Source organism: Paenibacillus polymyxa, assembly GCF_018614975.1.
Lineage (GTDB): Bacteria > Bacillota > Bacilli > Paenibacillales > Paenibacillaceae > Paenibacillus > Paenibacillus polymyxa_E.
Window position 1 is genome coordinate 115,344 of record NZ_JAGGNR010000014.1, and the last position, 115,343, is coordinate 230,686.

Consider the following 115,343-nt stretch of genomic DNA (forward strand, 5'->3'; position numbering starts at 1 on the left):
ATTTTTAATCGCAAAAAAAGAACCTTCTCCACAGACAGCTGTACACAGCCTATCTGAGAGAAAGTCCTTTTCCATTCATATGATTCATTACTTAATCAGCACTGATTCCCCAATTCCAAAGCAATGCTCTTCCTATTGATTCAGATCCGGACGTTTACCTGTCACCAGGTATACCGTGCTCTCACCAATGTTGGTTGCATGATCGCCAATCCGTTCAATGTAACGTCCAACCATCATCAGCAGCATGGCCTGAGAAGCCTGATTCGGGTGCTCTGTCATTAACGTGTAGAGATCACTGATCATGTGACTGTACAGTTGATCGACCTGATCGTCTGTTTGAGCCATTTTATAGGCCAGATCTGTGTTTTCTTTCAGGAAAGATTCGATGGATTCATCGATCATGGATTTCACGATTTCTGCCATTTGCGGGATATCCACCAAAGGTTTGATCAGCTTCTGTCCATCCATCCGGAGTGTCACCTTTGCCACATCAAGAGCAAGATCTCCCATACGCTCCAGATCACTGGAGATTTTGAATGCCACGATAATACGTCTGAGGTCCTTCGCCACCGGCTGTTGTGTGATGATCAGTTTGGAGCCAAGTTCCATAATTTTGTCTTCAAGGGCATTCAGATTCGCATCATTCTTGATGATGACCTGAGCTTTCTCCGCGTTCATCGTTTGTAAACTCTCAATAGCACCATCCAATGCTGCTCCTACATGTTCACCCATTTGTTTGAGCAAGGTACGCAGCTCTTCAAGCTCCTGATCAAATTCTTTTCTGCGAATCATAGATTTCATGTCCTCCTTATCCATCATCTCCGGGTATGCCGGGATCATTCCAATTCAGCTCGCTTAACCGAACCTTCCGGAGATATAATCCTCGGTTCGGGAATCTTGCGGTGTGGAGAATAACGTCTCCGTATCAGCTGCCTCCACCACTTCACCATTCAGGAAAAATACCGTGCGTCCAGATACCCGTGCCGCCTGGTGCATATTGTGCGTAACCATAACGATCGTGTACTTATGATGCAACTCCTTCACTAGCTCCTCAATCTTCAATGTGGAGATCGGGTCGAGTGCGGACGTTGCTTCATCCATCAGCAGAACGTCAGGCTGTACAGCCAGCGCCCGTGCAATACAGAGACGCTGTTGTTGTCCGCCGGACAAACTAAGTGCCGACTTTTTCAATACATCCTTCACTTCATCCCACAGTGCCGCATGAACAAGACTCTGTTCCACCAATTGATCCAGTTCAGCCTTTTGAGTTACCCCGTGCAAACGCGGTCCGTAAGCGACGTTATCGTATATGGATTTTGGAAAAGGATTCGGTTGTTGGAACACCATACCAACTCGTTTGCGCAGTGTCTCCACTTCAATCTCATTACTGTAGATATCGGAGCCATTCAGCATAACCTGTCCTTCCACACGAACACCCGGAATCATGTCATTCATCCGGTTTAACGTGCGGAGCAATGTCGACTTACCACAACCTGACGGCCCGATGAACGCAGTAACGGTTTTTTCCGGCAGATCCATCGATATATTTTTAAGCGCGTGATGCGTATCATAATATAAATTAAGATTTTCAATGTGAATGAGGTCCTTCATGGATGTTCACTTCTCCTTCGCTGCAGGGACACGGAAACTCCCTTTACGTTGAGACCGATACTGATAATCTTTCATCGCTGCTCGGCCATCTTTAATATCCTACCCTTTCATTGTAAAAACAGTATCACTTTCATGTTAACGGAATGTAAAAAAGACATCCTTGACCTTCATGATCTGCTTAATGGATCAATCTGATTGCTGATGCCTGCCTTATTGACTACTTTATAACTTTATATCACTCCGCTATTCGATACCATCTCATCCAGCTTCGTACGAATGTGCTCTGCGACTTCTCCAGCTTTCCCGCCTTCCATGGCGATCTCCTCTGCTATACGAGACAAATCTCTCACCGCACTGTTCAGTTGTCGGAACGTTGCTCCCCCTGCGTTGACATGCACCGAACTGTCGTCAATCTCTGCTCCGCTTGCCTTAACCAGTTCAACAGTCTGAAGGGTCAATCCACCAATATTCTCTAGCAATGAAGACATGTTCCCCGCAACCTCACGGGTCTGTTTTGCGAGCGCTCGAATCTCGCCTGCAACTATCTGAAAACCTCGTCCATATTCACCCGCATGGGCTGCTTCTATGGATGCATTCAGGGCAAGGAGACCACTCTGATCTGCTAGCGACCGGATGGATTGTGCCATGCCCGATCCTGTTCTGATCGAATTCAGCATGTAGTCCGCATGTTGCCCTTGATTCTCCATATGCTGATGCACCCGGTTATAGGAAGCATCAACGTGCTTCAAACTCTCTTCACCCTGCTTGGACAATGCCATGATCTCACGGGCCTCATGAACGGTCTGATTCGCTGCATGCACCAGCTTGGTGACCGCATCGTTGATTCTGGTTATCTCCTGTCTGCTCTCGGTTACTGTACGTATGCGCTCTTCCGTAACAGCCTGTTGCAATCTGCGGGAGAGCGACATTACGTCACGCATCGTCAGCACACCAAGCAGTCTGCCTTGTTCCGTAACAAGCAGACAATCGTAGAAATGCTGTTCATCGCGCCCAAGTGCGATATCAATAATCGTTGTGGCTTCAATATTAATATCTGCAATAACCGGAGATGTATTCACTACTTGGATGACCGGTTTACGGTAGAACAGATCTGCGGCAAAACGGCCATTTAACATCCGATATAACGTCTCTCGCATTAACAATCCAGTAGGTTTCATCTGCTCATCACACAGTACAATACATGGGTGCTCCTGATCCTGATTCATCATCGTGGCCGCTTCTCCACAGGTCGTATGGATCCCCGCGACAGGTACCTGACGATAATAGTCATGCAAATGGATTACAGGTTCTTCGGCAACAACCGTTTCTTCATGATGCTGCTGTTCGGGTATCGCTAATTCTTCGTTATGTAAAACAACATGAGGCTGGTCAGGTTTCACTTCGAGCAACATGGGCATAAATGCGTAATCTCCTTTACGTATTAGCTCCGTCTTGAGATAGATTATGTAGGTATAAAGTATCACCCAGATAAGTCCATGCTACTCCCTCTACGTAAAGGAAAATCCTCCTTTATGTTAAACAAACGTAAAATAAAACTCCCCGATCATTGCTAACTTGAATGATGGGGAGTTTTTCTTTTGACAACCAATTTATAACCTACACCACGAATGGAATCAATGTGAACCGATTCCGGGTCCAGCTCCAGCTTTTTACGTAATGAGCTGACGTGTACGTCTACCGTTCGTTGACCTCCAATATAATCGAAGCCCCACACAGCGTTCATCAGATCATCCCTTGTCAGTACCACACCCGGTTTTTTGGCCAAATATAACAGTACTTCGAACTCTTTCGGACGCAGACTGATGGATTGTCCACCCAGTGTCACTTCATATTTCAGAGGATAAATCTCCAGCTCTCCCAGAATAATTCGTGAGCCATCCTTGTCCTCAAGCTGTGGTAAATCTTCGCCATTGGAATAACGTCTTAATACCGCATCCACTCGGGCTAATAACTCAGATACACCAAACGGTTTGGTTATATAATCATCGGCACCCGATTTCAGTCCCTGTACAACCTCGGCTTCACCGTTCTTGGCCGTCAGAATGATAACAGGTGTACTGACACCCTGTATTCTTAACTTGTTCAGAATGTCCAGACCATTCATGCCCGGAAGCATCAGATCCAGCAATATGAGATCAAAATCCTGGGACAAGGCGCGATCATATCCTGTAGATCCGTGATCCTCTGCCGTAACGTCGTAACCTTCCTGTGTCAGGTTATACGTGAGTAATCTTGATAATGTAGGTTCATCTTCAATAACTAGCAAACGCTGTGCCATGATACCCCTTCTCTCTTCATAGGTTGTCTGTTGCCACAACACTTTTTCTATCATAGCACTAATTTGTTAACGCGGTGTAAAACAATACACACTTTTTACATTTTGATACCAGACGCCTACATCTCTTCGTCTTGAATGAATGGAAGGATCACACGGAATGTTGTCCCCATGCCCAGCTCACTCTCTACAGACAATTTGCCATGATGCAATTCCACCAGATGTTTAACGATGGAAAGTCCAAGGCCTGTGCCCCCTGAATTACGGGATCTGCCTTTATCAACACGATAGAACCGTTCGAAGATTCGCGGCAAATCTTTTTTCGGTATGCCAATTCCTGTATCTGACACCGCAAAGACAACTTCATCATCGTTATCCATCGTCACCTGTAACTTCACTCGTCCACCATCGGGGGTATAATTGATTCCGTTGGATAACAGATTGATGAAAATCTGCTTCATCTTGTCCTCATCCGCTTCAATATACAGCTCCTCCGGAACATGCATTTCCAGACGAATTTGCTTTTTCTCCGCCACCTTGGACAAGGTGCCCAGCACCATTTCGAAGAAAGAGTGTATATGAACAGGTGAGCATTGCAGCGGTGCGCGTTTCGATTCAATTTTGGATAACTCCAGAATATCCCCGATTAATCGGTTAAGTCGATCTCCTTCATCATAGATAATTTTCAGGAATGATCGCTCTGTCTCCTTATCCTGTACCCCGCCACTGAGCAACGTTTCGGCAAACCCTTTGACCGCAGCGACAGGTGTCTTAAGCTCATGAGAGACATTGGCGACAAACTCACTGCGCATTGACTCCAATCGGCGGATTGCCGTCACGTCCTGCAACAGGAACAACATGCCTCGATACCCGCCATCATCTTCGGACATCGGTACTCCATCAATACGGATCAGTTTTTCCTCCGGGTTGAACACACTCACTTCTTCATGCATCCGTTCTTTCAATGCAACACTCTCTTCGATAGTACGTGTTAATTCGTAGTGTCTTTTTAATTCAGTATAAGGCTTACCCGTAACCTTTCCTGCCTGAATACCAAGCATACGCTCCGCTTCCCGATTGACCAGTGCAATGGATTGCCCTGCGTCGATCATAACAATACCTCCGGTCATGTTTGCGAGGACACTCTGTAGCAACGCTTCATTGTCACGGATCGTCTTCAACTGGGACTGCAAGCTGTCTGCCATTCCGTTTATCGCAAGCCCCAGCTGTCCGATCTCATCTCTACGCGTTACATCAACTCTCGCATCGTATTCCAGCTTGGTAATTCGATGGGCCACTTTCGTAATATGCTCAATCGGAGAGGTTAATCCACGTGCAACCCGATAACTGACAAATGCCACAATTAAGAATAATAGCCCAAGTGCAGCAAACATAATCATCCAACCACGCTGAAGCCCTTGATCCACAGCCTGTAGACTCATGGATAGACGAATGTAGCCATCAAATTTGCCGCTTGGTATTTCAATCATGTCACTTTGATCCGAATTCACAGGTAGTGCTACATACAGCATATCTTGCCCCAATGTTTCACTGTAACGTATGGACTGCCCGTATACATCCCCTACCGCACCCTTAATTTCTTCCCGGTTCAAGTGATTATCCATCGATGCCGGATCACTCTCGGAATCTCCGATGACCATGCCGTCTTTATTAATGAAGGTTACCCGGGAATCCGTCAGACGATCCAGTTCCAGCGCCCGATCTGAATAATACTTTCGTGTGGCTTCCGAGGTTGGATCACTTGCATCATGGAATGGAAAAGTTGCTTTAAGCAAATTAATCTCGCGCACCATGGTTTGCTCCAATGCGGTTATATGCGTAGTCTTAAATACTCTGCCCATCGTGTATCCAGCTACAATGACGGATACGCCGATCAGCACCATCATAATGATGGCAAGGCGAATTCGGAACGGTCTCATCTATCTCTTCCTTTATGATCAGATTAATATCTAATGTCTTGCTCTACATTGAATCCAGTTCAATTCGGTCCCCACGGGTGCCTGGATTGGAAATAACGAGAAACTCCACTTCTTCGTTGCTGCGATTCATCATCTGATGCGGCATTCCGGGTGCGATCTCTATTCCTTCATGGGTTTCCAGCACGAACATTTCACCATTAAGTTCCATACATGCTTCACCGCTGAGGATGAAAAAAAACTGACGGCTTACCGAATGGTAATGTCGTGTTTCAGCCGTTCCTGCAGGCATTCGCTCATGAATGATGCTCAATTTATCGTTTTGAACAAGGTGCCAGCCATCGCACTGTCCACCCCATATATAATGCGCTGCATTCTGTTTGCTCATTTTCATATGACTTATCCCTCCGAGTATAATTGCTCGATCTATCATATCACAGATTAGGGAGATTCCAGTCAGCAAGGCTATTCGTACAATATCATAGTTGTATCAACGCAGATGCAGACTTTTGTAAACAGCTGCTAAACCGCATCTTAGACTTGCACATCCCCTGATATAAAAAAGACGCACCGCTCAGCCATGCTGAATGCGATACGTCTCTCTATATAATCAATCCTATCCTGAGTCTAAACGTTCTTTACGTATTATCCGTTCACCACTTCGCCGCCATTCACATGTATCACCTGTCCGCTTACATACGAAGAATCATCTGAAGCTAGATATACATAGGCGGGAGCCAGTTCATCCGGTTGCCCTGGACGTTTCATCGGCTGGGTTGCGCCAAACTCACTTACTTTTTTCTCATCAAAGGTAGATGGAATGAGCGGTGTCCAGATCGGCCCTGGTGCAACGGCATTGACACGAATTCCCTTCTCAATCACATTCATCGATAGCGAACGAGTGAACGAAGTGATTGCTCCTTTGGTAGATGAATAATCAAGCAAGGTCGGGCTGCCCCGATAAGCTGTAATGGATGTGGTGTTAATAATCGTACTGCCTTTCTTCAGATGTGGCAGAGCCGCCTGCGTCACATAGAACATGCCGAAGATATTGGTACGGAATGTACGCTCCAGCTGTTCTGGCGTAATATCCTCCAGATTCTGCTGTGGATGCTGTTCCGCTGCGTTATTCACGACAATGTCCAGTTTGCCCAGTTCATCTACTGTCTGCTGAACCGACTTCTTCGCAAAGGCATCATCACCAATGTCACCTGCAATCAAGATGCACTTGCGTCCTTCTTGTTCGACCTGACGCTTCGTTTCCTTGGCATCTTCGTGCTCGCTCAGGTATACAATAGCGACATCCGCGCCTTCCTTGGCATACGTAACAGCAACAGCACGTCCAATTCCGCTGTCACCTCCTGTAATAAGCGCCACCTTACCCGTCAGTTTACCTGCTGCCTTGTATTCAGGCTTCTCAAATTCCGGTCTGGGATGCATCTCCGATTCAATACCGGGGCGTTGATCCTGATGCTGTGCTGGCATTGTTTTTTGATTTTGTTGTGTATTGGTTGACATCTAACAGTCTCCTCTCAAAATGTGAACATGTTTGGATTACAGAAGACATGGACTCTAACTGTAACCTTCCTTGTCTTTCGTTCTCTGAAAAAGTCTCATTCTGTAGGATGGCATGAACAGTTCAGATTATTCTTCTGCGATGAACAGCAACTTAAGCCTCAGCGTGCTGTCTCTAATCCTTATTTACCACTCTCTTTGGATATCAAACAACCGATTTGCTTCAATGCCTGTTTTGCCAAAATTCCAAATTTATTCGAATTAGACTGTTTCATGATACAAAGTGTATTCCTATGCTGCTTGGGCTGATGTACAATGTACAGTATACTGATGTGCTTTAACTCTCATTTTTATTGTTTTAATCATTCTAACCTAACATGGAGACCTGACAATGGAATCGCATATTAATTCATATATAACACTCGTAGCTACTTCAGCCGTGCTGAATGTCTTTTTGTGTTTATATACCTATTTCAGAAGATCCGAGATTCCCAGTTCCAAAATATTCATTCTCTACACAGCAGCACTCTCCATATACACTTTTGGTTACGCGATTGAGCTTGCCAGTAGCACGCTGGAGCAAATGAAGTTTTGGACCACCGTGGAGTATTTAGGTATGCCTTTCTCCGCCTCTCTCGGCCTTATCCTGATGATAAAATATACAGGAAAAACGTTATCCAAAAAGGCAACCGCCGCATTGTTTGTAATCCCTTCCATTACGCTAGGTATGGTTGCAACCAATGACTTTCATCATCTGTTTTATAAAAAAGTATGGCTAAGAGAAAATAGTCCCGTTCCTCTGATGGATATCGCAGTGGGTCAATGGTATGTTGTACACGGTGCATTCACCTTCTCCTGTCTGTTATGTGCCTGTCTCATTCTGATCGGACAATGGAGACACACCAAGAAGATGTATCGTCGTCAATTACTTACTCTCATTACTTCACAGATTATTCCTATGGTCGCAGCTTTTCTGTATTTGCTTGGTTTGACCCCCGGCGGGATGGACCCCGTACCCGTACTCATGTGTATCACATCTGCCATGTATATCTGGGCCATACTATCCTCTCGTCTCCTGACCATCGTACCCATCGCCAAAGACAGTATTTTCGAAAGCATGCGTGAAGGTGTTATTGTACTGGATAGTTCCAATCGACTGGTCGATTACAACAGATCTCTGTGTGACATGTTGCCAGAGCTTAATACAAGCATGATTGGCCAACCCTTGGATGACATCTGGCTTAATCTTGCTGGAAAGACATTTCCCGTTGAATACGGCAGGGAAGGATTGCAAACCGATCTTTACTGGCAGTTAAACGGAGAGACTGTCTGTTATCAGGTCAGGACATCTTACGTGTATAACAAGGATGCACAGACTGTGGGCAGTCTAATTATGTTAATCGATATAACGGAACAACGCTTCTTGCAAGAACAACTGAAACAACTGGCTTATTTCGATGGTCTGACCAAAATCTATAATCGCACTCAATTTTTGCATAGAGGACGGGAGATTTTGAGTGAAGCTCAGCTTAATCCGCAACCTGTCTCATTTATCTTATTTGATATTGATTACTTTAAACGCATCAACGATACCTACGGGCATGATGTTGGTGATCAGGCCATCATTCATGTAGTCTCTGTTTGTAATCGATATTTAAGCCCTGAGATGTTGTTCGCCCGTTATGGAGGAGAAGAGTTTGTCATCGCTCTTCCGAATACCTCGCTTCAAGAAGCCGAGAAACTTGCCGAACAACTGAGAGTTGCCTTGTTGAATGACCCCCTGGATGTTAAGGGAGTACCTATTACGCTGACCTCAAGCTTTGGTATTGCCCAGTACAATGGAGGGTCAGATTCGCTGGAGTCCTTGTTACGCGATGCTGATACTGCCTTGTACGAATCCAAGCGTAATGGTCGAAATGCAGTGCGTGCATATACTGTGAGTACAACCTAACCAATGTAGACCGTGTCTGATGGAATATGCATGCTGTTATGTATGGTAGTGCTCCTATAGTTCCAGATCAAATAAACCGAGGACTGCTGATTTCATCTTGGTAACAACAAAAAATAGACAGCCAATGAGGTTGTCTATTTTTCATTTGTTTCAACGAAACACCATCTTACATATCATCCGGCTTGTTCTAATTAGGTCTGCAAACGCTTAACCAACGACTAACAATACATCTTCGTAGGGTGGATTAACCGTCCACAACGCGCTTAGATCACCTGATTATTCACCATCAGGTACACCATGATTAGCAAGAATACAGCCAGAAGTGTACTGAACATACGGATCTTGCTTTGCTCAGGACCCACATCACGTTTGTTTTTCACACCTTCAGCAGCGAGTCGCAGCGGTTTCCCCATAATTCCTCCAATAGCCGCAATAGCCAAGAGCAGAACAACAACAACAGCCATCCAGACATGAGAATATTCACCTTTGGTCATCAGGTAACCACCAGTAAGAAGTTGGATTACAAGTCCATACTGCGCGACTTTGTTCAAAGAACGCAGCGATGCAAAGGCTCCCTCTTGTGCTGCAGCATTCAAGGTACGAATTTTACCGACCACAAATGGCAGAATCAAATAGAATCCCATCGCCAGTGCTCCAACAATATGGAGCAGATACATAATCATTGTCAAAATTTTCATCCTCCTCAACATTTTCGGTGTGCTATACATCACATCCCATTATACTGGGGAACTTATCCAAAGAAAAGAAAACCTCCGAGTTTACCGGAGGTTTTCTTTTAGCTTCTGTTCAAAAAGTTTTCAAACTTACAGGTTAACTACCGAAATGACGTTTCGAACCGAATCAGCAGATTTATCCAATCCTGCTTTTTCTTCCGTTGTCAGGTCAAGTTCGAATATTTTCTCAATGCCGTTTCCACCCAGAATGGTTGGTACACCGAGGAACAGATCATTATAGCCATATTCACCTTCAAGATAAGCGATCACTGGAATGATACGTTTCTTGTCCTTCAAAATCGCTTCGGTCATCTGAACGAGTGAAGCTGCCGGTGCGTAATATGCACTACCGTTACCAAGCAGATTCACAATCTCACCACCGCCTACGCGTGTGCGCTGCACGATGGATTCGATCCGGTCAGCCGGAATCAGCGTATCGATCGGAATGCCTCCCACGCTCGAATAACGAACGAGGGGTACCATATCGTCTCCGTGGCCGCCAAGAACGAATCCACGAACATCTTCAACAGATACATTCAACTCTTGCGCAATGAAGGTACAATAACGTGCTGTATCCAGAACACCTGACTGACCGATAACACGGTTTTTAGGAAAACCAAGGGTCTGATAAGCAGCATAAGTCATCGCATCCACCGGGTTGCTTAGAATAATGACGATGGAATCAGGGCAATATTTTTTCACATTTTCACAAACGGACTTCACGATACCCGCATTCGTATTGACCAGATCGTCGCGGCTCATACCCGGTTTACGGGCGATACCAGCCGTGATGATTACAATCTCAGAACCTGCAGTATCTTCGTAGTTGGAAGTACCGACGATATGACTGTCAAATCCTTGAACAGGACTCGCTTCCATCATATCGAGAGCTTTCCCCTTCGTCGGGTTCTCCAGTTGAGGAATATCAACCAGCACAACATCCCCGAGTTCTTTTTGGGCAAGCATTAATGCGGTCGTAGCACCGGTAAAACCGGCGCCGACTACTGTGATTTTTTTGCGCTGAATAGTCAAGATTCACATCTCCCCTTACAGGTTTTTAATGATTTGATCCGCGAATTCAGAACATTTCACTTCAGTAGCGCCGTCCATCAGACGTGCAAAGTCATACGTTACTGTTTTATTGTTAATGGATGTTTCCATACCTTTGTAGATCAGGTTAGCTGCTTCTTGCCATCCCAAGTGCTCAAGCAACATTACTCCGGACAGAATAACGGAACCAGGGTTCACGACATCTTTGTCCGCGTATTTAGGTGCAGTACCGTGAGTTGCTTCGAAGATAGCATGTCCTGTTACGTAGTTGATGTTCGCTCCAGGAGCGATACCAATTCCGCCAACTTGCGCTGCAAGTGCATCGGACAGATAGTCACCGTTCAGGTTCAGGGTTGCGATTACATCAAACTCGCCTGGACGAGTCAATACTTGTTGCAGAGCGATATCGGCAATCGCATCTTTTACGATGATTTTACCAGCATCTTCAGCAGCTTTTTGTGCTGCATTCGCTGCATCTGTACCTTCGTTTTCTTTGATGACGTCGTATTGTGCCCAAGTGAATACTTTGTCAGCGAACTCTTCTTCAGCCACTTCGTATCCCCAGTTTTTGAAGGCACCTTCGGTAAATTTCATGATATTACCTTTGTGTACCAATGTAACCGTCTTACGGTTATGGTCAATTGCGTACTGTACTGCTGCACGTACCAAACGTTTCGAACCTTCGGAAGAAACGGGTTTGATACCAATACCGGAAGTCTCAGGGAAACGGATTTTGTTAGCACCCATCTCCTGTTGCAGGAACTGGATCACTTTCTTCACTTCTTCAGAACCTTCAGCATACTCGATTCCTGCATAGATATCTTCCGTATTCTCACGGAAAATGACCATGTCTACCAGCTCAGGACGTTTAACCGGAGAAGGTACACCGTCGAAATAACGAACAGGACGCAAGCAAGTGTACAGGTCAAGCTCTTGACGCAGGGCTACGTTCAGGGAACGAATACCGCCACCGATTGGCGTAGTCAATGGTCCTTTGATCGCTACGATATACTCACGAATAGCTTCCAGTGTATCATTCGGCAACCACTCACCGTATGTATCGAATGCTTTTTGTCCAGCAAACACTTCATACCATGCGATTTTTTTGTTGCCATCATAAGCTTTTTCAACAGCTGCATCCAATACACGTTTGGAAGCTTTCCAGATATCACGGCCTGTACCGTCACCTTCGATAAATGGAATGATTGGATTACTAGGTACCTGAAGTGTACCGTTATCAATTTGGATTTTTTCGCCTTCAGTTGGGTGAGCAAATTTTTCTAATTTCATAGTTAAAATTCCTCCTAGGTTTTGTATATGCAGTATTCATCATACCACTAGTCTTGTTGAGAGAAGGGTCCTGAGAGCTTGAGCCAGTAAAGCCTCTGCTTTCCAACCCTCCACCTCGTCCTTATTATTATACTGTTTTTGCGGCTATTAGCGAAGTTCAATAGAAACGTATTTCTGATCTGTAGGGCCAGTGTACTCCGCACGTGGACGAATAATGCGATTGTCCGCAAGCTGTTCCAAAATATGCGCAGTCCATCCAGACACCCGGCTGATCGCAAAGATCGGCGTGAACAATTCCTGTTCGATCTCCAGTTGGGTATATACAGAAGCAGAATAGAAGTCTACGTTAGGCTTCAATCCTTTTTGTCCTGTTACCAGTTCCTCGATCTTCACAGACATATCATACAAGCGCGTATCATTGTTCATCTCGCCAAGTTCCTTGGACATCTTCTGTAAATGTTTGGCGCGTGGATCACCGTTTTTGTACACCCGATGTCCAAAGCCCATGATCTTTTCACGATTATTCAGTTTTTCCTGAATTGCCGCTTCAAGACGATCAGGTGTACCGATCTCATTCAACATTTTCATAACGGCTTCGTTAGCACCGCCATGCAGTGGTCCCTTCAGTGCGCCAATGGCGGAAGTTACACCGGAATAGATATCCGATAGCGTCGCAACCGTTACACGGGCTGCAAATGTTGACGCGTTTAACTCGTGATCCGCATGCAGGACAAGGGCTTGATCCAATGCTTTCACTGCTGTCTCGGATGGTTCTTCACCAGTCATCATATATAAAAAGTTTTCTGCGATGGAAGCGCCTTCTTTTGGAGCCACAGGTTCTTTGCCCTGACGGATACGGGCGATGGCTGCCACAATCGTTGGCAACTGTGCTTGCAACTTAACCGCTTTGTTCTCATTCGCTTCCGTTGTCATCTCATCCGCTTGCTCGTCGTACAGTGCAAGTGCAGAGACAGCCGAACGAAGTGCTGCCATGGTACTGACGTTTTTCGGATACAATTGGATTTGTGCAATCAACTCGCTCGGAATCGGCGCGTAATCGCTCAGGCTTTTACGAAGGGATTTCAATTCATCCGTTGTTGGCAATTTACCAAACCACAACAAATAGGCAACTTCTTCAAAGCTGGCATGTTCAGCCAAGTCGTCGATATCGTAACCACGGTATGTGAGCACACCGTCTACAATAGAACTGATCGAAGAGGTTGTTGCAACGATGCCTTCCAGACCTTTGGTAGCTGTCATATTACATCTCTCCTTTAATAAGCGAAATCAGGAACCATTCCAGAGTGCCATATAAGTGCTAAAATGCACCTATTCTCTTTTGTAAACATTTTCATTTTAAAATTAACAAATATTTCAAAATACGGTTTTCCTATCTGTCAATCGGTATTTACTTATAACATCATACTGGATTTTGTCGTTTATGTGAACATGATGAGAGTTCATTCGCACATCAAACTTCTTTATCGGACCGATAAAGCATTTTTGAAAGCCTTTACAAAAACAAGGTTGACATTTAATGTTTTTTAATCAAACCTGGCGTATGAAGAACTTTCTATTGCTATATTCTGTAATACTAAGGCATACTCTAGGCAAAAGAATGAACCCGGTAGAGTTAGTTCAAAAGTCCGCTTTTGAATCAGCTCTGGTAACATCCCTGCGTTTCAAAACCTTGTAAATGCTCTATATTAATTAAGATAGCCATCTATTTCTAATACTACTTTATGGATCATACATAGGTCGGCTTAATTGAAATAAGGAGAGTTGATGCTTGGATAGAATAATAATGAAACGCCTGCTCCGCGGCTTATGGGTTATCATCGCGACCATTCTGATCGTTATTGCCATATACTTGCTGTTCCCGCTTCTGTATCCTTTTGCGATTGCCTGGATTATCGCCTATGCTATGAATCCATTAGTGAAACTGCTTCAGCATCGGACACGATTCCCCCGCTGGCTGGCTGTGACTCTTTCATTGATCCTTTATTTTGGAGCCATTGCAGTGGTGTTGTCTGCGGCGATTACCCGCATTGTAAAAGAAGTCATTTCACTTACGACAAGCTTTGATCTTCATGTTGATGAGATTAAGGACACGTTCGTACGCTGGACCCAGAATGACACCATTCAAAGTTTGACTGCGCAGATCAATGAATTTTACAAGGAAAATCCCAACTACCAGGAAACCATTAATAGCAATATTAGTAAAACAACCGAAACGGTAGGTACAGCCGTGACCGATCTGGTCACTGGATTTTTCAATATGATTCTGAGTCTCCTGACCTCCCTGCCGAACATGGGCGCGGTATTAATCGTTGTGTTGTTGTCTACGTTCTTTATTAGCAAAAGTTGGACCAGGCACAACATCACCGTATCGGGATGGGTACCCTCTTCCATTCGCAAGCCGATATCCGACATATGGACTGACCTTAAGAAGGCACTGTTCGGATACGCAAGAGCACAATTGATCATGATCTCGATTACAGCACTATTCGTCATGATTGGGCTACTTATATTGCAAGTCAATTCAGCCTTCACCATCGCTCTGATGATTGGTTTGGTCGATCTGCTTCCTTATCTGGGTGTTGGCCTTGTCATGGTGCCTTGGGCTGCATACCTCTTTATGAATGGGGATCTGTATCTGGGTATTGGCATTAGTATTATCTATCTGATCTTACTGATCGCCCGTCAGATTATTGAACCAAAGGTACTTGCAAGTAGTGTAGGGCTCGACCCACTCGCCACGCTCGTTGGCATGTTTGTAGGTTTGAAGTTGTTCGGTGTTCTGGGCTTGATTATTGGCCCTGTCAGTCTCGTGATTCTCGATGCGTTCAATCGGGCTAACGTATTACGCGACCTCAGAACGTACATCATCAACGGACGTGTCCGATGAGGCATCATCTTATGAGCACACAGGAAAAATAAAAAGGCTTCGTTCAACAGAAATTATCTGTTGAGCGGAGCCTTTTCCATTATGCATAACAACTGGTGTTTCATTTCGGACGACGATAAAACGTAATTTTGCCACTTTTCATTTTTTTCTCCAGCCATCCCAGGAAGAACAGACGGTAAACCGGACGTGTTAATGGAAATATCAGTGTAAACCCGATCAGATCCGTTACAAAACCTGGAATCAAGAGCAAGAAACCACCGACAAAAATAAAAAGACCATCGACCATTTTTCTTCCAGGTACCTTGCCGCGCTCCATCTCGGATTTGGCGTCCACAAGTACTTTTCGCCCTTCAAACTGCAACATTGCTATACCAATCAAGGACGTGAGAATCATGAGAAGCAATGTCTTTCCGGCTCCGATCCAGTCACTTATCAGAATAAAACCAAATAATTCAATCACCGGAATGATTAAGAGTAAAGCCCACATCCATTTTCGCATTGACGTATTACCCCTTTCCCGAAAGCCACACCTTTTCAAGCGCGCTGTATAGCTCAGAGGCTGCCTTATCCAGCCGAACTGGCTTCCAGTCTCCATTCACCCATACATGCTGGGTAGAACCTGTAACTAGCCGTTCTCCGGGGAGTGATTCATCAGTTGACCATACCCGATCTCCAATCGCCATATGCTCATGAGGTTCTTCAGACATGCGTCTTACGTCATACTCATAATTCAGTCGCAGACCACTAAATGCAGCAATACGGGTAAAAATGATAATTTCATCATCATATCGGGCAGGCTTGTGATACTTCACATCCAATCCGGTTACGGGAAGCAGTAACCCCTGTTCCTCCATTTTACGATATGTATACCCCATTTGGCGAATCATCTCAGTTCGACCGATCTCAAACCAATTCAAATAGTTCGCGTGGTAGACCACGCCCATCTGGTCACTTTCTTGATAGCGTACACGAAGACGTGCCGCATACCAGTTACCATTGCTCTGTTCTCGCACGTTATCGGCCTCCTTCGTTCTATCATTCATACGTGTTACATCGTTGTAAAGTGTCAATAAGATGGAAAAAAAGCAACGGGACAATAACGCCCCATTGCTTCTTTCCTGTTGCTTCTCCATCCAAGACGCTATTAAGCGTTGTTAGGAATTTGGCTTACTTTAATCAGGTTGGTAGAACCGGAACGACCCAAAGGTACACCTGCTGTGATCACAACCAGGTCTCCTTCTTTAACAAGTCCGGATTTTACACCGCCTTCAATTGCGTTTTCGAACAAAGCATCCGTGGAATCAACCAGTCTTCCTTTGACAGGAGTTACACCCCAAGCCAGAGCCAAACGACGGGAAGTTCTGTCTTCCGTAGTCACAGCGATGATTGGAGATTCTGGACGATACTTGGAAATCATGCGTGCAGTGTGTCCTGATTCAGTTGAAGTGATGATCGCTTTTGCGTTCAAATCTTGAGCTGAGAGGGCAACCGATTGGCTGATTGCTTCTGTAACCGTTGTTTGTTGAGCAACACGTTGTTTCAGATACAGCTCTTGGTAAGGCAGAGCAGATTCTGCTTTTTCAGCAATACGGGACATGGTCAGAACAGATTCAACCGGGTATTTACCCGCAGCTGTCTCACCAGACAACATGATTGCGTCCGTACCATCGAAGATTGCATTCGCCACGTCACTTGCTTCCGCACGTGTTGGACGCGGGTTACGTTGCATGGAATCCAGCATTTGTGTAGCTGTGATAACCGGTTTACCTGCAACGTTACATTTTTCGATCATGCGTTTTTGTACCAAGGGTACTTCTTCCGCAGGAATCTCAACACCCAGGTCTCCACGAGCAACCATCAGGCCGTCAGACACTTCAAGAATTTCGTCGAGGTTATCGACACCTTGTTGGTTTTCGATTTTGGAGATGATTTGGATATGTCCAGCATTGTGTTTTTCAAGCAATTCACGAATCTCAAGTACGTCACTTGCTTTACGTACAAAAGAAGCCGCGATGAAATCGACACCTTGTTCGATACCAAATACGATATCGTTAGCGTCTTTTTCGGTGATACCCGGCAGAGAAATGGCAACGCCCGGAACGTTAACACCTTTTTTGCTTTTGATCGATCCGCCGTTAACGATACGGCATTTGATCTCGGTGCCTTGCACTTCCACCACGGTCAGTCCGATCAGACCGTCGTCGATCAGAATTGTAGATCCCGGTTCAACATCATTCGGAAGATCTGTATACGTAATGGAAAGACGTTCTTTGGTTCCCAGAATTTCTTCTGTTGTCAAAGTGATGTACTCGTCTTGAACCAATTCGATCGGTTCAACTTCGAGTTTACCTGTCCGAATTTCCGGTCCTTTGGTGTCCAGCAGGATCGCTACTGTTTTGTTCAACTCTTCGCATGCTTGGCGTATCGCAATGATCCGTCCGCCGTGCTCATCGAAATCACCGTGGGAGAAGTTCAGACGGGCCACATTCATACCGGCCATAATCAATTTTTTGGTGTTCTCCAGAGATTCACTGGATGGACCAATGGTACATACAATTTTCGTTTTACGCATTTTGGGTTTCCTCCGATTTTAAAGGTATTACTCTTTATCTATTTTTCTTTTTCCAACTATTAAATTTACTATACTTTTGCTCATTTGTATAGGAAATTCGTCACATTATTCAGCATTTCCCGACAAATTACTCGCTACATCGACTTCTACAAGCTCTTGAGGAGCTTCAGTAGATGCTTGAGGTTCAAACGTGACCGATCCAATTTTACGAAATTTCTCATAACGATCCTGTTTCAGCTGATCCCCGCTCCAACCCTTCATCTCGTCGAGATGACGGACCAAAGCTTCACTGATGAAAGCAGCAGACGCTTCATAATCCCGATGAGCACCGCCGCGTGGCTCAGGGACAATCTCTTCAATGACTTCCATCTCCAGCAGGTCTTTGGCTGTTATTTTCATTGCTTCAGCCGCCTGATCTGCCTTGGATGCATCCTTCCAGAGAATCGAAGCAGCGCCGTTCGGAGAGATTGCAGAATAGATCGCATGTTCCAGCATCAACACACGATTACCCACAGCCATAGCGAGGGCACCGCCGCTTCCACCTTCGCCGATGACCACAACAATAACAGGAACCGTAAGCTTCGCCATTTCCATCAGGTTGCGAGCAATCGCTTCCGATTGACCTCTCTCTTCTGCAGTATTACCCGGATACGCCCCTTTAGTATCAATAAACGTAATAATAGGACGGCCAAATTTGTTCGCTTGTTTCATCAGACGAAGTCCTTTTCGGAAACCTTCCGGATGAGCGCTGCCGAAAAAGCGGGCGATATTATCCTTTGTGTCTTTCCCCCGCTGTTGTCCGATTACCGTTACTGTCTTTCCATTCAACTTGGCAAGTCCGCCAACAACCGCAAGATCGTCTCCGAACATGCGGTCACCATGCAGCTCAATGAAGTCCGTAAATATCAGCTGGATCAGATCCAGCGCCGTTGGGCGTTGCTGATGCCGGGCCAGATGCATTTTCTGAGCTGCTGTTATGCCAGTGTAGATCTCTTCTTCAAGTCTATGGTAACGTTCTTCCAGGCGGGCAATCTCGTCCGTGAAGTCGATCCCTTTTTCCTGTCCAAACTGTACGAGTTCATCAATCTTTTTGCGCATCTCAACCAGAGGCGCTTCATATGGCAACTCACCCGCCATTTAGACCCCTCCTTTTTCACTATGCATATCCAGAAGCTTGCCAAGAGTGGCCCGAAGCTCTTTCCGGTGGACAACCATGTCCAACTGACCGTGTTGCATATTAAATTCAGCCGTCTGGAAATCATCAGGTAACTTCTGACGGATGGTCTGTTCGATAACGATTCTGCCGGCAAAACCAAATACAGCGCCAGGTTCGGCAATATTAATATCGCCCAAGCTCGCAAAACTTGCCGAGACTCCACCTGTCGTTGGGTCCGTAATGACCGAAATATACAGCCCACCCTGTTCATCCAAACGCGATAAAGCTGCGCTTGTTTTGGCCATTTGCATAAGGCTGAGAATACTCTCTTGCATCCGGGCACCACCTGATGTAGAGAAGATAATCAATGGCAACTGTTTCTCTGTTGCATGCTCAATGGCACGGGTAATTTTCTCCCCTACAACAGAACCCATGCTGCCTGTGAAGAAATCAAAGCTCATGACAGCCACAACTACAGGCAGACCCTCAATGGTTCCTTCTCCTGTAATTACCGCTTCCTTCAGACCCGATTTCAGACGCTGTTGTTCCAATTTGTTGCTATATCCGGGAAAGCCAAGTGGATCAACCGATATCATATCAGCGTCAAACTCAACAAATCCTTGATCATCAAGTACCATAGCAATGCGCTCCATAGCATTAAGACGCATATGGTAACCGCAGGCAGGACATACTTTCAGATTTTTCTCCAATTCCTTGCTATATTGAATGGTGCCGCATTTGCTGCACTTGTTCATAAGCCCTTCAGGTATTTCACGTTTTGGGCGTTCTAGGACTTCCTGGCCTTCGCCGGGAAGTGCACGCTCGGAAGGTATGGTAGCGTACTTCCGTTTCTTCTGGAATATATCTTTGAACACAACTACACCTCTCCAGCCGTTGATTTGATGGCCGCAACCTGCAGAGCGCTGCTTGTGGCAGCTTCATCCGCGTGCTACGGTAAACCGCTTACGACCCACACGCTGCCATGGGCCTTGTCCAGCATTCACAACAAAAAAATCCGCCGGTACAGGGCAAGGATCAGCGGCTTCTGTCAGCACGATTGATGTTACCTGCAATAACCGAAAGATTGTTGCGCCGATGTTTGAATCTATCTTGGTAGGGTCTCCGGGAGCAACCTGGTCGGTCCTTGTCCTAACAAAAAAAGAAGGAAGGACAGCAGCATACAATACATGCAAGTCGATTCCTCTCTCCGCTTACGCGATTAGTCCCTTATGTACCGATGGTACTTCTTCATCGCCAAGGCACGTCGATGTCGAACAAATCAGGAATGCAGAATGGAATTCAACACTTCCTGGACCTCTTCCAATTCCCCAGAAGGGACGCGAATCTCAAATTGTTGCTTGGATAAACTGATGGGACGGGTCTGTACCAGAAAACCTTCTTCCGAAAGCTTGGTCTTGATCTTGTCCGCAACCTTTGCTGTCGGTGCAATGTAAATCACCGTCCACATGCCTTGTCCGCCCCCTAAGCTAATGTTCAGAGCCCGTATATTGGACTAATGATAACATACCTCACTTTTTTTCTGCAAGAAAGGGTTCGGGACCTTTGGGGAGAATTTGGGATCATGAGGGACATTTGTCCCCCACAAATAACTCATATGGTTGACGAAATCTTCTTGTTCATACCTTTTCCATAAGCAGCCGCAAGCTTATCAGGGCAGCGTCAGCCGCCCTTGAAGACCTTCACATGAGTCATTAGATTGACTATAGCAGACAAGCATGGAAATACAGGGGGTTAAAGGTCTGAGGGGTATTTTTTGGCTTTAATATTTTTGTGTGCAATCCGGGCAGAAGCCGCAGCGGCCACCCCTGCGACCAGATCATCCAAAAAGACATGAATGGCTGTTGTGTGTTCGTTCAAATCATGAATTACACCTATTTTTTCTTTATCCAGATAACCAAAGCTGGTTAAACCGATCATACCATACACATGAGTAATGCCGAGGGCCAGAGTCTCGTCCACTCCATACAGGGATTCATCCGCTTCCATAATAGCTTGTAACGGTTGGGGCAAGAGTCGTTTCTCCGCAAGTTCGTCGAGAGCAATACCCGTATAGAGCGTATATTGCACCTCTCGTTTCTGCAGAACGGATTTCACGCTGGTTACACAGTCGTCCAAGGTCAGTTCGGGGTGGTACCCTTTTTGCAGACGGTATACAATTGCTGCGATAGCATCAATCCGTACACCCCGTCGGGCCAGCATGGATTCTACGATTTCATATGACATATCTCGACCTCCCGCATCAATCCCCCGAGGACCGCGAGGTCCTTCGGTGTTCTCAAGTGTATGCAGCAACCTGTTAAAATGTTCATAAAATGTGCGGACGGTTGAAACCAGTCACACCCAGGACATGTTGTCAGGAAACCGCACTCCAAAATAATCATAAAAAAACCTGTCCAGTAGCTAACTGAACAGGTTTCATATTATGGAATCTGAGCTATCTTACGGGATAGCTGCTTATTTAATTTTGACTGTGCCTTCTCCCAGCATGTTCTCCATATCGGAGAACAGGGTTGGCGATGGCTTAATCCGGTAGGCATCACTCAGCGCAAGCAGCTTCTGCTGCTGCTCATAGAAGAGCACTGTCGCCACAGGTCCGGGGTGCTCCTGAAGTAGCTGCTTCAGACGTGCCAGAAGCTCCGGCTTCTCCGCATGCGGGGCAATCTTAACGAACACCCGCTGCTCCACCGCCCGCGATTCGCGGCTCTGCTCCGGGCTGCCAGCCGCCTCAGCGGCACTGCCAGGCCGGGAAGCCGCCGCCGTGGCTGCGCCCGTACCCGCCGCATCGCTACGCGTCGCTGCCGAGCCTTGGCTCCCGCTGCTACGCGTAGCGGAAGCATCCCCGCCTGCGCTGCTGCGCTGCACTTCGGCTCCTGCGCCCGCTGGCCGCCGCGGCGAAGCCGCCTGCGCCGGGCGCGAAGAGCTGCCGCTGCCGGGCTTGCCGCGCCGGTCACGGCTGCGCAGCTGCTGCTCCAGTGCCGCCGGGGACAGCGGCGCCACTTCCTCAGCCAGCAGCTTAAACCCTTCGTCCTGCTGCTGCACTTTGGCACGCACGACGAGAAGTTCACCTTTCCCGACATGCTGCTGGCTGCGCCGCCATACCTCGGGAAAGAGAACCACTTCACAGCGTTCAATCTGGTCTTCCAGCTCCATGAACGCCATAGCCTTGCCCTGTTTCGTCGTAATCGACTTCACAGACACAACCATACCCGCGGCGACGGTCATCGTGTCGTCTGCCGCCTCGGTCAGCTCCATGATCCGGTCAGCCCCACTCGATTCCAGCATATCTTCATAGTCATCCAGCGGATGGCCAGAGAGATACAAGCCTAACAACTCACGCTCTAGCTCCAGTTGCTGCCCTGAGGAATAAGGAGGAATCTCCGGGTATTCAATCTCCCAATTTGGCGTCTCAACAAAGTCGAACAATTGAATCTGCAGATCCTCGCGTTCCTTGCGCCATTTCAGAGCCGCCTCAACAGTCTCATCCAGCATCGCAAGCAATTGGGCCCGGTGCCCAGGTAGTGTATCAAAAGCTCCAGCCTGGATCAGTGATTCAATCACACGTTTGTTGCATACACGCAGATCCACACGACGACAAAAATCGAGCAGACTGTCGAACGGTCTCTCCTGCCTTACGATCATAATGCTTTCCATTGCCTGGGTACCGACATTTTTCACAGCGGCGAGACCAAATCGTATTGCACCCCTTGAAGCAGCTGTCACCAATCCCGGTTCCTTCCGGTTGTCGGATGCCTCAGACATGGATGTCGCTGCCTGCCACTCATATCCGCCACTGTCCTCTTCCGGTCCAGGACCGGGATCATCCGGCAGAGGTGCTTCACCATATTCTGCTTGTCCCGAATGCCCATCATGCTCATGAACGCGATCTTCCCTGAAGGAACTCTCGTTACCGTTCGCGGCATGTTCTTCAGCCGAGCTTCCGGGATTACTCTCTGCATCTGCTCCTGCAGTCTGCTGAGATACATTGCTCTGATCCCCGGCTCCTGCGCTGCCAGACGGCATAAATACAGGTGTAAACAGAATACCACTCTCATTCACATCCGGCGGGAGCACCTCCATATCCATCCGCCGACATTCCACCACGTACTCTGCCACTTTCCGATGACTGCCCATCACGGCTGTTAGCATGGATGCCATAAAATGAACCGGATAATGCGCCTTCAGATAAGCTGTCTGGAACGCAAGCACACCATATGCCGCGGCATGAGCACGCGGAAAGCCATAATTGGCAAACTTAACGATCATATCATAGACCAGGTCTGCCTCTTCTTCGCTATATCCTTGTTTCAGACTGCCCTGTACAAAGTGTCCACGCTCCAGATCCAGCACTTCCCGTTTTTTCTTGGAGACCGCTCTGCGAAGCAAATCCGCTTCACCCAGCGAGAAACCCGCCATCCGGGAGGCTATCTGCATGATCTGTTCCTGATACACAATGATGCCGTACGTATCTTTCAGGATAGGCTCCAGATCCACATGGGGGTAATCCACTTCGATCTGTCCATGCTTGCCCTGAATATATTTGGATATGAACTCCATCGGACCCGGACGGTACAAGGCAAGTACAGAGATTACATCTTCAAAACTACTTGGCTTCATCTCTTTCAGCACACGGCGTACCCCGGCAGATTCCAGTTGGAATATGCCCATCGTGTCCCCTCGCCCAAGCATCTCGTACGTTAACGCATCATCATCGGGAATAAGACGGAAGTCCGGAATTTCTCCATGTTCCCCAATCCAGCGTACACACCGCTCAATGATTGAGAGGGTACGCAGACCCAAAAAGTCCATTTTAAGCAATCCGATCGACTCCAGGTTTTCCATGGAATACTGGGTTAACGCCGTCCCTTCACTGCCCTCCTGAAGTGGCACCGCATCGGTCAGCGGGTCACGGGAGATGACCACTCCCGCTGCATGCGTCGACGCATGGCGTGGCATACCCTCGACCTTCATCGCCATATCCAGCAGCTCACGTGTCTTGGGCTTGGTTTCATACAGCGCCTTCAGTTCAGGCGTAGCTTCCATGGCCCGCTCGATGTTAATACCAAGCTGCGCCGGAATCAGCTTTGCAGCCTTGTCCACTTCGCCATAAGGCACATTCAGTGCACGTCCAACATCACGTACAGCTGCACGGGCAGCCATCGTTCCAAACGTAATGATCTGGGCGACGTGGGCTTTGCCATATTTATGCGCGACATAATCAATGACCTCATCCCGCCGCTCATCGCTGAAGTCAATATCAATATCCGGCATGGAAATCCGCTCGGGATTCAGGAATCGTTCGAAGAGCAGGTTGTATTTCATCGGATCAACATCGGTAATATGCAAAGTGTACGCTACCAGACTTCCTGCTGAGGAGCCACGGCCTGGTCCAGTAACAATGCCTTGCTTATGCGCATAGGCGATAAAATCCCAAACAATCAAAAAATAATCTGAGAACCCCATACTGTCGATTATACCCAGCTCATACGCCAATCGTTGGTCGAGTTCGGATCGAAGCTCCGCATCTGTCCAACGTGTTGACTGCGCGTAACGCTCCTCCATTCCTTCTTCGCACAGCTGACGCAGATACGCCGAAGGACTGAGTCCATCGGGAAGTGGTCTGTATTCAGGCAAAATCGATTTGCCAAATTCCAGCTTCAACTCACAAGACTCCGCAATGCGGACGGTATTTGCCAGAGCTTCCGGTACATGAGGAAACAGACGAGCCATCTCTTCTTCACTTTTCAGATAGAGCTGATTGGTTCCAATTCGGAGCCGATTCTCATCATCCACGGTCTTGCCCGTTCCGATACAGATCAGCACATCCTGAAGCTCAGCATCCTCTTCCGACAGATAATGCGCATCATTGGTCGCTACAAGCGGAATCTCCAGCTCAGCCGCCAGTTTGATCAACTGCGGATTTACCCTTTTTTGCTCCGAAAGCCCGTGATCCTGAAGTTCCAGATAAAAGTCGGCACCAAAGATATGTTTGTAGCGTAACGCCGCACGTCTCGCCTCTTCTTCCCGCCCATGCAGCAGATGCTGTGGTACTTCTCCACCCAGACAAGCACTTAGACAGATAATGCCTTCGTGATGAGCAGCCAGACTTTCCATATCGATACGTGGTTTGTAATGAAAACCTTCGAGATGTCCAATCGAGCACAATTTCATCAGATTACGGTAACCCGTCATGTTTTTGGCCAGCAAAATCAAATGATGAATCGGTTGATCCTTGCGGCTTCCCCGCTCTTTTCGAGACCCTGCTGTCATGTATGCCTCGCAACCTATAATCGGCTTGATGCCTCGCTCAACGCAGGCTTTATAAAAAGGAATTGCACCATACATCACGCCATGGTCGGTCAGCGCAAGTGTCGTCATTCCGAGATCTGCAGCCTTATTCACGAGATCCGGAATACGCGCAGCGCCGTCCAGCAAACTGTATTCGCTGTGAACGTGCAAATGCACAAAAGAACTCATGTTTTTTTCTTCCTTTCGCCGCAGATAGTCGCAGCATCGATCTTCTGATCCGTCTGCTACCTATCTATCTCATATATATGAATTTAAATAAATAATGGAATCACCTATTAAAATTCGTGACAACCTCTTAAAAGGAGACTTTATTATTCTATTTTATCATAACGTTTGGGGGCACGCCCATACAATAGAAGTACAAGCCGCTCCCCCTGTGACAGACCGAAGACAGGAGGTGTGCTGCTAGGTCTGAAAGGGGTGTTGCCAGTGAGCACATTTTTGTCCAAAGCCATTCTTGATTTCTTTATTGCGTTTGGAATCGTGCTGGGCGGCGCGATGATCGGAGGTATTGGAGCCGTGATCTCTCTTCAGCCTCCGACACAGACGATGCTCGATATTTCTGGAAAAATAAAGATATGGGCACTCGCAGCCGCTGTTGGCGGCACAATAGATCCCATGCGTGTCATCGAGAGCAATTTCCTGGATGGTAACCTGTCTCCGGCGGTCAAACAAATCCTGTATCTGATCTCTGCTTTTATGGGCGCGCATATGGGAACCGAGCTGGTGAAATGGGTGTGCGGCGGAGGCCGAAGCTAATATGAGACAGGAACAGCGTTCATGAGAATTCCGCCATTTTCCCGTTACCGCCCGCTGATGCGAATGACTGCTGTGTTTGTTCTGGGAATGATCGCTGGATGTGTCGTCTACAACGGTGTATTCCACCTGAGTTACAATACGTTGTGGCTGAATAATCAGGAGCTGCAGCTGCAGCTGCATCAGAATGAGGAGGATATCAAAACGCTGAAAAAATACAGTAAACGCCAAACCGTTATCAAAGAAATCAAGATCCGTGCAGAAGAATCGGATAAGGGGCCAGACGAGGCTTCTCTGAAAGTGATGTTACAGAAGCTCGGAGACGAACTTGAGGTACTTCGGGGCAGAGATGTATTCAACATCGATGAGTATAGCAAAATGACGCGAATCATGCTGAATCAGAAAGTGTACTCGGTTAGGGAAAAGGAATACACCGTTCAGGTCAAAACGATGCTGGTTATGGAAGGCGTACTGCAAGTATGGGTACAGATTCGCATGCACGTTCCTGCGTAACAGCAAAAAACTGCCCTTGTCTGCATCTCTGCATGGTACAATAAGGGCAGTAAATGCTTTCCAGAAAAGGAGCTGCGTCTTTGTGTTCATTGATGTACTCAAATATGCTCTAATCGCCATCTTTGCTGTTGCCATGGTTTTTGCCGCGCTGAACAGCATTCGTTCACACAGAAGCTCGGATGCTGCCAGCGCCGGTCTCTACCGTTCGTGGACAAATATCTGGATGGGTGGCATGCTTGTCGTTCTTGCCCTGATCCTGATGTTTGTCTTCACGGGTTCCACTTTATCTGTGGTTGTGGAAGCGCTATTTCTGATTATGGGCGCGTACAATGTATTTGCCGGAATACGTAACCGCAGTTATTATGCACGGCTTCAACAACGGTCCAGTAATGGATCAGGTAAAACCTCCGGACAATCTGCCTGAAGTACTAGAAACTTATCGTTGATCAAAAAAAGAGAGTACTTCCCTACCCCGGACGAAGCCTGAACACGCACTTAAGCGGAATTCAGCAGATCTTCTCGGGTTAGGGGGTACTCTCTTGGTCTATGCCTGGGGTAATTCCCCCTGTTAGGCATGGTCAATGGATTGCAATGTCATGACCGCTTTACATACAACACTGCCTTCGCAGGTAACAACAATATCCATCTTGCACGTTCGACGGCTGGTTTCCAGAATAACCGGTCGAACCAGAATCTGATCTTCAATCTGTACCGGTCGAACAAAATAAGTCGTTACATTATCCACCACATGGTCGTTCCCTGTAACATCCCACGCTGCCCGCCGGCCAGCCTGTGTCATCACATTTAACAGAACACCTTCGGAGATTGTACCCAGATCCGTCGCCATCTGAGGAATGATGAATCCGTGAAATAACAATTCGTTCTGATCACCGCGCTCCTCGGCAAACCCGTTCCAGATCAGATGATCAAACGTCTCTCCCAGTTGTGGCTGCTTCTGTGCATCCCTCATGGCCTGCAGCACTTCCTTACGTGTGACGGACGCAATCAGTTTGCGGTTCCGATCCACGATTGGCAGAAAATCGATGCCCTCCCAGGTCATAATCTGGGCAGCAGAAGCAAGAGATGTCTGCAATGAGGCCGTAATCGGGCGGCGTATCACACATTTCTCAATACTTTGATCTTCTTTCAGCTCACTGACATCCTTCAGACTCACAATCCCGATGACCCGGTTCCATTCATCCACGACCGGGAAGCGGTGTTCACCCGTCTCCGACACAAGCTTATGAAAATCCGCGGCAAAACTGGTCACCTTCAGCACCTGCAAGCGAGGCTTCTGACCGATAATATCTTCAACAAGCATAATTTTTTTCTTGATCAGCCGGTCGAAGATTGCACGGTTAATCATTGAAGCCACCGTGAATGTATCATGTCTGGATGAAATAATCGGTAGCCCAAGCTCGTCAGCCATAATTCTTACTTCACGACTTGTCCCGAAGCCACCTGTAATCAACACGCCCGCTCCCTGTTCCAGGGCAAGCGAGTGAGCATCTTCACGGTTACCCACAATCAGCAGACTCCCAGCGTCAATATAACGGGCCATTGCCTGTTCTTTCATCGCACCAATCACATACTTGTGCAGCGGTTTGGCAAGACCTTCGTTCCCCCCCAGCACATGCCCCTCTACAATGGTCACGACATCAGCAAAGGTCAATTGTTCCGACATGCCCCGAGGTCTCTTCTCAATCCGCACCGTTCCAATTCGTTCCTTGGTCACCACCAGCCCGAAGTTCTCCGCCTCTTTCACCGCACGATACGCTGTCCCTTCACTTACACCCAGCTCCCGCGCAAGTCCACGTACTGATATTTTGCTGCCAACCTTCAGTTGTTCAATATGTTGAAGTAACTGTTCATGCTTCGTTACGTTCTCTTCCTGTCCGTCCAACTGTACCACCCCCGAAGATGCATCTGTACTATACTGTATCTATTATAACACGGCTTTAGGAAAATAACCCCACCCCTACCCCATTCTCGTAGGGAAGTCCACCGCTTGAATTCAATCATCCGATTGATCTCTAATCTTATATGTACCAAAAAGACCGGAACCCCTGATGTGAAAGGGAATCCGGTCTTATTCCAGAGGCAGAACCAAATCTGTCGACCCTGCCCTGGCATACTGAATGCAAGTTTATTCCTTATACAGACTCGCTCCGCTCCTGCTTGTCCAGCAGTTTCATCTCCCACTGCCGCAGCTTTGCCCGGCGAACGGCTTCCAGTGCACGCTTCTTCTCTTCATCCACACCGAGAATAAAATGCAGATGTGCACCAACGATTAATAAGGAGAATAGCACCCATACGATGCCAAAAATATTAACCCAGTCCATTCCTCCAGCAAAGGAAATCCGCGGCAGTGCAATAACCAGCATCGACAACGCAATAAGCAGATAGATCACATGTTTTGCTTTTTTCAACCTCTTCACCATTCACAGCTCCTTCGTTCTTGATCGACTCTATATGTCTAGTCTATGAACGATAAGGAGCTAATATGAAAGGTTCAGGTAAAAAAACAAGACAACCTTTTAGTACGTGTTCAAAAAGATCAGTTTTCAGTACCGAGAAGATGGAATGAAGCTAGAAATGGAGTAGCGGAGCGTAGGACAACTACGTGAGCAACCGCAATGTTTCCGCAGGAAACAACCTTCGTAAGCCTCCCGCTTATTTCGGCTGAATTTCATATTCGATGCTGATGATGCCGCTAGGCATCATTCGGAATCAAAAGTGGACTTTTTGAACTACCTTTTTACGCTTCAGCGCCACCGTACAGATGACCCAGACTATCAGCAATAATTTTGTTCACGTCTTCAATGATGACACTGAGGCGACGCTCCGCATCAAACAAACGACGGATGTTCAGATTCAAACTCAGTACTTCAAACAGTTTCTCCATTTTCTCCATCTCATCCGGAGCCGGCATATCCCCGCTCATCATACGTTGTTGCAATTCCATTTGTTGATCACGGAAGTTATCCAGCATTGCTTTTGCATCCGGATCAGCTTCAATCAGCTTCATCGCGGAAGTAATCTCTTCCACCTCGCTGCTTTCTCTCAGTGCTTTGGCCAAATCATTGGCTTTGTCATAAATGTTCACTATTATTCCTCCTCAGATTGGTTCGTTCATCCGTGTTAATACACGCTTTTCTCCGCTGTCAAACAAGGACGATCTGAAACAGGCCATCCATAACCTGCCTAGAATCAAATGCATTTAATCCATATGGGTCAATCACCAAGGGTTATATGTCCTCATATGATGAAGCACATGCCATGTTCAGATGCCGTTCAACTTCGAGATCAGACATCAAGTTGCCGCCCGGAAGGAGATCCGTGATGTCCACTAAAAAAGTAACGATTCAGGTTACCGGCTCGGGCATCCTGCAGGACGACGTCATCATGCTGGGCGAAGGGGTGCTCAAGGCGCTTAAAATCCCTTCAGGAAGGCCGCTTCAGCTGCAATTTGGCTCTTTCCGCCGCGAAGTCACTGTTATTCCGGTACCAAGGTATGACGGGCTGCGTATCAATCAGACAGTTGCCAGCAAGACCGGTCTCGTTCCACGTTCGGTCCTGAGGGTATCCTATCGTTCAGCCAGCCGTACGCTTCGCCTTGGACCCTACATCAGTGTACTGGTTAGCCAGGATTATCCCGACCAGCCCGATCGGCCCTTTGGCTCCATCACGATGTTCTGTCAAGAACTGGTGAACGCCTGCCGTAAGCGAGGCGCCTATGTATCCTTTTTCACACCGGAGGATATTGGAGCGGTAACGGGTTATATGAAAGGCTGGGTGTATGATGACGGCTGGAAAAAGACTGTTCTGCCTGTAGCAGACGTCGTCAATAACCGGCTAACGTCCCGCAAGCTTGAGAACAAACCTAGCGTACAGCATTTTATGAAAGAAGTAAAATCGCTCTACGGCACGCAAACCTTCAATGAAAAGTTTCTGGACAAAAACGAAGTATTTGACGCACTCAAGTCCATTTCAACGCTTAAACGAGTTCTTCCCGAGTCTCATTTGCTCAAGACGTCCACGATGCTTAAGACAATGTGCAACCGACATCCGGTTGTATTTCTAAAGCCTGTACGCGGTTCTTTGGGCAAAGGCATTATCCGGGTCTCACGTCAGACGGACGGAAGCTTCCTGACTCTGGCTACAGGCGTCGGGGGTACCCGGAAACAAACGTATACTTCTCTGGATAAACTGTATGCCAGTATGTCCGGGAAAATGAAAACAACGCGTTATCAGATCCAACAAGGGCTGACTCTCATTGACAACAGTGGCAGACCCGTGGATTTCCGTGCGCTCGTGCAAAAGAACCGTACAGGTAAATGGAGTGTAACCTCCATCGTCGCCCGGATTGCGGGCGGGAGTCACTACGTATCCAATCTGGCACGGGGTGGAAGTCTCAGCACCGTCAAGGATGCTGTTGCCAAAACACAGTTGTCTGGATCAGCCAAAGCTTCCGCGTATGCAGGGTTGCACACCGCAGCACTGGATATCGCCAAAGGAATCGAGAGTGCCATCCCTGCTCATTTTGGTGAACTTGGTATTGATCTGGCCCTGGACACCGCTGGGCGCGTATGGCTGCTCGAAGTTAACTCCAAACCATCCAAGAATGATAATACACCACTGAGTGAGAGCAAGATCCGCCCTTCCGTCAAAGCCATGCTCGAATATTCTACGTACCTGGCGGGTTTTTGAAAAGTTATTCCCTAAAGTTATTCCCTATTGGAAACAAATCTGATAGAGGAGAGGTGCAGCGTAATGTTTCCAACATCTCAGACCAAGACACTGGCCATTCTGGTACGTACAACCGAAGGCTCACCTCCCTTTACGGATGAACTTTTCTGCCGTCGTCTCAGTTTGGTGAGCATCCCATACGCCCTTCAGATTATTGTGATCCCGATATCGAATGATGCAGTCCATCTCCCTCTTCAATGGGGATATGCCTATCATCAAGGGGAGTGGAATTCGGTACCTGTTCCTGCAGTCGACCTCATTATGGATCGTTGTCTTCGCCCTATCCCCAGGTACGTCAGACAGCAGCTTAAGGAATGGATACCAACCAACGGCACAGATCAACACCGTTATTGGTCTGCTTCCCTTCCAGGAAAATGGGAGGTACATCGTGTGTTGTCCCGAAATCCTGAATTGAGGTCACAACTTGCTCCCACAACCCGGATCGGATCGCATATTCCTTGGCAAACATGGCTGGACCGTTGGCCCAAAGGACTGTTCTTTAAACCGGTAGCCGGAACTCATGGCAAAAATACCTTTCGCCTGTCTCGGGGAGCGACTCCATCAACATGGGTCGTGAATGGGCGTAACGAGGACAATGAACCCTTTTTTCTTACATTCAACCATACCCAGGCTGTATCTTCCTGGCTCGCATTACATCAGGCTGAGCGTAAGATGATTGTGCAGCCGTATCTGGAGCTTAGCCATCATGGAAGAGCATTCGACATACGGGCTCTAATGCAAAAGAATGGGCAAGGTCGCTGGAAACTTACCGGATGTATGGTACGGGAAGGACCCGAAGGTTCACTCACGTCCAATCTTCACGGTGGGGGTAAAGCATATCCTGCCCACGCATATCTGCTCCAGCGATATGGAACGATCCGCACGGAAACTCTGCTGAAGAGCATCCGGCAGACTGCTACTCTTATCCCCACCCTGCTGGAAAGCCGTTTCGGCAGGTTAGCCGAATTGGGGCTTGATTTCGGAGCAGATGCAGAGGGCCAACTCTGGCTAATTGAAGTCAACTCCAAACCAGGCCGCACCTCATTCGCAGAAGCGGGCGACCGACGCATGCATACCCTGACTTATACCCGGCCGCTTGCCTATGCCCGTTATCTGTTGCAACAACATGTTCTCACGGACGTCATTCGTCCAATGAAATTGCCGAATACATCCAGCAAAGCTGGCCTGAAACCCATCCCGATTCACGGCGGCTGAGGCCCGCAGCGCCCGCTTGCCATGGAGCCCAAGGATCTTTTCAGGATAGGAGGATAAATCATGAGTTTGACCTTTTGCAATCTGCATTTCACCAAGCAACCGGATAAAGTGGTTTATGTATCCAACGCTTTAATGAAGAGCCTCAACCTGTCCGGCAAAAAAACGGTGCACCTTCGCTTCGGGCGTGACCGGGTACCTGCAACGATCAAACCAATCAAAAAAGCAGGTAAACATCTGTATCTCGCTTCAGGTATCCGTAATATAATGAACGTTCCCAAACGGGGCAGTATCTATCTCCGAAATTTGCAAAATGATGAGGTCCAGTTAGGTCCACTGATCGGCGTACTCTCTGATGGGCCTGCGACGAGCACTAATCCATTCGGTTCCCGTACTGGTTTCATTAAACAGTTACTCCGTGAAGGCAGCCGAAAATCCTATATTTATGCCTTTACTCCCCGGGATATCAATTGGCAGAATGAGACGGTATCCGGTTTTTTTCTGAATGAAAACGGAAGCTTTACCCGCAAAACGGTACCTCTGCCTGATGTTGTCTACAACCGGTTACCAAGCCGTCGTTCAGATTTCTCACCAGCCATCAACCAACTGCGGGAACGATTTATTCGTCGGAAAATTCCGTTCTTCAACTGGAGCTTCTTTAACAAATCGGATATCTATACATTGCTGGAGAATGAACCGACAGCCGGACGGTATATCCCTGAATCAATTACCAATCCGTCCGTTGAACAGATGAAGGAAATGTTGGAACGCCATCAGTTCGTCTACTATAAACCTACTGCAGGAAGTCTGGGGAACGGGATCTACCGCCTGACTTATTCGCCCAAACGTGGATATTTCGCACGTTATCGCAAAAAAGGCGGTAATGCACTCCTGCGGTTTGGTTCCTTCAACAGTCTGATGCGCATGCTTCAGGGAAGACATGGCAAACAGCTTCGCGGATATGTTGTTCAGCAGGGAATACGTCTAATTGAGATTGATGAATGTCCAATTGATTTCCGTTTTCACATGCACAAAAATGGTAACAATCAATGGGTTGTTGTCGGGATTGGAGCCAAAAAGGCAGGACGTGGCAGCGTCACAACACACATCAAAAATGGCGGCTCCCTAATGACTCCTGAGCAGGCGCTCAGTCGAAACTTCGGCGATCGTGCGGGAGAAGTTCTTCAGCAGGCCAAATCCGTCGCTATTACACTGGCCCAGGCGATTGAAACCCAGCACCAGCATCTGATTGGTGAGATTGGCTTTGATCTGGGCATTGATCAGGAGGAACATGTATGGATGTTCGAAGCGAACGCCAAACCCGGGCGCTCCATTTTCCGTCACCCTTCACTCCGGGTGGAGGGCAAATCGTCGGTGGAGCACATCTTGGAACACTGCCTGTATTTGAGCAAGTTCCGGAAGAAGGAAGAAATTTGATGAGCCTTCATGATGATTTCAAACCTGTCATTGCTGTTTTAACCATGCATGATAAACAGCGCATGTTCAGGGGAAATCATCAAAATTTTCAGGATATCTTACAGACAGGCGAGAGCATGGGATACGTGGTGTACATTGTAACTGTACGGGATCTGAACGTGAGTGGTCCCACCGTGAAAGGATATACGTACAACAAGGGGAGTGGAAAGTGGGTTTCACAACCTTTCCCCCTTCCCCATGTTCTGTACAATCGTATTCCCAACCGGGAAGACGAAGGAAAACCTTCCGTTCAGCGCAAAATTGACGAATGCATGCAATCAGGAATCGAACTGTATAACCCATTCTTTTTCAACAAATGGGATCTGTTCGAATGGCTTAAGAAATCCAAATCGACTCAGCAACTGATCCCTTATACTCGGCGGATGCGAAGTGCTTCTTCTCTGGGTGCCGTTCTACGGGCGTATCCCTATCTGTACCTTAAGCCCGAGAGCGGCAAAGCTGGCAAAGGAATCATGATGCTTAAATTCCAGGAAAAAGAACGGCTTCCCTATCGACTCAAAATACAAACCACACGTAGAAGCACGACCTATAAAGCAGCTACACTTGCCAAGTTATGGGCACGAATTCGCAAAGAAACCGGACATACGCCCTATATCATGCAACAAGGCATTGAACTGGCATCCTCTCGTAAACGCCCCTTCGATTTGCGTGTTCTTGTACAAAAGAACACCAAGGGCCAATGGAGCGTAACCGGTGTAGGAGCGAGACTTGCTGGCTCCCGCAGCATTACAACTCATGTGCCGCGCGGCGGGAGCGTAGAAGACCCTGAGAAGCTGCTGACCGAGCTTTTTGGCGAAGAAATGTCAACGAACCTGATGAAACGTGTGAAATCCACTTCATTAATGATCGCAAGACAGGTAGAACGGGGATCAGGTTACACTCTCGGAGAAATGTCCATGGATCTGGGCATTGATGACCTGGGGGAACTCTGGTTCTTCGAAGCCAATGCAAAGCCCATGAAGTTTGATGAACCACAGATCAGACGGCGGTCATTGGAACGTATTTTTCACTACAGCGCTTATCTTGCCCGTCAGTCCAAACGATGATAGACAGGAATACTGCAAAAAGAAGGTGATTGTTTGTGTCCTCACCTGTTCTGGGCATTATGACGTTGTACTTAAATGAACATCGCGCTCTTGAAGAACGAAGCGTCTATCGCAGAATGATTCTTGAAGGGCGCAAGCGGGGACTCGATATCTATGTATTCACACCAGCCGACGTACACCCCGGCGGCAAACAAATTGAAGCCATGGTTTTTCATGAGGGAAAAGGCTGGTCCAGGGAGTGGCGATCATTCCCTGACCTGATCTTTGATCGTTGCAGGATTCAGCGTAACCGAAGGTTCCAGCAATTGCTTGCTTTTCGTGAGAACTATGGGCATCTGCTCTTTCTGAACAGGCCACTGCGCAATAAATGGACCATACATCAGACCCTTTTGCAAAAAGCCAACTTTCGTGAACACCTGCCGGAAACCGCTCTATTTCAGGATATGTCCGATGTAAACCGGATGCTCAAAGTTTCTTCCCTGGTCTATCTCAAACCCATTAATGGAACAGGCGGACGTGGTATTCTGCGCATTGAACGCAGCAGTAGCGAGGCTAATACGGTGCTTGTTCAGGGGCGGGATCAGAAGCGTCGTATCATTACTCCACGTAAAGTTCATTTATCACGACTTGGCGCGTTGCTCCAGCACTGGAACATGAAAGACAAGTATCTTGTACAAAAGGGCATTCAACTTCAGCTTCCGAATGGACGTGTGCATGATTATCGCATGCTGGTTCAGAAGAACGGTGAGGGACAATGGGAGCTTACTGGATGTGCTGGACGCATGGGTGCAGAAAAAAGCGTGACCTCGAATCTGCATGGCGGCGGTCAGGCAATAGCGATGAACCGACTCATGAAGCAATGGATCGAAGATGACGACCTCCGGGCAGAAATTAACACAACTGCAGAAACGTTTGGCATTGAGGTTGCTTCCTTTCTGGAAGATACGTATGGAGACTTATGTGAGCTGGCACTGGATTTAGCAATTGACAGAAGCGGACGTATCTACCTGCTTGAAGTTAATCCCAAACCTGCGCGTGAAGTATTCGCTCGCATCGGGGAGCGGGATATCTATTATAAAGCCATCACTCAACCGCTGGAGTACGCCTTATGGGTATATCGCAGCAGACCTCCCGGAATGCCCAGAAAGCCAGCCATTCCCAGGCCCGTTTCGCAAAAATCCGCCAGAGTAAAAAGAAAAAGGAAAGTCAAGTGAGTGGATACAAAAAGGCAGGAGTGTATGTTCGCCAAGTGCGAGCATCTGCTCCTGCTTCACTGTTTTTTTTATTTCTGTTCTTTCGTCCATTGCATCGTCAGCGTTACGGAAGATGCCTGATAGCTCATATCCGCCGTCATTTCTCCAGCTTCATTCATTCTCAACGCCATATCGGCTTGCGGATGCATGTGAAAACGTTGCTCCAGAGTATGCTCTGCTTCTGCCTCCAGCCAATCCACAATTAGTAGCACCCGTGTTGCCTACAGAATCCCAGAATTGCCCGTCGCGCAAAATGCGTCCAAAATTATCAAGCCCGATGAAGACTAGCGTCCCGATGCCTTGATAATCATAGAACATGTAACGCAGCGCCCATAACAGAGGATAAATCCCGAATACAAGAGTTAAAAAAGACTTGGAAAGATGAACATATAGGCATGTATTTTGGATGGCTTCACCAGAATCGGACCCCCTATAGCTTTAAATTATAGAGGGAATATGGAGGAAAGCGGGATAGGGAAATCAACTTTCTACGTAGAGGCTACTCTGCTTCATCATACAGACGCAGCAGTTCTGTAAAATCAGAGATGAGCACATCTGAGCCTGCAAGCTCCTCATCACGACCGAACCCGGCATAGGCACAGCCGATGACCGCCTGACCGTTCATTTTACCAGCTTCCACATCAGAAGAGCGATCCCCTACCATCCATGCGTCCTGAATACGATGTTTCTCAAGCAGGATCTGCACCAGATTAATCTTGGAGGGAGTCTTGTACTGGCCTGCACTGTATACCCCTTCAAAGAAAGGCATAATCTCGTGTGCAAACGCCACACCCTTCACATAGTCCTCCAGCCCGTTACTTGCGACAAAAAGACGCACTCCTTGTTGTTTTAATGCTTGCAGTGTTTCTTTCACCCCAGGATATAATTGAGAACTTCCTTGATCAAGCCCCTCAATCTCCAGTTGAAGCAACAGTTCGTCTGCCCGGCGATGTGCCGCTTCCGATGCCTCAGGCATAACCACTTTCCATATATCTTCAAGCAACATACCCAAGCTTCCCAGCATCCGTTCCTCGGGTGGAGTTTCTCCTTCAAAATGTCCTTCGGCACGCAATGTATCAAATAGTTGCTGGTAAGCTGGCAACAACAGGGTCTCTGTCTGGAACAGCGTACCGTCCATGTCAAAAATCATCGCTTCCGGTTTGAGCAATACCGTCTCTTTAGTCATGTCCAATGTTCCTTTCGGATTGGGATATGTTATGTAATTGGAACCGTTCCCTTCCCATGATAAACATAACGTTTGAACGTGTAAACCAACGATTGTAAAACATCATCAACCCCAACCTTATACAACATCAACCAAACATTATATTGTAGTTAAACAAACTATATACAAAAGAAGTTTCTTTACGTATAATACTAAAAAATAGTACTTTAGACACCTAATCTAAAGACCTACAATTATCCCATTTCCGGTTTTTTCGACAACTACATATACCCCATAGAGAGGAATAACAAACATGAAAAAGCGTAAGACCTTTAAGATTTTTTATAAGATCGGATTAGGATATTTACTCGTACTGGCTGTACTGGCTAGTTGCATCCTGCTGATTCAGAACAGCACAAGTCAGCTCCAACGGGAGCTGGATTTTCTGGTCGATCACGATATGAGAGTACACGCGCTAACCTATGAGCTCGAAAAAAACATGGTAGATATGGAGACGGGACAACGTGGTTACATCATCACTGGTGAGGACAATTACCTCGATCCCTACATCAAAGGAAAAGAACAACTGATTACTCTCAAGGATGAACTTGCTGCATTAATTTCGGATAATCCGGTCCAAACCGCACTTTTGGAAGACATACATACTAATATGGAGAACTGGGTCCAGGTCGCTGGTGAACCTGTGGTCGCCCTTCGCCAAGCCAATAATACACAGGCCATTCGAGATTTTTTCGCAGATGATCCAGGTAAACGAGACATGGACCAGATTCGCGCCTCTCTGAGTACGTTTCGTACCAACGAACTTACGTTGACCAATACCCGTACTGAACAGCTCAAACATAAAAACACAATTCTAAACTTGGAGCTGTATGGAGCACTTATCGTTGTGGCCATTATCTCGTTCATCACGGCATTGGTCCTGTCACGTGCCATTGTTAGAAACATCCGTACCGTGAAGCAGGCATTAAATGACATCGGTTCTTCCAATGGTGACCTGACCCTGAGAATCGCTACGCCAATGAAAGACGAAACTCGTGAACTCGCGGAGGCAGCCAATACAATGCTCGCTGGTTTGCAGCAAATGATGCTGGACGTTCAGAGCAATGCCATGATTCTTAGCACAGCTTCGAAACGATTGGATAAAGGGGTTGCCGATAGCCATCTTGCAGGAAAAGAAGTTGCCACTGCCATGGAACGTGTCGCTGAAGGCGCTGATGAACAGGTTGCTCTTACGCAAACCATGGTAGCTGCGATGCAGCAATCCCTCAACGGCCTTAACCGTGTCGACTCCTCGGCAAGTGACGTGGCAAGCCGTGCAGTTCGTACCGAATCCATTGCCGTGGATGGGCAACAGCGCATTGATAATGCTGTAGGCAAAATGAGTTCTATTGAGCAATCCTTCCTCTCTGTACAGGAAGCCATTAATGAAATTTCGATGATGTCTGATCAAGTGATCAACATTGCAGATTCAATGTCGGGTATTGCGAGACAAACCAATCTGCTTGCACTTAACGCCGGAATCGAAGCTGCCCGCGCTGGGGAAAATGGACGCGGCTTTGCTGTCGTTGCCGCGGAAATCCGTAATCTTGCAGACCAAAGTGCAACATCAGCCAAAGAGATTACAAGTATATTGGAAACCGTGGTAGCGGGTGTTCAAAGTACGGTGCAGGTGGTTGATGAGAGCACTCTACATGTGAATGAAGGGTTGCGGACCATTGAGGATGCAGGTAATGCTTTTTCAACCATTACTCAGCATATTCATAACCTCAGTGGTGAAGTTCTGAAGGTATCTGCTGTTGTTGAGGAGTTAACTTCCGGTAGTGAGGCCGTGATGAAGTCCATCAATGAAGTATCGGCTGTTGTGGAAGATACTGCTTCAGCTACAGAAGAAGTGTCTGCGATGACGGAGGAACAACTTGCTTCTCTGCAGGAAATGTCTGACACGTCCAGGCAGTTGAATGAAATGTCCGATGCACTTGATCAGCTGGTTAAACGATTCAAGCTGGCGTGATCTGAATCAACATACTGATAGCATGTCTATATAGCTATATCCTGCGCCACATCAAAGGATAGAAACATCGCAGACAGGCACACCTATGCCACTGCGATGCTTCTTGGTTCTATGGAGAGCTGATCCAAGAAGAGCTACGACGGGGATCTCTATATCAAAACTCTTATCTCGATTGCTCCGTGTTCCGTTGACTGTCATTCCATTCCCTCCCAATTCCTTTCCAGTATAGCAGAAAGCAAAGGATTGCGAATGCGATGCGTTGATACGAAAAAAAGATAAATCTCAAGCTTTCAAGTCGCTATTAGAGGATGAAATTCATCATTTACAGTCATCATTTTACATTATTTGTAATTAAGTGCCGATTGGGTAATTCGTCGCAGGGATATCTAACCAATTATTTTTACTTTATCCAGCAACACTTAAAGCGTTACCACCTTAAGAATCAGGAATTCAGACTCACGAAAACAGGTTGACAAAAAACCACAAAAAAAGATACTCTTCCTAATAACAATGAATATTTCCTCTTACAACCTTAGACAGTAACTTGCATTCAACAAATGGAATATGCGTATGGTTCTAATAACCTATTTCATGAAGCGAGGTGTCCCGCATGAGAACAGTTGCGGACTATTTAGCAGAAACTCTGCGTAATCTAGGCGTTACTCATGTCTTTGGTATTATTGGTAAATCCATCTGTCCTGCTGTACTGAAAATGGTGGATTACGGATTAGAGTTCATCCCAGGCCGTCATGAATCCAGCTCAGGTTTTGCCGCATCCGGTTATGCATTACAGACGGGTAAACTCGGCGTTGCCTTTGCCACATCCGGTCCAGGCGGAACCAATCTGCTTACTGCAGCAGCCCATGCAAAGGCCAACAATCTGCCCGTACTATTTATTACAGGTCATCAATCCATTCAGGAACTGGGGCTCCCCCAGTGTCAGGATTCCTCCTCCTATCTGGCTGATCTGGCCGAGATGTTCAGGCCTGCCACGTTATTCAGCAAACTGGTTGAGCGTGGAGATCACTTCGGCACACTACTGAATCATGCCCTCTCCCTTGCACTAGGCCCCAATAAAGGCCCTGTTCACCTTTGTCTACCTTTTGACGTACAGACTGAATTGTTATCTCAATGCCGTATTGTCATTCCCGAACCGGAACCTCTGCTTAGCGTATCTAACCTGAATCGAGTTCTTCCTCTCATTCAACAATCCAACCGTCCCTTAATTATTGCTGGTAAAGGTGTAAGTCGCGCCAGAGCCCATGATGAATTGCTTCATTTGGCCGAATCGTTCAACATTCCCGTCATTACTACTCCTGGTGGAAAAGGAGCGATTGCGTGGGACCATCCCCTGTACCATGGACCTTGTGGTGTTGGAGGTTTCCCCCATGCAGACGACATGCTGAACCAAAGTGACCTTTATATCGTACTCGGTTCACGTCTGAGTGACATGACCATCTGCAATCTGAAGCCTGATCATCATCCGGCACACCTCATTCAATTTGACGCTGATCCTACATTTGTAGGCAAGATTCTGAGCGCTCAAACCTTACATATCACCGGTGATTTGAAGGACAACCTGCAATATTTGCTGGGCACATTAGAAGACCTACCTACTCCTGTGAGAACCACGACACCCATGGATTACACTGTCCCTTTACCAGATCTCCCCCAACTGTCTCTGGCTTCTGTGCTGGACGGAATGAGCGATCTGCTTCCGTACGATCATAAGCTGTTTGTTGATGATGGCAGCCATGGATTTCATGCCGTCCAGCGATATAAAGTCAAGAAACCAGGCAGCTTTGTATTTGACGCTTACTTTGCCTGCATGGGTAATGCCATTGGTATGGCGATAGGTGCAAAGGCCGCTTCACCCGGAGAGACCGTTGTATGCATCACCGGGGATGGATGTTTCATGATGCTGGGGACAGAGATCAATACTGCGGTATGCAACAACCTGAATGTCATCTTCATTGTCGTTAATAACAAACAACTGGACATGGCACTCAAAGGAATGGAAAAAACAACAGGCAGAATTGATGGCACATTATATGAAGTTCCTATGGATGCAGCCAAATTCGCCGAATCTCTCGGTGCGGTTACGTTTCGAGCAGAAACTCTTGCTGAGTTCTCATCTGCGCTGAGCACAGCCCAGACGTTGAATCAGGTAACTGTTATTGAGCTTCTGACCGATCGAGATGAAATTCCACCAACAGCTCACCGCACCGTAACTTTGAATTAGGAGGAGCAAATCATGAGTGAACATGTAGCCCAGGGTCTAGACCGTTTTGCTAAACTTTCTGGGGAGTACGGTGCAAGAGCCCTCGCCCCCATCAAAGAACATTTTCCCGAATTATCGGAATTTATTATGGGGACGGCATACGGGGATATTTTTCAGCGCACCACGATTACGGATCAATGGAAGGAAGTTGCTATCATCTCTTCGTTGATCACCCAAGGACAGTATGAACAATTAGGAGTGCATTACACAATGGCTCTGAGCGTGGGAGTAACGATGGATCAGCTCAAGGGAATATTGCTACATCTGGCACCATGTGTGGGTGCTCCACGCATTATTAGCGCATTTAATATTTTGCTTGCCACCTTGGACGAAATACAGTAATTCACTTTTCTACATTTTTATACATGATTCGACTTTTTTATTGATCTTTTTACATTCCCACCTTTATAATATGGTTAAATTATCCTTCGAACCAGCTCTCATCTTAGAAGCTTTCAGCAGAGGCCCTAAGGGGCTGTGTATCCATTAGCAGGATAGCCTTAACTCATTTAAAGGAGAGAGATCAAGCATGGGAAATTTCATTCTGAAGACTGACGTTCCAAACAAGGTGTTAAACATTGAACTGGAGGGTTCTTTCTCTCAAGAAGACGGTTTGCGTTCCATCTCGGCCTATCAGGACACGATCGCTCCTATTAACACCAAGGAGTATGACCTGAACATCGATTGCAAAAAGTTGAATGTGACTGCTCCGGAGATTGTTCCTCTTCTGGAAGGCTGCCTTCAAATGTTCAAAAAAGATGAATATAAAAAAGTCGTGTTGACCCTCGAAAACAACGCAATTCTTAAAATGCAATTGGCTAGACTTGGACGGACTGTAGGTCTGGATAATCTCGAAATTATATCAACCGTTACCACTTAATATACCTGGCGGACAAGCTGTGAATTCACCCTTCCGCTCAAGAGGAGAATGAAGATGGCCGGAATTCGTATTGTAGATATCGATATCTATCATCCAGCAACCAAAGTGCACAATGATTTTTATATTGAACATTTTGATGCAAGAGGTGTAGATATTCGTGGATTGTTAAAGGTACTTGGTCGTGATACACGTTATAAAATTGACAACGATGACGAAAACTCACTAAGCATGGCCTTTGAGGCCGCCAGTAATTTACTGGAAAAAACCGGACTAACCGGCGCAGATATTGATCTGATTGCTTATGCAAGCCAAACGCCAGAATACATCTTTCCTACAAATTCCCTGATGATTCATCGCCTGATTAACGGAGCTTCTCACACGATCTGTATTGACAGTAACGCCAACTGTGCAGGTATGACCGCTGCTTTCGAACAGGTTAGCCGGCAGATGCTTGGCAATCCTCGAATTCGCCGGGCATTAATCATCGGCTCGGATTACGTAGCTCCTCACGCCAGTCCCGATGATCCCGTATACTTCGCCAATTTCGGTGATGCAGCAGCGGCGGTTATTGTAGAGCGGGATGAACATGCTGTCGGTTTCATTGATTCCATCTATCAGACGGATACCTGTGTGTATGGTAATTCTCTTTTTCCTGCACAAGGCTTGGCGAAGCTGGGCAAAACGGGTGTAGATGCGGGTGCTTTTCATGTGAAATTCATCCCATTTGATGATTCGATCTGTGTAGATGCCGCTTCAGAGTCCATTCGTACCTTGCTGACACGTAACGAGATTGGACCAGACGAGATCAGAGCCGCCTGCTTCTCTCAGCTATCCATGAGTAACATTCGGGCTGTATCCGAGAACGTTGGCATTGGTGATGATATAGCTGTCTATATCGGAGATGAGTTCGGATACACCTCAACCAGCAGTCCGTTTATTGCATTGTATCGAGCAGTTACAACTGGTCAGATTCAGCGCGGTGACAAAGTTCTGTTCTGGACCGTTGGAGCCGGGTGGCAAAATGTTGCCATGGTAGTTGAATATTAGGTAAACCCTTCAAAAATCCAATAAAACCATCTCTGGTACCACTACTGGGGATGGTTTTTTGTTTCTCCATTTTCTACCTATAACGTTCATTGAAGATTTATTACCTTTTATTGTGAAGAAAGTCACTTACATATTATTACACAAAAACTATGATTTAGAAGTAATTAAATTCCATAAAAGGAGAGGTTTATCTTCAAGTACTATCTATCATTATCATGAGTTGCTACATTCGTAGTTAAAATTGCATTGGTAATTATTCAGAACACATTCCATTTAAGAGAGGGAGTTGTTAGATTGAAGATAAAAAAATCGCTAACTTCATTATTATCCTTAGCTTTGTTATTAACTCCATTAAATCTTGTATTCGCAGATGGTAATATGGACACGAGCACCATGAACAACGAACTTAAAAAAAGTATCGAAGTCAACATCGATTCATCAATTACGGGAAATGAGCGAGAAGTAATCGCTGACGTGATGGCCCGGCTCGACGAAGAAGATCGAGGAAATGTCATCTATGTCGCAGAAGACGGTGCCATTTACTCTAACAAGACGGAACTCAAAGAGACGACAGAAGTATATGATCTGGTTGAGAACAATATTTATCAAAGTGCATCCGGAAAAGAACTTGTCGGTCCTGGAGTACCCACGAATGATTTTTCAGCATCTGCCATTAAAGATGACACACAAATTTCGCCCACTGCCGAAGTGCCTAATCCAAGCGGAGGTTCCGGCCCTTATCGAAGAGTTTTCTCGAATAATGGCTACAACTGGTTAAGTACGTATGTAACCATTCCAGGTGCCCCATACGTAAAAGGTAATGTATCGACGGATGTTCCTTATGTATACCTGGGAGGCTGGGGATCTAACGGAAATGGGATAGATGCAGGTCTACAATACAGCACAGCGTTTGATAACTGGTCACCTACAACGTTGGCCAACGGAGCCATGGTACCTAGCAATACGCGCTATCGATCAGGTCAGGATATTTATATGAAATTTTATGTGACTAATCCCAATGAATGTACGTTGGCTGTATCAGGAATCACGACAACTGGTGAACAATTGACAACAACTATTGTACGAGGTGGAATCAGCGGCTGGGATAAAAGCGGCACGGGCATGAGAGTAAAACGAATGACCACCATTGGTCAAAAACCTGAGAACATGAACACAGGTTCAACCATTAAAAATGTTCGCTGGCATGATATCACTGTAGGGTACTATTCAGGAAGCAATCTTATATATAACAGTTGGGGCAGTGGACAAACCGGAGGATATCACTCTGTGCCTTCCAATAAAGTAAGTGTTAATTATATAAGCCCTGGTGAAGAAACCGTCAGCATACAACTGTAGTATCTATTAAACTGAAAAAGATGCTCTAAATGAAAGTAGCAGTTCCAAGATTATTCAATCTTGAGAACTGCTACTTTAAAATTAATTATTTAATAATACTATCTTTTCATACAAAAAGCAGCCCTACCGGACTGCCAGACTTCTGCTTTTATACCAAATGTTCAGAAAATCTTCTTTGTCTCCCGATCGTCTTTCAGGATCTCTACAGCCTCCCGGAAACGCAAGGAATGTACAATCTCGCGTTCCCTTAGAAACTTCAGACTATCCTGCAGATCCACGTCATCGGTCAGGTCGATCAACCATTGATATGTAGCCCGGGCTTTCTCTTCTGCTGCAATGTCCTCGTACAGATCCGCAATCGGATCACCCTTGGCTTGAATATACGTAGCGGTAAACGGTACACCTGCTGCATTGCTGTAAAAAAGGGCTTTATCATGATTAACGTAGTGAGCAGCCAGCCCGGCTTGCTCCAGCTGTTCCACTGTAGCATCTTTGGTGAGCTTATAGATCATGGTTGCAATCATCTCTAAATGAGCAAATTCTTCTGTGCCGATATCATTCAACAGACCAATAATTTTGTCTGGAATAGTATAACGTTGATTCAGATAGCGTAAGGCTGCCGCCAATTCGCCATCTGCACCACCATACTGTTCCATCAGTAATTTGGCCATGTAAGGGTCACATTTGCTCACACGAACGGGATATTGCAGCTTCTTCTCGTAGACCCACATTCCACGACTCCCCCTTTAATTTTTATACTTGCCAAGGCCAAGGTGTCTGGGACCATTCCCAAGGATACTTCGAGAAGGCATGACCAAAATTCATCAACGGTCCGTACAGCTGTTGAAACTCATGGGCCACTCGCATTCGCTCCTGGCTGAACTTGTTGTACTGTTCAATGCTTTGGAAGTCACCTGGATGGGTATCCAGGTACAGATTTAGTTCCACTAATACGAAGTCCAGCGCCTGAAGTTCTTCCAGCAACTCGTAGTATTTTGCATCACAGGCTTTCGGTGCTTCAGGTTCCATCCGCCTCCACCTTTCTTTCCTTTGTTTTCTTGGATGTATAAGGGCTGTATAATGCAGGCCATAATGTGCCCAGTCTTAGCGCTTCTGCCGGACTGTATTGCGGCCAACCCATGGGCTGGAAAGGTATAAACAACTGCGGTGGAACAAGATACGTGCGGATTTCCATCGGTTTACAAGGATCAAACGGCCCCACAAAAGGAGCATAGGCTCGAAGCTGTGGATCCTTCACTCGAAACGCCTCCTTCGACAATGTTTACATGCATCCCCATACAATTCAAACCACTGCTTCCCGTCTCCATATGTATATGTTTCAGCTCTACAGGTTAATCCCTATTTAGCACAAATTCATAAAGTAATTCCCAAGCCTTCTTCTCTTGGAATACAAAAAGACCCTTGGAAGCACCTCTACGGCAGTTCCAAAAGTCTGTAATTCGTAAAATGGAGTAAACCCGTTGACCTGTTGTTCGTCACACTCATCATCTGACTACAACAAATCTATCCTCTCGGTGTTTCTTCCGAATTCATGTCTTGAGGGACAGATTGCTTGTATACTCGAACCCGGGTAATTCGCAAGCGAGTCGATTCTTCTACTTCAAAAACGTACCCATTCAGCTCCTGCGTTTTTCCCTTGGTTGGATTACCCCCAAGCTCTTTAAACAACCATCCGCCGATGGTATCCACTTCTTCATCCTCAATGATGGCTCCGGTCCACTTATGAACTTCTTCAATAAGCGAACGACCATCAATGGAAAATGAATCCCCACTGCGTTCCATATGCGGACGCTCATCCTCAAACTCGTCATACAAGTCTCCAACGATCTCTTCCAGAATTTCTTCCGCAGTCAGCAATCCAGCTGTACCGCCATATTCATCCACAACCAGCGTCATCTGTGAATGTTTCTTCTGCATGAGACGCAGCACATGGCTGATTTCCATGGATTCAGGAACGTTTAAGATTGGACGGACAAGTGAAGCCAGATCATGTTGTTGCTCCGGTTTAGCCAACAGCAGATCGGTGATGTGTATAAATCCAATGATCTCATCCTTGTCTTCTACTGCTACGGGATACCGGGAATGTTTGGTTGCATTAATGATCTCCAGGTTCTCTTCCAAAGACATATGCGTGTACAGACAATCCATGTCTGTACGTGGCAGCATCACTTCACGTGCCAGCATATCGGAGAAATCAAAGATGTTGTCCATCAGTTTGATCTCATCTTTATCGATGACACCACTCTTGGCACTCTGCTTCATCAGAATACGAAGTTCATCTTCCGAGTGAGCTTCTCCTTCACTGGCAGGTTCGATACCTGCCAGACGCAGCAATGCATTGGCCGATACATTCAGCACCCAGATGAACGGGAAGAAGATTTTGTAGAACAACAGCAAGGGCGCAGATAAGAACAATGCCACTCCGTCTGTTTTTTGAATTGCCAACGATTTAGGCGCAAGCTCACCCAGCACAATATGCAGAAACGTAATGATACAGAAACCGATAATGACCGACACGGTCGAAATAAGCCCTGTATCCCCTACACCAAGTTTAAACATGAGTGGCTCAACGAGCAATTCGGAGATGGCCGGTTCTCCCAGCCACCCGAGTCCAAGCGATGTCAACGTAATCCCGAACTGAGTTGCCGATAGATAGGAATCCAGTTTACTATTCACCTTTAGTGCGTAACCAGCCATACGGTTTCCTTCACTCTGCAATTGAGTTAAGCGTGTCTGCCTTACTTTCACCAGGGAAAATTCTGCTGCAACAAATACGCCATTCAAAAATACGAGCAAAAAGACACAGACCAGATTAAATACCAGCTGCCCAAGATGAAACTCGGTATGAATATCCAAGTTGAAACTCCCCTTTTCTATCTATTTCAGGAATACACCTGGAATATCAACGTGTGATTGCCTTTCTAGATTTGAAATCCACACCTTTGTAATACATATCCGCTACCAGCAGGTTTGGCCCGCAACAGGATGCGATATCACAATGGCAGTTAACCGTCTGATTCAACGGATGTTCCGCTGACCACTCATGGAACACATCATCCAGCTTACGATCACGAATGTTGCCAAACGCCGGGATATCCGCAAAATCCGTCACATACACATTTCCCGTGAACATGTTGACGTTCACGCGATTACGTCCGTCCGGATCGTTACGTACCGTCACATTTGGTTCGCTGTATAAACGGTTGATCAGTTCCCGATCCTGCTCTGCTGCACTGCACGCGAAGAATGGCAGGGTCCCGAAGAGCATCCACATATCTTTGTCACGCACATCAAGCAAACGATGAATCGCTGCTCTCATATGGTCCAGTGATAGCACAGGCAACGACGAAGCAAAGTTCGAGTTATACATCGGATGCACTTCATGACGAACACAGCCCATCTCACGAATCAATTGGTGAATACCATCGAGTTTGTCGTGCGTACGGAAATTAATCATAGATTCCGCAGAGATAAACATGCCTGCTTCACTCAGTTTGCGTGAATTTCCAATCATTTTCTCATACATCTTCACCGCTACTTCACGTTTCACAGGTCTGCCACTATTCGCAAATCCAACTTGATGGAAATCGTCAGCATTCAGATAGTTGAATGAGATATGCATAACGTCCAGATAAGGTAAAAGTTGCTCATACCGGCTGATATCCAGCGTTAAATTCGAATTAATCTGGGAACGAATTCCACGTTCTTTGGCATATTTAAGCAGTGGGATAATCATCTCATCCACTGTTTTCTGGCTAAAGCTTGGCTCGCCACCCGTTAGACTAATCGTCTGCAGATGCTCGACTTCATCCAATCGTTTCAGCATCAGCGGTAGCGGAAGAGCCGGCGCTTCACGCATTGTAAGCATATCTCCCACAGCGCAGTGCTCACACCTCATGTTGCACAGATGTGTCACCGTCATTTCTACACTGGTCAGCACATGGCGTCCATATGTACGCAGAGAACCGATCGGATCCCACGGATCATTCGTCGGCGATAAAGGCATCGGTTGTACCGATCCTGAGTTTAGCATGGTCATTGTTCTTCACCTTATTCCTTTTATTAACCTAAAAAGTTTTATTTACATCATACCTTGTGTTTCTCTTTTTGGAGTTATCTTTTATCATAGCACAATTTTGAATGCTCCGGCATACGTAGACCCTGTCCATTACATGACAAAAAACGCTCAAGCAACTCCGGGCCGAATCACGAAACGGCCCCGATATTACGACATGAGCGCTAATCATCTTCCAAGCTTGTTCAGCTTTCCAACCGTTCACTTTGAGCGGATGAAGGTGCATCTTCCACACCCTCTACACCTGTGATCATGACAGACAGTGCTGTCGACAGGTTAATTTCATAAGGCGAAGACAGAGTCTCCCCGTCTGCATCCTTGAGAACCCGGATAAGCGGACGTTGAGGCACTCGTGGATGAATCGCTGCAACGACCCCGACCTCTCCCGTACTGAGCTTGACTGAAATACCTACTGGGTATATCGCGACACAATCCCTGAACTTCTCCAGCATCCGTTGTTCATAGAGGGTTCCTGAGCCTGTATACAACACCTCTACTGCCTGATGCGGCAGCAAGGCTTGCTTGTACACCCGATTCGTTGTCATGGCATCATACGAATCAGCAAGCGCAATCCATTTGGCATATTCATGAATTTCCTTGTCTTTCAAACCAAAGGGATACCCGCTACCATCAATTCGTTCATGATGCTGTAATGCACAATGTGCAGATAGAAGCGGTATACCTGGTTCGTCTTTGAGAATACGATGTCCATATGTAGTGTGCTGCTGAATGATTTTAAATTCCTCGTCACTCAATCTGGAGGGCTTATTAAGTATTTCCGATGCAATCTGCGTTTTGCCAATGTCATGCAACAAGGCACCCAGACCAATCTCCATTAATTGCTGGCGTGTGTAACCCGCAGCGACGCCAAGAACCAGCGTGTACACACATACATTCAGAGAATGATTATACAGGTCAAAATCACTGGAGTTCATGTCCATCAGCATAATCATGGCTTCCTTCTGACTGCCGATGTCTTCCAGAATGGCATTCATCACACCACTAAGCGCTTTACCGAAATGAGGAATCCGATTTTTTGTTTTCAGTCCTGACATACTCTGAAATTGCTGTTTGATCTCTACCAGTGCCTTCCTCCTGGTCTCTTCCTGCAACATATCAGGAACGATGATGTCCTCTGTCGCAGCATCTTTAATATACACATAACCGACTCCGAGATCCTTAAGGCGTCCAATCAATCGACTGGTTAGCTCTACATCCTCACTAAGTAATACAAGGCCTTCTTCACTATAAATACGTTTCCCCAGCTTCATGCCAGGCTGCAATAAGTTTATATGTACTAAACGCACAGCCTATCCTCTCCCGCTCCGTAGATGTAATTACCACTAGCCGCCGCTTCAGCAGAAGGCAAGTACTTAAAATTTAACTTTGATGCCAGCGGGCTCGCAGGCTGTCGTCCAGAGCCCCTGGTCGTTTTATTTCCGTTTCCAGCAAATCGCGTATGAATTCCGGAAGATGATAGAGCGTACGGGTTCCATGAGCCAGAGGAGGATACCCCACATTGAACGTAAACATGTCCAGTGTTCCAACGATATACTCACATTGTTCGTTCATAGGCTCCCCATTGATGGATATGGTCTGGATCTTCTCATAGGCTGGCGCATGTGGATTGTAATGAACTTCCATTCCGTCCATACATAACGTGCCTAGGATATGACCACGAAAACCAAATCCCACAACGGGCTTACCTGAAAACTCGTCCAACAAGGACTGCTCAAGTGCTTCACGAATATGACTTCCACTCAAGCATATTGTACAAGCATTTATAGGAGATGGACATAGGGAATGCAACATTCCTTTTGTAATATTACCTTGTGGAAGCTCTCCAAGAAGCTGACCTGCATTCACCAGAGACAGCTGTGCCCCCGTGAAATGACGAACAGCTTGTGCAAGCAATGTTGCAAACGGGGATTCCCGGTTATACGCGATGGGCAGCACCCGATCGGTTATTACTGCCGTCTGATTGAGCGTCCTTTCGGCTTCCGTACGATTCGTAGCGATTGCCAGTGCGACCTGATCATCCAGTAATATACTCTTGGCAGTCATACAACCGCTACTTACCAGTTGGAGAGGTTCTCCCACGCTTGTTCGTTCCAGAACCACTTTCCCAAGCCATTGGCCAAATTTTCCAGCTGCGCCCAGCACGGTCTGACCAATGACTAATGGTTCTTCGAGAACATGATGGGTATGTCCACCAAGAATAACATCAATTCCAGTAATCTGCTCCGCCAGTCTCCGATCTGTCGAAAGTCCCAGATGTGAAAGAATAACCACCACATCCACTTCCTCACGTAGTGCTTCCACTTGAACTCTTAATGACTCCACAGGGTCCAGAACATCCCACCCGAGCAGTTCGTAAAACGTGGTAAAAGGGGCGGTTGCCCCCAGCAGACCAACGCGAAATGGACCTTTCTCCACAACCAGAGAAGGTTTCATCCACACTGGAGCAAGTCCAGTATCTTGCTCCACAACATTGCCGCATACCACAGGACACAGAAGTCCAGTGTAGGACTGCGAGAGCTGATCTGGCGTAAAGGTTAGTCCTTCGTTATTACCGATTGTAATGGCATCGTAGCCCGTCAGGTTAATAACATCAACATTAGCCGTACCCAGTGTTCCCTCTGTTTCAACGGCCATCCGGTCCATATGATCGCCGATATCCAATACAAGGAAGTTGCCACCTTGGTTACGTTCCTCATTGATCATAGCGGCGATGGTGCTCATGGAGCCGAAGTGGCTATGAATGTCATTGGTGTGCAGAATCGTTAACGTTTGCTTCTCCCTGGTGCTCATCACACCGCCCCCCTGCTCTTCAATAAAAGTTCATTCTTCTAATGGATAAGCATAACATTTTCCACGTCGTTATGATATATTTAAAGGGTTTAGAGATCAAAAAGAGGTGAGTCATATCTATGAAATTGACAATTCAATTATTTGCAGGCATTGCAGAACGTTTAAATACATCCCTTCTGGAGTTTGAGTACATTGGAGACCTTCCAACCGCTGCCGATGTCAAAGAAAAACTGAGTCTGGCCTACCCAGAGGCAGCTTCTCAGATAAAGACATCCTTTTTAGCAGTTAACCAGCAGTACGCTTCTGCCGATACTATACTTAGCTCAGAAGATGAACTTGCGTTGATCCCTCCCGTATCTGGAGGTGATGGTACGGATATATCCGATGATGCTCAGCATCGCTCTACCGTTGCTGAGCATCGGACTGAAGATGGCTTATTTCTGATTACAGAGTCCACCTTGTCCGTGGAAGCAACAACGGCGCTAGTGATTACCCCGAATCACGGGGCAGCTCTTACTTTTGTAGGTACGACTCGTGAAATGACTGGTGAACAGCGCACCGTTCATCTTGAATACGAGGCCTATGTGCCGATGGCTCTTTCTCAGATGGCGGCCATTGGTGTGGAAATCTCCGATCGCTGGCCTGGTGTGTTATGTGCGATCAGTCACCGAATCGGCAAAGTGGATGTGGCAGAGATTAGTGTAGTCATTGCCGTTTCCTCGCCTCACCGCAACGACTGTTATGATGCAAGCCGTTACGCCATAGAGAGGCTCAAACAGACCGTTCCGATCTGGAAAAAGGAAATTTGGGAAGATGGATCTGAATGGAAGGGACATCAATTAGGACCATGGAACCCCATGGAGAACTAAATAATGAGTCTTTACACCTTTTAGATAGAGTGGGTTAATAGTAAATAAGTCGTTGTCAACCCATTTTTTTCTTGTTATTATAATCATATGTGTCGATATTAGTCGAGAAAAGGTGGTTTATACGTGAGAGTGCATGTTACTGATCTTAAACCGGGTGACCTGTTAAAAAATGATGTATACAACAGTTCGGGTCTCCACATGCTGATGAAAGGTTCCACCCTCAGTGAAGATGACCTATCCAAACTGCTGCAACATGGAATCGAGTACGCAGATGTAGAACACACAACAGCCGACCTACACTCTGATGCACAAACCTTACCTTCCGATCAGACCCGTCTGTTAACTAACTTGTTTAACGATACGATCAAAGGTACTGAATCTCTATTTCAACAAGCGATGGAGAAGGGTTTTATTGATGAGACACAGGTCGATGAGATTTTGTTTACCCTAACAGAACAGTTGGAAAAACAAAAAGATGTTGTCTCCTTGTTGCTTATGCTGGACGGGGATAGCGATTATACGTACAACCATTCATTGCAAGTCGGAATGCTCGCTTTTTATATCGCCGGCTGGATGGGTTACAATCCCGAGGAATGTCTAACAGTAGCCAAAGCAGGATATCTTCATGATATCGGTAAGTCCAAGATTCCTTCTGAAATGTTACATAAACCTGGTAAATTGACCACGGAAGAATTTGACGAAATGAAGAAACACACATTCTATGGATACGATATCATTAAAGAATCCACGCAGGATGAAATTCTGGCAACCGTTGCACTTCAGCATCATGAGCGCGAGGATGGAAGTGGTTATCCTCATGGACTGCGAGGAGACGAGATCCACCCATATGCCCGTATAACTGCTGTAGCAGACGTCTACAGCGCCATGACGACGAATCGGGTGTACCAGACCAAACAGGAACTGATCTCTGTTCTGTGTGAACTGTACAGCCTCAGCTTCGGGCAGTTAAATGCTGAAGCAACGCAGGAACTGATCAAGCACATGCTGCCTAACTTTATCGGTAAAAGGGTTCTGCTCACCACGGGTCAGACGGGACTCATTGTTATGAATAATCCTGCAGATTATTTCCGCCCACTCGTTCAGACCTCTACGGCCTTTATCGATTTAGCGAAAGAAAGAGATATTGCTATCGTTGAGATCTATGTACAGTAATTGTGTAACAAGCATATCTGTTCATTGTGCACACCACACAATATGGATACGAAGCAACAAACAGGAAGTAGCTTGAATAACCAGCTCATAGGTTGGCATATGACAAAAGGGAAGCCGTAATCGGCTTCCCTTTTGTCTATTCCGATTCAATCATGTTCGATTACACGCAGAATGCTTTTGTAATGATAACCAACAGAATGAACAGTACCAAGATTGCACCAGTGTTTGTGAACATATTGTATCCGCCAACGCCGCCTACTCCGCCTACGTTGCCACCACAACCATATCCTACTTCGCTCATGTGATTGCCTCCTCTTCATCAGGTATACCCTAACATATGACGTTTCCGATGGAATGAACCGGGCGAACAGGCAACATTCGATAAATGGTTGTCTGTCTGCATCTACCTGAGTGGATCAGCCTTTTGCTACTCCCTGTTCTTTGCGGAGATCTATATGTCGGAATCAGAATAAACCTGGATGCCTTTTTCCTTGCGGTACATGATAACAAGTAATCTCCAAAATTCATAACTGCCTTTGTCGTTCATAATAAACGGTCGATAATAATCAAATGCTTGCTGCGCCCATGCGGGACAATCCATATTGGAAAGTTGCTCCTGTTGCTGAATCCATCGCCCTTGAATCTCCAGCGTTTTCTGCATGGCTTCAAACATTTTCTTCTGCTCAGTGGTCATCGGCGGAGCCTCCTGTTCCTGAGATACAGTTCCGTATTCGGCCTGTAGGTATGCACCCGGTTCTGTCACACCATCTTCGCTGGCTGTATACCCGTAAGAGGGTGAACTTGTTTTACGAATCTCATAATGTACATGCGGGCCAGTACTCTGACCCGTGCTTCCCTGATTACCGATAAGCTGGCCTCGCTTCACCCGCTGCCCAACGGTTACGGCTATCCGCGAAAGGTGAGCATAACAATGCAAGTAGCCACGATGATCTTGAAGGGCAACTGTAAGCCCGTAACCGCCGAATCCGGAGCCTGTAACTCCCTCGGAAGCAAAACGTACTCTACCCTCCATAAAGGCATAGACGGGGCCATTCCAGGGCTCTGTTACGAGATCAATTCCGCGGTGAAATGTCTGTCCACCATGAATAGGATGAATTCGATAGCCGAATGAACTTGTAATCCGATATCCCTCGAAAGGGTTTACGCTCATACACTCACATCCTTTTCTATAATGAAATGCTTAAATCTATGAAATGGCTTGTGCTATTGGTCTTATTTTATTCTACAAAAATACCGCTCAGAATATCATTAGGGAAACCTTATGGTCTCTCCAACGTATATTCCAAGCGGTGCTATGTTAATACGAACACTCTATGAGATGTATATATTATTATTTCATTTTAACCACTGCTCACTTCTAATTCAGAGGTCTGTATATGACGCCTAGCTGATCCAATTCCTGTCCTGCTCTTCCATAAAATCCGGCTATATACCACCCTGCCGGTGTCTCAAGTTTAATTTGATCCGATGTTTTTTGTCCGCCTTCAATCTTATTACCAAGATTGGTCGACAACTCCACGTAAAAGATCCGTTTATCTCCATTTCGTATCCCCTGACCAATTGTTGCCTGGGTTAAGTACTCTCCGTCTGCCAAGTTCAGTGTGGCAATGTTGGATTGACCACCATGTGCCAGATTCGTTCCATCCCTGTACAACGTTGAAATGCCGTCTACACGATTACCCGAGTTGAGCACAACGGATCTGGGTCTGGCATCGGGTATCTGATTCAGATCATTAAACCCAGTTCCTCCGGATCCTCCGATTGTTGAACTTAGTTGGTACTGAGAAGATGTGCTGTACACGAATTCCGCTGTAATCGGATAATGATCGGAGAGTTGCTTCCCACTCGGGTCAACAAACGTTTGATTTTCTAACCGATAACTCTGTGCATTCAGGGACAACGCTTTACTTCCTCGATACAAAATTTTGTCGACAATTTCATAGTTCGGGCCATTTATATTACTTACATCCATAAGAGCATCCCCATCAGCGGGAATACTCCCACCTCGAATCAAATCGATCCACGGATCTCTTAATCCATTCTCAGACATGAGCAACTCTATATTGTCAGCCGCACGGGTGTACCGAGTATTGGTATCCCCAAATACGATAACCGCGTTCCCGTCCGAATGCTCCTTGATGTAATTGGAAAGTTGTCTGATATTATCTCGTCTGGCCTCAAGCGATTTATCATCGCTACCTGCGTCTGCATGCAAGTTGTACACGTCCACTTTCACCTGAGGTGCGATCTCATATGTAGCTGCTGTAAATCCTTTTGGAGTCAATTCATCACTTCCATTGTCAAAAAGACCGGATCGCTTATCCCAGGTAATACGCTTCAAGTCACGGAATGGATATTTGGACAGACTGTTCAACCCGCTACCAAAACCCGCAATTCCGCTTGTTGTCGTCAGATACGGCAGAGTGACCTGAGATATCAGCTCATGATGATAATTAAAATCCTCTTGCACATTAATGATGTCATAGTCATTTAATTTTGGGGAAATCTGAACGGTGTACTCCTTGGGGTTGGAACTGGATACCAGGTCCGGAAGACCACCTACATTGTAACTAAGTACGTTGAATGAACCCGATACCGATCCACCTTCTGCTGCACTCGCCGTTGATAGAAATAACGCAGAGCTCGTAAAGGCAACAACTGCAGACAATACTAAGGCTGCTCCCTTTTTAACCATACTTCTTCGCATCATATCCCCCCTCATATTTGAATCTATTAAAATATATGTAATATTTGTTAATGGAAGAATAACTCTGGGCTATTCATTTGTAAATATACAAATTGAACTAAAGAATAGATACACCTGCCACTCCAATGACAGAACAACCTTCTAATCGCTGTTATCACCAGATTTTTTGAATAAAAATACCCCCTAGAGAGACTTTTTAAAAAGTCTGCTCTAGAGGGTATTCAATCACATGAAACTATAACTACCGCTTAACATCAGCAGCTAGGTTCAGCTTCACGGCTTCGAAAGGCGCTGCATTGGATTAACCAATGGAGCCCTCCATTTCGAATTTGATCAATCTATTCATCTCAACGGCGTATTCCATTGGCAATTCCTTCGTGAATGGCTCAATGAAGCCCATGATAATCATCTGTGTTGCTTCTGCATCAGTCAGACCACGGCTCATCAGGTAGAAGAGCTGATCCTCAGACACTTTGGATACCGTAGCTTCATGCTCCAGCATGATGTTATCATTCATGATTTCATTGTAAGGAATTGTATCTGATGTGGACTCATTATCGAGAATGAGTGTATCACACTTGATGTTGGATTTCGCGCCCTCAGCTTGACGTCCAAAGGAAGCCAAACCACGGTATGTTACTTTACCACCATGTTTACTGATGGACTTGGAAACGATCGTAGATGTTGTATCCGGAGCCAAATGGATCATTTTCGCACCTGCATCCTGATGCTGGTTTTTACCAGCTACGGCGATGGAGAGTACGGAACCTTTAGCTCCACGGCCTTTCAGCACAACCGCTGGATATTTCATCGTCAGTTTGGAACCGATGTTACCATCTACCCATTCCATCGTTGCATTTTCTTCTGCAACCGCACGTTTCGTAACGAGGTTGTAGATGTTTGGTGCCCAGTTTTGAATCGTTGTGTAACGAACACGGGCATTTTTCTTACAGATGATCTCAACGACCGCACTATGCAGTGAGTTCGTGCTGTAGATCGGAGCTGTACAGCCCTCTACATAGTGAACGAAGCTGTCTTCGTCCGCAATGATGAGTGTACGCTCGAATTGTCCCATATTCTCGGAGTTGATCCGGAAGTAGGCTTGCAGAGGTACTTCACATTTAACGCCCTTAGGCACGTAGATGAAGCTTCCTCCGGACCATACCGCACTGTTCAATGCAGCAAATTTGTTATCGGCTGGCGGAATAACCGTTGCAAAATATTCACGCAGGATTTCCGGATGCTCTCTGAGAGCCGTATCCGTATCCATGAAGATTACACCTTGGTCTTCCAATTCCTTTTGCATGTTGTGGTATACAACCTCGGACTCATACTGAGCCGATACACCTGCAAGGAACTTTTGCTCTGCTTCAGGGATACCCAATTTATCAAAGGTTTCCTTGATTTCAGAAGGGACTTCCTCCCATGTTTTACCTTGTTTCTCCGAAGCACGTACATAATACTGAATTTCATTGAAATCCAATCCGTCTAGATCTCCGCCCCATTTCGGCATTGGCATCTTTTCGAATTGTTTCAAGGATTTCAAACGGAATTCCAACATCCATTCCGGTTCATTCTTAATCTTGGAAATCTCGGTAACCACTTCTGCAGTCAGACCTTTACCGGTTTGAAAGATGGATTTGTGCTCGTCGCGAAAACCATATTTGTACTCTTCCATTTCTGGTGCTTTTTTAGCCATCTTGCTCTACCTCCCTATCGTTATTGTACTTTGTTCTCTTCGTCAATCCCTTTGCGTAATGCATTCCAGGCCAGAGTGGCACATTTGATGCGTGCAGGGAACTTGTTCACACCGGATAGGGCTTCGAGATCTTCATAATCGTCGAAATCGACTTCTTCACCTTTCATCAGTGAGGAAAAACGGTTAGCGATATCGAGTGCCTGTTCCATCGTTTTGCCTTTGACGGCCTCTGTCATCATCGATGCAGAGGACATGCTGATGGAGCAGCCTTCACCCGTATATTTGGCTTCCTGAACGATTCCGTCTTTCAGTAAAATTTGCAGTGAAATCCGGTCGCCGCACGTTGGATTGTTCAAATTCACCGTGACAGCGTCATTATCAAATGTTCCGCGGTTACGCGGATTTTTGTAGTGGTCCATTATAACACGTCGGTACAGATCATCAAGTTGCATCGCCAAAATACTCCTTTGTCTGGATTAAGGCGCTAACAAGCCGATCTACATCTTGTTCGTTATTGTATAGATAGAAGCTGGCACGAGCTGTTGAGCTAACTTCAAGCCAGCGCATTAGCGGTTGACAGCAATGGTGTCCGGCACGAATGGCTACGCCACTCGCATCCAGCACGGTTGCCACATCATGCGGATGAACATCACCCAGGTTAAAGGTAACGACACCCACATGCCGCTTAGCTGGGCCATAGATCGTTAACCCATCAATTTCGGACAGACGTTCCGTCGCATAAGCTGCCAGTACACTCTCATGATGTGCAATTTCATCCATACCAATCTGCTCCAGAAAATCAATGGCAGCTCCCAAACCTACCGCACCTGCGATAATTGGGGTTCCGCCTTCGAACTTCCAGGGAAGCTCTTTCCAGTTGGATTCGTACAGACCCACATCATCAATCATTTCACCACCGAACTCAATGGGTTCCATGGACTCCAGCAGCGCCTTTTTGCCGTAGAGTGCACCGATTCCGGTTGGTCCGCACATTTTATGACCGGATAATGCATAGAAGTCACAGTCCAGATCCTGAACGTCCACCTTCATGTGAGGTGTGCTTTGTGCGCCATCAACAACGATGACAGCACCATTGCGGTGTGCAATTTCAGCAATTTGTTTCACAGGATGGATCAGACCCATAACATTGGATACATAAGCGATTGCTACAATTTTAGTATTGTTCGTAATCGTCTTCTCGACATCAGCCAATTCAATATGACCGTCAGGCTGAAGCGGGATGTATTTCAATGTTGCACCTGTCTCCTTGGCAACCTGCTGCCAAGGAATCAGATTACTATGGTGCTCCATTTGCGTGATAACAATTTCATCGCCTTCTTTGCAATTGGCGCGGGCATAAGATGAAGCCACAAGATTCAGGGCTGTCGTTGTCCCGCGGGTAAAGATAATCTCCTGTGTACGGCGGGCATTGATAAACTTGGCTACCTTCTCACGTGCGCCTTCGTAAGCGTCCGTTGCACGGCTTCCAAGGGTATGAACACCGCGGTGTACGTTGGAGTTCTCATACTCATAATAATGTTTGACTGCTTCGATCACAGCATGAGGCTTCTGTGAAGTTGCAGCACTATCTAAATATACGAGCGGATGTCCGTTAATTTCCTGGTGGAGGATCGGGAACTGCTCGCGAATGGACGGGTTCATTGTCCCAGCTTCTTCTCAATCAGGGACTGCAATTGGGTGCGCAATGCTTCCAGAGGAATATCCGCCACCACCGGAGCCAGGAAGCCATAGATGATCAGGCGTTCCGCATCCGTACGGTTAATTCCGCGCGACATCAAGTAATGAATCTGCTCGGCATTGACTTGACCAACAGAAGCCGCGTGACCTGCTGTTACATCATCCTCATCAATCAGAAGGATTGGGTTGGCGTCTCCACGTGCTTTGGGGCTCAGCATCAACACTTTCTCTGTCTGCTGTCCATCGGCTTTGGTAGCGCCTTTCTCAATCTTTGTGATTCCGTTGATGATTGCAGAAGCTTCTTCACGCATAACTGCACGTGTAATCATCTGACTTGGTGTATTCTTGCCGAAGTGACGAGCCTCTGTGGTGTAGTTGATTTTCTGCGAACCGGAACCTACAGCGATGACTTTGGAATCAGAACTTGATCCATTGCCTTTCAGCACGGACATCGTGTTGCTCGCTGTGTCGCCATTGTTCATTTCGCCTACAATCCACTCGATGGAAGCATCATTCTCCAACACTGCACGACGGAATGAAACATCAGTTACATTCACACTCAGTTGATGAACCGATGCGAAACGTACTTTAGCACCGGATTTTGCGAATACTTCCACAACACCATTATGGAAAACAGGTGCGGACAATTCGCCAGATACATAGTTATCCACATAAGTTACTGAACTGTTTGCTTCTGCAACCACAAGCACGTGAGGTGCAAACGTTGCAGATGCGTCATCCGTAAGCAACACTGCTTGCAGTGGTACTTCGATTTCGACATTTTTCGGAACATACAGGAAGACCCCGCCATTCCAAAGTGCTGCATGCAATGCAGCGAGGGAATGCTCATCTGCTTTTACTGCTGTGTTCAGATATGGTTTTACCAAATCGCCATGTTCGCGAACCGCTGTAGCCAGATCCGTAAAGATAACTCCTTTTGCTGCCAGATCAGCAGACACCTTGGAGTATACCGTACCGGAATTGCGCTGGATAACCAGACTGCCTTCAGCTTGATCCTGAACCAGATCTTTGATAGAAGCAGGCACTTCTGTCAAAGAAGAAATAGCTTCACTTGTTTTATATGTTCCGTACTCGCTGACATTCCAGCGTTCGATTTTTTGTTTTTCCAGTTTAGGAAGCGCAAGCCCGCTCGCAAGCTTCAAAGCTTCGAGCCGCTGTTCGGTCAACCAGCCGGGTTCATTGTTGCTTTCCGACAAGGCGCGAAGCGCTTCAGATTCAACCGGAAGAATTGTTTGTGTAGTCATTGATTAATCCTCCTCCGTTTTGTCTTTACGCTTCTTGGCCTACAGTTTCGTCTGTAATTCCCAGCTCTGCCTTTACCCAGTCATACCCTTCCGCTTCCAGACGGTGAGCCAATTCAGGTCCGCCGGATTTCACGATACGACCTTGCATCATTACGTGAACATAGTCAGGCGTAATGTAGTTCAACAGACGTTGGTAGTGAGTGATGATCAGGAAGCCACGGTCTTCGCTCTTCATAGCGTTCACACCGTCAGCCACGATTCTCAAAGCATCGATGTCCAGACCGGAGTCAATTTCATCAAGTACTACGATTTTCGGATCAAGCAGCATCATTTGCAGAATCTCGTTACGTTTTTTCTCACCACCGGAGAAACCTTCATTCAGGTAACGGTGAGCGAACTCAGGGTTCATGTCGAGTTCTTTCATTTTACCTTCCATTTGACGAATGAACTTGATCAGAGAGATCTCGTTACCTTCGCCGCGACGTGCGTTAATTGCACTACGCAAGAAGTCGGAGTTTGTAACACCTGCAATTTCACTTGGGTATTGCATAGCCAGGAAGAGACCTGCACGTGCACGCTCATCTACAGCCATATCCAATACATCTTCACCATCAAGTGTAATTGTACCTTCTGTTACTTCATATTTCGGATGGCCCATCAATGCAGAAGCCAGAGTTGATTTACCTGTTCCGTTCGGACCCATGATTGCGTGGATTTCTCCACCTTTCATTTCCAGGTTGATGCCTTTCAGGATTTCCTTACCTTCGATCGTCGCTTTCAGACCTTCAATGACGAAATTCGTAGCCATGTGTATTGTTTCCCTCCATTGATTAAATTGATGTTTACTGTCGAAAACGAAAAAGCGCCTATTATATCTGAACAGGGCTTCCCCTGAATTTCTCTTGTACTCGATTATTCAAGCAAGAACACTTTAGAATAATTCTAAACTGATTCTCAATGATAATCAAGTCATTTCCTAAGAGACTTTGTTCCATCCCTAAAACATTATTCCTTCTGATTCTATATTAAAAGCCTAATTGAATCAAATGAGAAGACATCTTTAGCCAAGATTAACAGTGAGAAAAATCACAAAAAATCACAGTTTCATCTCATCTGCTACGTTATCAAAAAAAGGACTTATCCATATCATGGACAAGTCCTTCCCTTAATCAAAATTACATTTTGAGCATTTCGTTAATCTTCTGTACCTGTTCGTCAAAATCCGCAACGTCCACCACTGGCGTCATTTCGCGCGGCACCGGACCATTCGGAATGGAAATCCAGGAACGGCAACCATTATATTCAGGTAATACTGGGATCTCCATCGGTTCATTCAAAAGGTACACACGCAGGATCAATACATGGAGCGGCTCTTTCCGTTTCCATTTCAAACGGTCTTCGGCAAAATCCGCTGTCCACATATGAAAGTCAAGAAGTCGATCCAGCATCTCCTGATCTCGTATCTCCAGATCCTGCGTTACTTCGGCATATGCAGTAATACGGATTGTCGAAGCTTCGGGCACCCATTCGGCCAGGGATTCTTCAACATAGGATTGATCCGAGGACTTAATCAGTTCTTTACGCTGATGTTCATAAGTCGGATACAGGTAAAACGCCGGACTTTTCAGCTCAAAATGTCGGGTTTCCTCTACAATCCCACCTTTGCGCATCACCATAATTTGACGACCCGTTTCCAGTGCTTTGATTGCAGAAGCCCATTCTTTTAAAGCCGGTATCGTTGGTTCTAACATAAGTGATTCCCTCCCACATCGTTCTTGTCAGCAGTATAGACGCTAAGGGCGTTTCTGACAACAAAGATCCGAGCTCAGAAAGCTTACGTAAGAGACCCACTTGTATTAGGCAAAATCTTGGCTATATTAACCCAGGAAAGAGCGAAGCATCCACATGTGTTTCTCAAGATCAGCCTTGAAGCCTGTCAGCATATCGGATGTTGGTTGATCTTCAGCTGCATCTGCAACTTCGATACCTTCCTGATATTCATTCGAAAGTGTCGCGAAGTCCTCGATCAGGTTTTGCACCATTGTTTTTGCGTCTTCTCCGCCTGCTGCTTCCTGGATAGAGGAAAGCTCCAGATACTCTTTCATTGTAGCCACTGGGCTACCTTTCAGTGTAAGGATACGCTCTGCGATTTCATCCATTTGTACTGTAACTTCGTTGTAGAACTCTTCGAATTTCACATGCAACGTGAAGAAGTTAGGTCCTTTAACGTACCAGTGATAGTTATGGATTTTAACATACAATACGTTCAGGTTAGCCACCTGACGATTAAGTACTTGTTCCACCGATTTTGCTTGATCTGTTTTGTTTTTTGTAGCCATATTAATCCCATCCTTTATTTAAAATTAGTCTGTCACGCCGTGATAAGCAGGTTGTCCCGCAATGCATAACAGAGAGTTAACAATGTGTCACCGCTTGGTAGCGGAGAGGCTCATGAACAGTGTTTCTCTCAACCCTCCGGCCTATTTGTTTTTACCCCTGAACCGGAAGTTCGAATCAGGATCGACTTGACTTGTCTCAAAAAAAAGTTCAAAAACCACGCTATTTCCGATATACTGCATATACCAAGCAAAGAAGTGGGTTTTCCTGTTTCTTCATATATATGGAGGTGGCACCTTTGTCCCAATATCGCCCGTTTACCCCCCAGGATGCAATTGAACTGGCCAAAACATTACCGGGTCCATTTGCGGCAAGTGCAAATCTGGATTGTCACGAGATCGGCGACGGCAATCTGAATTTGGTTTTCCACATCACGGATCAGAACTCCGATAAAAGTATCATTATCAAACAGGCGCTTCCTTATGCGAAAGTGGTTGGAGAATCATGGCCGCTCTCTCTGGTACGTGCCCGCATTGAACGTGAGATTCTTCAGGAAGAGTATCGTCTGTGTCCAGGGATGGTACCCGAAGTGTATCATTACGATGATGACCTCGCTTTAACGGTTATGGAAGATCTGAGTGATCATGTGATCATGCGTAAAGGCCTGATCGAAGGTGTTTCCTATCCTCTTTTTGCACAGCATATTGGGGAATTCATGGCAAGAACGCTGTTCTTCACATCCGACTTGGGCATGGATCAGCAATTGAAGAAGGAACAACAGGGCAGATTCATTAATCCGGACCAATGCAAAATAACGGAGGATCTGATCTTTGATGAACCCTACCGGATCGCTGAAAATAATAATTATGATGCTTCCATTGAAGACGAGGCTGAAGCCCTTCGCACAGATGGAGAGCTTCACCTTGAAGTGGCATTACTACGGGAAAAATTCCTGACACATGGGCAAGCACTGCTTCATGGAGATCTGCATACAGGCAGTATTTTTGTTACACCTGAATCAACCAAGGTCATCGATCCCGAATTTGCATATTACGGCCCCATGGGATTCGATGTCGGTGCAGTCCTCGCGAATCTGCTCTTGAATTACGCATCCCTCCCAGGATGGATTCAGGATGAGACTGATTTGCGTGAGCGTGAAACGCTTTTGCTGAATATGGTTCGTGATGTATGGACTGAATTCGAATCTCGTTTCCGTGCCCTCTGGGTTAATGACCTCGTTGATCCGATGGCAAAAACGCCAGGGTATCAGGATCTATATGTGCAACAATTGTTCAGAGATTCCATTGGCTTCGCAGGTGCCAAAATGGTTCGTCGTATCGTAGGACTCGCTCACGTGGCGGATATAGATACCATTCCAAATGCGACTGAACGTGAACATGCTCAGCGTAAAGCGTTGTCCATTGGTAAAGCATTGATCAAGAACCATCGTCGCTTGAATACCATCGGCGAATTACTGGATATCGTATCCACAGCTGTTACTGCTACAACTACTAAGACTTAACATAAGGAACGGAGGAACCACCCATGACAACCCCTGAATATCAGACCCTTTCCTCTCTCATCTGGAAAAAGGACAAGCTTGAAATGCTTGATCAGCGTCTGCTGCCCGAAACGATCCTCATGTTGAAACTGTATACACCCGAGGAAGTATGGGAATCCATCCACTCCATGAAAGTACGCGGTGCTCCGGCGATTGGCATTGCTGCTGCATTTGGTGTTGTATTGGGTGCCAAATCATATGATGGTACCACCGTTCAAGGCTGGCTGGATCACGTAAAATCCATCTGTGCTCATCTGGCTACTTCCCGTCCAACAGCGGTCAACCTGTTCTGGGCATTGGATCGCATGATGCAAAAAGCAAATGAGGTCGTTGAATCTGGTATGAGCCTGGAAGAGGGCAATGATGCTCTCGAAGTAGAAGCGCTGTTGATTCAGAAGGAAGACGAAGAAGTATGCCGCATGATCGGTGAGAATGCACTGCCTTTGTTCGAAGATGGTATGGGTGTGCTCACTCACTGTAATGCAGGCGGACTGGCAACAGCTAAATACGGAACAGCGACTGCACCGATGTATCTCGCTCATGAGCGTGGCATGCAACTTAAAGTATTCGCCGACGAAACTCGTCCTGTCCTTCAAGGTGCTCGTCTCACGGCATTCGAGCTGCAACAGGCTGGCATAGACGTTACGCTAATCTGCGACAATATGGCAGGCATGGTGATGTCCAAAGGATGGATTCAAGCCGTTATCGTCGGAACAGACCGTGTTGCAGCGAACGGTGACGTAGCTAACAAGATCGGAACCTACAGCGTGGCCGTTCTTGCCAAGGCTCACAATATTCCGTTCTATGTAGCAAGCCCATTGTCGACCATTGACTTGTCCACTCCATCCGGAGATCTTATTCCAATTGAGGAACGTGCTGCGGAGGAAGTGACCGAAGGATTTGGTAAACGTACAGCACCGCAAGGTGTTAAAGTATACAATCCAGCATTTGATGTAACGCCTAACGAATATGTAACAGCTATTATCACGGAAAAAGGCATTGTTCGCGCACCTTTCCAAGAAAATCTGGCTGCCTTGTTCGCGAAGGAAGAAGCTTAATTTAATGAAAAGAGTTCGTGTGTATAGAGGTAGGAGCTACGATGTGCCAGTCTCTATATTAGGACGCTAAAGAAGGGCTTCCCATACGGGGAGCCCTTTTGTTAGTGATTAGATCATTTTCAACAAAGCCTCTACACCCGTCATACCAACCGTAATGCCCATGGCCTCGGCTTCTGTTGTCACCGACTCCATAGGTGCATGCAGCAACTGCTCCAATGTACGCACACCAACCGCCCGAGCTGCAATAATTTTGCGATCCCCGAGCTTCTCATTAAGTAATCCCACATCGAGTGCTCCGCACATGATATATCCTTTGGATGTATTAATGGTCAGCAACGTTGTTTTAGGCAGCTTGACTTCTACCCCTACCAATACATGCTCTCCAACTACAATAGGCTCCATCGTCACCATAATTTCCCGATCCACCTCCTCTTCCACAGGTCACGATAATTGTATGCCTCATTCTGGATTGTCGTGTGGACACCTGCCGTGTTTGAGAAAATGTAGGTACTTACAGTTCAAATATATTGTTGGTAATCCTTTTTGCAGAAAGATAGTAGAACTATGCTTTTATTGGAATATAAAAAGCCCCCCTCACCCAAGGTGAGTTGAATTAGGCTTACCTTAAAACGTATGCTCATCATTCTTTAATCGTCTTATCTCCGTTAACTCTCTTCTAATTCCCAGTACACGTCTATGAAGTACACTACGGTCTATTGATTCAGCTACTGACTTTTTGAACTGGACATCCAATTCACTTAATTGCTCCTGAACTAGTTTCTTTTTATGTATTGGTTTGACTTGAACTTTTGTAGTTGCAGGCTTGATAGGCTTCAATCTTTTCTGCTTCATAATCTGTTCAAATACACTGTCCTCTTGATGCATGGTCTTCATTCCTTAATATGTGATGAACACATTGTATCATAACGAGAAGACGACTGTTACACAATAAAGTACAGATGCTTAGAGTTGGACATGATCCTAAACGCAAAAAAAGAGGGCCAACGCCCTCTTAGATAGTTAACTCATTTTATAAAATGTAAAAATACGCTTGATTTCCTGGACTCTTCACGATTACTGTGGTCACTAAATCACTGGCATCCCGTTTACGGATACTTGTGATCGAATCTAACCCTTCATTCGCAATAACTCTTGGTAGGACATAAGCGGCCAGATCAGGCTTGGAAATTGTCATTTCAGTAGCCATATCGACAATCTGTCTCACATCTACCGTAGACTGCATATCCTTCCACTCTCGCACCTGAAGATAACCATCCAAGTATTCTCTTTCCTTGATACTAATGTGGCCATCCAAAACATCCATATACTTGACCTCAATGCTGGAAAGCACATCAGGTCTGGAGATATATAATTGCCCAGGCTGTTCTACCAAATAAGGAATCTCAAGACTGCCTGCCCTCTCATCATGATCTAATGCTCTGACTTGAAGAACACTATTCAGATCAGGTTTATTAACCATAATCTCCGAAATCATAGCCGAATCACCGTCGTACATGACCGTTAGCAAAGACTCCAACGTTGAAGTTGCTTTTATATAATCGGAGACTTCCAATAAAGCATGAAGATCAGGTATAGATACAATTAGGCTCGTAGCCCATTCATCTTCAAACAACTGTGATATCGTTAACTCGCTGACCAGAGACATTTGTCTATCTACCGTAATCACTGAAGGTAAGTCAGGATGAGACACTGCGATTTCTACAGTTCTGTCGTCGTCCAGACTTGTTCTAACGGCAAGGTTACCATCTGTATCCTTAGTTGTTCGTATAGCAGTAATGAACTGCGAATGAAGCTCGGGTTTAGAAACAGCAACCCATGTTTCCTTCTCTTCTGTCCTACTCTCAGCAATAGAAATGTTCGAATCCAGTTCCACATCTATACGTTTAGCTATTGTCAGATCTACATCCAGGTCCGGACGGCTGACTGCGATTACTTGAGGTATATCATGATGCATGTGATCCTCATAGCGGTGGACGTACAACTGAGATTTGAGCCAATCCAGCCCAATATCACTGTGTATAACTAACGTTGAAACTATATCCTTGTGACCTGCACCATAAATAAAAACTTCACTTCCGATTTCGGTTCGACCGATGGAATAGATCTGAGAAGTGATATATGTGATCTGCAAAACAGGTGGTTTAGAAGACTCACGAGTGTTGAAATAAATCGGCGTGTTACCGCTAGACTGAATAATTATTCCAACATTTGAAAGAATACCTTCTCTCCACATTTGGAGTAATGCCATCATATCAAACTCAACATAACGTTCAGTCGTATTCAGGATATAACTGGACGATAAGAGCTGAATGGAATGAGGTCTGTTTGCATACGTAATCCCGTACTCACGCCACAATGTATCCGGCTGATGCAGCTCAATGTGTGCTCCAGGTGCCAGGGTTCCTGTGTAATATAACCTCAATTTAGCTTCTTCCAAATGTAACAAATCGGGTATTCTGGTATCCAAATCACCGAAATGTATAAACGATTCGAATTGTTCCATCTCGTCTCTGCCGATCATCATACGCTGTGTATCACCAAAGTTGAGCGTCTGCAAGTGAGTTTGACTTCGCGTGGTTGCATCAGCAACAGGCTTCAGATTAACAGTCACACGCGGTGCTTCCAGTAATTCATATTTGCCATGTGCACGGTTATGTGGTCGAACGTACAACATGCCTTCAAGATCAACTTTGGATGCCGCTTGAATGGTTGCGCTCAGATCTCCTTGCGACCTGTACATCACCGATAGCGAATTTCTCAATTCCTCTGACCGTCTGACACGTACGAATACATTGGAGACGATCTCGCTTGCTTTTCTTGTAGCAGCTATCAGGACCGAAGGCAGTTCTTCATCCACCTGATTGTACAGGATATACTTTGCTGCAAAACGATTCTCTGGACTTTTAATATGTATAAAACTATCTAATAGAGTCTCCCCGTTATTAATTCCACTCACTTCCTGTCTCATTGTATTGAGAGCTATACCCGGTCTGCTGTGACCTTCATTTCAAAATTACCATTAGGATTCGGCTTGGCATGAATATCCGTTGCGATACGAATATAAAAATCGATGCTATCCTCTGGTTGGATCAGACCATAGGTCAGATAATCGATCGGAAGAAACGGATCGGCCTGTCTGGATAATTGGACTTCAACACCATCCGTTTCGAATTTCTTATCCATCTCCAGGTAAACATGATCCACAGCATATCCAAGCAAGTTTTTGATTCTAACTTTCTTGGTTAACGTCGTCTGTCCGGCAATGATCACCCCATAATCAAGTTGTTTCAAAATACCGCCAAAGGTATCTGACAGAAAGTCTCCCGACTCATCCATAAACATTAATCCTGAATACGATCCGATAAATTTGGTTTCCCAAGAGTCTACGGCACCCCAATAATCCTGAAATTCAACCTTCAGTGTATTCTCTACGCCAAAATTAACATTTCTCTCGTCAATATTGAGTTCAATATTTAACGGCGATTGCACCAGTCGCGTAAAATTGCCATCCGCCGGATAATACGTTTTACCGTTCAACAACACGCGGTATTTAACCTTGCCCTGATCTGCATCATTCAGCACACCTGTAAGTTTGTTACCAGAGAAGGTCAGGTTGATTGTGGCAGTGGTGTTTACTAGTTGCAATGACATATCTCTAAACTCCACTGCATGTCGCGGTGCATCAACGATCATCTTCAATTCGTCCAGCGAATAGCTGTTTTCATAGTGCATACTGCTATCGAAGTAATAGGCGATTCGTGTTAAAGCTATTAGATCCTTTTCAGGGATGGCGTTGAGTGTGTCCAGATCCATTCCTTTTCTTTTGAATAACGTTGTATCCTGGATATCCATATCGAACCACTTGTTGAAACGGTATGTCTTCCATGTTAGCCCTGAGTCGAACGAAGCAGCCATCCTTAATATACCTTCCGGGCTGTTCTCCGTTACTTTCGTAGCAATAACCTTTTTCATGTCTCCATATAACGCTATGTCTGTTGGTTGCACAACTAATTGTTCAAACGGTAGCGCGTTATACGCTAGCATCATGTCCCGATTACCTGCAATAACCTCTTCATCATTCGTCCACGTAACCACATCAAAATCTCCCTCAAGTTCATCCAATGGGGAGTAGTTAGCCGTGATATTTAGTTCCGCTGACGTTTTGGAGGGATCATCTGTGTAGTATAGAACATCTACACTATCACCCAACTCGTCGTAGAGGGTAAACGGTTCGGTTTCGATTGTAATCGTTGATTCGGTTTGATTTGGATCATCGGTGTATTCAATGATTTTGATCTCTTTATCTTCCCATTCTTCCGCTAGGGTGAAAGGTTCGGTTTCGATTGTAACTACTGATTCTGTTGCTGTTGGGTCATCAGTGTAATAAAGTACTTCAATATTCTTGTCTGCCCACTCCTCTTCGAGAGTAAAAGGTTCGGTTTCGATGTTAAAGGATACTTGTTGTACTGGGTCGTTTGTATAGTAAAATAACTCTACTTCCCCTTGAAACTGTGCCCACGCGGTTTCAGGAACAATCAACAAATCTTCCATACCGTAATTTTTATAGTCTTGCTCAGTTGGATCAACACTAGACAGTTGATTCCACGATGAGTTTAAATAGTAGTAATATAGACCGTTATAGCGCACAAATGTCTTATAGAACATCTCGGTCACATCTATCGCGTCAAAAAGAACAAAATTGATATCATTTGTAGTGATTTTCACAGTATGAATAGCATCGGACAAATTTAATTTTTCATAGACTAATGCTTGTTGAACAATATCTACATTATTTTCACTGAAAACTTCAGTTAACCCATCAATAGAGACAGATATATTAGATGATCCTCTGTTATGCCTGTTGCCAATTATCCTTAGCTTTGTGCCCTTAAATTGAAACTCTACAGTTGAATTTGCTATTGAAGCTAGTCTAGAGGTACCATTGTAATACGCTTCATTTGGAGAGGAAACAAATCCGCTCGAATACTTAAAGATTATTTCATTATCATCGTACCTTTTCCAACCCTCTTCTGGAAGTGGCAGTGCTTGACCTAAAGTTGCCATTAATTAACCCACTCCTTTCTGAATTCTAAATAGATAGTTCATTTTATTAGCTCATGTAATTGACGCTTTCTTTATTGGTATTTTAGCTGTGTCGATTTTCTGCTTAAACACTTTTCCTGAACCAATTTTTTTATTATCTTTAACCACAGACTTTCTTTCGATAAATTCCTCCTCTAGATCAATAATCATTCCTTTATCCATCCCATGTTCAAAAAAACTTGTTTCTGAATTGTCTACGGAAGATATGTATGTATCGAGTTCATACATACCTAAATCACCAATCGCCAAGAAGTCTCCAGCGCCTTGATTTGCAGTGACATTAATTCTGTATTTCTTATAAGCAACCTTATTTTTAAATTCGTAGAGACGATATTCCTCTACAGTAAAGTTAGGCTCATTTATTCTAGCATCAAGAACAATCCATTCTGATCCATCCCAACCCTCAAATGTCCAATTTTTTGGAGGTCTGTTTACAGGAGTAGTTCCTGCTTGAATTGAGTAGGCGGAGATTGTTTTAGGTGAATCAAATTCATAACTTAACCATCCAGTTAGAACATTGATATTAGCAACCCATCCATTTGGATCAACAATTCTATCAAATGCTTTCCATGGGTAAAATGTCGTATAAAACGAACTTGCATCAGCAATACCGTTCAGACTAGTGTTAGATATCATTGCAGGAATAGCATTATCTTTGTATTTATTTGTAATGCTGTAGTACTGGTCTTCTGACGAAATCAAGAACTTATAAGAGTACACCAAGTTGTATGCTCTATATCCACTAGGAACACTATATGCAAAAGGACTCGCACCAAAATTAATTGTTACAGTCTTACTACTTGAACTAAATGATCCCAAAGTGGGATAAACTTCTCCTAATTCCTTTACATTAGTGTGACTAACACCAATACTAACACCATTCTTAATAAACTCTAATGTTCCATTGTCAAGATCAAGTGCGACACCAACAACATTCCCAACATCCCACACTGTACTGTATGCTGTATTTTCTGGATACTTGTTCCCGCTATTCCCATAATAAGTTCTCCACATTGAGCTATCTGCAACAATATTCCCTGTTAAAGAGAAGGATTTGTTGGATACTCCAATATGAACGTTTTTTACTCCAGCATCATATTTAACCTCCCAATACCATTTTCCATTGGACTTGCCGTGTGTAGCACGAATAGCACGATAATCAGTTGAGGTGACTATGGTAAGATCTCCATTAGATAATGTGAACCCTGAACCCATATCTTTTGGGTTTAATGCAACTGGGATTGTTTCCATAAATGAAACATCTCCTTTCAAAAATAAATAGAACACACCATATAGATGTGCTCATAAAATCTAGCCTAATATAATCTTGTGTGCTTGATACTTAGACCTGTCAATATTGTGTTTAAATATTTTTCCTGACCCTAATATACTATTGTTGCTATTGTGAAATGAACGTATCTCTAATTCGAAATGCATATCGATTTCATCTTTAGTGTTACGCCCATAATTCAAGAAGTTTGATTCTGACATAGTATCTAAAAACTTCATTTTTGGAAATTCCAATATTTCATACACTAACAATTCTGCAACCTGTATTATACTACCACCATTATTGCTAGATATATTAATTCTATACATCTTATAACTGGTTGTATTTTTAAATGAGAAGCTTCTGACCTCTCCAAGTGTCCAATTAATCTGATTTATTTGTTCGTCCAAAGTTGTCCAATAAACCCCATCATTTGAACCCTCAAATTTCCACGCTTTAGAATTGTTTTCGGCTGTGTATCCAATCAATGAGTATTTCCCAATAACTCTCGGCTGAGCAAACTCATACTGTAAAGTTATTGGAAATGATGCTGTAGCATACCACGTTCCACCTACATCTCCGTCAAATGCCCTATAAGGAAATGATGGGTTGTTCGTGCTACTTGCACTTGCCACACCAGAAGGAGCTGTATTAGCTGTCATTTTTGGAATTACAGTGCTGTCGCTATGCTTTAAGGGTGAAACTGAATAAAGATTATCTTCTGATGAAACCAAAAATTTGTTGTAAAATGCTCTTTCATACATTTCCAGACGACCAACAAGAGTGAAACTAGAGTACCCATTGTTTGCTGTTATATTTAGTCTGTATCTGGTATAGCTACTCTGATTTTCTATCTCATAATTCTTTTTCTCACTTTTAGTGAAAATTTGATTAATTTGCGTATCCAGTACAGTCCAATTAGTTCCATCATCAGAACCTTCAAAAGTCCAATTCTTAGGTGCGGCAGTTATAGTTGAACCAGTTGTCGCTAACACTGAATATTTTTCTAGCTTCTTAGATTGTCGTAACATAATCGCAATCCAACCTGTAACTCCGCGTGATGCCCATTCACTATTAGACTCGTTAAACGCCACAAATGGGTCATTTCCTGATCCGAAGTAACTACTCGCACTCGACGTGTAACCTAATGTTGAATTACTTGTCATAATAGGGATAATGTTTTCTCCATACAACTTCGGAATAGCCATTAAATCATCTCCTTTCAAAAACAAATAGAACACACCATATAAGATGTGCTCCTCGTAAATTTAACCAAGCGTAACTTTGTCTACTCGACGTTTCGACATATCAATTGTGTGTTCAAAGGTTTTGCCTGATCCTACTGACTTTGTATTAGTGGAGATATCGTGCATTTCTTCAAACGATGTTAGTTCAATTTCACCATCTATACCATACTTCATAATGTCGCTCTCGTTTACATCGTCTAACATTTTTACTATAGGAACTTCAATGATAACATTGGTTGCTATGCCATAGTCTTCGCTTCCCATAGTATTTATAACAACATTATTTTCTAGTTTTTGTTCAAATCGATAGAACGCGCTCATTTTTCTTGTGATATTGTCGTATCTCTCCAATTGATATTGCTCCCCAGTTCCAGAGTCATATCCGCTAACAAAAATGATATCTTTTAAATTTGTATTGTTTGAACCACTGCCAATATGCATTGTTCCGCTGTCAGCAATTTGACTTGCTTGTCTCATACTAGTCCGAGTAGCGTCAGGGTTTGTAAGATCATCGATATAAATATGCATTGTGTTTCCAGAACTATTTCTAGTAGTTTGAAAATAAACAACGACATCGTGCCATAATCCATCATTTACAGTTTTAGCTGATTGCAATGTCCCATTGCTGGCTCCTGCCAGTGATACATAAAACCCTCCTTGATTCAGTTGTATAGTGTAGATTACTCCTGTATCATTCCAACTTCTGAATAGTTGACCAGTTGATTCCCTAGTTTTAATGCGAAACATTATGGCGGTTCCATGATTGTTTCTCATGGATCTGCTTGCAGGGCTTATCAATATATTAGAATCAGTTCCGAAGTGCGCGCCTTGATTTTCAGTAATCGAATAATACTTATCACCTGATGAAAGTAAGATTCTACTTGAAGTTGCAGTTTCAATGAACCATTCGGAATCCAATCTAAGTGCAGTTCCATATTCAAATCTATATCGTCCCGATGGAAGATTCGGTATAGTTTTCTCCCACTGTGTTTCAGCAATCTGAGTCACTGTTTGAGGATAATTATTTGTTACATCTACATATGACGATCCATTCCAATACTTAATTTTTAATGAGCCTATGTATTGCTTCCAGCCAGTGGTTCCTGATCTCCAAATATTCACTTTTGGAGTTGATATATTTATCTCAATGAAGTTATCCGCAGTCTGCCAATACATTACCTTCGGAGTGTTCCATTCATTTGGATTATTTCCATCAAACAAACCGGGCAACTGCACTGTTCCACCTGAACCTTGAGACCCCACCAGTGAAAGTACTTGATATGAAGCTTCTTGTCCTAGATTTAATATGTTGGGCTTTGATTTTCCAGCCATTAACCCATCTCCTATATAATTGAATCATTATATTACAAACAAAAAGAAGTAGAACATTCAAGCCCTACTTCACACTTACATTTGTTATTTCAAAGTACTTTTTCAAATCAATACTTCCTTTGAACAATTTACCTGATCCTAGTGATCCATTGGCAGTCATGGTCTGAACGAAAACTTCGTTTTTTCTATCTAATACAGATAGATCGTCCATTCCTTCATTAATAAAAGTGTCTTCTGAAGGTAAAGTTGCGGAAATTGTATTCCACGTTGAACTTCCTAACTCGTATATCTTGTATTCGCCATTAATTTTTAAAAAGTGCTTTATCATAAGCATATTTGGTAACAATATCATTGGTCTAAAACCCATATTAGTTGTACCAGCAGTTCCTTGAGTTGATTGCGCCCAAGTTGAATTGCTATTATAACCTCTAGCGGCTCTACTGCCTGAGTTTGGACCCGTTGAGCTTACCCAAGAATATGTAGGAACATTCCAATTCCATACATTGTTATCGCCAGCAATGATCGTTCCATCCAATGTTGAGTTTACAATATACTTATCCCATTCGTTATCTTTATCTGTAGTAGATATACCACCCGTTAAAAGTCTAATTGAACTCGACTTAGTGGTTATGATTGGGTCAGACTCCCAGAATTTAAACTCTGCAAGCCCTGTATTGACAACACCAATAGTTGCGGTTCTATAGGCTTCCGTTATATAAATTCTATAATAACGAAATGCATTTTCATTGTTAAAATCGAAAGCACTGATAACTCCTGCCGAAATGCCTGAATCAATTACCGATCTTAAATCGATCCAGCTAATATTATCGTTACTTCCTTGGATGATAAAATTTTTAGGCGAGTAGTTGTATGTGTGACTAAATCCAGACAAGCCAATTCTGCTTATAACCTTTTCGTTTCCCGCTCCAAAATCATATCCTATCCATTGAACACTTGCCACAGCATCACTATACCAATAGACCGAACTACTTGAAACTATTCCATCAAATGCTTTATCTGGTGTTCTTGATGCATTAAGTGAAGTACTTGCAAAGGGAATTCCCAGTAACTCTGTTGGACTTAACTCTCTTTCGAAGATAGTATCTATACCATATACCATACCATCCTTATTAAGAGCATCCCAACTGATTAGATTCTGTACATTTCTATCTGCGATTAATTTTAAATCTCCATTCCAATTTTCTACTACAATAAAATAGAAGTCTCCATTTGGAGTAGAGATAGAGCCTGATGTGGGTATAAACGAGGAATTTTCCTTCCCTAAACCACTAAATGTACCCACCGTACCAGAAGTAGAAGCTTGATAATGACATCTGATGCGTTTCCCAATTTCAATTCCAACTATACTCGTGACTTCATCAGGGTGAAATAATCGACCATCCGAGTCAATATCTATGGCATCAAGCGCCATAAAAGTTGTCTTTGCATTTGTCGCTGATTCGCTGGCTCTGTTGACTATTTCTACTCGATGTCTTGCTTGAGTTAATCCAACAATTTCAACCTGAAGCACCTGTGCAAGTTCTGACCCTAATTGTGAATGTGTTCCATGCACTATACCATCAACGTAAACTTCGATTAGATCACTTCGATTGGTATATCTTGCTCCAATTAATCTTAGTTTAGTTCCCTCAAAGTCAAAAACAATTTTGTCACCTATTGTCGAAGTGTAATTAGAGTACCCATTGTATGCACCAGCACCAACACCGTTAGTGAAATTCCCAACATATTTAATCGAAGATATATTGTCATCATATCTTTTCCATCCAGAGTCATGGGCGGTTAATTGAGAACCAATTGTTCTGGTTAAATATCCATCTGAATCAATATCTATAGCATCTAGACCGAAGGCGGCGGCTCCAGCGTTCGTGATCCCTTTGAAGTCAAAAATCCTCACGGTATGCCTCCCATAAGGTAGATTCTTCCTTTCATACACAAGTGTTTGTACTTGGTTTTCAGTTGTTCTTGCTGTAAACATCTCCATCTCACCATCAATGGAGATACTCACGCTCTCTGCCCTATATTGGTTAGTAGATGAAGAAATGATCCTCACTTTAGTCCCCACAAATGAAAAGAGTACTTCTCCTATAGTAGATCCATTTGCATTGTAAGAAGACTTCCCTTGGTATGCACCCGTAACCGTAGTATTCCTTTGAGTGAAACCTGTATAGCTGATGAATGGTTCGGCATCGTCATACCTCTTCCACCCACTTTCTGGTGCAGTTAACTGGTCTCTTACAGTTGCCATCATTACACCTCCTTATAATCAAATACTGGACGAAAGCCCACTGCTACATTGGAGTAGTTAGAAGCTGTACTCCAAAATCTATCTTTGCTATTTGTTGTATTTTCAGAACGAACTGTTCTGCCACCCGTTGTCCAACCGCCTGGCACTGTTCCAGTAATCGGTATTGTCGTTTCCTTACACCATGTCATGCACTTAAAGTTCCATAAATCATTCAATGATTTTCCGGAAAAAATTTTATTTAAAGGAAAATTCACAACATACGTATCCCACTCATTAATCGTAGGCCAAGCCCCATAACCTGTATTGGTTGAAGTTAAAACTTTATTTCCACTAGCATCAGCATATGCAACACCCCCGCTTGGACAACGAACAACACCTGATGTTTCACTTATAATGCGTGGCGAACCTTCGACGAACTTATTGGAATTTAACCAATCCCATGTTGTCGTGTTACTTACGACTCTATCTGCTATTAGTAAACCTTTATCCACTTTGATCGCATACCAGAAGTATTTCAAAGGCATACTGGCTAACGGATTTCCTGTTAGCGGAATTTCTGTATAACCGGTCGTACTACCTCCAAAAATATATCCACTTGTTGTATTGTCGTACTTCCAGACAATATAGTCTCCGATCTCCATATCAGAAAGCTTTTCTCTCAACTGCCCTGTAGTCGCTGGAGCTGTCATAAAATCACCCCTTACTTACTCTAATTCTGTCTAATTTCTTAAATTTCGTATTTTCAACCTTCTGACGTAATACCATCCCTGTTGGAGTGTCCGATACTCGTTCCATGTTCAATTGATATATTCTCTTTAAGCCTAGTGAACCCGAATCGCTTTCAACAAAGGAGTTGTTGTACTTCCCGCCCTCTTCAAAATCGTCTATGTAGAAATTCGAATATTCCTTCTCAGAAAAAATCTCAATTTTCACCTTGGCATACTTTGCAGGAGATTTAGGAGCAGTCACATCTGCAAGAATTTCCTCATACGCCCCCCACTCGAAGCCATCCTCAGATGTACTCCAATAGATCTTGTATGCTGCGCCCCCCGCAACATCTACCTTTGCAGCCACACCTTTAAATGATGCGATCTTATCCTGAATTCGGATCGCAGTGGACTCCCAAAATCCAGTAGCAGGATAGATTGAATTCCCGTCCGCATCCTGGCTCAACTCTCTTAATTTCAATTTCTGATCCTGATATACCGTATCTCGAAAAACACCTACAGACAGATCTATATCCAGTGCAATTTCTTGAATCGCCATACTCTCACCACCTATCTCATCTCAAAATCCAACTCAACGAATGTCCCAGTTTATGATTCCTGCATGATTTGCCTTCAGAGGAGCTACGATTTGATCTATAACAAATCCATTTTTACGAATAACCAATTCCCCTGGCAGGTCCTGGTCTGAGGTGATTTTAATTTGGAGAAAGGCAGTTCCACTCAACGGCAGGGAACACACACATTGAAAGTTAATCTGCACATCATTCAAGTTCATCATTTTTTTGTAACCGAAGTTAAAACATTCAATCGTATTATTGAAAGCGCCCGAACTTCCAGGACCTGAGTGTCCACTCATATTCACATCTGAAGAAACATTCTTGAATTGAATGATGTCACTGTATAGAAAGGTCCTCCCCGTTAGCGGGTATTCTTGTTCGTCACATACGTAAGATATAGCGTACCGATCCGCATTAATATGAAATACACCGTTGGCAACATTGTGATACACGTGCGACCCTTGCCCGATCAATCCAAAAGAGACCAACTTTTCTTTGTTAATTTTATAAAAGCTGTTTGATTGTTGTGTCTGAAAATCGAATTCGCTTAAATAAGTACCATCATAGTAATCAGCAATCCATATATAAGCTTGAGATACAGGTGAACGTGTAAATTGTGTATTACCTAGAATCACAGGACTTCCCCCTTTTAAAAAGGACAGGCTGCAATAGCCTGTCCACATGATTGTTCCTTTTTACACGTAACGATAAGAGATACGTTTCTTGAACTGTTGCTTGCCACTTTTCGCATTCAGCGGTACTACACATTGAATGGACAGGGTCACATAGTTACCAGCCGCATCTTGAGGATTGCCATTGTTACTAACGCCCAGGATTTCTTTCGGTCCCGGTGCAAATGGGGTTGCATAAGCGGTTCCTGTATGATCTTTGGTTGTCTTGCCTGTTGTTCCGATGGGTTTGGAAAAATCCTTACCAATACGTGAACTTTCTTCTTCCAGGTCTGTCTCCCCCAAGGAATCAACCTGAACGTGGAACCAGTTATTCTTCACCACTTCTACATCATGAGCCTCCGTGTCACCAGTACCACCAGTCATATCTCGCGTTGTAATCGTGCAATCTTCCATTTTAGATACGTCCGAAGCACCATTCTTATTGTTCCATACATTGAAAATAAAAATATCACTTTTGCTATCCGCATCAATAACTTTGTAGTCAAAAGGGGCAATAATCTCATTACTATGTGTAGCATCCATCCATGAAATAATTGGTTGTGTCATTATATTCCATCTCCTTTTATTTATGTTCTGATCGTTAATTGAATCGTAAGATGTTGAATGTTTGAACCTGCTTCGATGATGTTGATTCTGAAGATATCTCCAGCCTCCACTTTTTTGGTCTCAAATGTAGCCTCACCGTCATCTTGATGTTGAAATGCTTCAAATTTCAGTGAACTCCCCATCACATCCTGCCAGTGAATGAGATCCTTGGATCGTTCAATTCTTATTTCAGTCGCGGTATCTCCAGAAACTCCACAGTAGCCCTTTACATGTAAAATCTCGCCATCGAATGGAAAGGGGGCTAGAATCCCCAGTACTTCCGGGTACACCCGTGATTCTTTGCAGAAGACCATAACCCGATCCTGTACTTCCAACGGAATCTCATTTAATTTCAGGTGTTCAGCTGTACTCATGAGCCCATCCATATCGGAATTAACCACCTGAAGGTTTTGACCAAATACATCAATCTCTACCCATGTCTGTCCATCAAAACGATATCTTTTACCATCCTTATACGTCTGTACCGTCCAGCCTATTTCAGGAGAAGGGTACTGCATACTTAACTCCTCAAAATCAGCAACCGGACTCTGGTACACAAGTCGAGTCGTCTGATAAGCCTCTTTTGCTTTTCCGGCAGCCTGTAAGGCTTCGCCAGCAGCCTCCAGTGCCCGCTTGATAGCGAGTTCAGTTTCGCCAGGATCTCCTGGCTGTCCCGGACCGCTATGTTTCACCGCTTCTCTAATTAAAGACTCTACATGTGCTAAAGTTATCCCATTTGACATAATTCACCTACCTAAGCGTTATGTAGCATATTTTCTTTATAAGACTGTTTCCAAGTTGATACCTCCCCCATAACTAGGAAACCTGTCTCTGGCATATCATTAAAGAAATTCTTGAACAACCATGCAAAGCATTGCTGTGTCTAGCTTTAGAGAAGTTTTCTAATTGGACTAATGCCAGCTTTTTTGCACTCCTTGCAGTATTTCATTCGGTTCGATTTTGCCAGCATCCGTTTTCCGCATACGGTACAATTTTTAATATTTTCTCCTTTCCAACGAGAGTACTCCAACACAAAATCATCGAAGCGAACTAACTGGAAGGCAACCTCACCATGCTCCGCAGCGAACAAAACCTGTACGTTAGTCGAATCGACGCGTTGACTTTCTTTGAGATACCCTAACTGAATAAGTTTGTGCACCAATAACCCCTGATCTTTTTTGCTTACGGCCATTTGACTATCACCGTAAATTTCTTTCCATTCATTATTAATCCAGTACGTATCATTTTCATTGATTCGATTATTAATCTTGCTGTAGACCAGTAAAACAAAGGCCAATTTCTCGAGTCGTTTACTTTTAAGTTGTTTGATCTTTTGAAGTTCTTCGAGTGTTACAGGTACATGATCAATTTCGGTTAGCGCACTCTTGTTGGCCTCCTCCCTCATCTTGATATACTTCTGAGACTGCTTAATGATACGATTGAGAAATGTATCCCACTGGACAGCATTGTAGTCTGGATAATATTTGGTCATAAACTGATTTAACAACGCATACGCATCTTCGGCGTTCTTCCCCTGTTCAAGCCCGTATTTAGCTAAACAAATCAACGTTTTGGTTGGCTTCTTATCCATTCTCCCATGTGCAATTGCTTGCTCGGCATGATGACGTTCATTCAGAATGATTTTCAAGACGCTGCTCCTTCACATGCATTTGGGTCATTTTAAAGGTTCTTCCCGCGTATTCAATATCGCCATCCTGATCTCTAACCGGATAATGGATAATATTATTATTGCTGAGCAATAGATTGCGAATAATCTGATCCCCTGAGACATCCCATACAAATTGCTTTGATTTCTCTGCATTTCGATAACACATGTCCACAATCATATTGCACAGATCTTCTTCGTTATTGCAGATCTCCAGTGCCTGCTCCTTAAAACGTGACACAAACAACTGCCAGCGGGCCGATCTTTCTTCCTTTTTCACCTTGCTCTTGCGCAGATTGGTCATATAACTACGTAGCTCTTCGTTATGCATCTGATATAAACGTTGAATCTCTTTATAACGAGCTTGGGAGTATTTTTTGGTACTCATCAATATCGTATGATCAAACGGACTCTCGGACTGTTTTAGCTTTAACTTGTTGAACTCGTCTTCCACTTGATGGCATAACCGGTTCATCACAGAAGGAGCCGTGGATACAGGCATTCTCTGTTCATACTGTGCCAGGAACTGTTCCTGATCCGGAGATAGCTCCTTTTTCGAATACAATTCATCCACAGTCATGCCAAATAACTGCAGGCACTTCTGACTCGTTTTTTCTACATAGGTGGTATATTCTTTTTTCTGTTCCGGGTCATTGTATATGAAAAAATAAGGCTTCTTGTGTGCTACCATTTTCAAGGCAGACTCGTCCGATACCGCAGCGCGAATATCATACCAGTGCTTCGGCATTTTTTTACATTCTATACCTTTAGCCTGATCAATGGCATTTTGTTGATAATGCTGACCACATTGAATTCGGTACATCATTTCCTGATATTCTGCACTATGCTCCTCATAATTGGCTAATACATCAAACATCGACGTGATTTTGTTCGTTGTAAAACCGATCAGATCACCGAAGCTGTCTTTGTTGGCCTGGATCAGATCGTTTTCATCCGGAATTTTTTGGGCAGAGGTTTTCTGTACACATACAATCGCATCAAGCTCCTGAATTGCCCCTAGAATCGTTTGGTTATCTGTAGTTAAGACCTGATCACTATCCATATCTGCACCATTTAAGGAATGCGTCGTCGTATCCCATGAATTCAAGATCGTGACCGTGTTCATATAACGATACCAATGCTGCATCTCATCTGTATTTTGAAAACGAAGCACCTTGATATTGTTATGACAAGTCATCGGAGCTCTGAAGCAAGCTACGCGGTCCACATGGCGTTCATTCCAATATCTGGAGTAGAATTCACCTGAACTTAGCAATCCTGTTAAAGGCAAGCTAAATATGCTCTGACACAATGTATAGGGATCGCCAGATATAATGCTGAAATTGCCTTTGACTCTCAGAACTCCGATCTTGGCTTCATTCATTCGCTTACGTATTAAAGTATGAATTTTGCTCCGCACAAAAGGATCATCTATAAGTCGCGGGTCTACCATCAGCCCTTTAATATAATCATCTGGACTATTTCTATAATCGTTCTCATGGATGTGAATTCCTTTGAGAAATAACAGTGCCTTGCGATAGTCTTCACCTAGCACATCTTTAATCGAGTCTACCGTAGGACGAATAAGTTCACCAATCTCGTTATCATCCAATTGGAGCGACTGAATAAACTGGTAGTTTAAATGTCGCTCATCCTCCAGTTCTTCGGGTGTAACCTTCGTTACGCTGAACGTGTAGCCATAATAACCACAACATAACAGATATTCGTCGATACTGTTGTATGAGCTCCATAGTTTAAGCATGGACGTTGTGATGATCAGGTCTACCTCTCGAATATCCACAGGATTACCCCAGGCATCGTCCACCATATACTTGCCTGCAACTCGATAAGCAAATTCGTGATAATCAAATGTAAATACCATACCTTTACAGAAGCTATTACGAATACAAAATCCACTCGGGATATATGCATGTCCCAGCTCGGTTGCCCATCGTTCACTAAGTGCAGGAGAGATAAGACCAAATCCGTCACTCATATTCATCTGAACAGGCTCATTTTTCCTATTCTCAATGCGAGGGTATTCTGTCTCGGAATCATCAATCTGAATAATATCTGCTCCAAATTCGGTTATGCAATCCTGAACAACCAATACACGTTCGGGATGTGACACAGGCGTGCTTGTACTGCATGCCAGGGCCTTATATGCCTCCAGTTTGGCAGGAACCAGCTCTTTATTGGCATCTCTGCCGTTATTCAATCTTTTCTCCAACAGCGAATGAATATCCTCACTCACATAGATGACCGTTGAACTTTTGGCTCCACCTGTCGTAGCCAATAACCGCTTATATTTTTTGCCGTTAATAGAGAAGGCTTTCGATGAATTCAGCCGGTCATAGTCTTTATTATTTTCAATGACCACCAGCAAGTAATCATCGGCAAATTTCAGATTTTTCAGTTCTTCATGCAATTTCTTCATTGTTCTTTTATGTTCAGCATTGGTTTTCAAGGCTTTTAATCGCTCTATTTCCAGCTTGATTCTAGCCAGATCTTGTTCCCTCTCCTTGTAGCCTCGAATACGATCTATAAAACGAAACACCTGATGGTTTCCAATAGATGCCACTTCTCCATTTACTGTCGCTTCTTGATAAGTAAGATGCAGATCATAATCCGCTTTTCTAATTCTGGAAGATGTAATTTTATAAACGTATCTCAATCGATCCTGATATGCATTGCCCATTTCCGATTCCCCCTGTTGCTTCCTGTCCTGATTAAATAAATTATAGATTAGACACGCACGACTGGCGCAGGCAAACAGGACGATCAAGGGATGAAAAAGGAAGAATATTTGTTCTATTCTGGGGAGAAATTAAGGGGCACTCCGGGACTATATTCATTTTGTTTCGGCATATTTCTGCGTCTCTGGCACTATGATATTTTCCTTTTTAATGATATAGTGAATTGAAGCGTTTTTTTGAGCTGACATACTTTTTAACGGGGCTGGGATGAATGAAAGAAACCTTATCCAATCAAGAGGACATCGGCTTTTTATTTAATGTCGATATACTTATTAAGAGCCGCTCAAATGCATTGGCACTGCAGTCCCTGTTGGAGTTCATAAACAAAGAAGAACAAATTGCGGACTTTCGGATTCAATCCGGCATAGAGCTAGGCAAAATTATTGAAGCGACACTCCAGTCCAAGAAGGACTCCTTCGTCACACTTCACAACGAACGTAAAAAATCACAAGCTATCGCAGCACAGAAGGCGTCCACTGCAACACAGATACCTGCCTCACCTGCTCCAGCCAAAACACAGAATCAGCAAGAAAAACCGGTTAGCGAGAAAAAGCCTGCCACCCAAACATCCAATGTTTCCGAAGGAAATTCGTTTGACGCGTGGATAGACACGCTCATTAAAGAGAATAAACTCACCCGTATTGTTGTCAATAACAAGAACGGTAAACATCAGAGCATTCCTTGCCGTATTCTGAATTTTGATCGAGATACCAGTATTGTGAGCATCTACCATGTCGATGAAAAACAGGTGTATACGTTCCGAACCAATGAAATCGATGAGTTCCTGTAACTAACTTCATCGGATTAAAACAAAAAGCAACTTGGGTTAGAATGACGGGACATTCTAACCCAAGTTGCTTTTTTAGTTCTATGGTTCATGTAGGATTGAACCCTCCGAGATTTGTTTGGACCGATCAGGAGCGATCCTTACCTCGTTGCCACACATCTATTGCCAATAACAACCATCCGGCAATGAAGGCTACCCCACCAATCGGTGTGATGGCACCCAGAATCTTGATGCCAGAAATACTAAGCACATACAAGCTGCCCGAGAACACGATAATTCCGATAAACATCAGACGCGCTGCCCACTTCAGTTTTGTAGATGCTCCAAGTTGACCAGCCGTCAAGCCAACAATGAGCAAGGCCAATGCATGAATCATGTGATATTGTACACCTGTCTCATATGTAGCTATGGCCGCTGGCCCAATCGTATCCTTGAGCATGTGAGCACCAAACGCACCAATCGCCACCGATAGCATGGTCATTACAGCTCCAAGCATCATCCATCTACGTTGCATGTAAGTTCTCTCCCTTAATTCAACTACACTTCACTCCTATTATTGTAGCGAATCTATTCCTCCTTTACCAGTCGGGGTGGAGCTTCATAGATCATATGTCTGTTTATACTTACTAATCCTATCCCTCCCCTATATATCGTAGAAAACTGGCGTAAATCCTTGATTTTTATCGATAATTATGGAAAAGTAAACAGGTATGTAATCGTTGTATTTTAAGTGCAAGTTCAAAAAGATTGGTTTTCAGTACCGAGAAGATGGGATGAAGCTAATCATTACTCATCGATTAGGTTAATAACACTCAGTACGATGATTAAGGGAGGCAAGTCAACATTATGGATAATCGCGATTCCTATAATTCAGGTTATAACAACACGGATCAGAATTCTGGCCATGCAGATCCATACAATCACAATGGGTATGAAGCATACCCGTCCGATCATGAGAGGCAACCAATGGCACCACTGAAACATTCCGGACCTGGAATCGCCAGCTTTGTCATTGGATTGGTTGCAATCTTGGGTTATATTCTGATATTCTTTATTGCCACCATAGCTGTAAACGAGTCCATCGGAGTTCTCACTCCGTTGCAGACAGAAGAGATAGCCTTGCATCCAGCCGTGGTTCTAGCTTCATTAGCCATTCTGGTCTGCCTGATTCTCAATCTGGCCGGAGGCATCGTAGGAATTATTGGTCTTGTCCTCAAGAATCGAAAGAAAGTCTTTGCCATGATCGGAACCATATTAAATGGGATCATGATTCTGTTATTCGTTGCACTTATTTTGGTAGGCATGACGCTGATGTAACGCTTTGCATCAGCGTCATGTTTCCTTATAATTAAAATGAATGGGTTTACACATAAGTATAATCTATATTTTTTGCCAAAATCATTGTTTTCAAAGGAGATTGACATGTCACGAATCAAAATTTTTGCGGACAGCACAAGTGATCTGGCTCCAGAATGGATCCAGCAGCACGATATCGGTATCATCCCCTTATATGTCGTGTTCGGTGAAGAATCACTGAAAGACGGTGCTGAGATTAAGCCTGAACAGCTATATGAACGTGTCAGCCAAGATGGGCGTCTTCCCAAAACAGCTGCACCTTCCCCCGCTGACTTTATAACGGCATTTCAACCTTACATAGATCAAGGGGATGAGATTTTATATATCAGCTTATCTTCTGAACTTTCCTCTACCTATCAAAATGCACGACTAGCCAGTTCCGAGTTCCCGGAAGGTCGAATTTCGGTCATTGACTCACAGAATCTTTCATCAGGAATTGCGCTGATGGTGATGAAAGCTGTACATGCTGCTGATAAAGGGCAAAACCTGACTCAAATTACACACCTGATTGAGGCGATGAAATCAAATGTACGCACGGAGTTTGTCATCGATACACTGGAGTATCTGTATAAAGGCGGACGCTGTTCGGGCATGCAGAACCTGATTGGAAGCCTGCTCAAGATCCGTCCTGTCATCCGGGTAACAGATGGCAAGATGGCACCTGCCTATAAAGTGCGCGGAAAACGTGAGAAAGCTCTGGAACAAATGCTGAATAATACGCTCAGCCAGAAAGATCAGATCGATCCAGACCTGCTGATTGTTGTGCACACTATGGCTGAAGAAGATGCGCTTGACTTGCAGAAGTCTTTGCAGGAACAAACGGGTGCCCGTGTGGAACTAACCACTGCTGGTTGTGTTATATGTAGTCATTGCGGTCCCAAAACCATCGGAATCATTTATAACACTGTTTTATAGTATTACACGTTACATCGTATCGTATTACCCAATCCTTTCTTCCAAATCTGTATGTGGTACATCCAATACTTGGACAGGCATACCAATACAACTAAAAAGGGCATTCCGAGCTTAATCGCTCAGGATGCCCTTTAATATTTTTGCTAAACTTTTGAATGACCTGCATTTGGTCCATTGCTCATTATGATAATGGATCAATAACTTTTAGTCCGCAGATCATCCAGACTTTTGAATGCGTATCCTTGCTTACGTGCCTCATCAATGATGGAACCCAGAGCTTCCGTGTTATCTTTGGATACCGAATGAAGCAAAATGACAGCGCCCGGATGGAGTTGTTTCAGCACCTGTTGATGAGCATATTGTGCACCACGCTGCACATTGGTATCCCAATCTTTATAAGCAACAGACCAGAACACGTTCACATACCCTTGGGCATGACTCTCTGCAAGCGTACGATTGTTAAAAATCCCGCGCGGTGGCCGTAAAAAGGTCGCTTGTTGACCCGTCAGCCGATTGACCTCCGACTTCACCTTCTCGAGTTCCTCTCTGAGCTTCTCATTGGAGATACGGGTCATATCCGGATGACTCCATGAATGATTACCGACAATATGACCTTCAGCCGCCATACGTTTGACCAACTCAGGCTGATCTTTCAGATAATGACCTGTCACAAAGAATGCAGCTGGCACCTTCTTGGTACGCAAAACATCCAGTATGGCAGGTGTGAATCCATTCTCATACCCGTTATCAAACGTGAGATACAATTCCTTCTGCTTTGTATCCCCCAGGAAAATGGCATCGTTATGTTGTAAGATCGATTTAAAGCCTTCCTGATCAATGGAGGGCAGTTGACCGTTTTGACTTTTTTTGAAGCCAAAGTGATACGCTCCGGTGACCGGTGATGCTTCAGTCTGTGCCGGTACCACACTGATGGATAACAGTCCCAACAGTATATATAGAACCATTCGCTTCATACTATCCGCTCCTGTTCCTGAAAAATTCGGTTAGTCGTTTGCACACACGAACACCTTCAGATAATATGCCACAGGAACGGCTAATGTATGTAAATCATTAACGATCGAAACGTTTATTTTCAGGTTGTGGCGGAGATTGATGGAACAATTCAAGTAAGGTCTGAGGTTTGCCATTGGAAGCAAGCCATTCCCTCACGGTCTGTATGGCACGGGTCTGTCCATCTCCCCGATCACGCCATGTAAGAAGCTCGATAACTTTGATAATCAAGGCCGACATATTGTGATTATCCAGTTCAGACCGCTCTGCCCTCAGCTTGTGATACAAAGCCTCCTGCTCCCAATCCAGTAGAATTTCATCACCAATGGTTGGCTTCAAAAGTGTATACGCTCTGTCACAACCTTTACAACGCACCGTGCTGATCTGTTCATCTATAAATTCCGCTCGGACATCCTGCTGGCAATCCGGGCATTTGAATCCAACTTGTATGTTTTGTATGTTTTCTTTCATGACATTGTTCCTCCTGGGATGTAAGCATTTTGCATCATTCGATGTAAAATACTCCTTGGATATATGCATATTGCTTATGTATGTACTACATCTATACCCGATATTTCGTCGATTCACGCTTATTTAGAAGAAATCTGTAAGGTGCTATAATCTTGTAAATATGTTAAAATATCATACATATCATGGTAGGGAAAAGGCGGGATACTTATGTTGAAGGAAGAGCGCAATATAACCTGGCAATCATCCAGCATCAACAGACAAGACCGGGAGAAGCATAATGGGCACCATAGTCGTGCCATATGGTTTACCGGGTTATCAGGTGCAGGAAAGTCATCCCTTGCATTTGCCCTGGAGCAGTATCTCTACGATCAAGGCGTACGCTGTTATGTTCTAGACGGGGATAATGTACGTCATGGACTGAACCGTGATCTCGGTTTTACAGCAGGGGATCGTCAAGAAAATCTGCGGCGAATTGGTGAAGTATCGAAGTTAATGGTAGATGCCGGGTTGTTTGTACTTTCGGCTTTTATCTCTCCTCATGAGCAGGATCGGGAGATGGTCAGACAGTTATTTGAACCGGATGATTTCATTGAAATCTATGTGCGCTGTTCAATTCAAGAATGTGAGCGTCGTGATCCCAAGGGCCTATACAAAAAAGCCCGCAACGGTGACATCCCCCATTTCACAGGCATTTCCGCCCCCTATGATGTACCAAAATCTCCTTCATTTATCATCGATACAGAGCAATGGTCCATTGAGGAAGCCGTGCAAGAGATCGTACAGCATTTGGAGCAGATCGGTGCTCTTCAACTGCCGCTTCCTACGAAAACAGCTGTTGTTCATTAATCCTTGCTCAATATACGAACCACCTATATGAAAGGCGTGCCCATCGTGGCGCGCCTCTTTACGTGATACCATCGCGTTTGAACTCTTCTGATGTCCACTCACTCACTCACTCACTCACTCACTCTCTCACTTACTGCCCCACAACACCCGCTTGCATGTTCAAAAGCTTTCTGAACGTCCCTACCGGATCAGTTGATAACTGCTGGTACCCGCCTTCTTGAATCACCCGACCTTCATCAAGCACAATTACACGATCTGCCGTCCGAATCGTGGACAATCGGTGTGCAATCACAATAATGGTCACATGACCTTTTAACCGTTCCAGTGCCTCATGAATGTACTGTTCATTCTCACTGTCCAGCGCACTCGTTGCTTCGTCCAGTACCAATACCGAAGGATTGCGCAGCATGGCCCGGGCAAGCACCAATCGCTGGCGTTCTCCTCCCGATAGACGAATACCCCGATCACCAATAATCGTATCCAGACCCTGAGGCAGCTTCCTCACAAAAGCCGCAGAGGAGGAAAATTGCAAAGCCTGCCACATCTGTTCTTCACTTGCATTTGGATCAACCAGACGCAGGTTCTCACGAATACTTGTATGAAACAGGAATGGGTCCTGGGAGACATATCCAATGGAACTTCGCCAGCTCAATAATCGTTCTTCTGACAGAGGAACACCGTCAATCAAAATACGACCAGTTTCAGGCCTCACAAGGCCCATAATCAGATCGATCAGCGTGCTCTTGCCTGCTCCAGATTTGCCCACAATTGCGGTCATACCCCTTGCTGGAATCGAAGCTTGCACATTTCTCAATGAGTAGTTGTCACTTCCCTCATAGCGATAGCAGACATCCTCACACGTGATAGATTCCTTCAGTTCCATAGGTTGAATCCCATCCGTTTCAACGTCTCCTGCCGAAGCAATCTCTTCACTAATCTCACGACTTTTCGCCGTCTGCGCTTGCAGTTCTCTTACCACCCGAAACGCAGGCAGCATGGAGCTAATGTACTCCAGATTGGATTGAATCGCCGTAAATCTTGGCCACAATCGGGAAAAGATAAGGATGATGAGCAGCAGACTTGCTGGCGGCACCGTCATTACACGGAGAGAAAGATAGATGAATGCCGCAATAATGATTGCCGCGGACATCCGGTGAATCAGCTGTGTTCCACTGTTCAATTGACTAAATTGAATGACATTACGTTCAATCTGTCTGCACATACGCTCAAACCAGTTCATGTGTGAGCGCTCAAGCATGTTGCTCTTAATATCCTTGATTCCATTGAAATGCTCGGTAATCCCATTATAATAACTTTGAGAAAATTGAGAGGTCTGATCCCCGATTTGCTTGGCCCGCTTGACGAATTTCCTCAAGACAAAAAATAATACCAATCCACAGACCAGCACAAGTGCCGTCAACTTGGCGGATAACCAGAAAGCGAGACCGATCTGAATTCCCGTAAAGATCAGGGAGGCTGCCATTTGCAGCATAATGCTCGTTCCCTGGCTCACACGTGCAAGTTCAGTCGTTAATATATGGTTAAAATCGGATTTTCGTTTTTGGAGAAAAAATGACCATTGCGCCATAATAATAGCACCATAGGTTTCCATGCGCAGCGTTCGTACAAATTGCTGCTGGATTCGAATATTACGGATCGTCTGGAGACGCTGCATCCAGGCCTGTCCGGAGACAATCAACACAAAGGTGAACAATACAAGTAACAATTGGCTATTCTCAGGAAAACGATTCAACACTTCCCCAAGCCAGGGAATGTTTAAGCCTGTGGAGCCCATCTCAAATATGCCAATCAGACTCAGCATCGGAACAAGCATGTAGATGCCGATCCCTTCCATGAGACTGATACAGATCATCCCTAGCAGATTCCAATATAAAATGGGCCCCGTAACATGATGCAACTTTCGCATGAAATACCTTAATTCCGAGATCATACTTTACCCCTTTCCGTCACCGTATACCTTTTAATTCGCCGCCAGAACCAGAGAAACGGACGTAACGGAAAGTACAGAAAAAACAAAGAACGCGGAAGCGGCAATTGATCCACATCCCATGTACTTGGATATAAACGTTCAATAAAGAAAAACCACTTCTGTTTCGTACTTCGAAGTTTAAACAAATAAGATTGATAATTTTTCATGTCAGCTGGACTTTCGAGCATGTCATTCATGAATCTTGCACCTTCGCTGGCTAATCGCTTGCCTGTACGGTCACTCAAAGACATCAAGGACCTGTACTCGGCATCCAGTGGCGTGCTCAGCAGATCTGAGGCTAAGTGAAGAGCCTGTGAACCGATTGATAAACGTCCCTCCGCTTTCAGACGTCTTTCTACTTTCTTCACATCAAGTGGCATGCTGCGAATCATCTGATCGATATCCAGCAACCAGCGCAGTCTGAACCAGCCATGACGTGCTCCATGGGTGACCAAATAAGCCCATAGATCTTCTTGTTCAAGCATACGGACAGGTGTCTGTGTGAATGAACTGAATCGGCTACGTTTCCACAGCAATTCAAAATCGGTTTCTTTCCCCGAATCCGGGTTCAGACGCCAATGGATCTCCACTTGAGTCCTTTTGACCGGATGGGTGTAACAGATATGATGTTCCCGCCATTTCCAGCTGCGCACCGTAGGTGCCCGTTCCCCTTCCTTGGATACGTATCCGAGGGTAGCCAGAATGCCTTCAGCCGCTTCCACATCATCGAACGGAATCAGGATATCCAGGTCTTTGGAGGTTCGCATGGATACATCGCCATAGAGATCATGGGCGAGCGCCGGTCCTTTTAGTGTAATATTGCGGATGCCGCGTTCACGAAAAGCTCCACACACCTGCTCCATTTCAGCTGTCAGATGTAACATGCGGAATGTATTGACCGTATATTGTTGTCTCAGACTCTCCATAACATCTGCAGGAATGATTGCAGAGTTCAATTCTTTCATTTTCAAATAAAGGACAGAGTATAAGCGGTGATGATAGACAAGCCGCAGAAAAAGCTGCCAATCCGTTCCTTGCAAAACCGCCTTGAGTTCTTCAGGGGATAGAGCCGTCAGATCATCTCTAATCACACTCAAAATCAGCTTAAGCTCCTTCGGAAACCCTGATGAATAGAGTTCACTTTCATGTATCATAGACAATCTCCCCAGATCCCTTCTCCGGACACCGTTTGCCAAACACACCGACAACCGTATATTGGTCCATAGTATCAGCTCCGGTCACGATCAATTTACCACTTCGCAGCCAGGCATGAGCCATCATATGTCCTTGCTTATTCCGCGCAGTCCCCATATATAACGTACTCTCTATCTTGCGTCGCTCAAGCATTTTCATCCCGGCAATCGCCATTACAAGGCAGCGGCTTTCCCATAACGTATATTTGCTGGCGAGCGAAATCGCTTTGGAAATATTCCGTATAGTGATGACCTCGGTGCGATCAAGTCCTGTCATCGGTGTTTCAACCATGGGTGTACCCAGCCCTGGCGCGATTTTGGCGAATGGCATAGCCTTCTGTATGCGTGCCCAACCAAGGAGGATATAAGCCTCCCATACCAGTCGACGCATCGACCGCGGGAGCGAGAGATAAGCCTTTATTTTTCGCAACATCATTCTACACTCCGCGAGTAATGTCGATTAAACCTTCACGGGACAGATGTTCCAGGAATTGCACCACCTGCTCACGACATACATCTGGCTCAATCTCATACTCCGCAGCAAGTACCTCAACAACTTCACCCAACGTGCGTTCTTCTGCGATCAAGTCCCAGATTCGTCCACCGGTACTCCCCAGATTATAGTATTTTCCAGAGCTAATGCTCATCATGACTTTTTCACTGCCCATATCACTAACCAGATTGCCTTCCTTCCGGATTACCCGGTCTTCCACATTCATCCGTGTAGTTGCTGTCATTGTCCTGTATGCACTCCTTTACGTATGTGATCTGTGATCCGATCCACCATCTCAAATGCTGTAAACTCAGCACCCGTTCTGACCAATCTGCCAATCTCCACACTTGCTGAAAGCCTTGAAGCCGTCTCGAACAACCACTGTGCCAGTCCCTGTCTTGCAACGAGTCCACCACGGAACGTATGCGAGCATAATAGATGCAATCGTTCCAAGCCTGCCACTTCAACCAGTTGAACAGATGTATGGTTTTCCTCCGGTTGTGGAGCAAGTTCGAATATTCCAGCTAGTGGTACGGCCATCTCATGAAAATAGTGCTGGACAGGTATCGCATACTTCGTAATCTCCGCGTGAACTGTTGCATAATCCTGTTCCTTCATGCCGAATCCATCCAGACTAGGCTGCCACAATTTCTGTTGCGGATAACCAGGTGATACGATAGCTCTTCCTCCGGCATCCCAGGTCAGTGCAACAACATCATCGGTGAGAAGTGGATAACCGCGTGATGCCAGTGCGGCCGACAACGTCGATTTACCTGCCCCCGAATGACCGACAAATGCGTAAGCCCAGCCATCAATAACCACTGCACTGCCATGTAATGGAAGGATGCCACGCTGCATCATAATGACCGCCATACAGGTGCCCAGGATGAATAATCTGACCTTTTTCTCATCTGCACCCGGTATAGGGGATACAACAATGCGCTTTCCTTGCTCCATTAGAAACAGGCCTGTATCTTCGATTTTGAAAAAAAGGCTGCCATCCCGTGCCACAAAGTTGTCATCCGCAACGTCCCAGCTCTCCCACAATGGATTCAGGTCCGAAGACTCAATGTGTACATCTACGGCATCAGCATTGATCTCTGCACCCTCGGGTACGCATTGCAGTTCAGGCATTCGAAGTTGGCTCGACCAGCGCAGACCATACGCTACATAATGAACAAGCAACAATGAACGACGCCTCCTTCGTAATTAAATGTAAAAAAAGCCCTTATATTCATGTTGCTCAATATAAGGGCGGAGGCGAAAAGCTGAATTAATTCCATTTCCGCCCTTTAAGTATGATGACACGTTTTAGAACTAAACAACTTAGGAAGTTGGATCGGTTGGATCGTACAGATCCGCATCGTGAACTGTGATCCAGTCAATTTGTCTGTAGCCAGTACCAGCCATCGTTTGATTGACTTCCAACACTTCAAGAGCTGGTGCTTGCCATTCCTTTTTTTCCATTTGCATCGTATTCACCTCCTTTCAAGTGCAATCATTCAGAACTTCCGAATGAATCGATATACAATCAAACTGTGCATCATCAATCGCAGATCTGGATGTGAAGCAAGCTCTGGTCTCGGACTTGGAAAATTCGCCAAGGCAGACTTGATGCGCTCCGTGTTTAATATGCCAGCAACCTTGCTGTCAGAACACAATACACGCAACTCAGCAGTAAATGCGTCCCAATTCGGAATGATGCGATGCAGCCAATCGGCAGGCTGTACACCCCGTACCCGCTGATTCAGCCTAACCTTGTCAGGCAACTCCGGGGAAGTAGCTCGGCGAATTAATGAACGATCCGTCCCTTGTCTCACATATTGTTCAATCGGTACAGACAAGCAGAATCGGATGACTCTGGCATCACTTGTCGGATCACGTTCCCAAGCCCGGTAACGGAGAGAACACTTCGTAGCAACGGCACCGTTTTTATTCGCAATGGCCAGGTTATTGAATTTCTCCGCACGTACCTTGAGTGCATCGGCCTGGGCACCGCTCTGCAGAACAATAATGGATTTGAGTCGTTCCAATACACCTGTCCTTTGCGCGAAATCAGGATGGATCAACTGCACGGATGCGGCCTGGCTGGCTCCTTTGGACTGAGCCTTGAACCAATCCGGATATGCCTTTTTCCCAGTGATCTTGGCAATACGGGAGAAGGGCATCCCGGTCCGCTCGCTATACTGCTGCATCTCACGGAACCAGCGGTACCAACGGCCACTTTTCAGTAGACTGGCGTAATAATCGAGAGCCGGACCCCAGGAGATGGTGAAATTGCCACGTGCGCCTGTGAGCAGGATGCCTGCATCTTGCTGGCTCGCTTTTTCATAAAATCCGCGGATCCAGAACGAATTTTCAAAGTATTTATAGGGCATTTCCATAATGTCGAGCCAGGTATCTACTTCACTAAGTGGACTTCTGCCTTCAAAATCAAGGTAGTTCTCCGTGATATTGCCGACGTGATTAATCGTGGAACGTATGAAGGGCCTCTCGTCGGCCAGCAACGTTTTTGACGTATAATCAGTGAAATCCGGTACGGGAACATAACTATAGGCATGCAGCCGTTTGCCCTGACTTCTCAGTGTTCCGGAAGCAAAACCTACCACGGCTCCCGAGTCCAGTCCTCCACTTAATGCAGCAGCCACCTGCCTGTGCGTTCGCAATCGTGAGCCGACTGCCTGACCAAATACCTCTCGAAACGCTTCTACATATTCACCATCCGATTTAAGCCTTAGAGGTTCCACTTCATCCCAACGATGATATTGCTTCAGCTCCAGCCTACCGTCACGGAAGACAAGTGTATGTGCAGAAGGTAGTTGGCTTATCCCCCGATATACGGTCGAGTTGATATCTGCTGAATCATGCATGTCGGGAATGGCAAGAAACTCAGATAACCAAGTCTCATCAAGTTCTTTATGTACCCCTTCAAGCCCGAGCAACGGATTCATGAGTGTGCAGAAAGCAAAACGTGAACCATCATGTCGGTAATAAAAAGCTCTCATACCTGTAATGTCTCTTGCTGCATACAGTTTGCGATTCCGCTCATCCCATATGGCAAATACAAAGTCCCCCAGCAATCGGACAGCCACATCGTCTCCCCAGCGCTGATAGGCACGCAAGATCAATTCACTATCCGCCAACATAGCCAGTTCAGCTCTGGATATCTGTAATTGATCAGCCAGTTGTTCCCGGTTATCCAGAATGGCATCTGCCGTGATGGTCAGACCACTTTCCTCATCATATAAAGGTAATTTCTCGCTAACCGATTCCGGTGTAATCCATTGGGCATGACAACTGAGGAACGCCTCATTGCCTTTCCACACCCCTGTTGTATCCGCAGGGACATGCCCCAGGCTTGCGTACAAGCGCCAGCTGTCTTCCCATAGCGCCTGCTGACCATCGTTGTGAACAATTCCTGCTATGGCGCTCATGACTTGCCTCCCCGTAGAATCTTGCGCTGTGAAGCCCAGGCGCTGATCTGGTGACCAAATGGTACCCATGATTTGATACGCTGTATTTTGCTTTGAGCAGAAGCCAGCTGGACTTTCAAGCGTTCTCGCTCACTGTAACCCCGTTCCAGACGATGATCTGCTGCCCGTAATGCAGCTTGCAGCTGTCTGATCGTTACCAGTGCAGCTAGCGTCGGGTCTATCTTTTCCGGTTCTTCGACAACTCGATCGTTAAGATTCACAACTGGATCATGAACGACAGAATTTGCTGGCTGCATTCGGTATTGCGGTTGCCACTGGCAACCGGTCGCTGCTGTCAACTGAGACGTGATTCGGTCGATGATCTCTTGATCAGGATTTGCATCATAATGTACACCCGTCCATTGTTCAGCTTCTGCCAGCTGTTCACTGTATCCCATCCGATGGAACACATCTGCACCCATCACACGGCAATACAGTTCAACTTCATGTGGTTCTAATATATTTTTCCAGTTGTTAACAGAACCCTGATGTGCCTCTTGATGCGAAGAGAGGAATGGATCACCCACACCCATACTGTAGAACATGTCAGACTTGGCACTGTCCAGAAACTGTCCATACTGCTCCATACCTTGTTCATATCGAATACCCAGAAATGCGCATAGTTTCTCAAGTTCTTCCTGAGGTCTGGCAACCAATTGTTCATATTGAAGTTCATACGCATTGGCGTGTGGTTCTGCAAAATAATCATTCAAGCGAAGTATCCCAAGTGTGAGATCTACGGATTTCATATTTAATTTGGGGCTCTGCAGACTATGAATCAGGTCGAATCCTTCTCCTGTGTGGCGGTTTACCTTTTTGAATGATGCAGCTACGGCCAGAGGATTACGCTGGAGATGAATACGCTTGGACTGAGGGAACAGACGATCCAGCCATTCCAGCATGTAATAGTACCGTGGAGATTTATCAACGATGAAGTCTGCTCCGCTTCCTTCCAGGAATCCATTGTAGATCTCAAGAGCAAAACTTCTGCACGCCTTTTCGAAGACATCCTCGGATACCATGGCATTGTAGAACTGACGTATGATGGCGCTGCCACCATAAGCGCGTGAATCAGCCTTGGACAAATCGACAAGATTCATCAGAAACCACATTTCCTGGGTGGCAAATATACGACTATGATTTTGCAGCATTACGGTGGATAAGGAACTACCACTGCGGGGAACACATAGTAGGAAAACAAGTCCGTTACCTTGAGCGTCGATCAATGGCAGCCTCTCCTCTGTTCATTAAAATAAATATGTAGCCGGGATAGACCAGACTCTACCTTTGTGTTTGGCAAAACGAGTAATATGCACGCTATAGGTCAGCATTTTGCAATATTCCGTCGGATGCTCAACTGGGAATGAAGCAAAACACATGGTTCATTCGACAACTCTTAGATACAATATGTATTCATAGTTTCACTCTATGATACAATATGTATCGTGTCAATCTTTTATTTTCACCTTTTCATAAATTCTTACTCTTTCACTGTATTCCGCTGTCTGTCGTTCCATCACTTCATCCTGATCAATCTTGATCAAAATGCACAAATGCGAATAAGCTCCAGACATGTTCTGTGAGGAACAATGCCTGAAGCCATAACTAATTTATGGAGAAGCCTAGTATGAAAACCGATGAATAACCACCCAGTACACCTTACATTTGAACTTTTCCCAGCAGAGCTCCGATGCTCCCATTGTGTTCTTCTTCCTGATCTGCCTGTGTAGCATCCTGCATTCCCTTCTGTACCTTCACGGTTAACAATACAGCAAGTCCCGCCACGAAAAAGAAAATGAGCGACAGAATACCCCAACGTGTGGAACCTGTGATCTGCCCAACATAACCAAACACAAATGGACCAAAGATCGAAGAGAATTTGCCTGTAATATTCACAAATCCAAAATACTCTCCTGTTCTGCCAGCTGGCATCAGATTGCTAAACAGGGAACGCGCTGTGGATTGACTCACACCCTGCACGACACCAACCAACCCGGCGAGCACATAGAAGTGGATCGCTTGTGTCATGAAATAACCGAGAATCACGATACATATGTATACGGATAAGCTAAAGATTAATACCTGCTTTGCTCCCCAACGCTGTGCCCATGCTCCCAGTAACAATGTACACGGGAACCCGATGAACTGGGTTAACAGTAGCGCGAGCATCAGGTCGGCTGTGCCTATGCCTATACTTGTCCCATAGATCGTAGCCATCAGAATGATGGTATTAATGCCGTCATTAAAAAACCAGAAAGCCACCAGCATGCGGATTAACTGGGGAAAACGCCGCATCTGACGAAAGGTTTGCCGCAGTCTGCGTACTCCCACCGCAGTGTACCCTGTCCACGTTCCGGGCAGCCCCGGTGATGCAGGCCGTCTCGGAGCATGGCGAAAGATCGGTATCGAGAACAGCAACCACCACAACGAAACGGAGATAAACGCAAGTCTTGTGCCTGCCAGTGTACTCCCCATCCCGAACCAGCCCGGTTGCTGAATCATCAGCAGGTTCACCGCAAGCAGCAAACCTCCCCCAATATAACCATAGGCATAACCTTTGGAGGATATCATATCTCTTCGTTCCACAGGTACCAGATCCGGCAGCATGGCATCGTAAAAGGTGTTACCACCCGCAAAGCCAATGGTCGAAATGACCAGCAACGCGGAAGCAAGGAACCAGTCCCCTTCTCCGATTGCGCTGAATCCCAATGTGGCAAGGACACCAATGATTGCAAATACACGCAGGAAGTCACCCTTCCGTCCTGACAAATCAGCCAGCGTGCCGAGCAGCGGTGTTAGCAGCGCTACGCACAACATGCCAATGGAATGGGTATAGGCCAGATAGGAGGCAGCCGTATCCGTATCCAGAGTTGCCGCAGCCACCGAAGCATAGAATACGGGCAATACCGCGGCCAGCACCGTTGTCGCGTAAGCCGAGTTGGCCCAATCATACATAATCCAAGCCTTGATCGCCTTTTTATTCACATAAATCCTTCCTTTTCATGCATCTCTATATCAGTGCGAGTTCAAAAAGTCTAAATGACTTTTTAAACAACCTCTATTCGATGCCAGATCGATGTCTTTCTCCTATTGTAAAGGAAGGATATCACACTTGTTCACTGTTTCTGTAAAAAATGGAGTAGTTCTGTTCTTACAACTCACCTTACCTCTGTGGTGAACTTGTGCAATTGTATCATTTTATATCCACTCTCATCACATATCGTCCTCGCCCGTGAATATACTTAATTACCGACAGGCCAAACTGTGCCGCGTAATCAATGGGGGGTGCCTACATGTCAAATTCACACCAGCCTTACTCGTTCGTCGTGTCGAAGGAAGATTGGTCGCTTCACCGCAAAGGGTACCAGGACCAACAGCGCCATCAGCAAAAGGTGAAAGATGTCATCAAGCAGAATCTGCCTGATCTGATTACGGAAGAAAACATCATCATGTCTGATGGAAAACAAATCATCAAGGTACCAATCCGCAGTCTGGATGAGTACCGTTTTGTGTATAACTACCAGAAGCAAAAACATGTCGGTCAAGGAGACGGTGACAGTCAGGTCGGAGACGTCATCGGTCGTGATCCCTCTGCTTCGCAGAAACCCGGCAAAGGTGAAAAAGCTGGCGATCAGCCTGGTCATGATATTGTAGAAGCCGAAGTTAGTATTGAGGAACTGGAAGATATGCTCTTCGCTGAGCTGGAATTACCTGATCTGAAGCAGAAAGACAAAGACCTGATTGAGACACATACGGTGGTATTCAACGATATTCGCAAAAAAGGCATGCAGTCCAATATTGACAAGAAACGTACCATTCTGGAGAATCTGCGTCGCAATGCAACGACCGGTACACCAGGCATCCATCACATCAGTCCGGATGACCTGCGTTACAAGACATGGGAAGACAAAATCATTCCACAATCCAATGCCGTTATCATTGCCATGATGGATACATCCGGGTCCATGGGTTCGTTTGAGAAATACTGCGCGCGCAGCTTTTTCTTCTGGATGACCCGTTTTCTACGCCGTCAGTATGAGAAAGTTGAGATTGTTTTCCTCGCCCATCATACGGAAGCCAAGGAAGTAACCGAAGAAGAGTTCTTTACCCGTGGCGAGAGCGGAGGCACCATCTGCTCCTCTGTATACATGAAGGCTCTGGATATTATTGACAGCCGATACCCACCTTCCAGTTACAATATCTACCCGTTCCACTTCTCTGACGGGGATAATTTAACCTCGGATAACGAGCGGTGTGTGAAGCTGATTGGTGAGTTAATGAAGCGCTGCAACATGTTCGGGTACGGCGAGGTGAATCAGTACAACCGCAGCAGCACACTGATGTCGGCTTACCGTCATATCAAGATGGATCAGTTCATGTATTATGTGATCAAAGAAAAAGGCGAAGTGTACAAAGCTTTGCGCAGCTTTTTCCAGAAACGGGAAGGAGGCAGCGTTCAATGACAGATGAGATCCGCGACCTCGAATACGCCATTGCCGAGATTATGGAGATTGCCAATGGTTTTGGTCTGGACTATTACCCCATGCGGTACGAAATCTGCCCATCGGATATTATTTATACATTTGGAGCTTACGGTATGCCGACCAGATTCAGTCACTGGAGCTTTGGCAAAACATTTCATAAGATGAAAATGCAATACGATTTTGGACTCAGCAAAATTTATGAGCTTGTCATCAACTCCAACCCTTGTTACGCCTTCCTGCTGGATGGTAATTCCCTGATTCAGAACAAATTGATCGTAGCCCACGTCCTGGCCCACTGCGATTTTTTCAAAAACAATGCCCGCTTCTCCAAATCCAACCGGAATATGGTCGAAAGCATGGCCGCTACGGCGGATCGGATCAGCAATTATGAGATGGCGCACGGAACGGAAGCCGTTGAGGCATTTATCGATGCCGTAATTGCAATTCAGGAGCACGTAGACCCACAGCTGATTAAACCCCGCCATTTGGACAAACAACGTTACATGGAGATGAAAATGCGGGAGCAGCGCGGTGAGAAAGCACCCAAACCGGAAGGTCGCTATGATGATCTATGGTCACTTGATGATGTGCAGTCGGAAGAAGCACCCACCGAAGGTATTCAGGTCCATCACTTCCCGCCTGAACCGGAGAAGGATGTCATGTGGTTTATTCAGGAATTTTCGGAAGTGTTGACCGACTGGCAGCGGGATATCATGAGTATGATGCGTGAAGAGATGTTATATTTCTGGCCACAGATGGAAACCAAAATCATGAACGAAGGCTGGGCATCCTACTGGCATCAACGCATTATCCGTGAACTCGATCTGAACAGTGAGGATACGATCGAATTTGCCAAACTCAACTCCTCCGTGGTGCAGCCATCCAAACAAAGTCTGAATCCGTATTATCTGGGACTGAAGATTTTCGAGGATATTGAACGGCGCTGGGATAACCCAACCCGTGAAGAACAGGAACGTTGGGGCCGCAAACCAGGGCAAGGTCGTGCCAAAATGTTCGAGGTGCGTGAATTCGATTCCGATACCTCTTTTATCCGCAATTACATGAACAAGCAATTAACCGAGGATCTTGACCTTTATGTATTTGAGAAAAAAGGCCCGGACTGGAAAATCACCGACAAGTCCTGGGAGAACATACGGGATCAGCTCGTATTTTCACGTGTCAACGGGGGCTCCCCTTATCTTGTCGTGCAAGATGCCGACTATATGCGGACCGGGGAACTCGTACTGAAACATCAATATGAGGGCATCGAGTTGGACCTGAAATATATGGAACGCACCATGCCTTATCTGTATCGCCTCTGGGGGCGTACGGTCCATGTGGAGACACGTGTGGAGGATAAACCGATCTGGTTTACGTATGATGGGAAGAAGCACCACCGCAAGTTTTTGTAAGGTTTTCGATTATCGTTGTTGGAAACGAAAATATAAATGCTCTTATCATGGATGAGAATATTAAAATATAAGACACAAAAAAGCGGCAAGTTCCCGACATACACGGGAACTTGCCGCTGGTATTTCATAAAATTAGGATGATACCGGCGGTGTACCATTACCCTGCAATCGCAGCGGTACAAAAAAATCATGCTCCACTTCACTTGCCGGCAGTGGGCGACTGAAATAATATCCCTGAATCTCGCGGCAATCATTCTGCATCAGAATATCCAGTTGACCTTTCGTCTCAATGCCTTCCGCAATGACTTCCATCTTGAGATTCTGTGCCATCGATATAATGGTCGCCACAATGGCTTGATCGCTGTGACTCTCTGTAATGTCCGTCACAAACGAACGATCAATCTTGAGCTTGTGAATCGGGAAATGCTTCAGATAACTCAGTGAGCTGTATCCTGTCCCGAAATCATCCAGGCTGATCTTGACACCCAGTGCTGTCAGTTCATTAAGAATCGCTGTGGATACGGCTGCATCCATCATCATGCTCTCTGTTATTTCCAACTCCAGATATCGAGCATCCAGCCCTGTTTCCAAGAGTGCATTCTTGACCTGTTCTACCAAGTTGGATTGGTGGAACTGCTGGCTGGATAAGTTAACCGATACCGGAATGAGTGGTCCGCCACTGGCGTGCCAGAGCTTCATCTGCCTGCACGCTTCCCGCAGCGTCCAATTGCCAATCTCATAGATCATGCCTGTCTCTTCTGCAAGCGGGATAAACACATTGGGTGCGAGCAGACCTTTGAGTGGATGGTTCCAACGTATAAGAGCCTCCACACCAATCATGCGGCTATCCTCGGTACGAATCTGTGGTTGATAGTACAGGACCATCTCATCGCGTTCCAACGCTTTACGAAGGTAACCCTCCAGCTCAATGCGTTCATATAGTTCCGAATCCAATTGGGCCGTGTAGAATTGGAAACCATTCTTGCCATTTTTCTTCACTTCATACATGGCGGAGTCCGCATGTTTCAGCAAAGAATCCACGCCCACTCCATGATCCGGATACATCGCAATTCCAATGCTCGCGGTCACGTAAAAGTCATTTTCCTTCAAACGGTAGGGTAACTGAATGGCTTCAACAATCTGTTTTGCAAGTTCTGCCACTCGAACCTCAGTCGCTTGATCATCGGTTACCACTAATGTGAACTCGTCTCCGCCCATTCGGGCCAGCATGACATTCTCCATCGCCATCGGATCAGAAGCTTCGATCGCTTTCATGATCCGGCTGCTGACTTCTCTTAGAAATATATCCCCAACGGAATGTCCCAGCGAGTCATTAATCATCTTAAAACGGTCTATATCCATCACCATAACGGCAAAAGAATCCCCTTTTTCTTCCGAAGCTTGAATCGTGAGAGCCAGCACATCATCCAACTTGCGCCGATTGGGCAGCCCCGTCAATGGATCATGCAAAGCCTGGTGACGAATGTTCTCCTGGGCCTGCTTCTCCTCCGTAATGTCTTTGATCAAAATGTGACTTCCCACATGTCTGCCATCAATGACAACAGGAACTACAACAATACTAAGGTCCAGAAGTTCACCCTGTATGTCTCTCATTTTGGCCATGTAGTGCGTCTGCTCCTGCTCCAGCCCATGATCATCCCAATCGATGGAATCAAATTCACTTATCCACTCGATATCGATTTGCTGAGCGATCTCATCAATGGAACGCTCCATGACCCCTTTTTCAGGATATCCGGTGATTGTTGTTACAGCAGCATTAATCCCTTTGACAATACCTTCCTTGTTCACTGAAATAATGGCATCCGAATGGTTATGATACAGGGCCTGATACCATTGCTCATTCTCATGAATCCGTCGATCTTTCTGTGACATTCGCTGATTGATAAATATGCCAAACAACGTCAAGCCCAAAGCAATAAATGTGCCTGATGCGATCAAGTAGGCGAGAATGCCTGGCTCAATCTGCATACCTGAACTGATCATCGAGCCATGTGAATGATGGAAATGTGCGGCTGACATCCCTGTATAATGCATGCCAGAGATTCCAATACCCATAATGAGACCACTGCCCATCTTGTAAACCCAGGTATGTCTTGATTGATGATAACGGAAGAAAAACATGAGCCACAACGCCGCAAATGAAGCAAGTGCTGCAATTAGAATGGATAACACCACTCTGCCTGGTTCATACGTAACCGGAGTTGACATCGCTGCCATTCCCACATAATGCATCGAGCTGATCCCCGCTGTCATCAGTAATCCAGCAATTATGAGCTTGCTTATCCTGCCCGATTGTCTACCCGCAATGTTCAAGGCCACCCCCGATGCGACAATAGCAAGTAGAACAGATAAAACAACCTTACCGGTGGAATAGGAGACTTGCGTAGGCAGAACAAAAGCCAGCATACCTACGAAATGCATGGACCAGATTCCCAGCCCCATCGAGACTGCACCGCAGGTAAGCCATACATTCCGCGCCATCCCGCTAGCCTGACTTACACGGCCTGCAAGGTCAAGGGCAGCGTATGAAGCTACCGATGCAATAATATAGGATAAAATAACAAGTTCTAAGTTGTACGTACCATGTAGGTGCTCCACTCACTCTGTCCTTTCAACCGGGAAATGCCTCGTATGTATGCAAAAATGTAAAAAAGAAGCGAGTGCGCTGTCTGGATGACAGGCACTCCCTCCGCATCATTTGACTCGTGACCACAGACTTAGTTGAAGCCGTTGTCATACATTGGAACCCGTTTATTTGAATGTATATAGTCTAAACGTCCCAGCCTTTAAAATCAACACTTATTTCCAGATATACGATGTTGAATTGCTAACATTCTTATACTCTAATTCACAACTAAATATTCTATTTACGAGTCAGTAACAGACTGCCAAAGCGGGAAGTATCTTGATAAGAATTACCTGATGAATCACTCCAGATGGACACACTGCTTCGCTTGCCATCCCCCGCGCCATCATCATTTACTTGCAGATCAAATCCAATCCATCTTTTCCCTTCAGCACGAACGCTATCTAGTGGGATTGCCACTTCAACTGTATACCCTCCGCTTGTTAATCGGGTAGCTGATTTGAAGCTTTCTTTCCGTGCATTTCCTCCAAAAGAAGTTTCATTATCAAAATTGACCCGGTACTGGGCGTCATCCTCCTGATAGAATGTTGTCTGATCTTTGCTCGGGTCGATAAAAATCTCGATCGAATCCTGCTCATGTGCATTAGAACTTAATTTGCTTCGCAAAGGATCTTTCACATCTGCCAATACGTACAGGTATTTCTCATCCCATAACAGCTGTGCAGTCGCGGTTGCACCGGAGTTTCCGACCACCCAGACATCCGTTTTAACAGATGCAGCTTTCTTCCAGACGTTATCCTTTTTTGCATCAATGACAGGTTTGCCATAAGTGACCTTGGTTTGTTTCAAGACAGAACCGAGCTTCAGTTTGCCCCGGTTGGCTGGTTTGTTGGGCTGTTGATTGGAAATATCATTCCAAACGATGGTCGCTGTCTTTCCAGCAGCATATTCATCCGTAATCCGAAAATCCAGAGACAAGACCTGGCCTTCGGTAAGTAAAGTAGCTGACATAGGCAGTGATGCGTATACAACATAACCGGTTTTTGTCTCCTGTACGTTGTAAGTATTTTTATCTTTGCCTTTACCGCCATCCCGTTTAAATGTATATTGACCATTGGCAGACGGCGGATTTTTCTTCTTGGCAGACAGATCAGCTTCAGAAGTTGCAGTGCCTGTCTCCTTGACTTCTTCCGCGAGGAAAACCTGCACCTGATCCCCTTTGCGACGTGTGGTATCCTTCACTTCCACTCGTAAATTCACCTTTTTGGCATCCCACATCATACGAGCCTCACCCGTAACCGCAGATGTACCATCTGCCAGATGATTAATTTCGAGTCCTTTCACAGCACCCCAAAGAATATCTTCCTGTCCTTTGTGATTCGGGAAAGAAGGGCTGACCTTAAGTGCTGTCCATTCATTACGATAGATCGGAAGGGTGGAAGGGTCCACCAGTGCCCAAAATGCCGGTTTTGCTTTTAATTTACGATCAAATAACAATGGTGCATCTTTGCGTCCTTTGACTGGATGATTGTCAAGCCATGTACCATCATCTGCAAGTCCCCAGACCGTAACACTGTCCATCACACCGCGTTTTCCCAACTCTTCGAACAGGTCGAACAGTTCACGATAACGATAAGCTTGTTGCAGCATTAATTCATCTGTGACAGGCATCTCCAGTTCAGAATTACTTGAATAGATCGAAACATCCAGCTCTGTAACCTGTACATTCACACCAAGAGCGATCACTTTCTCAAAAGCCTCACGAATGAGCTTTACATCCGGTCCGTACATCGACACATGCATCTGAAATCCAACCGCATCAATCGGTGTTCCTTTGGCAAGCAGCTTCTCTACAAGCTTCACCATATCATTCAGCTTGTTTCCATTGCCCTCCATTCCATAGTCATTAATCACCAATACAGCATCGGGGTCAGCCTCACGTGCATATCGGAAAGCCAGCTCAATGTAATCACTGTCATCTCCGTCGCCATCCACATCCCCAATAATATCTCTCCACTTGGAATTACTGGCCTCATTCCGCAAGCCGCCTCCGTCTGAGATGACTTCATTGACGACATCCCATGTATGAACCTTTCCTTTGTACCGGGTCACGATGGTTTGAATATGGGTTTTCATCCGTGCAAGCAACTGTTCCCGCGTGGCAGGTTTCGATGCATCATCCGGATCGGTAAAGAACCACTCCGGCACCTGACTATGCCATAACAGCGTATGACCTCTCACCTCCATGTCATTCGCTTCGGCAAAGTTCACCAGACGATCTGCCTCTGACCAGACAAACTGCCCTTCCTGTGGTTGCATCGCATCCATTTTCATAAAATTTCCCGCTGTAATGCTATTAAAATGTTTCGTCAACAGCTGGGAATGCGGATCTTCCGCATCCAGTGCAGACTGGTCGATTGCCGCTCCCATTGCATAGTGTTGTCCCACAACATCCACTAGATTCGGAATGTTCGGCTCTATTTCAATTTTTTCGGCTTCTGTAATCAGAACATCATCCACGTAAAAAGTAATCGTATCAGCCGGCGTCACTTCTGCTGACGTCTTCCAAGGTGTCTCTGCATACATGCGGAATCCGGTGATGCCACTATTTTCTCCGGGGATCACCACATCCGCCTCGATTTTTTTCCACTGTCCTTTGTTCAGGGTAGCAGAGGCAAACGTAGCATATTCACGACTTGAAGCGTCGTTATTGTACTCTTTCTCCAGTGAACCGTTAATGACCTGACTGTCGGGTCCTTCATCGTACATGGCCCAAAATGAAATATGAACCGTGCTGCCCTTCTGTACATGGTCTATTACTTCAATTAAGGGTCCATGGAACGTTTCGGTACGGGAAGAGATTCTCAGGCTGCGTGTACTGTCGTGACCTACTTGCGCTACGATATCAAGCTTTTCACTCGCACGTGGACGCCATTGCCCCAACACACCATCTTCAAAATTAGCCTCGAACAGTACTTCTTCATCGCCAGTCTTAACGTCCGCAGCCGCAGCACGTGTCCCTCCTGTTCCCACACTTGGGAACAAACTGAAGATCAATACAGCCGACAAACACAAGCTCCACCATTTTCTCAAATGCATCCGATCTCCTCCTTGGTTGGTTGTTTGTGAAGAGTAACCTTTGTTCTGTCATGCGCCAGCCCTTTACAAGATCGTACAGGATTGGATAGACGTTACGTTATTCAATAGAAATTGTAAGCACTTTCATTATACGATTGCCAGCAAACTTTGTTTACCCGTTAAACTATAGGACTTGTATGTGAAATCGTAAAATCCGTTCACTATGATAAATCAGGATGTTTTCATGCCATCGTCATTATGCTCCAGAATATATATAGAACGACAAAAAGCACAGCTTGTTAGCTGTGCTCCGTGTCCACATCTTGAGGACTTTACGGTCTTTACACTTTTAAAGGTGCTGTCGTCTGACGGACGACCAGATTGGAAGGTTCCGTCACCACGGGAGGAGAATAAGATGGATTCTCGATCATGGCAATCAGATATTCGATGGACTTAATGCCTATGGAATAAATATTCTGATTCACCGTGGTCAGTCCGGGTTTAAACACCTCAGCATAATATGTGTTGTCGAATCCGACAACCGAGATATCTTCTGGCACACTCAGTCCATGTTTTTCAATTTCATGAATCGCCCCAAAAGCAGACATGTCTGATGCACAGACAATCCCCGTTGGTTGATCCTGAAGTGCCAGCAATCGCCGGGCAGCCTTGCTTCCTCCGTCGAATGAATAATCGCAGACTTCCAGATATACCGTAGAATACGGAATGCCGCATTCTCGCAGTCCTTCCCGATATCCTTCCAATCGCAGATTAGCTACAGCAGGTCCAAGTGTCCCTGAGATATAGGCAATTTTGCGGTGCCCAAGCTCATACAGATGTTTGACACTCATCGAGATCCCGTTTGCGTTATCCGTAGTAATGTAACCGGCACGCTTGCCCAACATGTCCGTATCGATAAACATCGTTGGAATCTCTGCATCCACCAGTTCCTGAATACTCGCGTTTTCTCTGCCTTCCCCGAATACCACAACGCCATCCACATTACGACTGCGGCAATGTTTGATGAAGGAGTACGCCGGATCATCGAATCGAGTAGACAACCGGACCAGATCATATCCACTGTTCTCCAGCGCTGTCTTGATCCCTTCCAGCAACTCTGACACAAAAGGGTTTGTAAACGGAACCGTTAAAAGTACTCCCACCGTCCATGAACGGCGTTTGACAAGTCCACGTGCGACCACATTGGGTTGATATTTCAATAATTCGATGGCTATATTGACTTTTTTGCGTGTTTTTTCACTTACATCAGGATAATCGTTTATCACTTTGGAAACGGTTGCAACAGATACTCCCGCTTCCTTGGCTACATCATGGATAGAAGCCATCTGATCACCTCAACCTCTTTCAAATCCCCTGTCTCCGGCTGCATTTTCTATAACATCGGCAGGTTTGTCTACCCATTATAGCTTAAAACAGCCTGAAACGGTATGGAAGGTTCCTAATGCTTTTAAGCTCTATTCCTGCTGTTCCAGATTCTTCAAATCCAGAGACAGTTTCTCCATTGTTGTTGCAAATACAGCGAGTTCAGCCGAGCGTGAAGCTTGGCTCCGTGCTCCGCGAGACGTATGATCCGACTCCTGCTGCACACTGCTTAGTTTCTTCATGATCTGCTCCAGATTAGACTGAATTTTCCCCTGGGCATCCCGAGAGCTGGCTGCAAGCTTGCGCACCTCACTGGCAACTACTTCGAAGCCACGTCCGAACTCTCCTGCATGAGCAGCTTCAATCGCTGCATTCAGACCGACAAGATGACTCTGATCCGATATCTCGCGAATGAGTTCACCCATTTTTCCGATCTGCTGGATCTCCCCTGTCAATTCCGTGAGCAGAACTTGAGCCTGATCCTGAGAAGCCGCTGTTTCTTTGGCAACACTCGATATAGCCATTGCGCTTTCATTTAATTCACTAATCATGCCTGTAAGCTCTTGGGTAATCTGCGTAATCGCCTGCAAGGTATGTTGTTGGTCATCGGCAAGCTGATGTAACTTTTCTTTTTCTTTCTTCTCATAGGCTTCAAGGACAAGCTGTGAATCCAGATTAAACATTTTGCTAAGCGCTTGAATGACAAGATGCCAGGAATCAGGGATAACCTGCTGGAATATGCTCGTTGCAATATCAAGGTATACCATATAGGTACCCAGATAATAATCTTCGGACAGACCAATCCGTGAATGTACAAGCCCAATTGCAATCCGTTGCTCAATGTATGCGTCGTCCACAATTCCATCCGTCATCGATAACCAGTACATCTTCTGCGTCTCTTTTAAACGTTCAATGGAGGAGAATCTTGCGATCAGATCTACCAGATCAGGATAATTCCCCACATGATTGTAGAAATGATCTACCACTTCATTAACGACTTTTTTAAAAACAGGTCGATGATTGGCAAGCAGTGTTAGATCCCCTGCGGTTAATCCCATGTAATCAAGTTGCTTCTGTCTTGTTGCGGAAATACTGCTCATATCTGGTTCAGTCAGCTCCTTAATAAACACCATTACTTTAAATTGTAAATATATGTATTGATTATAGACTAAAATACCTAAACATACATATACCATTAGAACTAATTCTCTTTAAAATTAACCTTATTTGTCAGCTTTTCAGACGAATATAACCTTCATGTAATTAAAAAGGCCCTGACTCTGCTGTGAAGGAGCCTCACAGCAGACATCAGAAGCCTGATCCGGAATGGTTCGTTGCCGATTAGCGATTAAGCAGACTGCCCACATAACGGAGCAGTTCATTGGCGCTGGCTGCGGTATATCCATGCTCTTCAATTAAGCGTTTAATAACTTCATTCATTCGTTTCAATTGGGTTGCATCTGGTGTTTTGGTTGAGGTTGTAATCTTGACGATGTCTTTCAGATCTGTAAACAACTTCTTCTCAATCGCTTCACGCAGACGGTCATGGCTGCTGTACTCGAATTTGCGCTCCTTACGGGAGTATGCCGAGATTCGGATTAGAATCTCTTCCCTGAACGCTTTCTTTGCATTCTCGGAGATCCCGATCTGCTCCTCGATGGAACGCATCAAACGCTCATCCGGGTCCATTTCTTCATCTGTGAGCGGATCACGAATTTTGGACCAGTTGCAGAATGCTTCAATGTTATCCAGGTAATTCTCGAATAGCGTTCTTGCCGACTCCTCGAATGAGTACACAAATGCTTTCTGCACTTCCTTCTTGGCCAGTTCATCATACTCCTTGCGTGCAAGAGCAATGAAGTTCAGATAACGCTCACGCTCTTCCTTCGTAATCGAAGCATGTTGGTCCAGACCGTCCTTGATGGCCCGCAGAATGTCCAGCGCGTTAATGCACTGAAGATTTTGCTTGATCAAAGCACTGGAGATCCGGTTAATGACATACCGTGGATCGATGCCGGACATCCCTTCATCCAAATACTCATTTTGCATCTCGCGAAGATCGGCTTCTTTGTATCCTTCCACTTCTTCACCATCATACATCCGCATCTTTTTAACGAGATCCATGCCTTGTTTCTTCGTTTCCTTCAAGCGGGTAAGTATGGAAAAAATGGCTGCAGTCCGCAATGCATGCGGTGCAATATGAACATGCTTCATGTCACTTTGCTGAATGAGCTTGGCATAGATTTTCTCTTCCTCGGATACTTTCAAGTTGTACGGAATCGGCATGACAATCATCCGGGATTGCAGCGCCTCATTCTTCTTGTTGGAGATAAAAGACTTATACTCCGATTCATTCGTATGCGCCACAATCATTTCATCCGCACTGATTAAGGCGAAGCGTCCTGCTTTGAAGTTCCCTTCCTGCGTGAGCGACAGGAGATTCCACAGGAATTTCTCATCACATTTCAACATCTCCTGGAACTCCATTAATCCGCGGTTCGCCTTGTTCAACTCCCCATCAAAACGATAGGCACGTGGATCGGATTCGGAACCGAACTCCGTAATGGTGGAGAAGTCGATGCTACCGGTCAGATCGGCAATATCCTGCGATTTTGGATCGGATGGACTGAACGTTCCTATCCCGACCCGATTATCTTCGGACACAATGACCCGTTCAACCGGCACCTTGCTGATATCACCGCCATATTCGGTACGGAGTCTCATTTGGCAAGATGGGCAAAGGTTGCCCTCAATACGGACACCAATTTCCTTTTCCACTTCAGGACGAAGCTCCAGTGGAATCAGATGTAGTGGCTCCTCATGCATCGGGCATCCATCAATGGCGTATATCGCACCTTTCTCTGTCCGCGAGAACTGTTCAAGCCCTCGTTTCAGCAGCGTCACCAGCGTCGATTTACCTCCACTTACGGGACCCATCAGGAGCAAGATCCGTTTACGTACATCCAGACGACGTGCTGCCGAGTGGAAGTATTCTTCAACCAGCTTTTCAATCGAACGATCCAGTCCAAAGATCTCCTGCTCAAAAAACTTGTACCGCTTATGCCCACCTACTTCTTCAACGCCAAACGATTCAATCATTTCATACACTCTGGCGTGAGCCGTCATTGCCGGAGTCGGGTTCTCTCTCAGCAGTTCAATATAATCTTCAAATGTTCCGTTCCATGTCAAACGGTCACTCTCTGCCCGATGTTCCGCAATGCGTTCAAAAATATTCATGCTTGGTACCTCCCATGGCTCCTTTAGTGTGATTGTCAACCATTCCGAATGGTATGAAGAAATCAATAGAATTGCGGCTCCTGCTTGAATACCAATCTTGCGGTCCTGTTTAGTTCCGCCACCCTCTGTCCAAACATCTTGTATTGTTGTGAAAAGTGTATTACATACCTATGCGGCAATTCGGATAAGTTGACCTCTTTTTTTTCAATCCCTGGCTTCGAATTTTGGCTTTTCCCTGTTCTATCAGACATCATGTGCCTTCAGAAAAAAAAGAACGAATATGATATAATGAGGGTTCTATATTCAGGAAACCGGACAATGCATGGCCAGATCACCAGGGCATTTTAGGAAAGGAGCACGAACGATGGCAGTGCAATACGAAACCGAATTATATTTGCCTGTGAAGGCTTTCTTCGAGCAGCGTGGCTTCGACGTGAAGGCGGAAGTCAGACATTGTGACCTCGTTGGGGTCAGATCGGATCAGGAGGAACCACTAATTGTGGAGATGAAAAAAACATTTAACCTCTCCCTGTTGTTGCAGGGCATGCAGCGCTTGAAGCTTAGCCCGTTCGTGTATCTGGCCGTCGAGCGCAATCGCAGCAAACGTGGCGCCGTGAACCAACGCTGGAGCGAACTGACTGCATTATGCAGACAGCTCGGTCTGGGGCTGCTAACGGTCACATTTTACAAAACCAAACCTCCCCTGATTGATGTATTGTGCGAGCCTTCCGCCCAGATCCCCCTCACTGGTCGCAATCAGGTGGCTCGCAAAAGCGGTGTTCGACGGAAACGCCTGCTTAAGGAATTCGACGAACGCAGCGGAGACTACAATACGGGAGGCAGCACACGCAGACAGCTTGTCACGGCATATCGCGAAAAAGCCTTACGGGTCGCATCCGCTCTGCGAACGAACGGAGAAGCCTCTCCCGCCAACCTCGCCAGAGAGACTGGTGTAGGTTCTGCCGCGGCGATTCTGCAAAAAAATTATTATGGCTGGTTCGAACGCCTCTCCCGTGGAAAGTATATTCTGACAATTAAGGGAGTACAGGCGTTAACCGAGCATGCACACATGCTTGAAGATAATGATATGATTGAACGAACCATTAATGAACTTGATGTAACGTATTCTGTATCTGGTGAACATAAGGACGACCTTGCGCATATCGCTGAGACAGCCGAGCAGTACTTGAAAAACACAGGCCATATCTGATACGGAATTACTTGAAGTAAGTGATATAAAAAATGAGAATGCAAAAACACCTGTCATCTCCAACGGACGACAGGTGTTTTTGTGTATTCTATATAGAAGATTGTTATTAGAAGCTTGCTGCTACTTCAGAAGCCAATTTCAGACCTGCAGTAACGATTTCTTCAGCACGATCTGCAGAAGCGTTATGACCTTCAACGATAACCACTTCAGGGTTTTGAATGCCCCACAAGCCGAGAACTGTTTTCAGGAAGTTCAGGGACATTTCAGCAGCTGCCATTGGACCTTCGGAATATACGCCACCACGTGCGTTAAGCAAAGCTACTTTTTTGTCGCCAGCCAGTCCTACAGGACCTTCAGCAGTGTATTTGAATGTTTTACCAGCTTGGCTCAGGTAAGCAATGTAGTTTACCAATGGTGCAGGAACAGTGAAGTTCCAGAGCGGGAATGCAAATACCACTTTGTCAGCTGCCAAGAATTGATCTTGAAGCTGTGCTGCAAGTGAAGCTGCTTTTTGCTCGTCAGCTGTCAATTCAAAACCGTTAGCTGCTTTGTAAGTACCTGTGATTGCAGTGTTACCATAGAATGGGAATTCTGTATTGTAGAGATCCAACTCAGTAACTGTGTCACCTGGGTGGGACTCTTTGTATGCGCTCAAGAATGCATCGTACAATTTAACGCTGACTGCTTGATCTGCAGGACGGTCATTTGCTTTAACGAATAAAATATTAGACATGTTGAATTTTC

At 45.4% G+C, this 115,343-nt stretch carries 101 protein-coding genes and 1 pseudogene; 27 read left to right on the forward strand and 75 right to left on the reverse strand.

All coding sequences use genetic code 11. From position 1 onward, the window contains the following. Positions 1–132: 132 nt before the first annotated feature. The 7 genes from phoU to J7E78_RS13735 all read right to left on the reverse strand — a co-directional run bounded on the left by phoU (position 133) and on the right by J7E78_RS13735 (position 7,362). Positions 133–792: a phosphate signaling complex protein PhoU gene (gene phoU / locus J7E78_RS13705; protein ID WP_017689478.1), complete on the reverse strand. Its 660-nt coding sequence runs from the start codon at positions 790–792 to the stop codon at positions 133–135. 63 nt (positions 793–855) lie between these two features. Continuing rightward, positions 856–1,611 (reverse strand): phosphate ABC transporter ATP-binding protein PstB, encoded by a 756-nt coding sequence (gene pstB, locus J7E78_RS13710; protein WP_036609821.1) that lies wholly within the window; start codon positions 1,609–1,611, stop codon positions 856–858. Between the two features lie 230 nt (positions 1,612–1,841). Beyond that, positions 1,842–3,029, reverse strand: coding sequence for a methyl-accepting chemotaxis protein (locus tag J7E78_RS13715; protein ID WP_215076758.1), 1,188 nt, complete (start codon positions 3,027–3,029; stop codon positions 1,842–1,844). Between the two features lie 152 nt (positions 3,030–3,181). Beyond that, entirely contained in the window at positions 3,182–3,910 is a 729-nt protein-coding gene (locus J7E78_RS13720) for a response regulator transcription factor (protein WP_215076760.1), read from the reverse strand. A gap of 116 nt (positions 3,911–4,026) precedes the next feature. Next, a complete protein-coding gene (pnpS, locus tag J7E78_RS13725; RefSeq protein ID WP_215076761.1) occupies positions 4,027–5,847 on the reverse strand; it encodes a two-component system histidine kinase PnpS in 1,821 nt (606 codons plus the stop codon). A gap of 43 nt (positions 5,848–5,890) precedes the next feature. Next, positions 5,891–6,238, reverse strand: coding sequence for a cupin domain-containing protein (locus J7E78_RS13730; protein WP_215076762.1), 348 nt, complete (start codon positions 6,236–6,238; stop codon positions 5,891–5,893). Positions 6,239–6,489: 251 nt separating this feature from the next. Beyond that, the gene (locus tag J7E78_RS13735; protein WP_036669971.1) at positions 6,490–7,362 is read right to left on the reverse strand and encodes an SDR family oxidoreductase; all 873 of its coding nucleotides are present in this window, start codon (positions 7,360–7,362) and stop codon (positions 6,490–6,492) included. Between the two features lie 388 nt (positions 7,363–7,750). On the opposite strand from J7E78_RS13735, the gene J7E78_RS13740 reads away from it, so the two are divergent. Then, positions 7,751–9,310, forward strand: coding sequence for a histidine kinase N-terminal 7TM domain-containing diguanylate cyclase (locus J7E78_RS13740; protein ID WP_215076766.1), 1,560 nt, complete (start codon positions 7,751–7,753; stop codon positions 9,308–9,310). Positions 9,311–9,573: 263 nt separating this feature from the next. Here the strand turns inward: J7E78_RS13740 and J7E78_RS13745 are convergent, their stop codons facing one another. The 4 genes from J7E78_RS13745 to citZ form a co-directional block, all read right to left on the reverse strand. Further along, positions 9,574–9,999, reverse strand: a complete 426-nt coding sequence (locus J7E78_RS13745) for a hypothetical protein (RefSeq protein WP_017689485.1) — start codon at positions 9,997–9,999, stop codon at positions 9,574–9,576. Positions 10,000–10,134: 135 nt separating this feature from the next. Then, complete coding sequence (gene mdh, locus J7E78_RS13750) at positions 10,135–11,076, reverse strand: malate dehydrogenase (RefSeq protein WP_215076768.1); 942 nt, start codon at positions 11,074–11,076, stop codon at positions 10,135–10,137. 15 nt (positions 11,077–11,091) lie between these two features. Beyond that, positions 11,092–12,384: an NADP-dependent isocitrate dehydrogenase gene (icd, locus tag J7E78_RS13755; protein ID WP_215076770.1), complete on the reverse strand. Its 1,293-nt coding sequence runs from the start codon at positions 12,382–12,384 to the stop codon at positions 11,092–11,094. A 147-nt stretch (positions 12,385–12,531) separates the two neighbouring features. Then, positions 12,532–13,644 (reverse strand): citrate synthase, encoded by a 1,113-nt coding sequence (citZ, locus tag J7E78_RS13760; protein WP_215076772.1) that lies wholly within the window; start codon positions 13,642–13,644, stop codon positions 12,532–12,534. Between the two features lie 529 nt (positions 13,645–14,173). On the opposite strand from citZ, the gene ytvI reads away from it, so the two are divergent. Further along, positions 14,174–15,292: a sporulation integral membrane protein YtvI gene (ytvI, locus tag J7E78_RS13765; RefSeq protein ID WP_215076773.1), complete on the forward strand. Its 1,119-nt coding sequence runs from the start codon at positions 14,174–14,176 to the stop codon at positions 15,290–15,292. Positions 15,293–15,392: 100 nt separating this feature from the next. On the opposite strand, the gene J7E78_RS13770 is transcribed toward ytvI, so the two are convergent. From J7E78_RS13770 to J7E78_RS13805, 8 genes are all read right to left on the reverse strand, one after another. Further along, positions 15,393–15,791: an FxsA family protein gene (locus J7E78_RS13770; RefSeq protein WP_215076774.1), complete on the reverse strand. Its 399-nt coding sequence runs from the start codon at positions 15,789–15,791 to the stop codon at positions 15,393–15,395. 7 nt (positions 15,792–15,798) lie between these two features. Continuing rightward, on the reverse strand, positions 15,799–16,305 hold the full coding sequence (locus tag J7E78_RS13775; RefSeq protein WP_311517316.1) for an acyl-CoA thioesterase: 507 nt from the start codon (positions 16,303–16,305) through the stop codon (positions 15,799–15,801). 131 nt (positions 16,306–16,436) lie between these two features. Then, positions 16,437–17,864: a pyruvate kinase gene (gene pyk / locus J7E78_RS13780; RefSeq protein ID WP_062833547.1), complete on the reverse strand. Its 1,428-nt coding sequence runs from the start codon at positions 17,862–17,864 to the stop codon at positions 16,437–16,439. Between the two features lie 105 nt (positions 17,865–17,969). Continuing rightward, positions 17,970–19,001, reverse strand: coding sequence for an acetyl-CoA carboxylase carboxyltransferase subunit alpha (locus J7E78_RS13785; protein ID WP_215076777.1), 1,032 nt, complete (start codon positions 18,999–19,001; stop codon positions 17,970–17,972). Further along, positions 19,002–19,895, reverse strand: a complete 894-nt coding sequence (accD, locus tag J7E78_RS13790; protein WP_215076778.1) for an acetyl-CoA carboxylase, carboxyltransferase subunit beta — start codon at positions 19,893–19,895, stop codon at positions 19,002–19,004. Between the two features lie 404 nt (positions 19,896–20,299). After that, positions 20,300–20,488: a hypothetical protein gene (locus J7E78_RS13795; RefSeq protein ID WP_017689496.1), complete on the reverse strand. Its 189-nt coding sequence runs from the start codon at positions 20,486–20,488 to the stop codon at positions 20,300–20,302. 284 nt (positions 20,489–20,772) lie between these two features. Continuing rightward, positions 20,773–21,264: a phosphatidylglycerophosphatase A family protein gene (locus J7E78_RS13800; RefSeq protein ID WP_215076780.1), complete on the reverse strand. Its 492-nt coding sequence runs from the start codon at positions 21,262–21,264 to the stop codon at positions 20,773–20,775. Positions 21,265–21,495: 231 nt separating this feature from the next. Then, positions 21,496–25,515 (reverse strand): DNA polymerase III subunit alpha, encoded by a 4,020-nt coding sequence (locus J7E78_RS13805; RefSeq protein WP_215076789.1) that lies wholly within the window; start codon positions 25,513–25,515, stop codon positions 21,496–21,498. A 261-nt stretch (positions 25,516–25,776) separates the two neighbouring features. On the opposite strand from J7E78_RS13805, the gene J7E78_RS13810 reads away from it, so the two are divergent. From J7E78_RS13810 to J7E78_RS13820, 3 genes are all read left to right on the forward strand, one after another. After that, on the forward strand, positions 25,777–26,106 hold the full coding sequence (locus J7E78_RS13810) for a YtrH family sporulation protein (RefSeq protein WP_026081169.1): 330 nt from the start codon (positions 25,777–25,779) through the stop codon (positions 26,104–26,106). Positions 26,107–26,127: 21 nt separating this feature from the next. Continuing rightward, complete coding sequence (locus tag J7E78_RS13815) at positions 26,128–26,616, forward strand: DUF334 domain-containing protein (RefSeq protein WP_215076790.1); 489 nt, start codon at positions 26,128–26,130, stop codon at positions 26,614–26,616. A gap of 82 nt (positions 26,617–26,698) precedes the next feature. Continuing rightward, complete coding sequence (locus J7E78_RS13820; RefSeq protein ID WP_150365730.1) at positions 26,699–27,040, forward strand: YtpI family protein; 342 nt, start codon at positions 26,699–26,701, stop codon at positions 27,038–27,040. 144 nt (positions 27,041–27,184) lie between these two features. Here the strand turns inward: J7E78_RS13820 and J7E78_RS13825 are convergent, their stop codons facing one another. From J7E78_RS13825 to J7E78_RS13835, 3 genes are all read right to left on the reverse strand, one after another. After that, positions 27,185–28,519 carry a DRTGG domain-containing protein gene (locus tag J7E78_RS13825; protein ID WP_215076792.1) on the reverse strand — a complete coding sequence of 445 codons (1,335 nt, stop codon included), beginning with the start codon at positions 28,517–28,519 and terminating at the stop codon, positions 27,185–27,187. 250 nt (positions 28,520–28,769) lie between these two features. Continuing rightward, positions 28,770–29,054, reverse strand: a complete 285-nt coding sequence (locus J7E78_RS13830; protein WP_085981456.1) for a hypothetical protein — start codon at positions 29,052–29,054, stop codon at positions 28,770–28,772. A 320-nt stretch (positions 29,055–29,374) separates the two neighbouring features. After that, positions 29,375–29,722: a YlbF/YmcA family competence regulator gene (locus J7E78_RS13835; protein WP_036609862.1), complete on the reverse strand. Its 348-nt coding sequence runs from the start codon at positions 29,720–29,722 to the stop codon at positions 29,375–29,377. Between the two features lie 236 nt (positions 29,723–29,958). On the opposite strand from J7E78_RS13835, the gene J7E78_RS13840 reads away from it, so the two are divergent. The 5 genes from J7E78_RS13840 (at position 29,959) to J7E78_RS13860 (ending at position 36,334) form a co-directional block, all read left to right on the forward strand. Continuing rightward, positions 29,959–31,326 carry a YheC/YheD family endospore coat-associated protein gene (locus J7E78_RS13840; RefSeq protein ID WP_215076794.1) on the forward strand — a complete coding sequence of 456 codons (1,368 nt, stop codon included), beginning with the start codon at positions 29,959–29,961 and terminating at the stop codon, positions 31,324–31,326. A gap of 63 nt (positions 31,327–31,389) precedes the next feature. After that, positions 31,390–32,580, forward strand: a complete 1,191-nt coding sequence (locus J7E78_RS13845; RefSeq protein WP_215076796.1) for a YheC/YheD family endospore coat-associated protein — start codon at positions 31,390–31,392, stop codon at positions 32,578–32,580. Positions 32,581–32,640: 60 nt separating this feature from the next. Continuing rightward, complete coding sequence (locus J7E78_RS13850) at positions 32,641–34,014, forward strand: YheC/YheD family endospore coat-associated protein (protein WP_215076798.1); 1,374 nt, start codon at positions 32,641–32,643, stop codon at positions 34,012–34,014. Further along, positions 34,014–35,120 (forward strand): YheC/YheD family endospore coat-associated protein, encoded by a 1,107-nt coding sequence (locus J7E78_RS13855; protein ID WP_215076800.1) that lies wholly within the window; start codon positions 34,014–34,016, stop codon positions 35,118–35,120. Before J7E78_RS13850 ends, J7E78_RS13855 begins: the two co-directional genes overlap by 1 nt. A 35-nt stretch (positions 35,121–35,155) precedes the next feature. Beyond that, on the forward strand, positions 35,156–36,334 hold the full coding sequence (locus tag J7E78_RS13860) for a YheC/YheD family endospore coat-associated protein (protein ID WP_215076802.1): 1,179 nt from the start codon (positions 35,156–35,158) through the stop codon (positions 36,332–36,334). Between the two features lie 68 nt (positions 36,335–36,402). Here J7E78_RS13860 and J7E78_RS13865 read toward each other — a convergent pair whose 3' ends face one another. From J7E78_RS13865 to J7E78_RS13870, 3 genes and pseudogenes are all read right to left on the reverse strand, one after another. Continuing rightward, positions 36,403–36,573: a hypothetical protein gene (locus J7E78_RS13865; protein ID WP_215076804.1), complete on the reverse strand. Its 171-nt coding sequence runs from the start codon at positions 36,571–36,573 to the stop codon at positions 36,403–36,405. A 10-nt stretch (positions 36,574–36,583) separates the two neighbouring features. Next, positions 36,584–36,789: pseudogene (locus J7E78_RS29405) on the reverse strand (carbohydrate ABC transporter permease); the annotation flags it as partial. An 83-nt stretch (positions 36,790–36,872) separates the two neighbouring features. After that, positions 36,873–37,559, reverse strand: coding sequence for an HAD family hydrolase (locus J7E78_RS13870; RefSeq protein WP_215076805.1), 687 nt, complete (start codon positions 37,557–37,559; stop codon positions 36,873–36,875). Positions 37,560–37,851: 292 nt separating this feature from the next. Here J7E78_RS13870 and J7E78_RS13875 point away from each other — a divergent pair, with 292 nt between their 5' ends. From J7E78_RS13875 to J7E78_RS13900, 6 genes are all read left to right on the forward strand, one after another. Further along, entirely contained in the window at positions 37,852–39,570 is a 1,719-nt protein-coding gene (locus J7E78_RS13875; protein ID WP_215076806.1) for a methyl-accepting chemotaxis protein, read from the forward strand. A 610-nt stretch (positions 39,571–40,180) separates the two neighbouring features. Next, positions 40,181–41,812: a thiamine pyrophosphate-binding protein gene (locus J7E78_RS13880; RefSeq protein ID WP_215076808.1), complete on the forward strand. Its 1,632-nt coding sequence runs from the start codon at positions 40,181–40,183 to the stop codon at positions 41,810–41,812. Positions 41,813–41,824: 12 nt separating this feature from the next. Further along, positions 41,825–42,193: a carboxymuconolactone decarboxylase family protein gene (locus tag J7E78_RS13885; RefSeq protein WP_215076810.1), complete on the forward strand. Its 369-nt coding sequence runs from the start codon at positions 41,825–41,827 to the stop codon at positions 42,191–42,193. A gap of 187 nt (positions 42,194–42,380) precedes the next feature. Beyond that, positions 42,381–42,731: a hypothetical protein gene (locus J7E78_RS13890; RefSeq protein WP_215076811.1), complete on the forward strand. Its 351-nt coding sequence runs from the start codon at positions 42,381–42,383 to the stop codon at positions 42,729–42,731. 54 nt (positions 42,732–42,785) lie between these two features. Further along, positions 42,786–43,778 carry a 3-oxoacyl-[acyl-carrier-protein] synthase III C-terminal domain-containing protein gene (locus J7E78_RS13895; RefSeq protein WP_215076813.1) on the forward strand — a complete coding sequence of 331 codons (993 nt, stop codon included), beginning with the start codon at positions 42,786–42,788 and terminating at the stop codon, positions 43,776–43,778. Between the two features lie 294 nt (positions 43,779–44,072). Further along, positions 44,073–45,134 carry a YrpD family protein gene (locus tag J7E78_RS13900; RefSeq protein WP_215076814.1) on the forward strand — a complete coding sequence of 354 codons (1,062 nt, stop codon included), beginning with the start codon at positions 44,073–44,075 and terminating at the stop codon, positions 45,132–45,134. Positions 45,135–45,295: 161 nt separating this feature from the next. On the opposite strand, the gene J7E78_RS13905 is transcribed toward J7E78_RS13900, so the two are convergent. From J7E78_RS13905 to J7E78_RS13935, 7 genes are all read right to left on the reverse strand, one after another. Beyond that, a complete protein-coding gene (locus J7E78_RS13905) occupies positions 45,296–45,865 on the reverse strand; it encodes a manganese catalase family protein (RefSeq protein ID WP_215076816.1) in 570 nt (189 codons plus the stop codon). A gap of 22 nt (positions 45,866–45,887) precedes the next feature. Further along, positions 45,888–46,163: a spore coat protein CotJB gene (locus J7E78_RS13910; protein WP_076209123.1), complete on the reverse strand. Its 276-nt coding sequence runs from the start codon at positions 46,161–46,163 to the stop codon at positions 45,888–45,890. Continuing rightward, positions 46,153–46,392 carry a spore coat associated protein CotJA gene (locus tag J7E78_RS13915; RefSeq protein WP_311517331.1) on the reverse strand — a complete coding sequence of 80 codons (240 nt, stop codon included), beginning with the start codon at positions 46,390–46,392 and terminating at the stop codon, positions 46,153–46,155. The genes J7E78_RS13910 and J7E78_RS13915 overlap by 11 nt, the downstream gene beginning before the upstream one ends. A 266-nt stretch (positions 46,393–46,658) precedes the next feature. Next, positions 46,659–48,011 (reverse strand): hemolysin family protein, encoded by a 1,353-nt coding sequence (locus tag J7E78_RS13920; RefSeq protein ID WP_215076818.1) that lies wholly within the window; start codon positions 48,009–48,011, stop codon positions 46,659–46,661. A gap of 46 nt (positions 48,012–48,057) precedes the next feature. After that, positions 48,058–49,194 (reverse strand): radical SAM/CxCxxxxC motif protein YfkAB, encoded by a 1,137-nt coding sequence (gene yfkAB, locus J7E78_RS13925; protein ID WP_215076819.1) that lies wholly within the window; start codon positions 49,192–49,194, stop codon positions 48,058–48,060. 221 nt (positions 49,195–49,415) lie between these two features. Continuing rightward, positions 49,416–50,537, reverse strand: a complete 1,122-nt coding sequence (locus J7E78_RS13930; RefSeq protein ID WP_215076821.1) for an HD-GYP domain-containing protein — start codon at positions 50,535–50,537, stop codon at positions 49,416–49,418. Between the two features lie 73 nt (positions 50,538–50,610). Then, positions 50,611–52,041: a bifunctional metallophosphatase/5'-nucleotidase gene (locus J7E78_RS13935; RefSeq protein WP_215076822.1), complete on the reverse strand. Its 1,431-nt coding sequence runs from the start codon at positions 52,039–52,041 to the stop codon at positions 50,611–50,613. Positions 52,042–52,160: 119 nt separating this feature from the next. Between J7E78_RS13935 and J7E78_RS13940 the strand changes: the two genes are divergently transcribed. Further along, complete coding sequence (locus J7E78_RS13940) at positions 52,161–52,910, forward strand: molybdenum cofactor biosynthesis protein (RefSeq protein WP_215076824.1); 750 nt, start codon at positions 52,161–52,163, stop codon at positions 52,908–52,910. A gap of 123 nt (positions 52,911–53,033) precedes the next feature. Continuing rightward, positions 53,034–54,083 (forward strand): HD-GYP domain-containing protein, encoded by a 1,050-nt coding sequence (locus tag J7E78_RS13945; RefSeq protein ID WP_215076826.1) that lies wholly within the window; start codon positions 53,034–53,036, stop codon positions 54,081–54,083. A gap of 160 nt (positions 54,084–54,243) precedes the next feature. On the opposite strand, the gene J7E78_RS13950 is transcribed toward J7E78_RS13945, so the two are convergent. The 10 genes from J7E78_RS13950 to J7E78_RS13995 form a co-directional block, all read right to left on the reverse strand. Then, positions 54,244–54,384, reverse strand: a complete 141-nt coding sequence (locus tag J7E78_RS13950; protein ID WP_017689533.1) for a hypothetical protein — start codon at positions 54,382–54,384, stop codon at positions 54,244–54,246. Positions 54,385–54,534: 150 nt separating this feature from the next. Further along, positions 54,535–55,254 carry a M23 family metallopeptidase gene (locus J7E78_RS13955; protein ID WP_215076828.1) on the reverse strand — a complete coding sequence of 240 codons (720 nt, stop codon included), beginning with the start codon at positions 55,252–55,254 and terminating at the stop codon, positions 54,535–54,537. Between the two features lie 207 nt (positions 55,255–55,461). Beyond that, positions 55,462–56,814, reverse strand: coding sequence for a jacalin-like lectin (locus J7E78_RS13960; RefSeq protein ID WP_251035023.1), 1,353 nt, complete (start codon positions 56,812–56,814; stop codon positions 55,462–55,464). A 298-nt stretch (positions 56,815–57,112) separates the two neighbouring features. Further along, entirely contained in the window at positions 57,113–58,510 is a 1,398-nt protein-coding gene (gene sufB, locus J7E78_RS13965; RefSeq protein WP_036669904.1) for a Fe-S cluster assembly protein SufB, read from the reverse strand. A gap of 20 nt (positions 58,511–58,530) precedes the next feature. Next, a complete protein-coding gene (gene sufU / locus J7E78_RS13970; RefSeq protein ID WP_017689537.1) occupies positions 58,531–58,962 on the reverse strand; it encodes a Fe-S cluster assembly sulfur transfer protein SufU in 432 nt (143 codons plus the stop codon). Continuing rightward, positions 58,952–60,172 carry a cysteine desulfurase gene (locus J7E78_RS13975; RefSeq protein WP_076330320.1) on the reverse strand — a complete coding sequence of 407 codons (1,221 nt, stop codon included), beginning with the start codon at positions 60,170–60,172 and terminating at the stop codon, positions 58,952–58,954. Before J7E78_RS13975 ends, sufU begins: the two co-directional genes overlap by 11 nt. Next, the gene (gene sufD, locus J7E78_RS13980) at positions 60,169–61,473 is read right to left on the reverse strand and encodes a Fe-S cluster assembly protein SufD (RefSeq protein WP_215076830.1); all 1,305 of its coding nucleotides are present in this window, start codon (positions 61,471–61,473) and stop codon (positions 60,169–60,171) included. The genes J7E78_RS13975 and sufD overlap by 4 nt, the downstream gene beginning before the upstream one ends. A 25-nt stretch (positions 61,474–61,498) precedes the next feature. Continuing rightward, entirely contained in the window at positions 61,499–62,281 is a 783-nt protein-coding gene (gene sufC / locus J7E78_RS13985; protein ID WP_215076832.1) for a Fe-S cluster assembly ATPase SufC, read from the reverse strand. 367 nt (positions 62,282–62,648) lie between these two features. Next, positions 62,649–63,224 carry a DUF1802 family protein gene (locus tag J7E78_RS13990; protein ID WP_215076833.1) on the reverse strand — a complete coding sequence of 192 codons (576 nt, stop codon included), beginning with the start codon at positions 63,222–63,224 and terminating at the stop codon, positions 62,649–62,651. Between the two features lie 126 nt (positions 63,225–63,350). Next, a complete protein-coding gene (locus J7E78_RS13995; RefSeq protein ID WP_215076835.1) occupies positions 63,351–63,812 on the reverse strand; it encodes a Dps family protein in 462 nt (153 codons plus the stop codon). Positions 63,813–64,108: 296 nt separating this feature from the next. Here J7E78_RS13995 and mtnK point away from each other — a divergent pair, with 296 nt between their 5' ends. Continuing rightward, the gene (mtnK, locus tag J7E78_RS14000; RefSeq protein ID WP_215076837.1) at positions 64,109–65,332 is read left to right on the forward strand and encodes an S-methyl-5-thioribose kinase; all 1,224 of its coding nucleotides are present in this window, start codon (positions 64,109–64,111) and stop codon (positions 65,330–65,332) included. Positions 65,333–65,355: 23 nt separating this feature from the next. Then, complete coding sequence (mtnA, locus tag J7E78_RS14005; RefSeq protein WP_215076838.1) at positions 65,356–66,429, forward strand: S-methyl-5-thioribose-1-phosphate isomerase; 1,074 nt, start codon at positions 65,356–65,358, stop codon at positions 66,427–66,429. Positions 66,430–66,537: 108 nt separating this feature from the next. Here mtnA and J7E78_RS14010 read toward each other — a convergent pair whose 3' ends face one another. The 15 genes from J7E78_RS14010 to J7E78_RS14080 form a co-directional block, all read right to left on the reverse strand. Then, on the reverse strand, positions 66,538–66,840 hold the full coding sequence (locus J7E78_RS14010) for a YunC family protein (RefSeq protein ID WP_017689545.1): 303 nt from the start codon (positions 66,838–66,840) through the stop codon (positions 66,538–66,540). 213 nt (positions 66,841–67,053) lie between these two features. After that, positions 67,054–67,314 carry a hypothetical protein gene (locus tag J7E78_RS14015; protein ID WP_215076839.1) on the reverse strand — a complete coding sequence of 87 codons (261 nt, stop codon included), beginning with the start codon at positions 67,312–67,314 and terminating at the stop codon, positions 67,054–67,056. Positions 67,315–67,459: 145 nt separating this feature from the next. After that, on the reverse strand, positions 67,460–69,406 hold the full coding sequence (locus tag J7E78_RS14020; RefSeq protein ID WP_215076841.1) for a DNRLRE domain-containing protein: 1,947 nt from the start codon (positions 69,404–69,406) through the stop codon (positions 67,460–67,462). Between the two features lie 23 nt (positions 69,407–69,429). Continuing rightward, on the reverse strand, positions 69,430–71,514 hold the full coding sequence (locus tag J7E78_RS14025; protein WP_215076842.1) for a hypothetical protein: 2,085 nt from the start codon (positions 71,512–71,514) through the stop codon (positions 69,430–69,432). A gap of 51 nt (positions 71,515–71,565) precedes the next feature. Next, positions 71,566–72,804, reverse strand: coding sequence for an SPRY domain-containing protein (locus J7E78_RS14030; protein WP_215076844.1), 1,239 nt, complete (start codon positions 72,802–72,804; stop codon positions 71,566–71,568). A gap of 60 nt (positions 72,805–72,864) precedes the next feature. Continuing rightward, positions 72,865–74,031 (reverse strand): discoidin domain-containing protein, encoded by a 1,167-nt coding sequence (locus J7E78_RS14035; RefSeq protein ID WP_215076846.1) that lies wholly within the window; start codon positions 74,029–74,031, stop codon positions 72,865–72,867. A gap of 60 nt (positions 74,032–74,091) precedes the next feature. Further along, on the reverse strand, positions 74,092–75,402 hold the full coding sequence (locus tag J7E78_RS14040; RefSeq protein WP_215076848.1) for a laminin G domain-containing protein: 1,311 nt from the start codon (positions 75,400–75,402) through the stop codon (positions 74,092–74,094). Positions 75,403–75,466: 64 nt separating this feature from the next. Continuing rightward, positions 75,467–77,671 carry a discoidin domain-containing protein gene (locus J7E78_RS14045; RefSeq protein ID WP_215076849.1) on the reverse strand — a complete coding sequence of 735 codons (2,205 nt, stop codon included), beginning with the start codon at positions 77,669–77,671 and terminating at the stop codon, positions 75,467–75,469. Continuing rightward, complete coding sequence (locus tag J7E78_RS14050; protein WP_215076851.1) at positions 77,671–78,357, reverse strand: hypothetical protein; 687 nt, start codon at positions 78,355–78,357, stop codon at positions 77,671–77,673. Before J7E78_RS14050 ends, J7E78_RS14045 begins: the two co-directional genes overlap by 1 nt. A 4-nt stretch (positions 78,358–78,361) precedes the next feature. Next, positions 78,362–78,934, reverse strand: a complete 573-nt coding sequence (locus J7E78_RS14055) for a hypothetical protein (RefSeq protein ID WP_215076853.1) — start codon at positions 78,932–78,934, stop codon at positions 78,362–78,364. 33 nt (positions 78,935–78,967) lie between these two features. Continuing rightward, positions 78,968–79,588: a hypothetical protein gene (locus J7E78_RS14060; RefSeq protein WP_215076855.1), complete on the reverse strand. Its 621-nt coding sequence runs from the start codon at positions 79,586–79,588 to the stop codon at positions 78,968–78,970. A 60-nt stretch (positions 79,589–79,648) separates the two neighbouring features. After that, on the reverse strand, positions 79,649–80,191 hold the full coding sequence (locus J7E78_RS14065; protein ID WP_215076857.1) for a hypothetical protein: 543 nt from the start codon (positions 80,189–80,191) through the stop codon (positions 79,649–79,651). A gap of 20 nt (positions 80,192–80,211) precedes the next feature. After that, entirely contained in the window at positions 80,212–80,973 is a 762-nt protein-coding gene (locus J7E78_RS14070) for a hypothetical protein (protein ID WP_215076859.1), read from the reverse strand. Between the two features lie 146 nt (positions 80,974–81,119). Further along, a complete protein-coding gene (locus J7E78_RS14075; protein WP_215076860.1) occupies positions 81,120–81,878 on the reverse strand; it encodes a hypothetical protein in 759 nt (252 codons plus the stop codon). Then, positions 81,859–84,594 carry an RNA dependent RNA polymerase gene (locus J7E78_RS14080; RefSeq protein ID WP_215076862.1) on the reverse strand — a complete coding sequence of 912 codons (2,736 nt, stop codon included), beginning with the start codon at positions 84,592–84,594 and terminating at the stop codon, positions 81,859–81,861. The genes J7E78_RS14075 and J7E78_RS14080 overlap by 20 nt, the downstream gene beginning before the upstream one ends. 269 nt (positions 84,595–84,863) lie before the next feature. Between J7E78_RS14080 and J7E78_RS14085 the strand changes: the two genes are divergently transcribed. Further along, positions 84,864–85,442 (forward strand): hypothetical protein, encoded by a 579-nt coding sequence (locus J7E78_RS14085; RefSeq protein ID WP_215076863.1) that lies wholly within the window; start codon positions 84,864–84,866, stop codon positions 85,440–85,442. Positions 85,443–85,566: 124 nt separating this feature from the next. Here J7E78_RS14085 and J7E78_RS14090 read toward each other — a convergent pair whose 3' ends face one another. Then, positions 85,567–85,953: a DUF423 domain-containing protein gene (locus tag J7E78_RS14090; protein ID WP_215076865.1), complete on the reverse strand. Its 387-nt coding sequence runs from the start codon at positions 85,951–85,953 to the stop codon at positions 85,567–85,569. 332 nt (positions 85,954–86,285) lie between these two features. Here J7E78_RS14090 and J7E78_RS14095 point away from each other — a divergent pair, with 332 nt between their 5' ends. Beyond that, positions 86,286–86,756: a hypothetical protein gene (locus tag J7E78_RS14095; protein WP_215076867.1), complete on the forward strand. Its 471-nt coding sequence runs from the start codon at positions 86,286–86,288 to the stop codon at positions 86,754–86,756. A 105-nt stretch (positions 86,757–86,861) separates the two neighbouring features. Continuing rightward, complete coding sequence (locus J7E78_RS14100) at positions 86,862–87,710, forward strand: DegV family protein (RefSeq protein WP_215076868.1); 849 nt, start codon at positions 86,862–86,864, stop codon at positions 87,708–87,710. Between the two features lie 194 nt (positions 87,711–87,904). Here the strand turns inward: J7E78_RS14100 and pdaA are convergent, their stop codons facing one another. Beyond that, positions 87,905–88,684: a delta-lactam-biosynthetic de-N-acetylase gene (gene pdaA, locus J7E78_RS14105; protein WP_215076870.1), complete on the reverse strand. Its 780-nt coding sequence runs from the start codon at positions 88,682–88,684 to the stop codon at positions 87,905–87,907. Positions 88,685–88,781: 97 nt separating this feature from the next. Beyond that, positions 88,782–89,192: a hypothetical protein gene (locus J7E78_RS14110; protein ID WP_215076872.1), complete on the reverse strand. Its 411-nt coding sequence runs from the start codon at positions 89,190–89,192 to the stop codon at positions 88,782–88,784. Between the two features lie 207 nt (positions 89,193–89,399). Between J7E78_RS14110 and cysC the strand changes: the two genes are divergently transcribed. Further along, a complete protein-coding gene (gene cysC, locus J7E78_RS14115; RefSeq protein WP_215076874.1) occupies positions 89,400–90,038 on the forward strand; it encodes an adenylyl-sulfate kinase in 639 nt (212 codons plus the stop codon). Between the two features lie 130 nt (positions 90,039–90,168). Here cysC and J7E78_RS14120 read toward each other — a convergent pair whose 3' ends face one another. The 9 genes from J7E78_RS14120 to J7E78_RS14160 all read right to left on the reverse strand — a co-directional run bounded on the left by J7E78_RS14120 (position 90,169) and on the right by J7E78_RS14160 (position 100,172). Continuing rightward, positions 90,169–91,986 (reverse strand): ABC transporter ATP-binding protein, encoded by a 1,818-nt coding sequence (locus tag J7E78_RS14120; RefSeq protein WP_215077109.1) that lies wholly within the window; start codon positions 91,984–91,986, stop codon positions 90,169–90,171. Continuing rightward, positions 91,986–93,119 carry a nucleotidyltransferase domain-containing protein gene (locus J7E78_RS14125; RefSeq protein ID WP_311517455.1) on the reverse strand — a complete coding sequence of 378 codons (1,134 nt, stop codon included), beginning with the start codon at positions 93,117–93,119 and terminating at the stop codon, positions 91,986–91,988. The genes J7E78_RS14120 and J7E78_RS14125 overlap by 1 nt, the downstream gene beginning before the upstream one ends. A 52-nt stretch (positions 93,120–93,171) precedes the next feature. Then, a complete protein-coding gene (locus J7E78_RS14130) occupies positions 93,172–93,654 on the reverse strand; it encodes a lasso peptide biosynthesis B2 protein (protein WP_215077110.1) in 483 nt (160 codons plus the stop codon). 4 nt (positions 93,655–93,658) lie between these two features. Beyond that, positions 93,659–93,958, reverse strand: coding sequence for a lasso peptide biosynthesis PqqD family chaperone (locus J7E78_RS14135; RefSeq protein ID WP_215076878.1), 300 nt, complete (start codon positions 93,956–93,958; stop codon positions 93,659–93,661). Then, positions 93,955–94,902 (reverse strand): phosphoenolpyruvate carboxykinase (ATP), encoded by a 948-nt coding sequence (locus tag J7E78_RS14140; RefSeq protein ID WP_215076879.1) that lies wholly within the window; start codon positions 94,900–94,902, stop codon positions 93,955–93,957. The genes J7E78_RS14135 and J7E78_RS14140 overlap by 4 nt, the downstream gene beginning before the upstream one ends. 138 nt (positions 94,903–95,040) lie before the next feature. Then, a complete protein-coding gene (locus J7E78_RS14145) occupies positions 95,041–95,187 on the reverse strand; it encodes a paeninodin family lasso peptide (protein WP_215076881.1) in 147 nt (48 codons plus the stop codon). Positions 95,188–95,216: 29 nt separating this feature from the next. Continuing rightward, the gene (locus J7E78_RS14150) at positions 95,217–97,148 is read right to left on the reverse strand and encodes an asparagine synthase-related protein (protein ID WP_215076883.1); all 1,932 of its coding nucleotides are present in this window, start codon (positions 97,146–97,148) and stop codon (positions 95,217–95,219) included. Next, entirely contained in the window at positions 97,145–98,413 is a 1,269-nt protein-coding gene (locus tag J7E78_RS14155) for a sulfotransferase family protein (RefSeq protein ID WP_215076884.1), read from the reverse strand. Before J7E78_RS14155 ends, J7E78_RS14150 begins: the two co-directional genes overlap by 4 nt. A 433-nt stretch (positions 98,414–98,846) precedes the next feature. Next, entirely contained in the window at positions 98,847–100,172 is a 1,326-nt protein-coding gene (locus J7E78_RS14160) for an MFS transporter (RefSeq protein WP_215076886.1), read from the reverse strand. 308 nt (positions 100,173–100,480) lie between these two features. On the opposite strand from J7E78_RS14160, the gene yhbH reads away from it, so the two are divergent. Continuing rightward, complete coding sequence (gene yhbH, locus J7E78_RS14165; protein ID WP_215076887.1) at positions 100,481–101,650, forward strand: sporulation protein YhbH; 1,170 nt, start codon at positions 100,481–100,483, stop codon at positions 101,648–101,650. Next, positions 101,647–103,083, forward strand: coding sequence for a SpoVR family protein (locus tag J7E78_RS14170; protein ID WP_215076889.1), 1,437 nt, complete (start codon positions 101,647–101,649; stop codon positions 103,081–103,083). The genes yhbH and J7E78_RS14170 overlap by 4 nt, the downstream gene beginning before the upstream one ends. Positions 103,084–103,215: 132 nt before the next feature. Here J7E78_RS14170 and J7E78_RS14175 read toward each other — a convergent pair whose 3' ends face one another. The 5 genes from J7E78_RS14175 to J7E78_RS14195 form a co-directional block, all read right to left on the reverse strand. Then, a complete protein-coding gene (locus J7E78_RS14175; protein WP_215076890.1) occupies positions 103,216–105,702 on the reverse strand; it encodes an EAL domain-containing protein in 2,487 nt (828 codons plus the stop codon). Between the two features lie 265 nt (positions 105,703–105,967). Next, positions 105,968–108,790 carry an endo-1,4-beta-xylanase gene (locus J7E78_RS14180; protein ID WP_215076892.1) on the reverse strand — a complete coding sequence of 941 codons (2,823 nt, stop codon included), beginning with the start codon at positions 108,788–108,790 and terminating at the stop codon, positions 105,968–105,970. Between the two features lie 320 nt (positions 108,791–109,110). Next, positions 109,111–110,115, reverse strand: coding sequence for a LacI family DNA-binding transcriptional regulator (locus J7E78_RS14185; protein ID WP_215076895.1), 1,005 nt, complete (start codon positions 110,113–110,115; stop codon positions 109,111–109,113). A gap of 129 nt (positions 110,116–110,244) precedes the next feature. Then, positions 110,245–111,252 carry a globin-coupled sensor protein gene (locus J7E78_RS14190; RefSeq protein ID WP_215076896.1) on the reverse strand — a complete coding sequence of 336 codons (1,008 nt, stop codon included), beginning with the start codon at positions 111,250–111,252 and terminating at the stop codon, positions 110,245–110,247. Positions 111,253–111,493: 241 nt separating this feature from the next. After that, complete coding sequence (locus J7E78_RS14195; protein ID WP_215076897.1) at positions 111,494–113,389, reverse strand: PrkA family serine protein kinase; 1,896 nt, start codon at positions 113,387–113,389, stop codon at positions 111,494–111,496. Between the two features lie 364 nt (positions 113,390–113,753). On the opposite strand from J7E78_RS14195, the gene J7E78_RS14200 reads away from it, so the two are divergent. Continuing rightward, complete coding sequence (locus J7E78_RS14200; RefSeq protein WP_215076899.1) at positions 113,754–114,599, forward strand: DUF2161 domain-containing phosphodiesterase; 846 nt, start codon at positions 113,754–113,756, stop codon at positions 114,597–114,599. Between the two features lie 106 nt (positions 114,600–114,705). Here J7E78_RS14200 and J7E78_RS14205 read toward each other — a convergent pair whose 3' ends face one another. After that, positions 114,706–115,332, reverse strand: coding sequence for an FMN-dependent NADH-azoreductase (locus tag J7E78_RS14205; RefSeq protein WP_215076900.1), 627 nt, complete (start codon positions 115,330–115,332; stop codon positions 114,706–114,708). Between the last annotated feature and the right edge of the window lie 11 nt (positions 115,333–115,343).

Excerpts from the sequence above, each read along its gene's own strand:
- phoU (WP_017689478.1), bottom strand. The coding sequence starts at position 792 with ATGATTCGCAGAAAAGAATTTGATCAGGAGCTTGAAGAGCTGCGTACC.
- pstB (WP_036609821.1), bottom strand. The coding sequence starts at position 1,611 with ATGAAGGACCTCATTCACATTGAAAATCTTAATTTATATTATGATACG.
- J7E78_RS13715 (WP_215076758.1), bottom strand. The coding sequence starts at position 3,029 with ATGCCCATGTTGCTCGAAGTGAAACCTGACCAGCCTCATGTTGTTTTA.
- J7E78_RS13720 (WP_215076760.1), bottom strand. The coding sequence starts at position 3,910 with ATGGCACAGCGTTTGCTAGTTATTGAAGATGAACCTACATTATCAAGA.
- pnpS (WP_215076761.1), bottom strand. The coding sequence starts at position 5,847 with ATGAGACCGTTCCGAATTCGCCTTGCCATCATTATGATGGTGCTGATC.
- J7E78_RS13730 (WP_215076762.1), bottom strand. The coding sequence starts at position 6,238 with ATGAAAATGAGCAAACAGAATGCAGCGCATTATATATGGGGTGGACAG.
- J7E78_RS13735 (WP_036669971.1), bottom strand. The coding sequence starts at position 7,362 with ATGTCAACCAATACACAACAAAATCAAAAAACAATGCCAGCACAGCAT.
- J7E78_RS13740 (WP_215076766.1), top strand. The coding sequence starts at position 7,751 with ATGGAATCGCATATTAATTCATATATAACACTCGTAGCTACTTCAGCC.
- icd (WP_215076770.1), bottom strand. The coding sequence starts at position 12,384 with ATGAAATTAGAAAAATTTGCTCACCCAACTGAAGGCGAAAAAATCCAA.
- citZ (WP_215076772.1), bottom strand. The coding sequence starts at position 13,644 with ATGACAGCTACCAAAGGTCTGGAAGGCATCGTTGCAACAACCTCTTCG.
- J7E78_RS13770 (WP_215076774.1), bottom strand. The coding sequence starts at position 15,791 with ATGCGAAAATGGATGTGGGCTTTACTCTTAATCATTCCGGTGATTGAA.
- pyk (WP_062833547.1), bottom strand. The coding sequence starts at position 17,864 with ATGCGTAAAACGAAAATTGTATGTACCATTGGTCCATCCAGTGAATCT.
- J7E78_RS13785 (WP_215076777.1), bottom strand. The coding sequence starts at position 19,001 with ATGGCGGGTGAGTTGCCATATGAAGCGCCTCTGGTTGAGATGCGCAAA.
- J7E78_RS13795 (WP_017689496.1), bottom strand. The coding sequence starts at position 20,488 with ATGTGGACGGTGATTTACATTGCACCGACAGCAAAGGTTGCGGACAAG.
- J7E78_RS13800 (WP_215076780.1), bottom strand. The coding sequence starts at position 21,264 with ATGTCATATGAAATCGTAGAATCCATGCTGGCCCGACGGGGTGTACGG.
- J7E78_RS13805 (WP_215076789.1), bottom strand. The coding sequence starts at position 25,515 with ATGAGTTCTTTTGTGCATTTGCACGTTCACAGCGAATACAGTTTGCTG.
- J7E78_RS13815 (WP_215076790.1), top strand. The coding sequence starts at position 26,128 with ATGAGAATTCCGCCATTTTCCCGTTACCGCCCGCTGATGCGAATGACT.
- J7E78_RS13840 (WP_215076794.1), top strand. The coding sequence starts at position 29,959 with ATGTCCACTAAAAAAGTAACGATTCAGGTTACCGGCTCGGGCATCCTG.
- J7E78_RS13845 (WP_215076796.1), top strand. The coding sequence starts at position 31,390 with ATGTTTCCAACATCTCAGACCAAGACACTGGCCATTCTGGTACGTACA.
- J7E78_RS13850 (WP_215076798.1), top strand. The coding sequence starts at position 32,641 with ATGAGTTTGACCTTTTGCAATCTGCATTTCACCAAGCAACCGGATAAA.
- J7E78_RS13855 (WP_215076800.1), top strand. The coding sequence starts at position 34,014 with ATGAGCCTTCATGATGATTTCAAACCTGTCATTGCTGTTTTAACCATG.
- J7E78_RS13870 (WP_215076805.1), bottom strand. The coding sequence starts at position 37,559 with ATGACTAAAGAGACGGTATTGCTCAAACCGGAAGCGATGATTTTTGAC.
- J7E78_RS13875 (WP_215076806.1), top strand. The coding sequence starts at position 37,852 with ATGAAAAAGCGTAAGACCTTTAAGATTTTTTATAAGATCGGATTAGGA.
- J7E78_RS13880 (WP_215076808.1), top strand. The coding sequence starts at position 40,181 with ATGAGAACAGTTGCGGACTATTTAGCAGAAACTCTGCGTAATCTAGGC.
- J7E78_RS13885 (WP_215076810.1), top strand. The coding sequence starts at position 41,825 with ATGAGTGAACATGTAGCCCAGGGTCTAGACCGTTTTGCTAAACTTTCT.
- J7E78_RS13890 (WP_215076811.1), top strand. The coding sequence starts at position 42,381 with ATGGGAAATTTCATTCTGAAGACTGACGTTCCAAACAAGGTGTTAAAC.
- J7E78_RS13895 (WP_215076813.1), top strand. The coding sequence starts at position 42,786 with ATGGCCGGAATTCGTATTGTAGATATCGATATCTATCATCCAGCAACC.
- J7E78_RS13905 (WP_215076816.1), bottom strand. The coding sequence starts at position 45,865 with ATGTGGGTCTACGAGAAGAAGCTGCAATATCCCGTTCGTGTGAGCAAA.
- J7E78_RS13910 (WP_076209123.1), bottom strand. The coding sequence starts at position 46,163 with ATGGAACCTGAAGCACCGAAAGCCTGTGATGCAAAATACTACGAGTTG.
- yfkAB (WP_215076819.1), bottom strand. The coding sequence starts at position 49,194 with ATGACCATGCTAAACTCAGGATCGGTACAACCGATGCCTTTATCGCCG.
- J7E78_RS13935 (WP_215076822.1), bottom strand. The coding sequence starts at position 52,041 with ATGAGCACCAGGGAGAAGCAAACGTTAACGATTCTGCACACCAATGAC.
- J7E78_RS13940 (WP_215076824.1), top strand. The coding sequence starts at position 52,161 with ATGAAATTGACAATTCAATTATTTGCAGGCATTGCAGAACGTTTAAAT.
- J7E78_RS13950 (WP_017689533.1), bottom strand. The coding sequence starts at position 54,384 with ATGAGCGAAGTAGGATATGGTTGTGGTGGCAACGTAGGCGGAGTAGGC.
- J7E78_RS13955 (WP_215076828.1), bottom strand. The coding sequence starts at position 55,254 with ATGAGCGTAAACCCTTTCGAGGGATATCGGATTACAAGTTCATTCGGC.
- J7E78_RS13960 (WP_251035023.1), bottom strand. The coding sequence starts at position 56,814 with ATGATGCGAAGAAGTATGGTTAAAAAGGGAGCAGCCTTAGTATTGTCT.
- sufB (WP_036669904.1), bottom strand. The coding sequence starts at position 58,510 with ATGGCTAAAAAAGCACCAGAAATGGAAGAGTACAAATATGGTTTTCGC.
- sufU (WP_017689537.1), bottom strand. The coding sequence starts at position 58,962 with ATGCAACTTGATGATCTGTACCGACGTGTTATAATGGACCACTACAAA.
- J7E78_RS13975 (WP_076330320.1), bottom strand. The coding sequence starts at position 60,172 with ATGAACCCGTCCATTCGCGAGCAGTTCCCGATCCTCCACCAGGAAATT.
- sufD (WP_215076830.1), bottom strand. The coding sequence starts at position 61,473 with ATGACTACACAAACAATTCTTCCGGTTGAATCTGAAGCGCTTCGCGCC.
- sufC (WP_215076832.1), bottom strand. The coding sequence starts at position 62,281 with ATGGCTACGAATTTCGTCATTGAAGGTCTGAAAGCGACGATCGAAGGT.
- J7E78_RS13990 (WP_215076833.1), bottom strand. The coding sequence starts at position 63,224 with ATGTTAGAACCAACGATACCGGCTTTAAAAGAATGGGCTTCTGCAATC.
- J7E78_RS13995 (WP_215076835.1), bottom strand. The coding sequence starts at position 63,812 with ATGGCTACAAAAAACAAAACAGATCAAGCAAAATCGGTGGAACAAGTA.
- mtnA (WP_215076838.1), top strand. The coding sequence starts at position 65,356 with ATGACAACCCCTGAATATCAGACCCTTTCCTCTCTCATCTGGAAAAAG.
- J7E78_RS14010 (WP_017689545.1), bottom strand. The coding sequence starts at position 66,840 with ATGGTGACGATGGAGCCTATTGTAGTTGGAGAGCATGTATTGGTAGGG.
- J7E78_RS14015 (WP_215076839.1), bottom strand. The coding sequence starts at position 67,314 with ATGCATCAAGAGGACAGTGTATTTGAACAGATTATGAAGCAGAAAAGA.
- J7E78_RS14025 (WP_215076842.1), bottom strand. The coding sequence starts at position 71,514 with ATGGCAACTTTAGGTCAAGCACTGCCACTTCCAGAAGAGGGTTGGAAA.
- J7E78_RS14030 (WP_215076844.1), bottom strand. The coding sequence starts at position 72,804 with ATGGAAACAATCCCAGTTGCATTAAACCCAAAAGATATGGGTTCAGGG.
- J7E78_RS14035 (WP_215076846.1), bottom strand. The coding sequence starts at position 74,031 with ATGGCTATTCCGAAGTTGTATGGAGAAAACATTATCCCTATTATGACA.
- J7E78_RS14040 (WP_215076848.1), bottom strand. The coding sequence starts at position 75,402 with ATGGCTGGAAAATCAAAGCCCAACATATTAAATCTAGGACAAGAAGCT.
- J7E78_RS14045 (WP_215076849.1), bottom strand. The coding sequence starts at position 77,671 with ATGATGGCAACTGTAAGAGACCAGTTAACTGCACCAGAAAGTGGGTGG.
- J7E78_RS14050 (WP_215076851.1), bottom strand. The coding sequence starts at position 78,357 with ATGACAGCTCCAGCGACTACAGGGCAGTTGAGAGAAAAGCTTTCTGAT.
- J7E78_RS14055 (WP_215076853.1), bottom strand. The coding sequence starts at position 78,934 with ATGGCGATTCAAGAAATTGCACTGGATATAGATCTGTCTGTAGGTGTT.
- J7E78_RS14065 (WP_215076857.1), bottom strand. The coding sequence starts at position 80,191 with ATGACACAACCAATTATTTCATGGATGGATGCTACACATAGTAATGAG.
- J7E78_RS14070 (WP_215076859.1), bottom strand. The coding sequence starts at position 80,973 with ATGTCAAATGGGATAACTTTAGCACATGTAGAGTCTTTAATTAGAGAA.
- J7E78_RS14080 (WP_215076862.1), bottom strand. The coding sequence starts at position 84,594 with ATGGGCAATGCATATCAGGATCGATTGAGATACGTTTATAAAATTACA.
- J7E78_RS14085 (WP_215076863.1), top strand. The coding sequence starts at position 84,864 with ATGAAAGAAACCTTATCCAATCAAGAGGACATCGGCTTTTTATTTAAT.
- J7E78_RS14090 (WP_215076865.1), bottom strand. The coding sequence starts at position 85,953 with ATGCAACGTAGATGGATGATGCTTGGAGCTGTAATGACCATGCTATCG.
- J7E78_RS14095 (WP_215076867.1), top strand. The coding sequence starts at position 86,286 with ATGGATAATCGCGATTCCTATAATTCAGGTTATAACAACACGGATCAG.
- J7E78_RS14100 (WP_215076868.1), top strand. The coding sequence starts at position 86,862 with ATGTCACGAATCAAAATTTTTGCGGACAGCACAAGTGATCTGGCTCCA.
- pdaA (WP_215076870.1), bottom strand. The coding sequence starts at position 88,684 with ATGAAGCGAATGGTTCTATATATACTGTTGGGACTGTTATCCATCAGT.
- J7E78_RS14110 (WP_215076872.1), bottom strand. The coding sequence starts at position 89,192 with ATGAAAGAAAACATACAAAACATACAAGTTGGATTCAAATGCCCGGAT.
- cysC (WP_215076874.1), top strand. The coding sequence starts at position 89,400 with ATGTTGAAGGAAGAGCGCAATATAACCTGGCAATCATCCAGCATCAAC.
- J7E78_RS14130 (WP_215077110.1), bottom strand. The coding sequence starts at position 93,654 with ATGTTGCGAAAAATAAAGGCTTATCTCTCGCTCCCGCGGTCGATGCGT.
- J7E78_RS14135 (WP_215076878.1), bottom strand. The coding sequence starts at position 93,958 with ATGACAGCAACTACACGGATGAATGTGGAAGACCGGGTAATCCGGAAG.
- J7E78_RS14145 (WP_215076881.1), bottom strand. The coding sequence starts at position 95,187 with ATGCAAATGGAAAAAAAGGAATGGCAAGCACCAGCTCTTGAAGTGTTG.
- J7E78_RS14150 (WP_215076883.1), bottom strand. The coding sequence starts at position 97,148 with ATGAGCGCCATAGCAGGAATTGTTCACAACGATGGTCAGCAGGCGCTA.
- yhbH (WP_215076887.1), top strand. The coding sequence starts at position 100,481 with ATGTCAAATTCACACCAGCCTTACTCGTTCGTCGTGTCGAAGGAAGAT.
- J7E78_RS14170 (WP_215076889.1), top strand. The coding sequence starts at position 101,647 with ATGACAGATGAGATCCGCGACCTCGAATACGCCATTGCCGAGATTATG.
- J7E78_RS14180 (WP_215076892.1), bottom strand. The coding sequence starts at position 108,790 with ATGCATTTGAGAAAATGGTGGAGCTTGTGTTTGTCGGCTGTATTGATC.
- J7E78_RS14185 (WP_215076895.1), bottom strand. The coding sequence starts at position 110,115 with ATGGCTTCTATCCATGATGTAGCCAAGGAAGCGGGAGTATCTGTTGCA.
- J7E78_RS14190 (WP_215076896.1), bottom strand. The coding sequence starts at position 111,252 with ATGAGCAGTATTTCCGCAACAAGACAGAAGCAACTTGATTACATGGGA.
- J7E78_RS14195 (WP_215076897.1), bottom strand. The coding sequence starts at position 113,389 with ATGAATATTTTTGAACGCATTGCGGAACATCGGGCAGAGAGTGACCGT.
- J7E78_RS14200 (WP_215076899.1), top strand. The coding sequence starts at position 113,754 with ATGGCAGTGCAATACGAAACCGAATTATATTTGCCTGTGAAGGCTTTC.
- J7E78_RS14205 (WP_215076900.1), bottom strand. The coding sequence starts at position 115,332 with ATGTCTAATATTTTATTCGTTAAAGCAAATGACCGTCCTGCAGATCAA.